A 115343-nucleotide genomic window follows, 5' to 3' on the forward strand; every position below is an offset into this window, starting at 1 on the left:
GAAGTACGGCCTGCCGCCGGCGCAGTACCCCGAGATCGCCGCCCTGGTCGGCGAGACCAGCGACAACCTGCCGGGTGTGCCCAAGGTCGGCGAGAAGACGGCCGTGAAGTGGCTGACCCAGTGGGGCTCGCTCGACGCCCTGCTCGACAACGCCGACAAGATCACCGGCGTCGTCGGCGGCAACCTGCGCGAGCACATCGACGGCGTGCGGCGCAACCGCACCCTCAACCGTCTGCTGCGCGACGTCGAGCTCGACAAGGCCCCCGGCGACCTCGCGATGCAGCCGCTCGACGCGCAGGCCGTGCGCGACATCTTCGCGCGTCTCGAATTCCGCACGCTTCTGCCGCGCGTGTTCGACGCCCTCGGCGGCGACCCGGGCGATGCCGTCGACGAGGCTCGGCCCACGGCGACCGCGCCGACTCCCGCCACCCTCGACGCCACGGCTCTCGTCGAGTGGGCGACGGGCGTCACGGGACCCGTGGGACTGTCCCTCACCCTCGAGGGCGGCCGACCGGCGCACCTCGGTCTGGCGACCGCCGACGCCGCGGTCGAGGCCGCGTGGACCCCCGCGGTCCGCGACTCCCTCGCCGAGTGGTTGGCCTCCGATGCGCCCAAGGTCCTGGCCGATGCCAAGCCCCAGATCAAGGCGCTCGCCCGCGAAGACGTGACCCTGCGCGGCATCGCCTCCGACGTCATCCTGGCCGGCTGGCTCGTGCGCCCCAGCTTCCCCGACAAGACGCTGGGCGACCTCGTCGAGCGCTTCCTCGACGAGAAGCTCCCCGAGGCCGACCCCACGCAGCTCGTCCCCGAGACCGAGGGCGCCACGCCCGGCCAGCTCGCGTGGTTCATCCGCCGCGTGGCCGAGGCGCAGCGCGCCGACATGCCCGCGCGCGTCGCCGAGGTGCTCGACGACATCGAGCTGCCCTCGCTCACCGCTCTGGCCGACATGGAGCTCGCCGGTGTCGCCGTCTCGCACGAGAAGCTGTCGAGCTTCTCGGCCGAGCTCGGCGCGCGAGCCGACGCGCTCGCCCGTGACGCCTACGCGGCGATCGGCCACGAGGTGAACCTCGGTTCCCCCAAGCAGCTGCAAGAGGTGCTGTTCGACGAGCTGCAGCTGCCGAAGACGCGCAAGACGAAGAGCGGCTACACGACCGACGCCGCCGCCCTCGCCGACCTGCAAGAGAGCGCGCCGCACCCGTTCCTCGACCTGCTGCTCAAGCACCGCGAGGCGACCAAGCTCAAGCAGATCATCGACGCACTCGACGCGGCCACCGGCGCCGACGGGCGCATCCACACGACCTACGTGCAGACCGGCAGCCAGACGGGGCGCCTGTCGAGCACCGACCCCAACCTGCAGAACATCCCGATCCGCACCGAAGAGAGTCGCCGCATCCGTGCGGCCTTCGAGGTCGGCGAGGGGTACGAGACCCTGCTCACCGCCGACTACTCGCAGATCGAGATGCGCATCATGGCGCACCTGTCGGGCGACCCCGGGCTGATCGAGGCGTTCAACTCGGGCGAAGACCTGCACCGCTTCGTCGGCGCGCGCGTCTTCGGCGTCGACCCCGCCGAGGTCACCCCGGCCATGCGCACCAAGGTCAAGGCCATGTCGTACGGCCTCGTGTACGGCCTGTCGGCGTTCGGGCTGTCGAAGCAGCTGCGCATCGAGCAGTCCGAGGCGAAGAAGCTCATGCTCGAGTACTTCGCCCGCTTCGGCGCCGTCCGCGACTACCTGCGGGGGTCGGTGGAGCAGGCCCGCCAAGACGGCTACACCGAGACGATCTTCGGCCGCCGCCGCCCGTTCCCCGACCTCACCAGCATGAACCGCGTGCTGCGCGAGAACGCCGAGCGTGCAGCCCTCAACGCCCCCATCCAGGGCAGCGCCGCCGACATCATGAAGGTTGCGCTGTTCCGCATCAGCGACGAGCTGGCATCCGCGGGTCTGCGCTCGCGTGTGCTGCTGCAGATCCACGACGAGCTCGTCGTCGAGGTGGCGACGGGGGAGTGGGATGCCGTGGAGCAGATCGTGCGTGCGCGCATGGCCGACGCCGCCCAGCTCACCGTGCCGCTCGACGTGCAGATCGGCCGCGGCGCGGACTGGGACGAAGCCGGGCACTGACGCGGGGGCAGGCGCTGCGCTTCCGCGCCGGGGCCGGGGGCGCACGGACTGCGCTGCCGCACCGGCGCCGCGGTCCGCTTGCTCCGGCGGATTGGCGCACCCGAGCGCCCTCGACCCCGCGTCATCTGCCGTATCGGCATCCGGCGCGATCCGGGGCCGAGGTGCATCTGCGCCCCGGCTTGCCTAGGCTCGAAAGATGACTGACGCACAACGCACCCCCACGCCGATCGACACGATCGCCGACGCGTGGGTCGACACCCTGGCCGAGCGCGTACCCACCCTGGCGACGTACATCGGACGCGACGAGCACAACGGCCGCTTCGGCGACTACAGCCCCGAGGGCACCGATGCCCTCGTGGCCGAGGCGCGTACGGCGAAGGCCGCCCTCGAGGCGGCCCAGCCCGTCGACGCGATCGACACCGTCACGCAGATGGACCTCGTGCGCGAACTCGATCTGATGATCGAGCAGCACGCGGCGCGCACGCACCTGCGCGACCTGAACGTCATCGCCTCGCCCGCGCAGGACATCCGAGCGACCTTCGACCTCATGCCCACCGCCACCACCGACGACTGGGCGACGATCTCGCAGCGCCTGCGCGCCCTGCCCGCCGCGATCGACGGCTACGTCGAGACCCTGCGTCGGGGCATCGCCGAGGGCGTCGTCCCCGCGCGCCGGCAGGTGACCGAGGTGGTGACGCAGATCGGCCGCTACACCGCCGACACGGGCTTCTTCGCCGAGTTCGTCGGCAACGCCGCTCCGGCCGAGGGACAGCTCCCCGCCTCGCTCGCCCGCGATCTCGACCAGAACGCGGGAGCCGCGCGCGTGGCGTACGACGCGTTGGCCTCATTCCTGTCGTCGGAGCTCGCCCCGGTCGCAGGGGACGTCGACGGTGTGGGCCGCGAGATGTACGCGCTGCACTCCCGACAGTTCCTCGGCGCCGAGATCGACCTCGACGAGACCTACGACTGGGGCGTCGAAGAGCTCGCCCGCATGGTCGCCGAGCAAGAGGCCATCGCGAACGAGATCCTCCCCGGTGCGAGCGTCGAAGAGGCCGTGGCCTTCCTCGAGAAGGACGAGTCGCGCAAGCTGCACGGCACGAAGGCCCTGCAGGAATGGATGCAGCGCACGAGCGACCACGCCGTCGCCGAGCTCGGTCGCACCCACTTCGACATCGCGGAGCCCATCCGCACGCTCGAATGCATGATCGCCCCCACCAACGAGGGCGGCATCTACTACACCGGTCCGACCGACGACTTCTCGCGCCCGGGGCGCATGTGGTGGTCGGTGCCCGAGGGCGTCGACACCTTCGACACCTGGCGCGAGCTGACCACGGTCTACCACGAGGGCATTCCGGGGCACCACCTGCAGATCGCGCAGGCCGTCTACAACCGCGCCGAGCTCAACTCGTGGCGGCGACTGCTGGCCGGCACGAGCGGTCACGCCGAGGGCTGGGCGCTGTACGCCGAGCGTCTGATGGAGCAGCTGGGCTACCTCGACGACCCGGCCGATCGCCTCGGCATGCTCGACGGTCAGCGCATGCGCGCGGCGCGCGTGGTGCTCGACATCGGCGTGCACCTCGGCAAGCCGCGCCTCGACGGGACCGGCACGTGGGACCACGACTACGCCCTGGCGTTCATGCTGAAGAACGTCAACATGAGCGAGGAGTTCGTGCGTTTCGAGGTCAACCGCTACCTCGGCTGGCCCGGGCAGGCGCCGGCCTACAAGGTCGGCCAGCGCATCTGGGAGCAGGTGCGCGACGAGGAGCAGGAGCGCCGCGGCGCCGACTTCTCGATGAAGCAGTTCCACACGCGTGCGCTCGACATCGGCGGCGTCGGTCTCGACACGCTGCGGGCGGCTCTGGCCTCCGGCTGAGCGAGGGGGGCGTCGCGATCGCGGCGCCCCTCCGCCGATGCGGGGAATGTTTCGTCCTCGCGTAAAGTTCATTCATCCGAATGCAAGGAGACCCCATGGACGCCACCCCCGTCGAGCTCGGCCTCGATACCTTCGGAGACATCTCGCGCGGCCCCGACGGGTCGCTCCAGTCCGACGCGCAGACCATCCGCAACGTCGTCGAGCAGGCCGTGCTCGCCGATCAGGTGGGCCTGTCGTTCTTCGGCGTGGGGGAGCACCACCGCAAGGACTTCGCGGTCACGAGCCCCGAGATCGTGCTCGCCGCCGCCGCCGCCCGCACCTCGAACATCCATCTCGGCACCGCGGTGACCGTGCTGTCGTCCGACGACCCGGTGCGCGTGTACGAGCGGTTCGCCACGCTCGACGCCGTCTCGAACGGTCGCGCCGAGGTCATCCTCGGGCGGGGGTCGTTCATCGAGTCGTTCCCGCTCTTCGGCTACGACCTCAGCGACTACGAACAGCTGTTCGAAGAGAAGCTCGAGCTGTTCTCGCTGCTGCTCGACGAGAAGCCCGTCACCTGGTCGGGACGCACGCGGGCCGGGCTCCAGGATGCCGACGTGTACCCCAAGACCGAGAACGGCCTGAAGGCGTGGGTCGGCGTCGGCGGTTCGCCGGAGTCGGTCGTGCGCGCCGCACGCTACGGCTACGGCCTCGTGCTCGCCATCATCGGCGGGTCGTCGGCCCGGTTCCGCCCCTTCGCCGATCTGTACCGCCGCTCGCTGCAGGAGCTCGGCAAGCCCGCCATGCCGATCTCGGTGCACTCGCCCGGCCACGTCGCCGAGACCGACCAGCAGGCGTGGGACGAAGCGTACGAGGGCGTCGCCGAGCTGAACACGACGATCGGTCGCGAACGCGGCTGGCCCGCTTACAACCGCCTGCGCTTCCAGCAGGACGTCGGCCCCGAGGGCTCGATGTACATCGGTTCGCCCGAGACCGTGGCCACCAAGATCGCCGCCACCGTGCGCGTGCTCGGCGCCTCGCGCTTCCAGATGAAGTTCGCCAGCGGTTCCATCTCGCACGACCGACTCATGTCGGGCATCGAGCTGTACGGCACCCGCGTGCTTCCGCTGGTGCGCGAGATGCTCGCCGACACCGATCTCTCCGTCGACGCCGACCTGCCCGGCATCCGGTGACCACGACGACCGACACCGTGCGGGTGTCCGAACGCCTCGACGCGCTGCCGTTCACCCGCCGTCACGGCAAGATCCTCACGGGGTCGGGTCTGGGCTGGGCTCTGGATGCCATGGACGTCGGGCTCATCTCGTTCGTCATCGCCGCACTAGCGGTGCAGTGGCAGCTCGCGCCCACGCAGGCGTCGTGGATCGCCTCGGCGGGCTTCGCCGGGATGGCGATCGGGGCGAGCCTCGGCGGGCTGCTGGCCGACCGTTTCGGTCGACGCCAGGTGTTCGCCCTGACGCTGCTGGTCTACGGCGTGGCAACCGGGGCGAGCGCCCTGGTCGGGGGCCTCGGCGCCCTGCTGGTGTTGCGCTTCGTGGTGGGGCTGGGCCTCGGTGCGGAGCTGCCCGTGGCCTCGACCTACGTGAGCGAGTTCGCGCCGGCGCGTATCCGCGGGCGCCTGATCGTGTTCCTCGAAGCGTTCTGGGCCGTCGGGTGGACCGCCGCCGCACTCATCGGGTACTTCGTCGTCCCCGCGTCGGCCGACGGGTGGCGGTGGGCGTTCGCGCTCGGCGCGATCCCCGCCGTGTACGCCTTGATCGTGCGGTGGGGGCTCCCCGAGTCGCCGCGCTGGTTGGCCTCACGCGGCCGCAACAGCGAGGCGGTCGCGATCGTGCGCGATCTCGAGGCCGCCGCCGGGCGCATCTCGCTCGAGCCCTCGTCCGAGGGAGTCGCGGCATCCGCTCCCGCCCCGCGCGCACGGGTGGGCGCCCTCTGGTCGCGGTCGCTCCGCGCGCGCACGGCGAGCCTGTGGGTGCTGTGGTTCTGCGTCAACTTCTCGTACTACGGCGCCTTCATCTGGATCCCGACGATCCTGGTCGCCCAGGGCTACGACCTCGTGCGCTCGTTCGGCTTCACGCTCATCATCACTCTCGCGCAGCTGCCCGGGTACGCGGTCGCCGCGTGGCTCATCGAGGCCTGGGGTCGGCGCGCGACGCTCGCCACCTTCCTCGCGGGTTCGGCCGTCGCTGCGGTGCTGTTCGGCACCGCGTCGGGCGAGGTGTCGCTGATCGCCACGGGCATGATGCTGTCGTTCTTCAACCTGGGCGCCTGGGGCGCCCTGTACGCCGCCACGCCCGAGACGTACCCGACGGCGCTGCGCGCAACGGGTGCCGGGTGGGCGGCCGGGGTCGGACGGATCGCCTCGATCCTCGCCCCGCTGGCGGTGCCGCCGCTGCTCGCCCTGGGCGGCGCCCCGGTGCTGTTCATCGTCTTCGCGGCGTTCTTCGCGGTCGCCGTGGTCGCCGCGCTGTTCTTGCGCGAGCAACGGGGTCGCGCGTTGGCGTGACCCGTCGCCGCGCTCGCCGCGCTGTTCTCGCGCGAGCAGCGGGATCGCGCGCTGGCGTGAACCGTCGCCACACACCGTCGAGTGTCCAGGACACGCCGTGCTCGCCCCGACGGACGCGGCGTGTCGTGGACACTCGAAGGGGTGGGCCCCGCGCGTAGGCTCGACCCATGGCATCCGTCCGCTACGTCGCGATCGGCGACTCGTTCACCGAAGGAGTCGGCGACGAACTGCCCGACGGAACCGTGCGGGGGTGGGCCGACCTCGCCGCTCAGGGATGGGCGGATGCCACCGGCGAACCGATCGAGTACACGAACCTCGCGATCCGCGGCAAGCTCATCGAGCCGATCGTCGAACAGCAGCTCGAACCGGCGCTTGCGCTGAAGCCGACGCACCTGTCGTTCAACGGCGGGGGCAACGACATGCTGCGTCCGCGCGCCGACCTCGAGCGCATCGTCGGCCTGTTCGAACATGTGCTGCGCCGGTGCGACGACGAGGGGGTGCAGCTGATCGTGCTCTCGGGGGCCAACCCCTCGGCGGGGCTTCCCCTCGGGCGCGTGCTGCAGGTGCGCGGCGACCGGCTGTCGAAAGCCGTCGAGGAACGCCTCGCGTCTCGCACCGACGTCATCACGGCGTACAACTGGTTCGACCGCGAGCTCGCCGGCGGGGAGTTCTGGTCGATCGACCGACTGCACATGAACACCCGTGGACATCACCGCGTCGCCGCGCGCGTGCTCGAGTCGGTCGGTCTGACGGCACCGGAGGAGTGGTGGCGCCTGCGCCAGATCCCCGAGATCGAGCGGCTGAGGGGCTCGGCCTACTACCGCGAGCACGTCGCGCCGTGGGTGCGCCGTCGACTGGCCGGCACCTCGTCGGGCGACGGCCGCGCGCCGAAGTTCGGCGGGCAGTGGGTGGAGTTGACGCCGCGCGGATGACGGGCCGGGGCTCGGCATCCGGAATCGTCCACACCCTGGCCCGGGCGGCCACGGGCGCCTAGGATCGCCGGATGTCCCCCTCGACCAGGACGTTCTGTTCCCTCGCGATCGTCGCCGTAGCGGCCATCGCACTCACCGGATGCACCGGAGACGACGACGCGGCACCCTCACCCGGCGCCGTCGCGAGCGAGACGACGCCGTCGCCCTCCGCGTCGCCGTCCGTGACCCCCGACCCGTGGGCGGGGTACTTCGACGATGAGGTGGCCACCGCCGCACCCGGCGACTTCCTCTGGCAGTCCTGGGGCACGTTCGGCGACCCGGGCGGCGTCGCTCCGTTCCGCAGCGACAACCAGACGATCGACCCCGGCGCCTACGCGGTCACGATCGATTGCGCCGGACCCCAGGCGGTGACCGGGCGCATCTCGACCTCGGCGGGGACGGCCATCGGCGAGCCGCTGGTGCTGCCGTGCCAGGCATCGACGCAGGTGCAGATCGATCTGCCCGAGCGTGGTCTGCTCGTCGAGCTCGACAGCGACCGCGAGCCGGGGGCGTTCCTCATCCGGGTGAGTGCCCGGGGGTAAGAGGCTGCGGGGGAGGGGATCGGCGGGTCAGGACGTGCGGCACTCCGCACCAAGAACGAAGTGCAGCATCCCGTCGATCGTCGAGCGATCGCGGGCCGACACACGCACGACGCCGTCATACCGGAGGTCCTCCTGCATCGCGCGGTCCGTCGCGAATCCGGCTGCGTCGAAGGCGGCCAGGATCGCCGAGTAGGAGCGAGCATTGTCGCCTGTGGAAAGGGCGAGATCGATGCCCGTCGCTCCATCGCAGGGCAGCTCGGCGGCCGAGGGGATCGCGACGGGTGCGCCCGCGGCATCCGTAACCGGACCTATCGCGGAGTTCACGACGAGGGCGGCCAGCCGCACGACCTCGACCCGAGGGTCACCCGCGGCGGTCGGTCGAGGGCCACCGTCAGGATCGGGGGCGACCGTCGGCGATGGGAGCGAAGTGACCGGCTCGGGCCCTCCCGCCAGGCCGCACCGCACGTCGCCCGGATCGACGATGCGGGGGAGCACGAACCGAGGCTCGCCGACAGCGCCCAGCGGCTCGGTCGCGCTGTCGAACGTGTGCCACACGCGCAGGAGATCACCGTCGACGACGACCATGTACGAGCCTTGCGAGAAGGGCGTGTGCCCATCGTCGGTCGACACGTGTGCGACGGAGGTGGCGAGAATTCCCTCGGGACGCAGGACCTCGATCCGCGCCGATCGGAGGAACGGACGCTCGCTCACGACGTAGCCGGTCTCGCAACCCTGGGCCACCAGAGGCACCACCGTGCCCCCGCCCGTCACCACGCCGATCAGCCCGAAGACGAGCATCGCCCCGAACGCCGCCAACCGCAGCGGGACGAAGAGCAGCAACCACCAGCGCGGTGCGGGGATGGCGCAGACGAGCAAGAAGAACAGAACCGCGGATGCCAGGGCACTCGCCGCGGCGAGGGATTCGGCATCCATCGACGCGATGAGCACCTGCGTGCGCCCGTCGTCGCGCGCACTCACGGCCATCACCGCGGCGAAGACCGCGACGGCAACGACGAAGAGCGACCCGCAGAGCACGCTCAGAGCTCGTCGTGGCAGGCGAACGGGTGCGGCCCAGATATCGCGCGACATCGCGTGAGCATCGCAGGCTTGACTGAGCGCTGACCGCACACCCGGTCCATGGATTCATGCGCGACGATGTCCTCATGACTCTCGCGATCGTCACCGGAACCACCAGCGGAATCGGCCTGCACACGGCCATCGGCCTCGCTCAGCGCGGCGCCCGGGTCGTCGCCACCGTGCGCGACACCGGGCGCGCCGACGCGCTGCGCGCCGCGGCATCCGACGCCGGTGTCGAGCTCGACATCCGCGCGCTGGATGTGACGGATGCCGCGGCCGCCCAGGCCCTCGTCGACGCGGTCGGCCCGGTGGACATCCTCGTCAACAACGCCGGGCGCGGCGCCGTCGGCACGCTCGAGCAGCTCACCGACGCGCAGCTGCAGGAGCAGCTCGAGACGAACTACCTCTCGGTCGCGCGACTGACGCGTCTCGTGCTCCCCGGTATGCGCGAACAGGGGAGCGGCCGCATCGTCACGGTGACGAGCGTCGGGGGAGTGGTGGGTCAGCCGTTCTCCGACGCGTACTGCGCGGCGAAGTTCGCCGTGGAGGGACTCATGCAGTCGCTCGCGCCGGTCGTCGCCCCGTTCGGCATCGACGTGTCGATCGTCGAGCCCGCGGCCGTCGCCTCGTCGTTCGTCGACTCGGTGCACCGCGCGGCGCCGGGCCCGTACGCCGCCCAGCAGCAGGCCTACCTCGACCGCGCAGCGACGTCGTTCGCGAACGCGCAGCCCGCCGACGAGGCCGCCGAGACCGTCATCGAGGCGGCGCTCACCGATGCCCCGCGCTTCCGTTGGCAGACGTCGGAGGCCGCCGTGCGCTTCGCCGGTCTATCGATCAGCGACCTGTCAGGAGCACGCGTGCTCGACGTGACGTCGAGCTGGGTGCGCTGAGGCCGTCCTCTCGCGGCGCCGATCAGGCTTCTGACCTCCTGCGGCGCCGTCGCGTAGCGTGGGCCTCGTGACGCGGGTGTGGCTGAGCGCGACAGAGTGGGCGTGCTGTGGGGACCCCTTCGTGGTGGGGGACACCGTCGAGTTCCTCATCGGATCGCGGAACGTGCCCCCGCTTCTTGCCCGGCAGCTCGGCTCCGAGTGCGCGGCGACCATCGACGCCCTTGAGGAACGGCATCCGCAGAGGCCGACCGATGACATCGTGCGCGGGCGGGTGCGTGAGGTCCACACAGTGTCACAGCAGCACGTGCTGCGTTTCACGCTACGTCGCCCCGGCCACGGCGCGCCCGCCGGCGCGCAGATGCCTGCCGAGGAGGAGCCTTGGCCTCTCGCCGGTCGCGACCTCGGGAACGGTCTGTTCGTCGGGTCACGTCCCACGAGGTGGATGGTGACGAGCGAGGCCCTGCCGGGTGCGGTGACCCTCACCCCGTGCGTCCGCGTACCCGAGGGCCGTGGTGACTCCGCCCCGGCCGTGGGGAGCGATGAGCTCGACGGATCGGAGCCTGCTGAGCGCACCGTCGTCGCGCAGATCGGATGGCTGGTCGACGTCGACGAGCAGACACCGCCGATAACGGCGCCCGTCAGTACAGCAGCGCCGCAGGCTCGAGATGGGCGGTCTGGTCTCCGACGAGCGTGAGCTCCCGCGGGTCGATCTTTCGCACCTCGGTGGTGTCGGCCAGATCGTCGAGGGTGACCCAGAAGATGTTGGGGCTCCGCGTCGAGCCGAAGTAGTAGACCCGGTTCGTGAGGTCGGCTCCGGCACGCCACCAGGTGGGGTACACGTCGCCCGTCGAGTACGGCGCGCCGTAGGGGACCGAGACGTTGGCGATGAGCTGGAACACTCCCGCCACGGCCTCCTCGGTGTTCTCGGGCTCGGGCAGGTAGTGCAGGAAGTACGCCGAGCGCACGAACCGGTCAGCCGACGTGATGTCACCGGGCGGGGGGAGCTCACCGCCGAAGGGCCGATACCGGGCGAGGTTCTCGAGCTGCTTGTCGAGCGTGGGGGAGTTGGCCATCACCGTGTACTCCGAGCCGTGGTGCACGACCAGCTCGCCCCCCAGAGGCTCGATGATCGCGGAGTCTCCGGAGGCGTCTTCGAGGGCGATGTGCACCCCGAGTTGGATGCCGCGGAACAGCGGCGAGGTGATGCGCACGCGGTCGATGTGGGCGACGGCATCGGCCACCGTGGCGAAGTTGTCGAGCAGGTACTGCACCCACAGCGCGTTGGCGACCGACGGCCGCCCGTCGGGCTCGGGGAACTCGACGTCGGTCGGGTCGAGGTACAGGGCGTGGGCGCCGAGCCCCTTCTCGTTGAGGCCATCGACGGTCCCCATGCCCCACATGCTGGTCACGACGCTCGCGTAGGCAGACGTCCAGGTCAGCGAATGGTCGTCGGCCCGGCCGTCGCGGGCCGTGCCGCGGGGGAGGAACCACAGCTCGGGTTCGTCGCTGACGGCCCAATCCATGCAGCGGCTGACGGTCTTGGCGACGTCGTTGGTGTTCCAGAAGATTCGCGTGCACACGAGGTGCAGCGTATCCCTTCGCGACGAGGACGCTAGGGTGCACACGTGCCTGTGGAAAGTGACACCCCGTCGACCGGCCCCTGGGGCTGGGTCGGAGTGTGGGTCCGCGAAGAGAAGTTCTGGCGCGATATCGGCGCACGAGTGCTGGCGGGTGTCGTCACGGCGGCGATCGTCTACGCGGGGGCGCTGCTGCTCGGCTACCTGCACACGCCCGAGATCGGCGCGGGCCTTCTTCTGGGTCTCGGTGTCTTCGCCTGCGGGAGCCTCGTCGCGGGCAGTGTCGCGCTTCTGAACGGCTCGCGATCGCGCCGGAGGGCGGGGCGGGGCATCGGGACGCGCATCGCGCTCGCGATTCTTCTGCTGCTCGCAGCGGGTGCCATCGCCGTGGGAGTCGTGTCGGACGTGTTCTTGGCCTGATCGAGTCGAGGGATCGGCGCCGGCCGTGTGGGCGTCGGGGAAGGGCCGCTCCTCTTTAAGCTGACATAATGTGCATTATCGGCGTACGCTCTAGTTTGGCTGCATCGAGCGAAAGAACCCCCGACGCGCTGCAGAGCACGCAGCAAATGCCGAGCACGTGCGCTCTGACGAGATCCGCATCCGCGCACAGCGTGCTGACCGCGCGAGCACCCACGGCCGGCGCCTCGCACGTCGACGGCCTCACCCGCGGCCAGGTGCCGTTGCCGGAAACGCGCTCGCGACGGAGAACGTCTTGATACACGTTGTGCTTAATTCACGATTTTCTGTATCCTGGCCGCATGTCGACGATCGCACCGAGCGCCACCGCGACCCACACCGCCGCACTGGCACGCCTGGGGCACGCTCTGTCCGACGGAACGCGCGCGGGGGTGCTCCTCGCTCTGCGGGAAGCTCCGGCGTATCCGTCCGACCTGGCGGACACGCTCGGGGTGTCGCGTCAGGTGATGTCGAATCAGCTGGCGTGTCTGCGCGGCTGCGGGCTCGTCGAGGCCGTGCCGGACGGGCGCCGCACCTGGTACCGGCTCGCCGACGCGCACCTCGCGCCGGCGCTGGATGAGCTGCTGCGCGTCGTCCTCCACGTCGAGCCCGACTGCTGCGCGGGTGAGACGTGCACGTGCGCATGAGCGATGCCGCGACCGATAGGCGGAGCGTCCTGCAGCGCCGCATCCGGTGGATCGTCGCCGCCACGATCGTCTACAACGTCGTCGAGGCCGTCATCGCCCTCACGGCGGGAACGATCGCCTCATCGTCAGCCCTCATCGGTTTCGGCCTTGACTCGACCATCGAGGTGCTTTCGGCGGCCGCCGTCGCGTGGCAGTTCACTCGACGCGAACCCGAGCGATGGGAGAAGGGCACTCTTCGCGTCATCGCGGTCGCGTTCTTCGCCCTCGCCGCCTACGTCACGGTCAGTTCCGGTCTCGCCCTCGTGGGCCGCGTCGAGGTCGAACACTCCCCCGTCGGCATCGCCCTCACGGCGCTCAGCGTCGTCATCATGCCCTTCCTCTCGCTGGCCGAGCGACGCGCGGGCCGCGAGCTCGGGTCGGCGACCGCCGTCGCCGACTCGAGGCAGACGCTGATCTGCACCTACTTGTCGGCTGCGGTGCTCGCCGGCCTCGTCCTGAACGGGGTGTTCGGCTGGTGGTGGGCCGACGCCGTCGCGGGCCTCGTCATCGCCGCTTTCGCCCTACGCGAGGGGCGGGAAGCCTGGCGCGGCGACGCCTGCGCCACCTCCGTCGGGATGATCCTCGAGGCCGACCATGACCGCGCCGACCACGACACCACCGCGCATGACCACGCGCACGAGAACCATCACTGAGCCATGAAATCCCTCTTCACGCCCTTCACCGTGACCGCCGCGGCGCTCGCGATCCTCATCGTCGCCGGGCTGGTCGCCTTCCTCGTCGACCGAGCCCAGTCCCCCGGCCCGTCAGCGAACCCCGCGATCATTCGAGACGACACCCACGTCTTGGACGACGGCGGCGAAGACGCGGTGACGGTCGTGGAGTTCCTGGATTTCGAATGCGAAGCGTGCGGCGCCACGTACCCCGTGGTCGAGGAGCTGCGTGAGAAGTACGCGGGGCGCATCACGTACGCCGTCCGCTACTTCCCCCTCCCGGGCCACGCGAACTCCACCACTGCTGCCGTCGCGGCCGAAGCCGCCGCCCAGCAGGGCCGGTTCGAGGACATGTACCACCGCCTCTTCCAGACGCAGAGCAGCTGGGGCGAGGCGCAAGAGTCTCAGGCCGACATGTTCCGCCGATACGCCGCCGAGATGGGACTCGACATGGTGGCGTACGACGCGGCGGTCGCAGACCCGGCGACCGCCGCCCGGGTGAAATCGGACTTCGACGATGCCCGCGCGCTCGGCGTGCGCAGCACTCCCACGTTCTTCGTCGAGGGCGCCCCGCTCGTCCTCCAGAGCGTGAACGACCTCGAGAACGCGGTGAAGGCGGCCATCGAGCGCTGATCCCCTCAGCCGTCGGCAATCGTCGAAGGTGAGGCCCTCCGAGGCGCCACCCCCTCAAGCCTCGTCTGCCTCCTCGCTGCGAGAGCCGACCGTGCATCGCGACCGTCTCCGCCCCCGTTACGCTCGAATCGATGCCTCCCACCCCCGCTCCTCTGCCCCGCCGGGTCCTCGCGTGACCGGCGTCCTCACCGGCTTCGCGGTCGTGGGCCTCGCCGTGGTGGTGGGCTACGTGATCGCCCGCATCGATCTGCTCGGGCCGCACGCGCGCCACGTTCTGAGTCGCCTGACGTTCTACGTGCTCTCACCCTTCCTTCTGTTCACGGTGCTCGCCCGCGCCGACGTGGCGACGCTGTTCTCGGCGCTTCTGCCGGTGTCGATGATCACCGCGGCCGTGATCATCGGCCTGTACACCCTCGTCTCGGCGCTGATCCTGCGTCGCCCGGTCGGCGAGACGGTCATCGGCGCGCTGTCGGCGGGCCAGGTCAACAGCAACAACATCGGCATCCCGATCTCGCTCTACATGCTCGGCAACGCGGCGTTCTCGGCTCCCGTCATCCTGTTCCAGCTGCTCGTGCTCATGCCGATCGCGCTGTCGATCCTGGATGCCGTCACCTCGGGCTCCCGCTCCGTCAAGCGGATCGTGACGCAGACGGCCAAGAACCCGATGCTCATCGGATCAGCGCTGGGTGTGCTCGTCGCGGTGCTCGGTATCGACCTGCCGCCGATCGTCTTCGACCCGCTGCACCTCATCGCGGGGGCGTGCGTGCCGGTTCTGCTGATGTCGTACGGCATGTCGCTGTACGGCCAGCGGGTGCTGACCGAACCCGGCCGTCGCGTCGACGTCGTCATCGCATCGGTCTTGAAGCTCGTGGCCATGCCCGCTCTGGCGTGGCTCGTCGCCCTGTGGTTCGGTCTGCCCGACGACCAGGTGTTCGTGGTCGTCGTTCTCGCCGCGCTCCCGACGGCGCAGAACGTGTTCAACTTCGCGCAGCGGTACGGCGTCGGCGAGATCCTGTCGCGCGATGTGGTGTTCCTCTCCACCGTCGGGTGCCTTCCCGTGCTGTTCGCGGTGGCCCTGCTGCTCGGGTGACCTCACCCTCACACGTCGACGGCATCACCCCCTCTTCACCCTGTGGAGAGTTCTGACGGCGGCCGGGCGCGGTGAGCCTACGATGCTCGCGTCCCCTTCGCCGACCCACCGCGGGAGCCCTCTTGACGTCGTTCTCCATCGACACCGAAGCGGTGCGCGAGATCGCCGCCCGTGTGCAGGGCATACGCGACGAAGCGCCTCTCGCCGTCCCACTCCCCCGCGTCGAGTTCGGTCACGGCGGACTGGCCGCGGCGACCGCATCCTTCTCGGCGCTTCTTCTGCGTGCGTGGCGCAGCCGACTCGTCGAGACGGAGCAGATCGCCGCGCGCCTGCGTGCTTCCGCGGATGCCTACGACGAGGCCGACGAGGCGGCGGCAACAGCTCATGGGTGATCTCGCCTCCGTCGCCGACCCCCTCGTCCTGATCCCCGGTCGCCCCCACCAGATCTTCTCCGCCGCCCGCGCCTGGACCCAGCTGTCCGACGCGGCGGTGGGGCTCTCCGACCGGCTGTTCGCCGTCTCCGCACACGACGCCTGGCAGGGTGAGGCCGCAGACGATTTCTCGCTCCGACGCACCTCCGCCGCCGACGACTGGTCGGTCGTCGCCCAGGTGCTGGTCGAGTGCGCGGCCAGCCTCCACCGGTACGCCGAGACCCTCGCCTGGGCGCAGGGCCGGGCCGTGGATGCCGTCGACCTGCATCGACGGGGTCTCACCGAAACGCTCGAGACGGCCGCTCAGAACCCTGCCCCGGGCTCCGCCCCGGGCGCCGCCGATACCGGAGCGGCCCTCCGCGTCCGCGCCGAGGAGCTCCTGTCCGAGGCCCGCGAGGTCGTGCGCACCCGCGGCGAGGAGTGCGCGGCGGCGATCGAGGCCGCCGCCCGTGGGATGGGCGAGAACGGGCGATGGAGCGCCGCTCTGTTCTTCGCCCCCGCACCGTCGATCGACGCGCTCGCCCCGCGGTCCGCGACCCGCCGCCTGGGGATCTCCATCCTGGAGCGCCTGTCTCGGGCCGACGCGGAGCAGCAGATCAGTGAGTTGCTCGCCCTCCACCCCGACTGGATGACGCTTCTCGAGCAGTTCCCACCCGACGACGACGAGGTCCGGGCGTGGTGGGACGGCATCGACGACCCGGCGGCCCGCTCCGCCCTGCTCGCCGCGATCCCGGCCGTCCTGGGCACCCTCGGTGGGCTGCCCCCGCTCGTTCGGGTGGCCGCCAACCGCGAGAACGCCGCGGAGCGCGTGGCAGCACTCGAACGTTCCCTCGACGACCCCCACCTCGCCCCCGAGGAGCGCGCGGCGATCACGGCAGAGAGGCAGTACCTGCAGCGCGCGGTCGACGGCGATGTCCAGCTCTACCTGTACGACGCCCCCGCGCATCGCATCGTCGAGATGATCGGGACTCCCTCGACGTCCACGACGACGACCATCACCTACGTGCCGGGCACCTTCACGAGCATGCAGAGCTTCTACGGAGGGGATCCGCAAGAGGTCGTGGAGTGGATGAACCAGCAGGATGCCGGTGTGCTCGGCTTCGTCTGGAAAGACGGGGTGTTCCCGGGCGATGAGGCCGGGGCCCCGCCTTCCGTCGCCCTCGCGGAGCTCCCGCTGGCGACGGGGCTGTCGCAGGCGAACGATCCGGATCTCGCGCGCGCCATGGGAGACCGTCTCGCCGGCTTCGCCGCCGAGATCCGCGGCGCGAGCGACGCCGTCGCCGACAGCGAGAGCGTGGCGATGGGGCACTCCTGGGGTCTCGCACCCATCACCGCCTCGGAGGTCGCCGGCGCTCAGTACGACCAGGTTCACTCGCTGGCCGGGGCCGGGATGCCGGAGGGGTGGGCACCCGATCCGCGAACGACGTACACCCACTGGGCGTACACCGACGTGCTCACCATGGCGCAGGAGACGGGAGTCGTCTGGGAAGGACGCGTCCCCGCTCACGAGCCGGCCTTCGAGAGCCACGTCTACGCGCGAGACGGAGACGTCGAGATCCCGCTCCCCGCTCCCCCGGCGATCGGCCTACCCGGGATCGAGCCGCAGCCCACGCCCAGCTTCCGGGTGTCGTTCCGCGCGCTCGAGAATCACCAACTCATCGCGAGCGACGAACTTGCCAACCTCAACGTGCTCGAAGACATCCGAAGAAGGGTCCGCGAATGAAGAGATCACTGCTGTGGGGAGCGATTCTTGTTGTCGTCGCCGGTTCGCTGACGGGTTGCTCCGCGCCCGGACACAGAATCACGGACGACAGTCTGGACGTCTACGGAGCGAAAGACATCGCACAACGCATGGAACGAGCACTGTCGGCGTTCGTGCCCAAGGAGGCAACGTCGTCTGTGGAACAGATCGATTCGGGCGTCCTGCTCTCCTGCGAAGGTGACCGCTCCTTCCGGTGGACTGGACACCTCTACATGGATCTCGTAACGGACATTGATACGGAGCCTCTCGTCGACGAGGTCGCCGCTCACTACTCCGAGGAGCCAGGTTTCTGGACCGAACGGGACACGACCCGCGACGGCGTGCCTCGAGTGCGGGTCCGAGGTCCACACGGATCGAGCTACTCCATGGCGCTCAGCGTCGACCGCACGCGCATCGAGATCCTCTCCTTCTCCCCTTGCTTCCGCCTGGCCGACGGCCTCCACCCGCGCGACACCTACTGACGGGACCGCACCGTGTACATCCGGTTCGACAGCGCGCGCCACGGCGAGCTCGTCGCGCACCTCGACCAGGCCCTCTCGGGCATCGCGATCGAGATCGACCTGCTCGACCGGGAGGCCACTCGCCTTCGCGGGGACTGGCACGGCTCGGCGCGCGACGCCTACGACCGGACCCACACCGCGGGGGCGGCGTTGCTCGATGAGCTGGAGCGCGGGCTGCGGGGTGCCCGCGACTTCGCCTCAGCGACGGCGGAACGATTCGTCGCGACCGAGCGCGCGGTCCGCGCCCTGTGGCGCCGGTGAGCGGCCGCGCCACATCGCGATCCTCCGCGCTGCCGCCCACCAACGCAGCGATCCCGGCACGACCGAGGCGGCGTCGCACACACGCGGGTCGGCCCGCGCGCGGCCCGCAGAGGGGTTCAGTGTCCGCGAAACGCCGCGCACGGCGGTGCGTGTGCGGCGTGTCCGGGACACTCAACAGCGCGCGCGACGCAGCGAGGACCGCAGAAGGGCTGAGTGTCCACGACACGCCGCACATGGCCGGGTCGGCGCGGCATGTCCTGGACACTCAACGATCGGCGCACACCCCTGTCCCGCACGACCGGCGCAACCCCCGATCCCCGCACGACCGGCAGTCCGGGCGCAGCCGGCGCCGCGATCAAACGACCTCTGTGACGCCGCTCGACGCAGCGTGGACGCCCGGGTCGCGCGGGTTTCGTCGTGCGGTCTAAGGTGAGCACTGTTCACAGCGTTCATCCAGAAAGGCACGCAATGTCGCCCTCGTCCACGACCAGCCCCGCTCTCAGCGCCGTCCGCACCGCGCTCGGCGTCAGCGGCGCGCTGTCGCTCGTCATCGGCCTGCTCATCCTGGTGTGGCCCGGCCGTACCGCCGAGATCGCCGTCGGCATCATCTCTGTCTACGTCATCATCGCCGGACTGGTGAACATCGGCATCGGCCTGTTCTGGCGCTCCGGCTGGGCTCGCATCGGCTACATCGTGCTCGGCGTGCTGTTCATCGTCGCGGGCATCTTCTCGTTCGCCAACCTCTCGGCCACGACCGCGTGGTTCGGCGTCTTCATCGGCACCCTCGTCGGCATCCTGTGGATCATCGAGGGCGTCGTCTCGCTCACCACCGTCGGCCACGGATCGAAGGCGCGGGCCTGGACGATCTTCTTCGCGATCGTCAGCATCCTCGCCGGCGTCGTGCTGCTGTTCTCGCCGCTCCTGGGCGCGGTGACGCTGTTCCTGCTCATCGGCATCTCGCTCGTCATCCTCGGCATCTTCCAGATCGTGCGAGCGATCCAGTTCGGCAAGGCCGCGTAACACGGGTACGCGAAAGGGCCCGGATGCCATGGCATCCGGGCCCTCTCCGATTCACGCGACCGGCAGGTACCGCGCCCACCATTCGAGCACCGCATCGAAGCGCTGCACCCGGTGCTGCGGCCGACCCGCGCGGGTGAGCTCGTGGTCTTCGCCGGGGAAGACGAGCATCTCGGCCTCGGTTCCCTGGCGCTTCAGCGCCGCGTAGTAACGCGTGGCCTGTTCGAGCGGGCAGCGGAAGTCCAGCTCGGAGTGGAGCACCAGCGTGGGGGTGCGCACCCGGTCGACGACGGCCATGGGGCTCTGCGCGGCCATCTGCTCGGGGTCGGTCCCGACGTACTCCTGACCGAAGAACGAGCCGATGTCGCTCGAGCCCGGGAACGCGGTCGGGTCGAGGAACCCGCGCTCCACGATCGCGCCGGCGAAGCGGTGGTCATGCGCGATGATCCATGCGGTCATGTATCCGCCGTAGGACCCGCCCATCACGCCGACGCGGTCGCCGTCGAGGCGAGGATCTGCCGCCACGACGCCGTCGAAGAAGTCGAGCACGTCGAAGAAGTCGAGGGTGCCCATCTTCTGTCGGATCGACCGGCCGTGGGCGCGACCGTATCCGGCGCTCCCGCGGGGGTTGCTGTAGACGACGGCGTACCCGGCGTCGACGAGCACCTGGGTCTCGTCGAAGACGTGCACCCCGTATGACGCGTACGGCCCGCCGTGGATCTGCAGGATGACCGGGAACGGCCCCTCGCCCTCGGGCGTGGCGACCCACCCGTGCACCGGGTAGCCGTCGCGGCCGGCGATCTCGTGCTCGACCGGCACGACGACACCCCGCTCGCGCACGGCGGCGCCGAAGTCGGTGACGGCGCGAACGCCCGCGACGGGGTCGACGAGCACCAGCTCACCGAACGATTCGGGCGCGGCGACGGATGCCACGACCCGGCCGTTCGCGACGGCGTGGCCGTTGACCTCGAGGTCCCCGCCGAGGACCTCGGACACGTCTGCTCCGCGCGTGACGCGCAGCAGGCGCAGGCGCCCGCGGGTGCGGTCCTGCACGAGCACGTCGCCGTCGTCGAACGACAGGTGACTGCCGACCTCGCCGAGATCGATCGTCTCGGCGTCGGTGAGCCGGCGCGGACCCTCGGCCTCCAGCAGGAACAGCGAGACGCCGGGGGCGACGAAGTCCACGCCCTCCGGCCCCACGTCGTTCGCAAGCGCGAAGATCGCCCCGTCGGGCGCCACGGCGACCTCGGCGACCGACAGGTCGGCTGAGGTCGAGAGCACCTCGCGCTCGGCCCCACCCTCGACCGCGACGGCCACGATGCGGTCGCGCAGGTCGCGGCGGTCGGTCTCGATCACGTCGGGAACGCTCAGCAGCTCGCTGCCGTCGTGCGTCCAGACGACGCCGCTCCAACTGGTGTCACCCTCGGTCAGCCGCGTGGGTTCGGCGGGTATCACGCGCTTCTCGGGCGCTTCCAGCGCCGGAGCGGGCGTGTAGAAGGGCTCCGCCTCGGTCGAGGGCGCGTCCACCACGAAGAGATGGCTCGGGCGGTCCAGGTAGCCGGCGCCGTTCGAGTGCCACCGGATGCCGGTGATCCGACGCGGCGGTTCGGCGGCGGCATCGCGCCCCTCGACGGTGCCGTACCGACCGGGCTCGGGCACGCGCGCCGAGAACGCCAGACGCGTGCCGTCGGGCGACCAGGCGACGTCGGTCACTCCCCCGGGCTGGTCGGTCACCTGGACCGGCTCACCACCGAGGACCGAGACGACGAACACCTGCGCGCGGCCGCGCTCATCGGCGCGGAGGAACGCGACGGTGGCGTCGTCGGGCGAGAGGCGCGGCGCCTTGTCGGCGACACCGCGCGTCAGGCGGCGCGGCGCGCCGTCGGGCAGGTCGACCCGCCAGAGCTGGCCCACTCCGCGGTCAGCGACGAGATCGGGGCGCGAGGTGGCGAAGACGGCGACGTCGCCGTCGGACGAGAGCGCGGGGCGCCCCACGGAGACGAGCGCCTCGATGTCGACGGAGCGCATGCTCACTCGCCTCCGAACGAACCCGTGTCGCCCACGAGACGGGTGTTGTCGGCGGGAACCGGGTCGAGGGCCGCACGGGCGACCTCGGCCGCGAACTCCGACACGTTGTACAGCTTGCCGGCGTCGTCGCGGCGGGCGGCGATCGCGCCGGGGTTGGCGCGCTCGAGCAGGGTGGCCGTGATGGTGCCTTCGATCATGTCGCCCGAGACGACGGTGAAGCCGATGCCGCGCTCCTCGAGAGCGGGGATCTTCTCACGCAGCGCGTCTTCGCCGGCCCGCTTCGACAGCGCGACCGGCTCGTACTCGGGCATGGTCGGGGTGGTGCGGATGAAGTGCGCCTGGTGACTGGTCACGAACACCACGCGCGCGTCGGCCTTGAGCAACGGCAGCGCGGTTTCGAGCACGGAGACCTGCGCGTCGCGGTTGAGCAGCAGCGCGTAGTCCTCGGCCATGCCGGACTCCATGCCGCCCGAGGCGTTGAGCACGAGCACGTCGAGGCCTCCGAACGTGCGCTCGACCTCGTCGAACATCGCCTTCACCGACGCGGGGTCGGTGAGGTCGGCGCCCACGACGAGCGCCTCGACGCCCAGCTCACGCAGCTGCGACGCCAGCTTCTCGGCGCGCGGCGCCTTGTTGCGAAAGTTGATGACGACGTTCGCGCCGGCCTCGGCGAAGTACTTCACGGTGTCGGCGCCGATGCCGCGCGACGAGCCGGTGACGAGCGCGGTCTTGCCGCTCAGGGAGCCGGACGGAAGGGTCTGAGACACGGATTCTCCTGACGATTCGAAAAAGGGGGACCGCGAGCGGGGGGACACTCGGAGCCCCTCCCAGCCTACCGATCCCCCGCCCACCGCCACCGGCGCCGGGCCGCAGCCGCGCCGCTCCTCACGACGGCCACGGACGCCTCCACGACGCCGCGAACAGCCCCTGTCCACGGGCACGGGCGTGTCGTACGCGCGTGCTACGTTCTGGCCCGGAGGCCCTGACATGACCGCATCGCCCGCCGCCCGGCATCCCTACCTCTCACCGGAGGGACCGCGTGTGCTGGCGCACCGGGGGCTCGTCACCCCGGATGCCGTCGCGAACGGGCTGGTCGACAACTCGTTCGCCGCGGTGGCCGCGGCGCACGCCGCCGGCGCCGTCTATGTCGAATCGGACTGCCACCTCACCGCCGACGGCACCGTCGTGCTGTTCCACGACGACGACCTGCGACGCGTCGCCGAAGACCCTCGGGCGATCGCCGATGTCCGCGTGCACGAGCTGGCGGAGCTCATGTCGGACCGCGGCGGCCTCATCACCCTCGCCCAGGCGCTCGACGCCTTCCCCGACGTGCGCTTCAACCTCGACGTCAAGGCCACCGCCGCGGCCGAACCGGTCGGGCGGCTCATCGCGCCGCACGCCGAGCGGGTGCTCGTCACGAGCTTCTCCGACGATCGCCGTCGCACCGCCCTCGAGGCGGCCCGCCGCGCGGGGGCGACCCGCCGCCCGGCCACCTCCCCCGGATCGGCGACCATCGCCCGCCTGCTGGCGGCGCGCGTGCTGGGCCAGCGCCGGCGTGTGCGGGAGCTGCTCGCCGACCTCGATGCGCTGCAGGTGCCCGAGCGGCACGGGGTGATCCCGGTCGTGACCCCGGGCTTCGTCCGCGACGCGCACGCCGGCGGCGTCGAGGTGCACGTGTGGACGGTCAACGAATCCGCCGACATGCACCGCCTGCTCGACCTGGGCGTCGACGGGCTGGTCACCGACCGCGCCGACCTGGCTCTGACCCTGGTGAACGAACGGTGAACTCCAGCTGACTGAGCATTCTCTGTGAAACCCGGCCGCGGGCCCGCCGTTCGAATAAAGCGCACAGGTGCGAGCGTTATACATGGGGACCGACGAGAGGACCACACAATGGCAGACCGCAGTCTCCGCGGCATCCGACTCGGCGCCCAAAGCCTCCAGAGCGAAGACGGCGTCGTGTTTCACGACCGTGCACAACACACGTACAACTGCAGCACCTGCGGACGCGACACCGTCCTGACGTTCGCTGCAGACGCCGAGGTTCCGGAGTCCTGGGAGTGCCGCACGTGCGGCGCCGAAGCGCTGCTGCGCATCGGTGACGGCATCGCGACCGTCGACCACAGCGGCGACAAGGCCGCCCGTACGCACTGGGACATGCTCCTGGAGCGTCGCACCCTCCCCGAGCTCGAAGAGCTGCTCGAAGAGCGTCTCGCCTTCGTCCGCGCCCGCCGTGGCGCCGGGAACGAGAAGCTCAGCGCCTGACGCTGAGAAACGGATTCAGACGCCGGCCCCTTCGGGGGTCGGCGTCTTCTTCGTGGCGCGGGACCGCACCGCGACGAGCACACCGGCCGCCAGCAGAGCGACGAGGCTCCCCCCGCCCACCACGATCTTGACCGCGGGTCCGATGACCGTCGCGGGGGTGAGACCGGTGCGCAGCGGCACGTCGGTGAGCATGTGCCCCGCGACGTCGACGGGCAGCTCGTCGAGGGTGGCCCCGTCGGGTGCGATGACCTGGCTCGTGCCCACGGTCGAGAGGTTCACCACCGAACGACCGGTCTCGATCGCCCGCATGCGCGCGAAGGCGAGCTGCTGCAGGTTCTCGTCGGTGCCGCGGAAGTCGGCGTTGTTGGTCTGGAACATGTAGATCTGCGCCCCCGCGGCCGCGCCGTCCCACACCACGTCGTCGTAGATCACGTCGAAGCAGATGGCAAGGCCCATGCCGACACCGTTCAGGTCGAAGAGCGGGCTCGCCGTTCCGGGGGTGTACTCGCGCCCGATCAGACCGATCAGGTCGGGAGCGAACGGCTCCCAGAACGCCCGGTCGGGCACGTACTCGCCGAACGGCACCGGATGCCGTTTGTCGTACGTGGCGATCGCCCCGCCGTCGGGGGTCCACAGCAGCGCGGAATTGAACAGGTCGGGCCCGCGCTCGGTCACCGCCGAGACGAGCAGCGGCGCGTCGACCCGGCGCGACAGCTCGTCGAGCACGGCGGCGGTCGGTCGCGAGGCGGTCGGGTCGGAGTCGACGCCACCCTCGGGCCAGAGCAGCACGTCCATGTCCTGCCCGAGAAGCGGAGCGGATGCCGCCAGCTGCGCGTTCAGCACGGCGTTGCGGGAGCGCTGGTCGAAGTAGCCGGCGGGACCGTTGCCCTGCGCCGCTCCCACGCGCAGCGAGCCCGCGTCGGTGGTCGGGAACTGCGGCAGCGCCACGAGCACGATCAGCACGAGCGCGGCCGGCACGGCACGCGCGAGACGGCGGAACCGCCCGGTGCGCACGAACTCGATCGCCATGGCGCACAGCAGCACGACGAGGAACGTCAGCCCCGACATGCCGACCCACGACGCCACCTCGGCGAAGGGCCCGTTCACCTGCGAGACGCCGATACGTCCCCAGGGGAAGCCGCCGTACGGCCACGAGCCGACGATCTGCTCGCGCAACGTCCACAGCCCCGCGACGAGGGCCGGCAGCAGCACGAGCCGTCCGAGCGTTCCCGGCGCCAGCCGCGGCATCCATCGATAGGCCAGCGCGATGGGGATGGCGAACACCGCGGTGAGCAGCGCTTCGAGCACAGACAGCGCGATCCACGGGATGGGTCCCAGGTAGCGCGCCGTGAAGAGCAGGTTGACCGAGAAGAAGGCCGCCCCGAACAGGAACCCCACGAGCAGCGACGACCAGATGCCCCGACCGGCGAGGACGACGAGCGCGAGCACCACGGCGGGCAGTGCCATCGGCCACCACGCCAACGCGGGGAACGCGGTGACCAGCAGCAGACCCGCCACGACCGAGAGCGGCGCCGCGAACGCCAGACGCAGCACCGGCGGGGCGGGCTCGGCGAGGCGCGCGCGCGGACGGCGCGTCGACACGGCGCTCACGCGGACGTGTACGCGACGATGCCGCGCCGCACGGAATCCAACGCCGTGCGCGCGGTCGACGCGAGCTTCGGTTCGGCGACGAGCGAGATCTGGTCGAGCAGGTCGATCGTCTGCTTGACCCAGCGGACGAAGTCGCCCGCGGCCATGTCGGCGAGGGTGAGCACGCTGTCGAGCGGCAGACCCTTCGCCCAGGCGTGCATGGCGGGGGCCAGGCCGGAGGCGGGTTCCGCCGAGCCCGGCAGGCGGTGGTCGCGCTCGAGGTCGTCGAGCTCCTGCCAGAGGGTCTGCGTGGCATCGAGCGCCCCGCGGAACGCGCCGCGCGGCAGACCCCGCTCGCCCGGCCCGGCCTCGTCGCGGCGCGGTTCGTACACGAGGCAGCAGGCGAGGGCGGCGAGGGACGGAGCATCGAGTCCGTCCCACAGGCGCTGGCGCAGCGACTCGGCCACGAGCAGGTCGCGCTCACCGTAGATGCGGCGCATCGTGCGACCCGCGGGGGTCAGCACCGTGGCACCGTCGTCTTCGATCGCGACGTACTCCAGGGCGGCGAGCACCTCGACGACCCGGTCGAAGACGCGCGCGACGTTGCCGGTGCGCTGATCGATCTGCTGCCGGGTCTTGTCGGTGGTGCGCTTGAGCTTCCAATACCGCTCCGCCCACCGGGCGTGGGCCTCGCGATCGGGGCACGACTGGCAGGGGTGCCGCTGCATGCGCCGGCGCAGCGACTGGATCTGCTCCTGCCGCTCGTCGCGCAGGCGACGGGGCGCCGTGGCGTCGCGCCGGTTGATCTTCTCGAGATCGCTGAGTTCGCGGCGAATCGTGGAGTACTCGCGGAAGTCCCCGCGGTCGCACGTCATCGCCTGCTCGTAGCCCGAGAGCGACTCCTCGGCATCCTTCACCTGACGCGCGAGACCGACGACCGAGCGGTCGGCCTGGAACTGCGCGAACGACGACTCGAGCACCTCGCGGGCCCGGGCCCGACCGAACTGGTCGATGAGGTTGACGGCCATGTTGTACGTGGGCCGGAAGCTCGAGTTCAGCGGATAGGTGCGGCGCGAGGCCAGCGCCGCGACCGACTGCGGGTCGAGGCCCTCGGTGAACTGCACCACCGCGTGGCCCTCGACGTCGATGCCGCGGCGGCCGGCGCGACCGGTCAGCTGCGTGTACTCCCCCGACGTGATGGCCACACGAGCTTCGCCGTTGAACTTCTCGAGCTTCTCGAGCACGACCGTGCGCGCCGGCATGTTGATGCCGAGCGCCAGCGTCTCGGTCGCGAAGACGACCTTGACGAGCTTGCGACGGAACAGCTCCTCGACGACCTCTTTGAACGCCGGCAGCAGGCCCGCGTGGTGCGAGGCCATGCCGCGCTCGAGGTTGTCGCGCCACTCCCAGAAGTGCAGGACGGCGAGGTCCTCGTCCTTCAGTGTGAAAGTCAGCTCGTCGACGATCTGGCGGATCTCGACGCGCTCCTCGGCCGAGGTCAGCCGCACGTTCGCTCGCCGCAGCTGCTGCACGGCGGCGTCGCAGCCGGCGCGGCTGAAGATGAAGAAGATCGCCGGCAGCAGGTGGTTGCGCTGCAGCAGCTCCACGACCTCGGGACGGTCGATGCGCTCGATGCGCGGCCCCTGCGCCGCACGGGTCGGCTTGTGCCCGGCGCGGCGCTGGCCCGCGTGGCGCGGACCTCCGGCGTGGCGGGCCGAGCGGTACTCCTGCGCGCGCCGGTTGTTCTCGTATCCCCCGGAGTTGCCCCCGCGAATGCGCAGCAGCTCCTGGTTCACCTGGGCGGTGGCGACTCCCGCCCGGTCGTCGAACAGCGGCAGCAGATCGCCGCGCACGAGCACGTGCTGCTCGAGGGGCACGGGCCGGGTCTCCGACACGATCACCTCGGTGTCGCCGCGCACGGTGTCGAGCCAGTCGCCGAACTCCTCGGCATTCGACACGGTCGCCGACAGCGACACGAGTTTGACCGACGACGGCAGGTGGATGATGACTTCTTCCCACACCGCGCCGCGGAAGCGGTCGGCGAGGTAGTGCACCTCGTCCATGACGACGAAGCGCAGGCCACGCAGGGCCGGCGAATCGGCGTACAGCATGTTGCGCAGCACCTCGGTCGTCATGACGACGATGCGCGCCGAGGAATTGATGTTCGTGTCGCCGGTGAGCAGGCCCACCTCGTCGTCGCCGTAGATCTCTTGCAGCTCGTGGAACTTCTGGTTCGACAACGCCTTGATCGGCGTGGTGTAGAACGCCTTGTCCCCGGGCTCCGACGTCGCGAGGTGGATGGCGAACTCGCCGACGATGGTCTTTCCGGCGCCGGTGGGGGCCGCCACCAGCACGCTCCGCCCGTCTTCGAGGGCGTGGCATCCGGCGATCTGGAAGTCGTCGAGCTCGAACCGCTGCATCTCGGCGAAGTCGGCCGTGTGCGGGTGCGTCGAACGGGCGCTGGCGCGCGCGAAACGCTCGGCCGGACTCGGAGCGCTCACGCGATGGGCCCCGACGGCGTTGCGGCCGCGGCCGCGCGACGCGCCTTGCGGCGATCGAACAGCATCGACACCCCGGCGGCGGCGAAGAACAGCACGGTGAGGATGGCGGCCAGCATGAGCATGCTGATGATGTCGGCCGCGGGGGTGGCGAGGGCAGAGAACAGGGTGGCGATGAGGATCGCGACCCGCCAGCCCTTCAGGATCGCCTTGCCGCTCATGATGCCGGCGACGTTCAGCGCGACCAGGAACACCGGCAGCACGAACGCCACGCCCACCACGATCATGAGCTTGAAGACGAAGTCGTAGTAATCGGTGGCGTTGTAGAAGTTGACGCCGCCTTCGGGAGTGAAGCCCCACATGAGCTCGATCACGTGCGGCACGATCAGGAGCCCCACCCAGCAGCCCACGAAGAACAGCGGGACGGCGGATGCCACGAACCCGACCGTGTAGCGCACCTCTTTGCGCGTGAGTCCGGGCATGATGAACGCCCAGATCTGCCACAGCCACACCGGCGCCGACAGGAAGATGCCGATCGAGAACGCGATGCGCATGCGCAGGTCGAACGCCGAGGTCACCGAGGTGAAGTTGAGCGCCGAGAAGTCGTCGCCGCGGCGCTCCGCGATCGCACGGATCGGCTCGGTGATGAGGTGGATGATCGGGTCGGTGATGATGAAGGCCACCACCATGCCCACCACGAGGGCGGCAGCCGCGATCATCAGACGCTTGCGCAGCTCGACGAGATGCGCGCCGATGGACATGCGCTTATCGCGCCGCGGCCCCTCGGGGAGGTCGATGCGCGGCGGGCCTGCCGTCACCACGACTTAGATCGTGGGGTCGTTCGACCTGCGCGGCTCGGGGGCGGCGGTCGAAGCGGTGCCGGTCTCGGTGGCGCGCGGCGTCTCGGGAGTGGGAGCCGCGACCTCGTCGTCGCGCTTCATCTCTTTCATCTCGCTCTTGAACACGCGAGCCGACTGGCCGACGCTCTTCGCGAGGGCGGGGAGCTTGGCGGCGCCGAACAGCAGAAGGATGACGGCCAAGACGATCAGCAGGTGCCATCCGGTCAATCCCTGAAACATGAGGACTCCTCGTCTTGTTCGGGCGTGGACATCAGTCTAACCCGCGGTTTCCGCCGCGGACCGGACAGGCCCACGGGCGCGACGACTCGGTGCGGACGCTCAGGCGCGGTGATCGGGCCGGCCAGCGGCTCCTCGTCATCGCGGAGGGCCGTGCGGGCAGGCGCTCAGGGCTCCGCGCGATACTGCGCCAACCCCGCCGCCGCCCACGCCGCCGCCGCGTGGCGGGCGCCGGCCGGTTCGAGCAGCTCGACCTCGCCGCCGCGCCGGGCTGCGAGGCGCTTCAGGCTCTGCTCGTCGGCGAGATGGAGCGAGGCCACCGAGGTGACCCCGTCGGAGTCGTCGATGTCGGCGCGCTCGAGGTAGTCGGCCAGCAACGGCGCCACCGCGCGGGGAAAGCGGAACCGGGCCACCACCTCGTCGTCGGCCGGGGCGAACAGGTCGGGAACCGGATCGCCGCCGTGCACGGCCGGGATGTCGGTGAGGGTGGGGTCGCTCACGCGGTCGAGGTGGAACGTGCGCACGGCTTGGCGCAGGTGGCACCAGCCCTGCAGGTACCACTGGTCGTTGGCGATGTGCACCTTGATGGGGTCGACGGTGCGCGTGGTGGGACCGGCGCCGGGCGCGCGGTACGTGAACGTGACCGCCACGCGGGCGCGGAGCGCCTCGTCGACGACGTCGCGCACCCCGTCGACGGGCCCGGGCGCGACGATGACGGCGGGCGGCGCCGCGGCGGCACCGCGAGCGAGCTTGGAGAGCAGCCCCGAGACGAGGTCGTTGTCGCCGACGCCCGGCAGACTCCGAGCGAGTTGCAGACCCGCCAGCAGAGCCGCGGCCTCGCGCGCGGTCAGCCTAGGCGAGCGTTCAAGTCCCACGGTGTTGGTGATCGCGATCACGTCTTCGCGGTCGAGCAGGTCCCAGTCGATGTCGAAGAGGTCGTGCGGCAACTGCCAGTACCCCTGCTCGCCGGGAAGGCCGATGACGGTGAGGCGCTCCACCATCGCGCGCATCTGCCCGGGGGCGACGTCGAAGTCGGCTGCGGCCTCGGCCACCGAGACCTCGCCCTTGCCGAGCAGGTAGGGCACCAGCTGCAGCAGCAGAGCCGCGCGGTCGAGGGCGGCGATGGGCCGATCGGTGCTCACGCGGCACCTCCGTGCAGGGCCAGCGTCGCCTCGAGGCGACGGATGACCTCGACGCGCAGGTCGTCGGGGGCGACGACGCGCACCTCGGGACCGTACGAGGCGAGCTCGTCGGCGAACACGTGCAGGTCGACGTACGGCACGAGGATGCCCTGCGGCGCCGCGTCGGCGCGGCGCGCCAGCCGCAGGGCGGCTTCGGTTCCGGGGTGCACCTCGAGCAGGGCCCGCTGACGCGCGGCGACAGCCCGCAGGCCCGCCAGCGCACGCTCTCCGGCGCCGTCTCGCAGGTCGGCCGGGAACTTCTCGCGCGCGACGGTGACGTCGCCGACGATGCGGGCCAAGAGGAACGTGCGGTCGGCCTGCACGTTCTGGTCGAACCCGTAGACGTGCCACCGCGCCTCGTACTCGACGAGGGCGAACGGACGGATGCGCCGCTCGCGCGGACGCGCCTCGCCCGGACGCAGGTAGGTGAACGTCACGACCCGCGACTGCTCGATCGCCCGCTGCAGGGTCGCGAACGAGGCGTCGCGCACCCGGATGCGGGGCGCGTACCCGATGATCGGCTCGTCGACGGCGATGCCGAGCGCGCGGATCTTGCGCAGACCACTGCGGGCGTCGACCGAGAGCGACTCACTCCCCCACACGCCTCCGGCGATGTTCAGCAGCGCCACCTCGGCCGGGCTGAACGAGATGTCGTCGGGCAGCTCGTACTCGGCGGTCGGCACGCGATAGCGCGCCTCGCGCAGATCGTCGGGGTCGGAGCGGTTGCCGATCGTCTCGATCGGCACACCGAGCCCGCGCAGGTTCTCTTTGTCGCGCTCGAACATCTTCTCGAGCGCATCCTTCGACGCGCCCGCCTCGAGCTGCTCGCGGTAGCCCGCGACCGAGGAGAGGATGGTGTCTTTGGTCAGCCCCTGCTCGGTCGCCATGAGGGCGACGACGAGGTTCACCAGGCGCTCCTCGGGAGCACTTCTGGACGGGGTGGCGGGCACCCGCCCATCCTAGGCGTCGGGGCGGGTCAGCCGACGGTGCCGAGGATGTCCACGACGTACACCAGGGCGGTGTCGGCCGGAGCCTGGAGGATCTGCTGGTCCTGCTCGGTCTGGTCGGCGGGGACGACGACGAGAACCTGCGAACCGACGGTCTGCCCCTCGAGGGCCGAGGCGAGAGCCGGCGGCAGAGCAGACACCTTGGCCTGGCCGGGCGCGCCGTTCTTCCAGGTGGAGGCGAACGTCGTCTTGGCGCCCCACGCCACGCCCTGCACGTGGATGACCACCGAGGAGTCGGCGGTCAGCGCGTCGCCGTCGCCCTTCATGATGGTCTGCGAACGCACCTCGGTGGGGGCGTCGCCCGCGGGGGTCACGATGCCGGGCTGTCCGTCGGGCGCGCGCACGACCGAGGGCATGCCGGACTCGGCGTTGTACTGGTCGGCGCCGTCTGCGGCGGGCAGGAACACCTTGCGCACGTCGAACACGAAGATCGCGCCGTCGCCCTCGCCCAGACCGAAGCCCTGGGCGCCCTGCGCACCGACCTGGTCGCCCGGGAGGGCGACCGCGACGCGCGAGCCCTCGGTCACGCACTTCAGCAGCGGGGCGACGGCGGGCACCGCCTGCGTGAGGCGCGTGATCGGGGTGGCGGTGGTGAGGTCGGAGCTGTACTTCGTCGCCCCCACCTGCTCGCCGGTGGCGGCGTCGAGCACGGTGACGTCGATCAGCGAGAGCTGATCGTCGGTCGTGATGCGCGTGCCGTTCCCCTCGATGAGCGTCTGCGTGCCCGCCTGCGACGGGATGAACGGCGATCGCACGGTCACCGTGGGCGTCGTACCGAAGTCACCGGTCGCCTCGACCACCGAGGCGATCGAGCTGTCGGTGGGGGTCGGGCAGGAGGACGCGGCGGTCGCCGAGCATCCGACGAGGCCGAATCCGGCCAGAGCGGTCACGGCCACGAGAGCGGGAAGTCTGCGCACCGGATCAGTTTAGGCGCTCGGGCCCGACTCCTCCGCCGCGCCCGCGACGGACTGCCGCACACCTTCGGCGGACTTCTGCGCTTCGCGCACGCGCTTGCGCAGATTCTTGTCGGTGATCTCGCGGTCGCCGACGGCTCCCGGGGTCCACAGCTCCACGTCTTCATCGCCGTAGCTCGACTTCGACGCGCGGCGCTTGACCTCGGGCGGGACGGCGCCCGGCGCGAGACGGCGGGCCGTGATGAGGAACCCCGTGTGCGCGATCATGCGGTGGTCGGGGCGCACGGCGAGGCCCTCGACGTGCCACCCGCGCACCATCGTCTCGCTGGCATCCGGTTCGGTGAACAGACCCGTGGCACGGATGTACTCGGCAACACGGCTCAGCTGCGTCGCGGTGGCGATGTAGCACAGCACCACACCGCCGGGGGTGAGGGCGTCGGCGGCGGCGTCGATGCACTCCCAGGGCGCGAGCATATCGAGCACGATGCGGTCGACGGATGCCGGGGCCATGGCATCCGGAAGGCTCTCGACGAGGTCCCCGACGATGACGTCCCACGTCGGGGGGAGCTCGCCGTGGAAGGTCGCGACGTTCGCGCGGGCGACCTCGGCGAACTCCTCACGACGCTCGAACGAGAGCAGCCGACCCGCGGGCCCGATCGCGCGTAGCAGCCACAGCGACAGGGCGCCGGAGCCGACGCCGGCCTCGACGACGGTGGCGCCGGGGAAGATGTCGGCCTGCGCGAGGATCTGCGCCGCGTCCTTCGGGTAGACGATCGCCGCGCCACGCGGCATCGACATCACGAAATCGCGCAGCAGCGGGCGCACGGCCAGGTAGTCATGGTCGGAGCTGTTCGTGACCACGCTGCCGTCGGGCTGGCCGACGAGCAGCTCGTGCTTGAGCACGCCGTTGTGGGTGTGCAGCTCGCCCGCCTCGCGCAGCGTGATCGTGTGCATGCGGCCCTTGGGGCCGGTCAACTGCACACGATCGCCGATGCGGAACGGACCGCTCAGGTGGGGGGTCTCGCTCATCGGTTCTCCTGGCGGGTCGGGACGTGCGCGGCGTGGAGCGCGCGCAGGTGGGCGGTGGTGCGGCCCTCGAGGCTCGGCCAGAGCGCGTGCGCTCCGACGCCCTCGAGCGGCACCATGAGAGGGACGCCGAGCGACACGGCGCCGCTGGCGATGGCCGAGCGCAGGCCGTTCGGGGAGTCTTCGATGGCGACGGTGTCGACGATGGCGACGCCGAGCGCGGCGGCGGCCTGCAGGTACGGGTCGGGGTGGGGCTTGGGGCGCTCGACGTCGTCGCCGGCGACGACGATGTCGAAGGCGGGGAAGTCGATCAGATCGACGACCGAGAGCGCCATGCGCCGCATCGACATCGTCACGAGCGCCGTCTGGACGCCCTCGGCGCGAAGATCGGCGAGCAGCTCGCGCGCGCCCGGGCGGAACGGCACCCCCGTGACGGCGAGCTGCCGCAGCACCTCGTCGGTGAGGTACGAGATGATCTCGTCGACGCCCCACGGCACGCCGGCGTTCTGCAGCAGGCGGGCGGAGTCCTCGAGCGCGAGGCCGACCATGCCCAGCGCCTGCTCGTGCGACCACGTGCCGCCGAAGCGCTCCACGAGCGGGGTCTCGGCGGCCATCCAGTACGGCTCGGTGTCGACGAGGGTGCCGTCCATGTCCCAGAGGACCGCGGACGGCGCGGGACGCGCGGGGGAAGTCATCGTTCCATCGTATCCAGCGCCCCGCGCGGCCCCGCGCCGCACGTCCGGCCGTCGTCGCGCGCGTGCGCCTATCCTGGAACCCAGCCCCGACGGGGCAGAGGAGGTTGTGTGGACGCACTGGGTCGCCGGATCATCGTCGCCGCATTCGACGGCTGGAACGACGCCGGAGAAGCCGCGTCGGCGGCGGCCGCCATGCTGCGCGCCGACGTCGAGTACGAGGTCGTGCACACGGTCGACCCGGAGCTGTACTTCGACTACCAGTACACGCGACCGCAGATCGGATTGGATGCCGAGGGGCGGCGCACGCTCACCTGGCCCGAGGCGACGCTGCTGCGGCCCGTCGAGCGCTCCGACGAGGCCGAGATCTGGCTGCTCGTCGGCGTCGAGCCCGCCCGCGCGTGGCAGGCCTTCGCGGCCGAGTTCATCGACGTCGCCCTGCGCGAGGACGTCACCGGCTTCGTGGCCCTCGGCTCGATGATGTCGGACGTGCCCCACACGCGGCCCATCTCGGTGTTCGCCGGCAGCGACAACGACAACGTCCGCCAGTCGCTCGGCCTCGAGAAGAGCCTGTACGAGGGTCCGGTCGGCATCCTGAGCGCGATCGGCCACGCCGCCGAGGCGGTCGGCATCCCCACCGCGAGCCTCTGGGCGAGCGTCCCCCACTACGTCGCCGGGCACACCCCCTCGCCCAAGGCCACGCTGGCGCTGCTCGAACGCCTCGAGACCATCAGCGGCATCGCGGTGCCCCGCGGCGACCTCGAGACCGAGGCGCGCGCCTGGGTCGCCTCGATCGACGCGGCCGCCGCCGACGACGACGAGATGAGCGACTACATCCGCCAGCTCGAGCAGACCCGCGACACGTGGGACTCCCCCGAGGCGTCGGGCGACGCGATCGCGCAGGAGTTCGAGCGCTACCTCCGCCATGGCGGCGACGGTCCCACGAAGCCCGGTCGAGACGACCCGCCGCGTCGCTGAACACAGAACGAAGGCGCCGCCCCCCGAGGGGACGGCGCCTTCCGTTGTTCCGGCCCGTCGGGGCGCGGCCCGTCAGCCGGTGATCGCCGAGTACGCCGGCAGCACGCCGAGCGCCAGCAGCACCATGACCAGGATGCCGAGGGCCACCCGGTAGATCACGAACGGCAGGAAGCTGCCGCGCTGCAGGTAGCGCATGAGGAACGCGATCACGACGTAGCCGACGACGAACGCGATGACCGTGGCCAGGGCCGTCTCACCGAGGCTGTAGGGACCGGTGCCCTCGTCGAAGCTCTTGTACAGCTCGTAGAAGCCACTGGCGAAGACGGCGGGCACGGCGAGCAGGAACGAGTACTCGGCCACGGCGGTGCGCTTGTAGCCGAGGGCGCGACCGAGCGTCGTGGTCGCGCCCGAGCGCGAGACGCCGGGGACGAGCGCGAGCGCCTGTGCGAAGCCGTACGCGATGCCATGCGGATAGGTCAGGTCGTCGAGCTCGCGGCGGCGCTTGCCGTAGTGGTCGGCGAGACCGAGCAGGACTCCGAACACGATCAGCACGATCGCGGTGATCCACAGGCTCCGGAAGTTGTCGCGGATGAGGCTCTGCAGCAGGAAGCCCGCTGCCGCGATCGGGATGGTGCCGATGATCACGAGCCAGCCCATGCGGGCGTCGGGGTCGCTGCGCGGAACCCGGCCGGTCAGCGAGCCGAACCAGCGCGAGAGGACCCGACCGATCTTCTTGCGGAAGTAGATCAGGACGGCGAGCTCGGTGCCGATCTGCGTGATCGCGGTGAAGGTCGCGCCCGGGTCGACGCGCGACGGCAGGAACTCGCCCACGATGCGCAGGTGCGCGCTGGAGGAGATGGGGAGGAACTCGGTCAGGCCCTGAACGAGCCCGAGGATGATGACCTCGAGAATATGCATGCGGTCCTTCAGTACGTCCGGAGGAGGTCGGCGAGAACTCGTCGACCGAACTCGAGCGCGTCGACGGGGACGCGCTCGTCGACACCGTGGAACATCCCGGTGAAGTCGAGATCGGCGGGGAGTCGCAGCGGTGCGAATCCGTAGCCGGCGATGCCGAGGGTCGACAGCGCCTTGTTGTCGGTGCCTCCGCCCATCAGGTAGGGAACGACCGGCACGCCCGGGTCGTGACGACCGAGCTGTTCGATCATGGCGTCGACGAGGTCGCCCGAGAACGGCACCTCGAGGCCGATGTCCTGGTGCACGATCTCGATGTCGACGTGCGGGCCGACGATGCGGCGGATGTCGACGAGGGCGGCCTCTTCGGTGCCCGGCAGCACGCGGACGTCGATCAGGGCCTCGGCGCGGTCGGGGATCACGTTGTGCTTGTACCCGGCGGTGAGACCCGTGGGGTTCGTGGTGGTGCGAAGCGTGGAGCGGATGAAGCTGGATGCGGCGCCGGTGCGCAGAGCGAGAGCATCCGGATCGCCCGCGTCGTCACCCGTGATCTCGGCGAGTCCCGCCAGCAGCTGCGTGGTGGTGTCGGTGAGCCGGATGGGCCATTGCGTGCGCCCGAGGGCCGCCACGGCCTCGGCGAGGGCCGTCACGGCGTTGTCGGAATGCAGACCGCTGCCGTGGCCGGCGCGGCCGCGGGCGACGAGCTTGATCCAGATGAGGCCCTTCTCGCCCACCTGCAACAGGTACGCCCGGCGGTCGCCGACGGCGATCGAGTAGCCGCCGACCTCGCTGATGGCCTCGGTCGCGCCGGCGAACCACTCGGGGCGGTCCTTCACCACGCGCGCCGAGCCCTCGACGCCCCCGTTCTCCTCGTCGGCGAAGAAGGTCACGATGATGTCGCGCTCGGGCTGGTCCCCCGCGCGCAGCACGTCGGCGACGGCGGTGAGGATCATGGCATCCATGTCCTTCATGTCGACGGCGCCGCGGCCCCAGAGCACCCCGTCGCGGATCTCGCCCGCGAACGGGTCGACGCTCCAGTCGGCGGCGACGGCCGGCACGACGTCGAGGTGGCCGTGCAGGATCAGGGCGGGCTTGTCGCGGTTGCGGCCCGGGATGCGCGCGCAGACGTTGGTGCGGCGCTCGACCGGCTCGTAGTACTCGACGTCGAGGCCCAGCGCTTCGAGGTAGGCGCCGACGTACTCGGCGGCCTCGCGCTCCCCCTCGGCACGACCCCCGCCGTAGTTCGAGGTGTCGAACCGGATCAGGTCGGACGCGATGCGGGCGACCTCGGGCACGTCGGTTTCGAGCTCGGACATGCGCTCTACGGTACCCGGGGAGCGCGACCCCTCCCGTCGCGTGTCATCGTGAGACGCGCCCGGGGCGTCGCCCCGGTTCGAGGCGGGGTCGGGAGCATGGTAATGTCGTTCCTCGTTGCGAAAGCGACGAAACACCCAATGCGCGGGTGGCGGAATAGGTAGACGCGCTAGCTTGAGGTGCTAGTGCCCTTTAACGGGCGTGGGGGTTCAAGTCCCCCCTCGCGCACAGAACGACGAAGGCCCCGGGTTCATCCCCGGGGCCTTTTCTGTTCCCCTCGCGGCCCGGCGTCGGTGTCCTCGGAACCCTCCCCCGCCGCGCCTGTTCCGCGCGAACGTGACGCCCCAGAAACACCGGCGTGACACGGCCCGCTTAGCGTCGAGGCATGCCTCCGTTCCGCGTGCCGACGATCGACATCTCCGCCTGGGTGGGCCGCGGCTCGCCCGATGCCCGGGCGGCGGTGGTCGCCGCCGTGGATCACGCGTGCCGCACCGTCGGGTTCATGCAGATCGTGGGGCACGGCATCCCGGATGCCGCGGTCGCAGACCTCGCCGAAGGACTCGACGAATTCTTCGCCCTGCCTCTCGAGACGAAGAAGACGTACGTGCGACCGGCGAGCGAGAACCGGGGGTACAGCCCGCCGAAGAGCGAGTCGCTGAGCTACAGCCTCGGCGTCGACCCGGTCACGCGCATGAACGACTTCTTCGAGGCGTTCAACGTGGGAACGTCGGCCGCCGAGTATCCGGGGTCGACGGCGACCCCCGAGGACTACGCCGCGAACACCTGGCCCACCGACACGACCGTCTTCGAGCCCGCGGTCCGCACCTATTACGACGAGGCACGCCGGGTCGCCCACACGCTCACGCGCGTCTTCGCCGCGGCACTGCGGGTGCCGGAGGACTTCTTCGACGACCTCACCGGCCACTCGATCGACGTGCTGCGCATGAACAACTACGCCCTGCCGCCCGGCACGATCGAACTCGACGGCGAGCTCACGGGCATGGGCGAGCACACCGACTTCGGGCTCGTGACCGTGCTCTGGGCCGATCAGGTGAAGGGGTTGCAGGTGCTGGGGTCGGACGGGTCGTGGAACGACGTCTCGCCCGCCGACGGCGCGCTGCTGGTCAACCTGGGCGACGTGGCGGCACGGCTCACCAACGACCGGTGGATGTCGACGCTGCACCGGGTGAAACCGCCCGTCATCGACGGGACGATCGAACGCCGACGATCGGCGGCGTTCTTCCACGACGGCAACGCCGACGCGGTGATCGCTCCCCTGCCGCACTTCGTCTCGCCCGACGCGCCGGCGCTCTACGACCCCGTGACCGTGCGCGAGCACATCGCCGCCAAGCTCGCCGGCTCGCGGGCGGGCCGGCGCAACGTGACGGCGGTCCGCGAGGCCGCGCGCGTGGCGGCGAGCCGCGGCTGACGCGGCGTCGCCCCGGCATGCGGCGCCGCCCCCAGCCGCCCGGGCATCGCGGCCGAGAAACGCTCGCTCTCGCGAGACACGCGGTGTCGCGTCGTGTCTCGCGCGAATCGGTGTGTCTCGCGCGGCGTCTCCAGAGGCCTCGGCGTCACGCCGCGGAGACGCCGAACACCAGACCCAGCACGTAGGTCACGGCGGCGGCGCCGAAGCCGATCGCCAGCTGGCGCAGGCCCCGCTTCAGCGGCGACGCCCCCGACAGAAGCCCCACCATCGCCCCGGTCGCCATGAGCGCGATGCCCACGAGGGCGAGGGCGAGGATGACGGCACCGAGACCCGTCATGCCGAGAATCCACGGCAGCACCGGGATGATCGCGCCCGAGGCGAAGAACAGGAAGCTCGAGATCGAGGCACCCCAGGCGCTGCCGACGACGTCGTGCGCGGACTCCCCCGGAGCCGCGGCGGCGGGCGCCGTTCCCGCTCGCGCGGCGGTCACGGCCTCGCGGGCCTTGTCGAGGGCGGCGTCGGGGTCCATGCCGCGCGTGCGGTACACGAGGGCGAGCTCGTTGGCATCCAGGTCGAGGTGGGGAAGCGCGGAGTCGGCGAAGTCGCTCTCTTCGGTGGCTTCCAGCAGCTCGCGCTGCGAACGCACCGAGACGAACTCCCCCGCGCCCATCGACAGCGCTCCGGCGAGCAGACCCGCGACGCCGCTGAACAGCACGAAGCTCGGGGCGACGCCGGTGGCCCCCACGCCCATCACGAGGGCCAGGTTCGAGACGAGGCCGTCGTTGGCCCCGAACACGGCAGCGCGGAAGGTTCCCGACAGGCGACGGCGGCCGCGGGCGGCGAGACCGCGCACGACCTCGTGGTGCACGCGCTCGTCGGCGGCCATCGCGGGGGTCGCGTACGGCTCGTCGGAGTACGGCGAACGGGCCTCGGCGTTCTGGGCGAGGGCGAGCACGAAGATCGAGCCGAAGCGGCGGGCCATCCACGAGAGGGACCGCGTACCGATCCCGGGCCGCGGCAGGCGCGGCGGAGTCTCACCCAGCAGGTCGAGCCAGTGCTGCTCGTGGCGCCCCTCGGCCTCGGCGAGGGCGAGCAGGATGTCGCGTTCCTCGCCGGTGCGCCGCGAGGCGAGCTCGCGGTAGACGCGCGCCTCGGCGCGTTCGTCGACGAGATAGCGCGCCCAGCGGCGGCGATCACGGGCGGTCGGGGTGGAGAGGGTCGTCACTCGGGCTCCTTCGGGTCGCCCACCACCGTAATGAGCGCCCATCGCTCCCCCGGGCGCGTCGGCTGACACTGACAGCATTTCGGGCCTCCGAAGCCCGGGAACACGCGGACGCCACGGCGACGGTGCCAGCATTTCGGGGTCGCGAAACGCGAGGTGACGGCACATCTGCATGACCGACCGCGCGGTGAGAGGCCGAGGTGGCGCCGACCATGAACTCCTGACCCACCTGTCATGCAGATGGACCACGTCCGCGGGGGCGAGGTCACCCAGCGCGGTTCAGGAATGCACGCGCCTGCGCAGCACGTCGATGCGCGCCTGCAGCTGCGCGACGGTCGCGTGCGAGACGGCGGGACCGCCGCAGATGCGCCGGAGCTCGGCGTGCACGAGACCGTGGGCCTCGCCGCTCTGGCGGGCGTACAGACCCACCATGGTGTTCAGCAGCTGGCGCTGCTCTTTCAGCGTGCGGTGCAGCGGGGCGGGCAGGCCGCCCTCGTCGACCGACGGCGGCTCGACGCCGTTCTCTTTCTCGCTCGCCTCGCGAGTGGAGCGGTGGCGCGACTGCCGGGTCGCGCGCGACATCAGCACCTCGTGCACCTGCTCGGGCTCCAACAGACCCGGGATGCCGAGGAACTCCTCTTCTTCGACGGTCCCGGGAACCGCGAGCTGACCGAACTCCTGCCCGTCGAACAGCACCCGGTCGAAGTGGGCGAGGGAGCCCAGTGCCTGGTACTCGAACTCCTGCTCGAGCGCGTCGGACGCTTTGTCCTCGCGCTCGGCGGCGTCCATCATGTCTTCTTCGGCGTTCCACTGGTCTTCCGCGTCGCTGTCGCGGTCGAGGGCGTGGTCGCGCTGCGCCTCCATCTCACCGGCGAGGGCGAGCAGCTGCGGCACGTTCGGCAGGAAGACGCTCGCGGTCTCGCCCCGCCGGCGGGCGCGCACGAAACGGCCGATGGCCTGGGCGAAGAACAGCGGGGTCGAGGCGCTCGTGGCGTACACGCCGACCGCGAGACGCGGCACGTCGACGCCCTCCGACACCATGCGCACGGCGACCATCCATCGGCTCGTGCCCTTCGAGAACGTCTCGATGCGGCCCGAGGCCTCGGCCTCGTCGGACAGCACGACGGTGACCTTCTCGCCGCTGATGTCCTCGAGGATGGCGGCGTAGGCGCGCGCCGCGGTCTGATCGGTCGCGATGACCAGGCCTCCGGCATCCGGGACCGTCTCGCGCACCTCGGTGAGGCGGCGGTCGGCGGAGCGGAGGACCGCGGGGATCCAGTCGCCGTTCGGATCGAGAGCGGTGCGCCAGGCCTGCGAGGTGATGTCTTTGGTGTTGTCCTGCCCGAGCTGGGCTTCCATCTCTTCGCCGGCCTTGGTGCGCCAGCGCATCTGACCGGCGTACACGAGGAAGAAGACGGGGCGGACGACCCCGTCGTCGAGCGCACGTCGGTACCCGTAGGCGTAGTCGGTGCGCGAGAGGCGGATGCCCTTGGCGTTCGGGTGGTACTCCACGAACGGGATGGGCGCGGTGTCGCTGCGGAACGGCGTACCCGACAGCAGCAGACGACGGGTGGCGCGGCTGTAGGCCTCGCGCAGCGCGTCGCCCCAGCTGAGGGCGTCGCCACCGTGGTGCACCTCGTCGAGCACGACGAGGGTGCGGGCGTCCATCGTCAGGCGGTGATGCACCTCCGCCTTGACCGCGACCTGCGCGTAGGTCACGGCGACGCCGTGGTATTGCCGCGAGGGCGTGGCGTGGCGGTTCGAGAAGAACGGATCGAGACGGATGCCGACCCGCGCGGCCGCCTCGGCCCACTGGGTCTTGAGGTGCTCGGTGGGGGCCACCACGACGATGCGGTCGATGACGCGGCGACGCATGAGCTCACTGGCCAGGCGCAGGGCGAACGTGGTCTTTCCGGCGCCGGGGGTGGCGGCGGCGAGGAAGTCGCGGGGCCCCTTGCCCTCGCCGTCGGGTCCGTCGAGGCCGAAGTAGAGGTCGAGCGCCTCGGCCTGCCACGCGCGGAGGCGCTGGGCGGTTCCCCACGGCGCGCGCTGCGGGAACGCCGGCGAGAGGTGCTCGGCCGCGAAGGAGCCGAAGTGCGGCTCGGTGCCGTCGGGGGCCTCGTCGACGGAGAGGGGGGCGTCGCCGGGCACGGGGTGGTCGACGACGGGAGCGGTGGCGTGGGCCGGGTCGACGGGGGTGGGGGCGTGGGCGGGGCCGGCGGGGGCGGGGGCGGAGGCCGGGTGGGGCTCGGTGGTGCGCGGGGCGTCGGCGGGAGCGAGCGGCGTCGCCGCCGCCGCCTCGCGAGGCGGCGCGGGGGGATCGTCGAGCGGGGAGCGTCCGGGACTGGCGATCGGGCCCGGGCTGGCGATGCGCGCCGTGCTCGCGACAGGGCCGGGGCTGGCGATGCGGATCGCGCCGATGCCCGTCGGGGAGGGGTCTGCGTGAGGGGGGTGCGGGGGGCGGGCTTCTTCTTCCAGCATCGAACCTCCATCCCTCGCGAGCGCGAACATCAACGATAGGTCACCTCCGCGCGGTGTCGCACCGGACTGTGGACAGATCCCGCCTTCGCCGGCTCTCACCGCGGGCCGGAGCGGGTCGTGCGACCGCGTGCGTCCATACGGCCGGCTGCGGCGCGGGGCGTCGCGGCGCGGCGGGCGGCGCGAAGGGCGCGGCGCGGCGGGGCGGGCGGCGCGGAGGGCGCGGAGGGCGGTGCAGCGGGCGTCGCGGCGGGCGAGGGCCGACCCGCCGCCGGGTGCGCCGCCCCGGCCGTCCGGCACCTCCCGCCGTGTCGGGGGTCGGGGTTAGCCTGGACCGAGGAGGTACCGATGACGACAGATCCGCACTCGCCCCGCATCCCGTCCGCATCCGACAACCCCGGCCCCCACCCGTGGCGCCGCTACGTCGCCCTGGGCGACTCGTTCACCGAGGGGATCGGCGACCCGCTCCCCGACGGCGATCACCGCGGCTGGGCCGACCGCGTCGCGGCCGTGCTGGCCTCGCAGGTCGACGACTTCGCCTACGCCAACCTCGCCGTGCGCGGAAAGCTCATCGCGCAGATCGTCGCCGACCAGATCGAGCCGGCCCTCGCCCTCAAGCCCGATCTCATCACCTTCTCGGCCGGCGGCAACGACGTCATCCGCCCCGGAACCGATCCCGACGCCGTCTCGCGCCAGTTCGAAGACGCCGTCAGGCGCCTGCGCCGCGACGGCGCCACCGTCGTGGTGTTCACGGCGATCGACACCGAGTTCACGCCCGTGTTCCGCGGCATCCGGGGCAAGGTCGCGATCTACAACGAGAACATCCGCGCGATCGCCGACGCCCACGACTGCGTCGTCGCCGACCAGTGGGGGCTCAAGGGGGTGCAGGACATGCGCTTCTTCGACGACGACCGCCTGCACTACAACGCGCTCGGCCATCACGAGGTGGCGCGCATGGTGCTGCGGGCGCTCAACGTTCCCAACGATCTGCAGCCGATGCAGCCCGAGACGCTTCCGGTGCGCACGTGGCGCGCCGCGCGCGAGCGCGACCTGGTCTGGGCGCGGTCGTACCTCATGCCGTGGGTCCTGCGGCGTCTGCGGCACCAGTCGTCGGGCGACGACGTGCACGCCAAGCGTCCGGAGCCGCTGCCCGTCGTGACCCTGGCGCCGGGTCCGGATGCCGCGGGCCCACGCGGGACGCAGGTGTGAGCGGCGTGGACCACGACGACCTGCCCGACGCCGTCACCGCGCTGCTGGACGCCGCCGATGCCGACGTGCTGCTGCGCGATGCCGAGTCGCTGGCCGCGGGACTCGTCGAGGCCGGCTGGACACCCGAGGTCGAGAGCGGGCGCTTCGGCGCCGACGGCTGGGACGCGCTGTCTTCGGCCCGGGCGCCCCATGTGTCGGTGTTCCTCGACGGCGAGGTGAGCCGGGTGAGGGGCGCTGCCCTCGCGGTCGCGTCGACGATGAAGGCCGTGCCGCACCGCTGGGTGTTCGACTCCGAGGGGCCGGACTGGTCGACGTGGTCGGTCGACGACGAGCGATGGGACGCCGAGTCCGTCGACGCGCTGGAGTGGACGGGAGCCGACGTCGTCGTCACCCTCTTCACCGCGGGCGAGACGCCGGCGGGTCGGGGCACGCTCCCCGCCCACCTGCACCTCGCGATCGAACGCGCCGACACTCCGTCGGACGGCCTGCCGCGCGATGACGACCGCGCGCGGCGCGTGCTGCGCGAGGGCTCCGTCATCGATCGCTGGTACCTCACGGGCGAGGATGACCTCCCCGACGACGTGGTATCGGCTCTCGAAGCCGACCCCGACCCGCGCGTGCGCGCCGCGGCCGAGTCGGAGCGGTGGATCCGCGAGCGCTCGCTCGGCGAGCAGCCGCCGGGGCTCTGACCCTTCTGCGCGCCCCGGCGCCGCGGCGGCTCCCGGCGATGTCCGAGCCCCTCGCTAGCCTTCAGGCATGACCTTCGTGAACGCCGGCACGCTCGGCACCGAACCCGGCCGGCGCGATGAGCTCGTCGGCATCCTGACTCGTCGCAACGACGCGCTGCGCGAGCTGGGCTGCGAGCTGTACGAGGTGGGCACGACCGACGACGAGCCCGACACCGTGTTCATCGTCGAAATGTGGCGCGACCCCGAGGCGCATAAGGCCTCGCTGCGGCATCCCGACGTCGTCGCCGCAATCGCCGAGGCCCGGCCCCTGTTGAACGGGGAGTTCGGCGGCTTCCGGTTCGAGGTCTCGGGGTCGCCTCTGCGCGACTAGCGCCGCCCGCGCCCCAGTTCCCACAGCGCGACGGCGCTCGCCGCGGCGACGTTGAGGGAGTCCACTCCCCCGGCCATCGGGATCGTCACGACAGTGTCGGCCGCGGCGAGAGCGGTACGACTCAGACCGTCGCCCTCGGCGCCGAGCAGCAGCGCGACGCGTTCGTGTCCCGCGGCCGAGAAGGCGTCGAGGCTGACGGCGTCGTCCGAGAGCGCGAGGGCGGCGAGGTGGAGCCCCGCGTCGTGCAGCAGCGGGGTCGCTTCCGACCACTCGGGCAGGCGGGTCCACGGCACCTGGAACACCGTGCCCATGCTCACGCGCACGCTGCGTCGGTACAGCGGATCGGCGCACCGCGGCGTCACCAGCACGGCATCCGCGCCCAGGGCCGCCGCCGAGCGGAACGCGGCACCGATGTTGGTGTGGTCGACGATGTCCTCGAGCACGACGACGAGCCGCGCATCCCGGACGACGTCAGCGACGGATGCCGGCATCGGGCGGTGCATGGATGCCAGCAACCCCCGGTGCACGGCGTACCCCGTGATCTGCTCGGCGGTCTCGGACGTGACGACGTACACCTCGGCATCCTCACCGACGAGGGCGAGGGCGTCGGCGAGGAACTTCTGCTGTACCAGGACCGAGCGGGGGCGGTGCCCGGCGCGGAGGGCCCGGTCGAGCACCTTCGACGACTCGGCGATGTAGAGCCCTCCCGCGGGCTCCGACACCCGGCGCAGCGACACGTCGGTGAGATCGCGGTAGTCGGCGAGTCGGGGGTCGTCGGCGGAGTCGAGCGGGATGACGGGCATCGTCCCATCGTGCCAGCCGCGTGCCGCGCGCTGCGCCCACGCCCACGCCCGGTCCCACGTCCACGCCCAGTCCGCCCACGTCCAGGCCGCATCCGCCCCCCACGTCTACGCCCAGGCCCACGCCGCGCCCACGCCCACGCTTGCGCCCAAGCCCACGCTCCGCACCCACGCTTACGCCCAGACCGCGCCCCGTGCGCCCCGGGAGCACGTCGAGTGTCCGGAACACGCCGCATCCGGGCCCGCTGGCACGGCGCGTCTTGGACACTCATCAGCTTCGGCGCCGCGCGTCACTCCCGCAGTCCGCACCGGCGTTCGCGCCCGGGGCCACGCCCGCGCCCACGCCCACGCCCACGCGTAGGCCCGGGCCCGGGGCTAGGCCGCGCCCACGCCCGGGCTCGCGCCTCGCCGGCGCCCCGTGAGGGCCGGAGCACGTCGAGTGTCCAACACACGCCGCGTCCCTGCCCGCTGGCACGGCGCGTCTTGGACACTCAACGGCTTCAGAGTGAGCGTGAGGGCCGGGACCGAGCCGGTCGCGAGTCGGAGCCGGGCCGGGCCGGGCGCGAGCCGGCGCGAGGCGCGAGCCGGCGCGAGGCGCGAGGCGCGAGCCGGCACGAGGCGCGAGCCGGGGCCGGGCGCCGGGCGGCGCAAGCCGGGACCGCGCTCCAGGCGCCGCGCGCCTCACGCCACGTGCAGCACCCGACCGCCGCCGACGACCAGCATCCGCTCGGGCAGGCGCACCAGCGCGTCGAGGGGGTTCTCGGCGTCGAACAGCACGATGTCGGCGCGGGAACCCTCGATGAGGTCATGGGTCTCCCGGCCGACCGACCAGGCCGCGTCGGTCGTGGCGAGCTGCACGACGCGCAGCAGATCGTCGTCGCGCACGAGGCCCGCCGCGCGGGCGTACTGCCAGGCGATCCCGAGGGTGTCGCCGGTGCCGTAGGGGCTCCACAGATCCCGGATGCCGTCGGTGCCGAACGCGAAGCGCACCCCGGCCTCGTCGAGCTCGGCGAGCGGCAGCTGCGGCAGGCGGAGCGGGGCGACCGTGGTCATGGTGACACCGACCTCGGCCATCGCGGCGAGCAGGTCGCGGCGGCGCGCGGGCTCGATCTGCGTGACGGCGAACCCGTGGGCGATGTTCACCCGCCCCTGCAGCCCGAGCCGGGCGGCACGGTCGACGAGCAGTTCGATCTGGAAGGCGCCGAGGTCGGCGGGGTCGTGCAGGTGGATGTCGATGCCGACGCCGGTGTCGGCGGCGAGCGCGGTGATCGCGTCGATCTGCCCGACGGGGTCGCGGTCGATGGTCGCCGGGTCGAGTCCGCCGACCCCCTCCACGCGGGGTCGGGCGGCGGCCGCGCGCAGCAGGTCGAGGACTCCGGGGCGGCGCAGGACCCCGTCTTGAGGGAAAGCGACGATCCGCACGTCGAGCGCGCCTTCGTATGCCGCGGCCGCTTCTTCCACGGCCTCGATTCCGCGCAGGCCGACTCCGCCGTCGACGTCGACGTGGGTGCGGATCGCGGTGGTGCCGTGGCGGACGAATTCGCGCAGCACGTGGGCGGAGCGCTCGAGCGACGGGATGCCGAGGCGGTCGCGCTCGGAGCGTTCGTGGCGGATGCGCCCCTCGGTGGACGCCTCGCCGCCGTAGGACTGCCAGGGAAGCCCCCACCACGACTTGTCGACGTGCGCGTGCGCGTTCACGATGCCGGGGAGGGCGAGGAGACCGCGTCCGTCGAACTCCCGCACGCCGATGGGGGCCGTGCCCGCCGGGGTGATGCCGGTGATCTTCCCGTCGGCCATCGCGATGTCGACGAGGTCACCGCCCCAGGGCCGGACGCGCCGGAGCGAGGTGATGTCGAGCATGGCCGGAGGGGGAAGGGGGGTCATGGTCCCAGTATCCCCAGCGCCTCGGCCCCGTCGGCGGCGCCGCGCGCGGCGACCGCCCGCGCGCCCCGTTGGCCGGGGCTGTGCGACGATCACCGTATGGATCTGCAGAGCTTTCTCGCCGACGTGTGGTCGTACGGTGTCCTCGGCCTCATCGGCCTGATCGTTCTCGCCGTCGTGCTCGCCGTCATCTTCGGGCCGGCCCTGCTGCAGGCGCGGATCGCGCGCACGGAGCCGAAGAAGCCCTACCCCTGGCAGCGGCGCAAGTAGGGGCCTCCCGCGCCGGCCGCCTGCGCCGCCGCCCGCGCGCGTCCGGTGTCGGTGCCCGTCCTAGACTCGGTACGACGGAGGTGCGCATGACCGACACGACGGAGGATGCCGAGTTCCTGGCATCCATCGATCGAGCCGTCGAGGTGCTCGCGGGCCGCCGCATCGCGGTGTTGACCGGTGCCGGCGTGTCGACCGATTCGGGGATTCCCGACTACCGCGGCAAGGGGGCTCCGACGCGGACGCCCATGACGGCGCAACAGTTCCTCTCGAACGCCGAGGCGCGACGCCGGTACTGGGTGGGCAGTCACTTGGGCTGGAAGGTCTTCGCCGCCGCCGAACCCAACGACGGGCACCGTGCGCTCGCCGACCTCGAACGCGCGGGAGTGGCGAACGGCGTCGTGACGCAGAACGTCGACGGGCTGCACGTGCGCGCGGGCAGTGGACGCGTCGTCGAACTGCACGGCACGATGCGCCGGGTCGGCTGCCTGCACTGCGGTCAGGTGTTCGACCGTCGCGACCTCGCCGAGCGCGTCGAAGCCGACAACCCGTGGATCAGCCTGCCCGAGAACGTCGAGCTCGGCCCCGACGGCGACGTCACCCCCGCTTCGGCCGACGGGTTCGTGGTGCCGGTGTGCTCGGTGTGCGGTGGCACACTCAAACCCGACGTGGTGTTCTTCGGCGAGTACATCCCGGTCGAGAGGTTCCGTGAGGCGGAGCAGCTCGTGCACACCAGCGGGGCCCTGGTGATCGCCGGCTCGTCGCTGGTGGTCAACTCCGGCATCCGTCTGGTCGAGCGGGCGCGACGCAAGCGCCTGCCGGTCGTGATCGTCAACCGCGGCGAGACCCGCGCCGACCAGCGCGCCGCGGTGAAGATCGACGGGAGCACGACCCACGTGCTGCGCGCACTCGCCGAGCGGCTGCCCGCGCTGCTCTGACACCTGTCAGCGGAACCGACGTTCGCGGGTCGAGATCACCTGCGGCGGGCGCTGCGGGCCGCGATGCCCGGTCCGTCGCGCGGTGGAGCGTGACGGGCGGAGGATCTGGGACGAGCGGAGGACCGCAATCCGCCCCGGCATCCTCCCCTCCCCCCACGTCCTCCGCTCCGCACCACCCCGCGCGACCCACCCGCGCGACCCACCCGCACCACCCGCACCACCCGCGCGAGCCGCGCGAGCTGCGCGAGCCGCGCGAGCCGCGCAACCTGCCGCCCGGAGGGCCGGACCGGCGGATGCCGCGCTCGGTTAGGCTCGAACGGTGACGATCCTGACCCTCGTGCGACACGGTGAGACCGACTGGAATTCCGGGGGCCGCATCCAGGGCTCGACCGACATCGCCCTGAACGACACCGGTCGCGCCCAGGCGCGCGAGCTCGCCGAGCGTCTCGCCGCCGAGTACGCCGGGCGCGACGCGGTGGTGGTCTCGAGCGACCTGTCCCGCGCGGCCGAGACCGCCGACGTCATAGCCGCAGCACTCGGCACCACCGTGGCGCTGCGACTCCCCGGCCTGCAGGAGCGGTCGTACGGAGAGGCCGAGGGGATGGACGCCCCGTCGTTCGCCCAGGCCTATGGCGCGTGGCACGCGGCCGACGTCCCCGGCGCCGAGACCTGGCCGGTGGTGCGCGAGCGCGCGCTCGCCGCGCTCGCCGAGGCCCTGGCCGCCGCTCCCGAGGGTGCCGACGTGATCGCGGTCGCGCACGGCGCGCTCATCCGCGAGGTCATCCTCTACGCCACCGACGGCGCGTTCCCCCGCGAGGGCGAGCGACTGCCGAACTGTTCGGCGACGACATTCCGACTCGACGGCGACTCGTGGGAGATGCTGGCGTACGCCGGCGTCGCGAGCTGAGACGTCCGGGCCGGGGTCGCTGAGACCGGGCTCCCCGCCTCAGCGCCTCGCGCGCTGCACGAGCGATCGTGCGTGCCGCAGGATCGGCTCGTCGATCATGCGCCCCTCGAACCGGAACACCCCGCGCTCGCCCTCGGCGGCCGCGAGCACGGCGTGCGCCCACTCCACCTGCTCCGGGCGGGGGGCGTAGGCCTCGCGGATCGCCGCGACCTGCCCCGGATGGATGCACGCGGTGGCCGCGAACCCGGATGCCGCGGCATCCCGCGCCTCGACCGAGAGACCCTCGAGGTCGGCGATGTCGACGTGCACGGCGTCGATCGCCCGCTTGCCGAACGCGCCCGCGGCGAGAAGCACCCGGGCGCGCGCGAGACGGGCGACGTCGCGATACCCGCCGTCGCCCCCGCGGCTGGAGGTGCCGCCGAGGCTCGCGACGAGGTCTTCCGCGCCCCACATCAACGCCACCACCTGCGCGCATGCGGCGAGCTGTTCGGCCGCGACGACGCCGCGCGCCGTCTCGCAGAGGGCGATGACCTGGTACGACGCCAGCGGATCGAGGGATGCCGGCTCCTCGGCCTTGGCGACCATCACCGTGCGCACGCGGGTCTGCGCCAGCGCGGCGAGGTCGAGCGCGAAGTCGGCGGTCGCGGGAGCGTTCACCCGCACCACGACCCGGTCAGGATCGGGATCGGCGGCGATCAGCGCCTCACGGGCGGCGGCCTTGGCATCGGGGGCCACGGCGTCTTCGAGGTCGAGGATCGCGGCATCCGCCCGCTCGAGGGCTTTGGCGAGCCGCTCGGGCCGGTCTCCGGGAACGAAGAGCAGCGCCGGGCCGAGCTCGAACGACCCGCTCACGCAACAGCCCCCGGACGTGAGACACAGCGCAGCGCGGACCCGCTCACGCCCGCCCCTCCTGCGCCCACACCAGCACGGTCCGCGTCGCCGTGACGACCACCTCGTCGTTCTGCGATCGACCGGTGTGCGCCATCACCACGATCCCCTGACCGGGGCGTGAGCTCGAGGCGCGCACCGACACGACCTCGGTTTCGGCCGTGAGGGTGTCGCCGACGAACAGCGGGGCGGGAAAGCTGACGTCGGTCAGCCCCAGCTGGGCGACGAGAGTGCCCTGCGTCAGCTGCGCGACCGACAGTCCCACGAGTGTCGACAGCGTCCACATCGAGTTCACGAGCGGCCGGCCGAAGGGCTGGGTCGCCGCGTAGGCGGCATCCAGATGCAGGGCCTGCGTGTTCATCGTGAGGGTGGTGAACAGCACGTTGTCGGCGTCGGTGACGGTGCGACCGGGGCGGTGCGCGTACCTCTCGCCGACGACGAACTCGTCCAGATACAGGCCGCGCTGCTCGATCATGCCGCCACGGTACCGGTGAGTCCCAGCGCGCGCGAGATCACCATGAGCTGCACCTCGGTCGTGCCCTCGCCGATCTCGAGGATCTTCGAGTCGCGGTAGTGCCGGGCGACGGCGTACTCGTTGATGAACCCGTTGCCGCCGAACACCTGCGTCGCATCGCGCGCGTTCGCCATCGCCGCATCGCTCGCGGTCATCTTGGCGACCGCGGCGTCGACCGAGAACGGCTTTCCGGCGTCGCACAGCCGCGCCGCGTGCACCCAGGCCAGCCGGGCGGTGTGCACGCGGGCGTGCATGCGCGCGAGCAGGAACTGCATGCTCTGACGCGTCGACAGCGTCTCACCGAACACGGTGCGGGTGCGGGCGTAGTCGACCGCCGCTTCGAGGCAGCCCTCGGCGGCTCCGGTGGCGAGGGCGGCGATCGCCACGCGACCCTCGTCGAGCGTGCGGAGGAAGTTCTTGAACCCCTGTCCGCGCTCGCCCAGCAGGTGGGCCGCGGGCACGCGCACGCCGTCGAAGTGCAGCGGGTGGGTGTCGGAGGCGTTCCAGCCGACCTTGTCGTAGGCCGGGCCCACGGTGAAGCCGGGGGTGCCGTTCGGCACGATGATCGTCGAGATCTCGGGGCGATCGCCCGTGCGACCGGTCACCGCGGTGACGGTCACGAACCGGGTGATGTCGGTGCCCGAGTTGGTGATGAACTGCTTCGACCCGTCGATCACCCACTCGTCGCCCTCGAGTCGGGCGGTGGTGCGGGTGGCGCCGGCGTCGCTTCCCGCTTCGGCTTCGGTCAACCCGAAGCCGGCGAGCGCGCGACCGGCGACGAGGTCGGGGAGGTACTCGGCCTTCTGCGCCTCGGTGCCGTAGCGGTAGATGGGCATCGCGCCGAGCCCCACTCCCGCTTCGAGGGTGATCGCCATCGACTGGTCGACGCGCGCGATCGCCTCGATCGCGACGCACAGGCTCGCGTAGTCGCCGCCCTGCCCGCCGACCTCCTCGGGGAACGGCAGTCCGAACAGGCCGAGCTCGCCCATTTGCGCGACCAGGTCGAGGGGCAGTTCGTGCGCACGGTCGGCCTCGTACGAGCGGGGCGCGATCACCTCGTCGGCGAACTCGCGCACCATGGCGCTGAGGTCGCGCTCGTCGTCGGTGAAGGCCTGTTGGCTGTCGATGCTCACGGGAGGGTCTCCTTGTGGGAAGCGGGGATGGGGGAAGCGGGGAGAGAGGATGCCAGGGTGGTGGCGGAATCGCGGGGTTTCGCGGGTGCGGCGTCTGCGTCTGCGCCGGCGTGCGCATCCTCCGCAATTCGCGCATCCTCCGCCGCACTCGCCGCATCGGCGACGGAGGTTGTGCGCATCGCCGAGGTTGTGCGCGAGGATTCGCGCCCGGCGGGGGCGTCGATGGGCTCAGCGACCTGATCAGCTCCGGTCGGTGAGCCGGTCGACGCCTCTCCCGCGGGGGCAGCCGGCGTCACGGTCGCGACCACCGCATCGCGGGCGACCTGCGCGCCCGCGGACGTGCGCAGCCGCACGGTGCCGGCGTGGGGAGCGGTCACTGTGTGCTCCATCTTCATCGCCTCGATGGTGACGAGCCGGTCCCCCGCCGCGACCGCGTCGCCGTCGGCGGTGTGCACGGCGACGACAGTGCCCGGAAGCGGGGCGACGAGGTCGGGGTCGATCGTTCCCGGCGCCCGGCCCGCGGCCGTCCGGCGCCGTTCGGCGGCCGCCCGCCGCGAGACGACGCGCAGCCGGTGCGCCCCGCCGTCGGCGTGCACCCAGTACTCGGTGGGCCCACCGGTCACGACGGCGGCCTGAACCGGGCCGGGAGCCAGATCGTGCGCGCGCTCCAGGTCGTCGCCGAGGTGGATGACCCCGGGCGCGACGTCGTGCACGCGACCGGCGTCGTCCTCGAGGTGGATGATCCGCGGGGCGGCCGCTCCCCCGGCACGCCACGGTCCGACGCGGCGCCAGACGGAGTCGAGGGCCGGGGTGCCGGCATCCTGGGTCTGTCCACCCGCGACGTGCTCGGCGACCGCGGCGAGCGCGGCGGTCGAGGGGTGGGGAGCCTCGGGCGTTCCGCGCCGATCCAGCAGCCCGGTGTCGAGCTCACCGGCCCGCACCGCGGGATCGGCCAGCAGCGCTCTCAGGTCGGCGATGTTCGTGTCGACGCCGAGCACGACGGTGTCGGCGAGGGCGGCGTCGAGGCGGGCGAGCGCGGTGGCGCGGTCGGGTCCGTGCGCGATGACCTTCGCGATCATGGGGTCGTAGAGCGCGCTGATGACCGATCCCGTCTCGACGGCACTGTCGACGCGCGCGTCTCCGGCGTGCCAGTGGACCACGGTGCCGGTGGCGGGAAGGTATCCGCGAGAAGGTGTCTCGGCATAGACCCGGGCTTCGATCGCGTGCCCGTCGAGACGCACCTCGGGCAGATCGAGCGCGAACCCCGCCGCGACCCGCAGCTGCTGCTCGACGAGGTCGATGCCGGTGACGAGCTCGGTGACGGGGTGCTCGACCTGCAGGCGCGTGTTCATCTCGATGAAGAACGGCTCGTCGAGCCGGTCACCCGAGACCAGGAACTCCACGGTGCCCGCGCCGAGGTACCCGACGCTGCGGGCAGCGGCCACGGCTGCCTCGCCCAGACGTCGGCGGGTCTCGGCGTCGACGACCGGCGACGGCGCCTCCTCGATGACCTTCTGGTGCCGGCGCTGCAGGGTGCACTCGCGCTCGCCGAGCGACAGCGTCGTGCCGTGCCGGTCGGCGAGCACCTGCACTTCGATGTGCCGGGGGCGCTCGAGGAGGCGTTCGAGGAGCAGGGTGTCGTCGCCGAAGGCCGATGCCGCCACCCGGCGGGCCGTGGCGAGGGCGTCGACGAGGTCGTCGGGGCGGGTGGCCACCGTCATCCCCTTGCCTCCCCCGCCGGCGGAGGGCTTCACCAGCAGGGGGTACCCGGCATGATCGGCTTCGACGGCGATCTCGGCGTCGGTGAGCCCGGTCGCCGAGAACCCCGGCACGGTCGGCACTCCGTGGGCGGCGACGTGCTCCTTCGCGCGGATCTTGTCGCCCATGACCTCGAGCGCCTCGACGCCCGGGCCGACGAAGACGACCCCGGCCGCGGCGCACGCACGAGCGAAACCGGCGTTCTCGCTGAGGAAGCCGTAGCCCGGGTGCACGGCCTCCGCACCGTCGGCGACGGCGGCGGCGACCACCGCGTCGACGTCGAGATACGCGGGCACGCGCACGGCGTGGTCCGCCTCGCGGACGTGGGGGGCGTCGGCATCCGCGTCGGTGTACACGGCGACGGAGCGGATGCCGAGACGCCGGAGCGTGCGGAACACCCGGCGTGCGATCTCTCCCCGGTTGGCGACGAGCACGGAGGAGAACGGGCGCGGGTCGGAGTCGGGGATCGTGGGCACGGGGATCACATCCGGAAGAGGCCGAAGCCCCGGTCGGCCAGCGGCACCCGGCTGACGACGTCGAGCGCGAGCCCGAGCATCGTGCGGGTGTCGGCGGGGTCGATCACGCCGTCGTCCCAGAGGCGGGCGGTGGCGTAATACGGGCTGCCCTGTTCGTCGTAGCGCTCGCGGATCGGCTTCTGGAACGCCTGGTCGTCGGCATCCGTCCACTCCTCGCCGCGGGCGGTGCGCTGATCGCGCGTGACGGTCGAGAGCACGGATGCCGCTTGCGCGCCGCCCATGACCGAGATGCGGCTCGCGGGCCAGGTCCACAGGAACCGCGGATCGTACGCGCGCCCGCACATCGCGTAGTTGCCCGCGCCGTACGAGCCACCCACGAGCACGGTGAGCTTGGGCACCCGCGTGGTGGCGACGGCGGTGACCATCTTGGCGCCGTCTTTGGCGATGCCGCCGGCCTCGGCATCGCGGCCCACCATGAACCCGGTGATGTTCTGCAGGAACAGCAGGGGGATGCCGCGCTGGTCGGCGAGCTCGATGAAGTGCGCCGCCTTGAGCGCGGATTCGCTGAACAGCACCCCGTCGTTCGCGATGATGCCGACCGGGTGGCCGTGCAGGCGCGCGAAGGCGGTGATGACGGTCTCGCCGTAGAGCGCCTTGAACTCGTGCAGGGAGCCCGCGTCGACGAGGGTGTCGATGATCGCGCGCATGTCGACGGGGTGCGACACGTCGACGGGGACGAGGTCGTACAGATCTTCCGCCGGGCGTCGGGGGGCGACCGCGGGCAACACCTCCCACACCGGCGCGGGAGTCGGCGGCAGGGTGGCGATGATGTCGCGCACGATCTCGAGCGCGTGCGCGTCGTCGTCGGCGAGGTGGTCGACCACTCCGGAGCGGCGCGCGTGCAGGTCTCCCCCGCCGAGCTGCTCGGCGGTGACGTCTTCGCCGATGGCGGCCTTCACCAGGGGCGGTCCGCCGAGGAACACCGTGCCCTGGTTGCGCACGATCACGCTCTCGTCGCTCATTGCGGGCACGTACGCGCCTCCCGCGGTGCACGAGCCCAGCACGGCGGCGATCTGCGGGATGCCGAGGGCCGAGAGCTGCGCCTGATTGCGGAAGATGCGACCGAAGTGCTCGCGATCGGGGAAGACCTCGTCCTGCATCGGCAGGAACGCGCCGCCGGAGTCCACGAGGGCGATGCAGGGCAGACGATTGTCGCGCGCGATCTCCTGGGCGCGCAGGTGTTTCTTGACCGTGAGGGGGAAGTAGGCGCCGCCCTTCACGGTGGCGTCGTTGGCCAGCACCATCACGTGGCGCCCGTGCACGAGACCGATCCCCGCCACCATGCCCGCCCCGGGGGCGCCGCCGTCGTAGAGCCCGTGGGCGGCCAGAGGCGCGACCTCGAGGAAGGGGCTGCCCTCGTCGAGCAGGCGGTCGATGCGGTCCCGGGCGAGGAGCTTGCCCCGCGCGGTGTGGCGTTCGCGGGCGGCATCCGATCCCCCGCGCGCGGCCCGGGCGAGGGTGTCGCGGAGCTCGGCCGCCAGGGAGCGCTGCGTGGGCGCGGCGTCGCTCGTCGCCTCGGGCGAGGGTGAATCGATAACCGGTGCTGTGCTCATGGCGGCTCCGTCTCGATGCCGCATCGTCGACGGCATCGTCGTTCCCGGCGGGGGGTCGTTCCCCGGGGAAGGGTTTCAGTTAATGTTGGCTAACTGAGATTTCAGGCTAGCCCGACGGGATGCCGATGACAAGAGCGAACGGTAAGCCGTCGGCCGACGCCGGTGAAGCGCGCGACGAGCGCTCGGCCGACGCCGGCGAAGCGCGACCGGGCACCGCGCGCGACCGCGCCAAGGCCGATCGCCGAGCGGCGCTGCTCGCGGCCGCCGCCCGTCTCTTCGCCGAGCGCGGCTTCGACGGCGTGACCCTCGAAGACATCGGCGCCGCCGTCGGGGTCAGCGGCCCCGCGGTGTACCGCCACGTCTGCGGCAAGCAGGCGCTGCTCGGCGCGATCCTCGTCGACGTCAGCGAGCGGCTCCTCCACGGCGGGCGTGCCGTCACCGCGGCGGCGTCGGACCCCACGACCCCGAGCACAACGGCGGAGGCCCGTCACGACACACCGGGCGACGGCTCCCTCGACCGGCGTGTCGCCGAGGATCCCCGCAGCCGTGCACGCTCGGCATCCGGGAACTCCCCGTCCGAGCGGAATCCGGGCGCACCGCTGCTGCGCGCCCTCGTCGACTTCCACGTCGCGTTCGCGCTCGCCGAGGCCGACGTGATCCGCGTGCAGGACCGCGACCTCGACCGCCTCTCGCCCGCCGACCGCCGTACGGTCCGCGACCTGCAGAACGCGTACGTCTCGGTATGGACGGCAGCTCTCGCCGCCGCCGACCCGGATGCCGAGACCCCCGCCGAACGCCGCGTGCGCGCCCTGGCCTGCTTCGGCCTGATCAACTCGACCCCGCACAGCGTGCGCGGGGTGGCGGCCGCTCGCGTGCGCCCCACGCTGACGCGCATGGCCCTCGCGGCGTTGACGGCCTGACGCGCTCTCGCGGCGTTGGCGATCTGGCGCGCCCTCGCGCGGTGCCGCGCGTCGCCCCGCGCCTCGTCACCCGCCCGCCGCCTCCACCCTGTTGAGTGTCCAAGACACGCCGCACGCCGGAGCCCTCACGCGGCATGTCCTGGACACTCAACGTGTGTCGCGACGCCGTTCGGCGTCGAACCCTGCGCCGCCTGCCCGGGTCACTCGACCCGCCTCACGACGCCGCCCGGCGTCGAATCCGCCTCATTCGCCCCGCCCCCTGTCGAGTGTCCAAGACACGCCGCACGCCGGAGCCCACTCGCGGCATGTCCTGGACACTCAACCTGTGTCACGACGCCACTCGGCGTCGAACCCTGCGCCGCCGGCCCGCGTCACTCGACCCGCCTCACGACGCCGCACGGCCGCGAACCCGAACCCACACGCACACGCACACGCACACGCACACGCACACGCACACGCACACGCACACGCACACGCACACGCACACGCACACGCACACGAGTGTCCAAGACACGCCGCACGCCGAAGCCCCTCCCCGGCGTGTCCTGGACACTCGACGCACTCGCCACCCCAGCGCTCAGCCCGAGCTCACCGCAGCAGCATCGCCCTCCCGGGTTCGCGCAGCACCCCGGCGACGTCGGTGAGGAACCGGGCCGCCTCGGCGCCGTCGACGAGACGGTGGTCGAACGACAGGCTGAGCGTCAGCACGTCGCGCAGCGCGATCTCGCCGTGGTGCTCCCACGGCGTGCGGCGAACGGCCCCGACGGCGAGGATCCCGGCCTCGCCCGGGTTGAGGATCGGGGTGCCGGCATCCACGCCGAACACGCCCACGTTGGTGATCGAGAACGTGCCTCCCGTCATCGCCGCCGGCGAGGTGCGCCCGGCCCGCGCGGTGGCGGCGAGTTCCGCGATCGCGTCGGCGAGGTCGACGAGGTCGAGGCCGTCGGCATCCGGGATCACCGGCACCACCAGCCCGCGGTCGGTCGCCGCGGCGATGCCGAGGCCGACGTAGTGGTGCTCGACGATCTCACCCGCCGCCTCGTCCCATCGCGCGTTCAGCGCCGGCGTACGCCCGAGGGCGAGGCACACGGCCTTCGCGACGATCGCGAGCACTCCGATGCGGTGACCGTCGAGAGCGCGATCGTGCTTCAGGGATGCCAGCAACTCGGTCGTCGCGGTGACGTCGACCGTGAGGAAGGTCGTCGCGTGCGGAGCGGTGAAGGCGCTGCGCACCATCGCCGCGGCGGTGTGCTTGCGCACTCCGCGGATCGGCGTGCGGGTCTCGCGCGCGCCGGGAGACGAGGCCGGGGGGACCGTCGACGTGGGGGTGGAGGCGAGGCGGGGGTCCGCTCGCGCGGCGTACTCCTCGACGTGCGTGCGCGTGACCGCTTCACCGGGGTGAGCGGCGGCGACGAGCACGAGATCGACGCCCAGGTCTTTCGCGAGCTTGCGCACCGGCGGCGTCGAGCGCGGGCGCTCCATCGGCAGATCGATGGGGCCGGTGCGCAGCACGTCGTGCGGGGCGGCTTCGCGCACGGCGGTGTCGACGGCGGCGTCGGCGTCGAGGGTCGCGGTGACGCCGCGCGCTCGCCGCCGGGGGCGACCGCCCGACGACGGAGCCGCGCCGTAGCCCACCAGGTTCGGGGTCGCGCGGGCGGCGATGTCGTCGGCGGGAGCCGCGACGGGCGCCTCGACGACGGTCTCGACGGCCCGGCCCTCGGCGGCGGCGGGGGCGTCGGGCTCATCGTCGGCCCCCGCCACGGCGAAGGACACCAGCGGTGCCCCCACGGCCACGACGTCGCCGGCGGCGGCGTGCAGTCCCTGCACGGTGCCCGCGTACGGCGAGGGGATCTCGACGATGGCCTTGGCCGTCTCGACCTCGGCGATGGTCTGGTTGAGGGTGACGTCGTCGCCCTCGGCCACGTGCCACTGCACGATCTCGGCCTCGGGCAGTCCCTCACCGAGGTCGGGCAGCAGGAACTCGGCGATCATCGGACACCCCCGTCGACGCGGACTCCGGCGGGGGTCGCGGCAGCTGTGACCGCACCCGTCCCGCGATCGAGCACCCGGTCCACCGCGTGCAGGATGCGGTCGAGGTCGGGCACGTGGTGCTTCTCGAGCTTCGACGGCGGGTAGGGGATGTCGTGGCCCGTGACCCGCATCGGCGGCGCCTCGAGGTACTCGAAGCACTGCTCGGTGATGCTCGCCACCAGCTCCGCGCCGAGACCTGCCTCGCGGGCGGCTTCGTGGGTGACGACGACCCGGCCGGTCTTGCGCACCGACGCGGCGATCGTGTTCAGATCGAGGGGCGACAGGGAACGCAGGTCGACGACCTCGAGCGAGATCCCCTCGTCTTCCGCGGCGAGCGCGGCATCGAGTGCCGTCCGCACCTGCGCGCCGTAGGTGACGATCGTCGCGTCGGTGCCCTCGCGGGCGATGCGGGCGAGGTGCATGGGCGGGGCGTCCGAGAGGTCGGCGTCCAGGTCGACCTCGCCCTTGGAGTGGTAGAGGCGCTTGGGCTCGAAGAAGATGACCGGATCATCGGATGCCACGGCCTGCTGCAGCATCACGTAGGCGTCCTGCGGGTTGCTGGCGGCCACGACGCGGAGCCCCGCGGTGTGCACGAAGTACGCCTCGGGGGACTCGGAGTGGTGCTCGGCGGCGCCCACGCCCCCGGCCCACGGGATGCGGATGACCAGTGGCATCCGGATCCGCCCGTTGCTGCGGTAGTGCAGCTTGGCGACCTGGCAGACGATCTGGTCGAACGCGGGGTAGACGAAACCGTCGAACTGGATCTCGACGACGGGCCGGTAACCGCGCAGGGCGAGTCCGACGGCGGTACCGACGATGCCCGCCTCGGCCAGCGGGGTGTCGACGACGCGCTGCGCTCCGAAACGCTTCTGCAGGCCGTCGGTCACGCGGAAGACCCCGCCGAGCTTGCCGATGTCCTCGCCCATGAGCAGCACCTTGTCATCGCTCTCGAGAGCTTCGGACAGGCCGGCGTTGATGGCGGCACCGAGGGTGAGGGCGGTCATCGCGACACCTCGAATCCGGCGAGGTACTGCGCGTACTCCGCCTTCTGTTGCGCGAGCCCCGCGTGCGGCTCGGCGTAGACGTGGTCGAAGATCGTCTCGGGTGCCCGGGTGGTGGCTCCGATGCACGCGGCGCGCACCTCGGCGGCGAGGGCGTCGGCGGCCCGGGCGACCTCGGCGAGGCCGCCGTCGTCGAGCATCCCTTCGGCGCGCAGGTACGCCTCGAGCCGGGCGATGGGGTCGCGCTCCGCCCAGGCCTCCACCTCGCCCGGCTCGCGGTACCGGGTGGGGTCGTCGCTGGTGGTGTGCGGACCCATGCGGTAGGTCACGGCCTCGAGGAACGAGGGCCCCTCCCCGCGGCGCGCGCGGTCGAGCGCCCACCGCATCGCCGCGACGCAGGCGAGCGCGTCGTTGCCGTCGATCCGCAGGCTCGGGATGCCGAACCCCGGCGCCCGTCCCGCGAGGGGGAACTCGGACTGCACGGTGACGGGTTCGGAGATCGCCCACTGGTTGTTCGAGCAGACGAACACCACGGGGGCGCGGAACGACGAGGCGAACACCATGGCCTCGTTCACGTCGCCCTGGCTGGTGGCCCCGTCGCCGTAATACGCGACGGCGACGTCGGTGGAGCCGTCGCGCTGCGCACCCATCGCCCACCCGGTCGCGTGCAGCGACTGGGCTCCGATGATGATCTGGGGCGGGGCGGCGTTGATGGTCGTGTGGTCGTAGGCCGAGTGCTCCTCGCCGCGCCAGGCGAGCACGTAGTCGGCGGGCTGGGCGCCGCGGCCGAGGAGCACGCCGTGCTCGCGGTAGCTCGGGAAGACGAAGTCGCCCGGGGCGAGGGCGTGCGCCGTTCCGACCTGCGTGGCCTCCTGTCCGCGACACGGGGCCCAGAGCGCCAGCTGCCCCTGGCGTTGCAGGGCGACGCCCTCGGCATCGAGGCGGCGGGTGAGGACCATGTCGCGGTGGAGGGCGCGCAGCTCGTGCGGAGACAGGTCGCTCACCCAGGGATCGAGCGTCGGCTCGGCGACGCGGGTCCCGTCCGATTCCAGGAGCCGCAGGGCGTCCTCATCGTCGTGGTGGCGCGCTCTTCCGATCCAAGAATCCTGCGTCTGGGTGTACGTCATCGTCATCCCTCCAGGTGCGGCCGGGGCCCCTCGTGGGAGCGTCGGCGGTCCGGGTGCCGGCAGCGTCGCCGACGAGGCCGACCGTACGCGCGGAATGCACCCCGCTCAAGACCTCGCCGTCATATTGAGCACACTGCCCATTGCGAACGGTCGCGCCGCTGCTAATGTTTCGCAGCATGAGCAAGCTCGACGCGGTCGACCTCGACCTCCTCCGCGCCCTCGCCGCCGATCCGCGGGCCACCGTCGTGGCACTCGCCGAGAAGCTCGGCCTCTCGCGCAACACCGTGCAGGCGCGCATGAGCCGCCTCGAACGCGGCGGGGTGTTCCTGTCGTACGAGCGCACGCTGTCGGCCGAGGCCCTGGGCTTCCCGATCGAGGCGTTCCTGCAGGTGACCGTGCGCCAGGCCGAGTTGCCGGCGATCCGCGCGGAGCTCGCGAAGGTACCCGAGGTGCTGCAGGCCCACGGCCTCAGCGGCCAGGTCGACCTTCTCGTGCGCGTCGCCTGCCGCGACACGCAGCACCTCTTCGACACCGACGCGCGCATCCTCGCGATCGAGGGCGTCGAGCGCACCGAGACCTCGCTCGTGATGGGCGAGGTCATCGGCTACCGCGTGGGTCCGCTCATGCAGCTGGCGCGCGAGGACATCTAGGTCAGGGGCGGGCGGGTCAGTCTGCGCTCACGCACCGACGGCCCCACGGCCGCACACGACGCCCCGGGCCACTCCCCACACCGCCGCACCGCCCTACGGCGACGGCACCACCGGGATACTCGCCGTCTCGGCGCTCCGCTCGGCCGGACTCGCGGCATCCAGTCGTACGAGTACGACCCCGACGAGGATCAACGCTCCGCCGACGAACTGGATCGGCGCGGGCGTCTCACCGAGCAGCAGCCACGCGAAGCCCAGGGCGAAGAGCACTTCGCTGAGCCCAACGAACGACGCCAGCCGCGACCCGATGAGCGGCACCGCGATCACCCCGAGCGCGTACCCCACGGTGGTGGCGACCGCGCCGACCCACAGCAGGGGCAGGATGCCGGGGAGCTCCAGCCCCGCCAGCGTCACCGTGATCGACGGCGCGGCGAACGGCAGCACCCCGGTGCCGACGAGCACGCCCATGAGCAGCGTGCCGGTGAGCAGGCCGCCCGCGGCGAGGGCGAGCGGGGGGAGGTCGTCGCCCGCTCGTCCGGCGATGACGAAGTACGCCGCCGCGCAGACGGCCGCGCACAGCGCGAAGATCGTGCCGAGCAGGTCGAACCGGGCTCCGCTGATGTCGACCACCAGCACCAGACCGGCCATCGCGACGACCGAGCCGATCAGCACCGCTCTCGACGGCGCACGGCGCGTGCGCACCCAGACGGCGATGACGATCAGCACCGGCGCGATGTACTGGATGAGCAGCGCCACGGCGACGGGCATGCGCTGCATGGCGGCGAAGTAGAACAGCTGGCACCCGGCGACGGCGGTGAGACCGAACGAGACGATCAGAAAACCGTGACGGCGCAGGAACCCGCGTTGCCGCCGGATCGCGAGCACGAGCGCCGGCGAGAGCAGCAGGGCGGCGACGCCCATGCGCACGAGCAGCACCGCGCCGAGCGACCACCCGCCGTCGAGCAGCGGTTTGACGAACGGGCCGCTGGAGGAGAAGGCGAGGGCCGAGGCGACCGCGATCGCGAGGCCGGTGACGGCGCTGGATCCGCGATGCGTGGGGCGAGGGAGGGTGACGGACGACGTGGTCATGCGATGCCTGCTGTCAGGAGTGAAGAACGTTTACACTCGTGACAGTACGACCTCGACATGTCAGGAGTCAACGTGATCTTCATTCGTGACACGGAGCTCGTGCTGCGCGCCGCCGTGGAACTCGTCAACACCCTGCCGCAGACCGACACCAGCGGTGCCGACACGCTCACCGACGTGTCCGACCTCGAGGCCTTCATCGAGCGGCACGGGTACACCGGATCCCGCACCCGCGACGCGGGCGAGCTCGCCGCCGTCCGCGGCATCCGGGGACGTCTGCTGCCCCTCTGGAGCGTCGACCGCGACGGAGCGGTGCCCCTCGTGAACGCGATGCTCGCCGACGGCCGTGCCCTTCCTCAGCTCGTTCGGCACGACGGGCTCGACTGGCACATCCACGCGAGCGACCCGGCGGATCCGCTGGCCACGCGCATCCTCGTCGAGACGGCGCTCGCGTTCGTCGACGTGATCCGCGCGGATGAGTACGGGCGCGTGCGGGTGTGCGACGCCGACGACTGCAACGGCGTGTACGTCGATTTCTCGAAGAACGGCTCGAAACGCTACTGCGACGCGGGCAACTGCGGCAACCGCATGAACGTCAACGCGTACCGTAAGCGCAAGGCCGACGCGCCGGTCTGACACCGCGCGGCCCCGTCGACGAGGTGCCCACCGACGCGCAGGGCCGACCCGCCGGCCTGACACCCCGCGCGGCCCCGTCGACGAAGCGCCCGCAGAACCCCAGCATCCCTGCGCCTAGGCGAGGAACTCCCGAATCGCGGATGCCGCCGCCCGGGGCGTCTCGTAGTGGATGAGGTGCCCGACCTCGGGGATCTCGACCAGCTCGGCGTTCGGGAAGAGCGTCGCGAGGTGCCGCTCGGCCTCGATCGGCGTGATGTCGTCTTTCTCGGCGGCGATGAGCAGAGTCGGCTGGGCGATGCGCGGCGCGAAGGCGCGCACGTCGTGCGACACGCTCGTCACGAACGCCTCGTGCAGCACGTCGCGGTCGGCGAACCGCGAGAAGTACTCGTCGTGCTGCTCGTGCACGAAGCGACGCAGCGCGGGGTCGCGCGTCTTCGCCATGGCGTTGCTCATGACGCGCACGATGATCCCGTTGCGCAGCAGCCCCTCGCCTACCGGGCGCGGCAGCTTCGCCCCGGCGAGGTAGTAGAAGACGGCGAGACGCGTGAGGACCCCCCGCGGCCCCTCGAGCGCGGGCGCGCCGATCGGGTTCACCAGGATCAGTTTCGGGGTGGAGAGCCCACCGGCGACCGCGGCCGACGCGACGATGGATCCGAACGAGTGGCCGAGCACGACGGCATCCGGAGCGACGGATTCGACGAACTGCCGCAGCCACTCGGCGTACGTGTCGAGGTCGTGCGCATGCCCGACGAGAGGGGCGGTCTCACCGAAGCCGGGGAGATCGGGCGAGATGACCCGGATGCCGGGAAGATGCGCCACGACCGGATCGAGCCCGTGATGCTCGCCGCGGAACCCGTGCACCGCCACGATCGTCGTCGTCGCGGTGTCGTCGCCGTAGACCCAGTACGCCGTGGTTCCACCGAGCAGGGCGACCTCGCGCCGCACGACGGGAATCTCGGCGAGCTGCGCGGCATAGGGGTTCGGCATCCGTGAAGTCTACGAGCAGGGTCCGACATCGCCGTGCCGGGCGGAGCGGGCGCGGGCGCCGGACCCCGTGACTACGGCCTCTTCGCTTTCGGGCCTGCGCGCCTCGGCGGCCATGTCGGAGCCCCGCTCTACCGTGGGCGCATGACCCTGTGGCAGGCCGAGCCGCTCCCGCTCTTCCAGACTCCCGAGTGGACGCGTGTCGTCGGCGTCTTCGACCTCGAGACCACCGGTGTCGACGTCGTGAACGACCGCATCGTCACCGCGCACGTCGGTGTGCTCGACGCCGACGGGCAGGTGGTCGACGCCCGCGATTGGCTGGCCGATCCCGGCATCGAGATCCCCGCGGGTGCGTCCGCGATCCACGGCGTCACCACCGCGCACGCGCGCGCCGAGGGAGACCCCGCCCCGCGCGTGGTCGCCGAGGTCGTCGAGGCGCTCGGCGCGCTGTTCGCCGCCGGCATCCCCGTCGTCGCCTACAACGCCCCGTTCGATTTCTCGATGCTCAAGTACGAGGCCCTGCGCCACGGTGTCGAGCCCATCCACTCCCCCGCGCCCGTGATCGACCCGCTCGTCGTCGACAAGACGTACGACCGGTACCGGCGCGGCAAGCGCACGCTGTCGGTCGTCGCCGAGCACTACGCCGTTCCGCTCGAATCCGCCCACGAGGCCTGCGCCGACGCGGTCGCCGCGGGCCGTCTCGCCCTGGCCCTCGCCGAGAAGTTCGGCCCCTGGATGCCACCCACCCTCGACGAACTGCACACCCGCCAGATCGCCTGGGCCCGCGCGCAAGCGGCGAGCCTCAGCGAGTACTTCGTGAAGATCGGTCGGCTGGATGCCACGGCTGCGCCGCTCGATGGGGCGTGGCCGATCCGCTGATCTGCGCCTGCCCCGCTCGGTGGGGCCGGGCCGGTCCGCGGGGGTATGGCTTTCTTCACGACGCGGCACAGCCGATCCGCTGACGCCAAGTCTGACTGATCCGGGGGCTTCCGGCATCCATCCCGCTCGCCGCTCCGCCTGAGCCGACTTCTGCCCGCTCCCCGGCATCGCCCGGGTGGCCGCCGGACCGGGCGAGCGGTGCTCCCGCATCCATCCCCCTCCCCGGCGCCCGTCCCCGGGCCAATGTCGGAGGTCCCCGATACCGTTCTCCCATGACCCGAACCGCACGTCCCGCTCACCGGCCGACGCCGGTGTTCCGGGCGTGCGACGGGGTGCCGTGGCCGACCGACGACGACCTCGACCTGGATGCCGAGTGGGCAGCGCTGCGCGAGTGCGGCGACGTCGAGTGGTGGACGGATGCCGCGCCCGAACCCACCGACGATGACGCGCCCCTCGAGATCCAGAGCCCGCACGATCGGGGTCACGGCGCAGCCGACGCGGCCTCCGACCTCGACGCGCGGCTGGGGCATCTCGAGACCGTTGTGAGCGAGCGCCAGCGGGCGACCGCCGAGGAGTACCGGCTGATTCTCACGGTCCTCGACGACGCGGCGTTCGACCCGGCGCCCTGGGTCGGGCCCGACCCCACGCTCGACCGCGCCTGGATCGACGCCCGGGGGCGGACGCCCCGAGCCGTGCGGCGCGACCGCGTCGACCTCGCGGAACGCGCCGCCGTCGCCGAGATCGCGGTGCGGCTGCACCTCTCGGAGCAGACCGTGCGAACGCGCGCCGCCCACGCACGCACGCTGGTCGGCGGTTGTCCGCAGCTCTGGGCGGCGTTCGGCGACGGTCGCATATCCGAGAAGCACGCCGTCGACGCGGCTCGTTTGGCGTCGACCCTCCCCGCGGGCGATACGGCAGCCTTCCATCGCTTCGACGATGAGGTGTGCGCCCGGGCGCTCGTCCTCCCACCCGCGAAGTTCTTCGTCGCGGCGAGGGCGGTGCGCGAGCGCGTCCACGCCGAGTCCCTCGAAACCCGGCACCGTCGCGCCGCAGACGACCGTGCCGTATGGATGACGCCCGAGCTCGACGGCATGGCCACGCTGCACGCGCTCCTGCCCGCCGATCGGGCGAGAGCCGTGATGTCCACGCTCGATCAGGCGGCCCGTCACCTCCGCTCGCGCGACGACGAAGACCGCACGCTGGCGCAGTTGCGAGCGGACGCGTTCGCCGACCTCGTCACGATGACGAGCGAAGATGTGCCCGTTCCCGCTGAGGGTGCGACGACGGCCACCGAGGCGCGCCCGGCCGGCGCGCCGACATCAGGGACAGCACCGCGCACCTTCCGCGCGGCTCCCCCGGCGACCGTCGTCGTCACCATTCCCGCTCTCACCCTTCTCGGCGCCGACACCGAGCCCGCGACGCTGGAGGGCTACGGCCCCATCGACCTCGACACGGCCCGGCGGCTCGCCGGCACCGCCACGTCGTGGATCCGTCTCCTCACCCACCCCGTCACCGGGGCGCCGCTGGTTCTCGACCGCAAGACCTATCGCGTTCCCGCCGCGCTGCGGCGGTGGCTCGGCGTCACCTCACCCACCTGCGTCTTCCCCGGCTGCGGCCGAGCGGCCCGAGACTGCGACATCGACCATCTCACCGCCTGGGCCGACGGCGGAACCACCGACGACAACAACCTCGACCCGAAGTGCCGACATCACCATCGCCTACGCCACGAGTCGCGATGGGACATCGCGCACACGACCGGCGGGCCCACGGCCTGGACGTCGCCCCTCGGCGGCACGTACGGCACCGATCCCCCACCGTTCTAGGAAAGGCGCCTATCGCGCATCACCCCCGACCCCGCCGACCCCGCCCCCGAGGCTGCGAGTCGCGCACCACCCCCACCCTCCCGCCAAGCCGTGAGTCACGCGCATCACCCCCGCCCCGCCCGCGAGGCCGCCGGTCGCACACCTCACCCCGTCCCACCCGAGTAGCCGCGAGTCGCGCAGATCACCCCCGCCCGCCCGCACGGCCGCCAGTCGCACACACCACCCCCGCGTCGCCCGCGAGGCCGCGAGTCCCCCGCACCTCCCTGCCAGACTGTCCCCGTGACCTGCCGCATCGCCACCGTCCAGGCTGAGGCCGTTCCCGGCGAGCTCGAACCCAACGTCGCTCAAACCGCCCGCTTCGTCGCCGAGGGCTCCGCCCGGGGAGCGGATGTCGTCGTCTTCCCCGAGGCGTTCCTCACCGGCTACGACGAGACCGTCTTCGCGGGCGTCCTGCCGCACCTCGACGATGTCGCCTGGTTGCACCCGCTGCAGAGCGTCGTCGATGAGACCGGCGTCGTCGCCGTCGTGAACACCGCTCTTCAGCTCGGCGAGCACCGCACTCTCACCGACCTGCTGATCGCCCCCGGTCGATCCCCTCACCCCGCCTACGCCAAGCAGCACCTCCACGCACCCGAGAGGGCGATCTTCACCCCGGGAACACGCGGATACTCCTTCGAGGTCGGCGGCGTCGAGCTCGCCCTGTCGGTCTGCTACGACGCGAACTTCCCCGAGCACGCCGCCGCCGCGGCCTCCGCGGGAGCCACCGTCTATCTCAACAGCGGAGCGTACTTCCCCGGTGGGCAACGCCGTCGCGACCTGCACCTGGCCGCACGCGCGCTCGACAACGGCATCTATGTCGTCTACAGCGGTCTCGTCGGCGCCCCGAGCGACTTCATCGGCGGCTCGGCGATCTTCGACCCCCTCGGCCGCCGCATCGCCGACGTCACCGAACGCGAGGGACTGGCCATCGCCGACATCGATCCCGCCCTCGTGGATGCAGTCCGCGGCGACCAGCGGATGTGGACCGACCGGCGCGCCGACCTGGGTGCGTACGAACGGTCAGGCTCGCTCGCGCTGCACGGCTAGCTCGCACCCACGGCTAGCTCGCCCCACACAACTAGCTCGCACCGCACCACTCCTCGCTCGCGCCCAACGACTCCGCGCTCCCACCGCACACCTCCCCCGCCGCACCGCGCTGACAAGAACGAAAAAGCCCCCCGTCCCGAAGGACGAGGGGCTTTCGCGACGGATCCGTGGGGATCAACGACCGCCGAAGTTCTTGAAGCGCTGGTTGAACTTCTCGACGCGACCGGCCGAGTCCATGATGCGCTGCTTACCCGTGTAGAAGGGGTGCGAGGCCGACGAGATTTCCACGTCGATGACGGGGTACTCCACGCCGTCGAGCTCGATCGTCTTGTCGCTCGAGACCGTCGAACGGGTCAGGAAGGTGTCGCCCGAACCGAGGTCGCGGAAGACGACGGCCTTGTACGTGGGGTGGATGTCAGTCTGCATGGGAGGTCCTTTGAGAAGTGGTGCCCTGGATTCTGCCAGGACGTCAAAGTCGGCGGCGCCGTAGGCACCAACGGAAGAGTCTACCAGGCCCGCGCGCGAACGCCGGTCGCGCTCAGACCGCGCGCGCCGCGTAGCGGCCGGCTTCGTGCGTCAGCGTGATGTTCAGCCCGAACGTCGACGAGAGGTTCTCGGCGGTGAGGGCCTCATCGAGGGGTCCGGATGCCACGACCTCGCCGTCGCGCAACAGCAGCACGTGCGAGAATCCGACGGGGATCTCCTCGACGTGGTGCGTCACCATCACCATCGCGGGCGTCGTGGGGGCCTGCGCGTATCCCGACAGCAGCGCGAGCAGTTCCTCGCGCGCGCCGAGGTCGAGGCTGGCCGTGGGCTCGTCGAGCAGCAGCAGTTCGGGGTCGGTCATGACGGCGCGGGCGATCTGCACGCGCTTCTGCTCGCCGTCGCTGAGCGTGCCGAACGTGCGGTCGGCGAGGTGGTCGAGCTTCCACTCGGCGAGCACCCGCAGTGCGCGACGCTCGTCGATGTCGTCATAGTCCTCGCGCCAGCGCCCCACGACCGAGAACGCGGCGGTGAGCACCACGTCGAGCACGCTCTCCTCGGGCGGCACGCGGCGGGCCATGGCCGACGAGGCGAAGCCGATGCGCGGGCGCAGCTCGAACACGTCGGTGCGCCCGAGCTGCTCGCCGAGGATCGTGACGGAGCCCGAGGTGGGATGCAGAAGCGTGTCGGCGAGCTGCAGCACCGTGGTCTTGCCGGCGCCGTTCGGCCCGAGCACGACCCAGCGCTCGTCATCCGAGACCGTCCAGTCGAGGTGGGACACGATGTCCCGACCGTTGCGGCGGACGACGACATCGGAGAATTCGAGCACCTGCGGCATGGGGTTAGCCTACTGGCCCCGACCCGCCGGGCCGGGTGCGACGCGGCCCGCGCGGCGAGGGGCCGCGGCCCCGCCACCTCGGCGTACCGCGCGCACCCGCCGGCGCCGATCCGCTACTTCCCCGCCACCTCCGCGTACAGCGCCGCCGTGGTCTCGGCGATCGCCGCCCAGCTGAAGTCGTCGATGGCGCGCTGGCGACCGGCCTGTCCGTAGGCGCGGGCGGTCTCGGCATCCGTCACCACCTCGGTGAGCACGCGGGCCAGGTCGTCGACGAAGCGCTCGGGGTCGACGGGAGTGCCCGTGCCGTCCTGCACCTGCTCGATCGGCACGAGACGGCCGGTGACGCCGTCGACGACGACCTCGGGGATCCCCCCGGTGGCCGTGCCGACGACCGCGGCACCGCACGCCATGGCCTCGAGGTTGACGATGCCCAGCGGCTCGTAGACCGAGGGGCACACGAACGTCGTCGCCGAGGTGAGGATCGCGCACAGCTCGCCCCGGGGCAGCAGTCGGTCGATCCAGACGACGCCGTCGCGCGTGGCCTGCAGTCCACGCACGAGCTCCTGCACCTCGGCCATGATCTGCGGGGTGTCGGGCGCACCCGCGCACAGCACCAGCTGCACCTCGGGGGGCAGCTGCTCCGCCGCGCGCAAAAGGTAGGGCAGCCCCTTCTGACGGGTGATGCGCCCGACGAACACGACCGAGGGCCGCGCGGGGTCGATACCGACCGACGACAGGAACGCGTCGTCCGACACCGGATGCCACGACTCGGTGTCGATGCCGTTGTAGATCACGCGCACCTTGGCGGGGTCGAGAGCGGGGTAGCTGCGCAGGATGTCGTCGCGCATACCCGAACTCACCGCGACGACCGCGGCGGCTCCCTCGTAGGCGGTCTTCTCGATGTAGCTCGACACGGCGTAGCCGCCGCCGAGCTGCTCGGCCTTCCACGGGCGCAGCGGCTCGAGGCTGTGCGCGGTGACGATGTGCGGGATGCCGTGCAGCAGCGACGCGAGGTGTCCGGCGAAGTTCGCGTACCAGGTGTGGGAGTGCACGACGTCGGCGCCGGCGATGTCGGAGACGATCTCGAGGTCGGTGCCGAGCGTCTGGATCGCGCCGTTCGCGGAGGAGAGCTCCGCCGGGACGCCGTACGACGTCGTGTCGTCCTCGTCGCGCGCCGCACCGAAGGCGCGGACCTGCACCTCGGTGCCCTCGGCACGCAGCGCGCGGACCAGTTCGGTGGCGTGGACACCCGCACCGCCGTAGATCTCCGGCGGGTATTCCTTGGTCACGATGTCGACGCGCATGACACGAACGGTAGTACACCCGTCAAGCGACGCGCCGCGTGTAGTCGCGGGAGTTTTCGACCCCTAGTGTGGTGCCATGCCTGCAGCGCCGAAGGTCTTCGGAATCATCCTCGCCGGCGGCGAGGGAAAGCGTCTCATGCCCCTTACGGCCGACCGCGCGAAACCCGCCGTGCCGTTCGGAGGCCAGTACCGCCTGATCGACTTCGCCATCTCCAACCTCATCAACTCGGGGTTGCGTCAGTTGGTCGTGCTCACGCAGTACAAGTCGCACAGCCTCGACCGCCACATCTCGCAGACCTGGCGCATGTCGCCGATGCTGAACGCCTACGTGGCGTCGGTGCCGGCGCAGCAGCGTCTCGGCAAGCGATGGTTCTCGGGTTCGGCTGACGCGATCCTGCAGTCGATGAACCTCATCCGCGACGAGAAGCCCGACATCGTGGCCGTCATCGGTGCCGACCACGTGTACCGCATGGACTTCAAGCAGATGCTCGACGCGCACATCGCTTCCGACGCCCGCGCCACGGTGGCCGGCATCCGTCAGCCCATCGGGCTCGCGAATCAGTTCGGCGTCATCGACACCGACCCGACCGACCCCACGAAGATCCGCGCGTTCCTCGAGAAGCCGCAGAACCCCACCGGACTCGCCGACGCCCCGCACGAGGTGCTCGCGTCGATGGGCAACTACATCTTCGACGCCGATGCGCTGGTCGAAGCCGTCACGCACGACGGTGAGCTGCCGACCTCGGCGCACGACATGGGCGGCGACATCGTGCCCTGGTTCGTCGACCGCGGCGAAGCGGCCGTCTACGACTTCCAGCGCAACGACGTTCCGGGCTCCACGCCGCGCGACCGCTCGTACTGGCGCGACGTGGGCACGATCGAGTCGTTCTACGACGCCCACATGGACCTGATCTCGACCCTGCCGATCTTCAACCTGTACAACACCGACTGGCCGATCTACTCGCAGACGTTCAACGCCCCGCCGGCGAAGTTCGTGCGCGACTCGGTCGGACGCATCGGCAACGCGATCGACTCGATCGTCTCGCTCGGTTCGGTGCTCTCGGGCACCCACCTCGAGCGCAGCGTCGTCGGCCCCTGGGCCCTCGCGGGTGGCGGCTCGACCATCACCGACTCGGTGCTCTTCGACAGCGTGCAGGTCGGCGCGGGAGCCCGCATCCACCGCGCGATCCTCGACAAGAACGTCGTGCTCGAACCGGGCGCCACCATCGGCGTCGACCGCGAACGCGACCTGGCCCGCGGTTTCACCGTCACCGAGACGGGCATCACCGTCGTCGGTAAGGACGTGCACGTCCACGCGTGAGCGTGATCCAGACCCGGGATGCGGGGATCCTGGATGCCAGAAGGGGCGGTGACCATCACGGTCGCCGCCCCTTCTGGCATCCGGTCTCGTTCAGGCGCCCACGCGCGCGAACGCGTCTCGGCTGATCACCGCCTCCGCACCGACGTCAGATCAGACGCCCACGCGCGTGAACGCGTCCCGGCTGATCACCGCCTCCGCACCGACGTCGGATCAGACGCCCACGCGCGCGAACGCGTCGCTGCTGATGCCCTTGTCGAGCACGACCTTCGACCACTCGCGGGCGCTGTGCAGACTGTGGTCGCGGTAGTTGCCACAGCTGAACGCGTCGGTGCCGGGCACGTCATCCCACTGCACGTCTTCGGCGATCGCGCGCAGCGAGCCCGTGATGGCCTCGACGAGGTCGGCGACCGCGGGCTCGCCCCACATGATGACGTGGAAGCCGGTGCGGCATCCGAACGGCGAGATGTCGATGAGACCCTCGATGCGGTCGCGCACGAGGCTCGCGAGCAGGTGCTCGATCGTGTGGAGCCCCGCCGTGGGGATCTCCTGCTCGTTCGGCTGCACGAGGCGCAGATCGAAGTTGGAGATGACGTCGCCGCGCGGGCCCGACTCCGTGCCGATCAGGCGCACGTAGGGCGCCAGCACGGCGGTGTGATCCAGGGTGAAGCTCTCGACATCGGCCATGGAGGGTCCCTTCTGAGGGGTTCGGGGTACCGCGAAAGCCTACGCGGCGATGCCGGTGACGGCGCCGCGCGTGACGCCGCGCGACGCGGGACCCGCGGCCCGACCCGCTAGGGTCGAGCGCGTGCCTGCGCCCGCCCGATTCCTCGTCGTGCTCGATGCCGACTCCACCCTGATCCGCAATGAGGTCATCGAACTCCTCGCCGACGAAGCCGGCCGAGGCGCCGAGGTGGCCGCGGCGACCGAGGCCGCGATGCGCGGCGAGGTCGACTTCGCCACGAGCCTGCGCTCGCGGGTCACCGCCCTCACGGGCGTGCCGACCGAGGCCTTCGCCCGGGCGATCGCCCGCATCGAACCCACGCCCGGCGTGCGCGAACTCATCGCCGCTGTGCACGAGCGCGGTGGGGTCGTCGGCGTCGTGTCGGGCGGGTTCCACGAGGTGCTCGACACCGTCGCCCCCGACCTGGGAGTCGACGTCTGGCGCGCCAACCGGCTCGTCGCCGTCGACGGCGCGCTCACCGGCGAGGTCGACGGCGCGATCGTGGATGCCACGGCGAAGGCCGAGACGCTGCGCGCCTGGGCGGCGGAACACGGCGTGCCCCTCTCGCTCACCTTCGCGATCGGCGACGGCGCGAACGACCTCGAGATGATGGCGACGGCCGGCCTGGGGCTGGCGTTCAACGCCAAGCCCGCCGTGCGCGAGCGCGCCGACCTCGTGATCGGCGACGTCGACCTGGCCCAGGTCATCGCGCTGCTGCCGCGCTGACGCGGCGGGCGTGGACGGCGCCGCGCCCTGCATGGCCGGGTGTGGTTCGTCGTGCGCCGGCGAACCGACGGCGCGGTGCTGACGGTCTCGGCACGCATCCCCACCGACCCGAGCCCGCTCCACGACGACCGCCGGCACGGCATCCCGTTCACCGTCGTGACGTGCACCCTGTCGGCCGACGACCCGCGCCCCAGGAGGGTCCTGCCTCGTCAGTGCCCCATGCCGAGGCCGCCGTCGACCGGGATCACGGCGCCCGAGATGTAGGCGGCGTCATCGCCGGCGAGCCAGGTGACGACACCGGCGACCTCGTCGGGAGAGGCGAAGCGCCCCGCGGGGATGCTCTTCTTGTAGTCGGCCTGCGTGTCGGCCGGAAGCTCGGCCGTCATGTCTGTCTCGATGAAGCCCGGAGCGACGACGTTCGCGGTGATCCCGCGCCCCCCGAGCTCGCGCGTGAGTGAGCGGGCGAAACCGACGAGGGCGCTCTTCGACGCCGCGTAGTTGATCTGACCGGCCGAACCGTACAGTCCGACGACGCTGGAGATGAGGATGACGCGGCCCCACCGTGCCTTCAGCATGCCCTTCGAGGCACGCTTGACCACGCGGAACGCTCCCCCGAGGTTCGTGTTCACGACGCTGTCGAAATCATCCTCGGTCATGCGCAGCAGCAGAGTGTCCTTCGTGACGCCGGCATTGGCCACGACCACGGCGATCGGTCCGAGCTCGGCCTCCACCCGCGAGAAGGCGGCGTCCACGGCGGCGGCGTCGGTGACGTCGGCGCGCACCGTGAGAGTGCCCTCGGGGCCCTCGCCCGAGCGGGCGGTGACGGCGACGCGCCACCCCTCCGCGACGAACCGCTCGGCGATGGCACGACCGATGCCCCGGTTTCCACCGGTGACGACGACGACGCGGTCCTGAGACATGGGTGAGACTCCTGCGCTTGCGAGGGACGGAACCGACTCAGCCTACCGAGGCTGACGTCCGAGCCGTGGAGCGCGGGCTCGGGGCTCGGGCTCGAAGCGCGGCCGCGGAGCACGGGCACCGGCACGGAGCACGGCACCCACGACGACGGGCGCGGGGGAACCCGATGCCACCCGTCCGCGCGCCCCCACCGCACCGCCGCCCGCCTCCCGCGAGCCCCGGAGGTTTGACACGGCCCGAGCGGCGCTGGAACTCTGGAGCGACGCACGATGAAAGGGACCCCGTGAGCGACGACCGCACGACCGACCCGAACCAGCCCGCCGGTTCGTCCGACGCCAGCGCCGACGCCTCCGGCGTGCCGGTGTCGCCGTACGCTCCCCCGACGGGCGACCCCTCGCCCGGCGCGAGCCCGTTCGACGGCGGCGACGCCGTCTCGAGCGACGGTGCCCCGTCGGCATCCGGTACGGCTCCCGAGGCCCCGGCAGCCTCGGCTCCGGCCCCCGGTGCCGCTCCCGACGCGCCGTACGGCTCCGCCCCGACCGCCCCGACGTACGGTGCTCCCGCCACCCCGCCCTACGACGTGGCGGGCGACGCGGCATCCACCTCCGGCGCACCGGCCTACGGCGCCCCCGCGTACGGAGCCCCGGCGTACGACTCCCCCTCCGGTGCACCCGCGTACGACCAGGCGACCGCGGCCTACGGTGCGCCCGCCTACGGCTACGGCTACGCCGCAGCGCGCACCAACACCCTCGCGATCGTCTCGTTCATCGCGTCGTTGGCCGGGGTGTTCGTGCTGCCGGTCATCGGCCAGATCGCCGGGGTGGTGATGGGGCACATCTCGCTCTCTCAGATCAAGTCCCGGGGGGAGAAGGGCCGCGGCCTCGCCCTGGCCGGCGTGATCATCGGTTACGCCACGCTCGCCCTCGGCGTGCTGGCCATCATCGCGTTCGCGATCTTCATCGGAGCGCTCGCGAGCGCACCCGGGTCGCGATACTCCTGAGGCCGCGGCACCTCCCGCGTGGACCGCACGGGGAGGGGGCGACGCGCTTGTCACGACGTCGAACAGACGTGGCGTCCACCCACCCCGTGCGTTCGTGACGGGCGTACTGTGGTCTCACTGTGAAGACACCGTCCCGTGCCCAATCCGCGACGTCGCTCCCGAAGGCACCCCGGGACGACGCCGACTCCCGTTTCACCAAGTACATGGTGATGATGGGGATCCGTATCGCCTGCTTCATCGCGATGGCGGTCATCACTCCCTACGGCTGGTACACCTTCGTGTTCGCCGCGGGGGCGATCTTCCTGCCCTACCTCGCCGTGATCGTGGCGAACGTCGGCCAGGACGCCGCACCGAGCACGGCGATCAACCCCGAACGCGCCATCGACGCACCGCGGCCGGCCGCGCCGACGCCGGCTCCCGCCGCCGACGAGCCGCTCGTCATCCGCATCGCCGAGAGCCCGCGCCTCGCCCCGCCGCGCGACGACCGGTCGTGACCGAGGCCGCCGCCGAGTGCTCGCGCGCCGGATGCCGTGACGCCGCCGTCTGGGTCATCGGCTGGCGCAATCCCCGCATCCACGCCGCCGACCGCAGGAAGACCTGGGTCGCCTGCGACGCCCACGTGGCCTACCTCCGCGAGTTCCTCCACGCCCGGGACTTTCCCGTCGACGTCGCCGCCCTCGCTCAAGACGCGCGATGAACTCGCGCACGCCGCCGATCGACGTACGCTGGAAGGCGTGGCCGAAAGCTTGCAGGTGAGCGCGCGCGAGACGCGGCAGAGGGACGGTGCGGCGTGAGCGCCCGCGAGACCCCCGCCGCCGCGCGCTGGGCCATGTACGTGGGCGTGGCGATCCTGTTCGCGATCGCGTGCGCCTTCCTGTCGAACTGGCAGTTCTCGCGCAACGCCGAGCGCAGCGAACAGCTCGAGCTCGTGGCGAACAACTACGACGCCGCCCCGGTCGCCCTGGGCGATCTGCTCGCGGCCGGCGCGGAGCTCACCCCCTCCGACGAGTGGCGGCCCGTGCGCCTCGAGGGCCGGTACCTCGCCGACGAGCAGCTCCTCGTGCGCAACCGCGCCCACGGCGGCTCCGCCGCCTACGAGCAGCTCGTGCCCTTCCGCCTCGACGACGGACGCACGCTGCTCGTCGACCGCGGATGGCTCCCGCCCGGCAACAGCCAGTCGCTCCCCGACGACATCCCCGACCCGCCGTCCGGCGAGGTGACCGTCGAGGTCCGCCTCCGTCCGGGCGAGGCCGCCCCCACGTCGGGCCGCACCGCGGAAGCCGGCCAGGTTCCCACCATCAACCTCGGTCTCGTGGCCGAGCAGACGGGTCCCCTCGAGCCCGGCGCGTACGGACTGCTGATGTCCGAGACCCCCGCCCCGGCGACCGCGCCGCTGACGGTCGACCCCCCGAGCAACGATCCCGGCCCCTACCTGTCGTACGCGATCCAGTGGATCCTCTTCGCCCTCATGGGCTTCGGCTTCATCACCTACGTGATCGTGAGCGAACGGCGCCTGCGCCGGGAGGACGCCGAAGACGACGACGACGGCGTCGTTCCCGCCGCCGCGCCCGTGCGCGCCGACGAGGGCCGCCGCCGCGTCGACCCGGTCGCCCTGCACCGCTCGCGCAAGCTCCCCCGCGACCGCGATGCCGACGACGAGGACGCCCTGCTCGACGCGCGGTGAGGCAGCGACCTCGATCGTGCCGCGCGCCGGCACGTGCGGTGCAGAGGCGCGGTCTACTTCTGCAGCTCGAACGTCCGAAGCTGTAGCCAGAGGGCCAGCCGCGAGGCCGGATCCTCGAGGGGGAGGGCGAACTGCTCCGCGGCGCGGCGCACGCGGTACCGGAGCGTGTTGGGATGCACCCCCAGTCGCGCGGCCGCGGCGCGCACGTCACCGTGCTCCTCGAACCACACCAGCAGCGTGCGCCGGTAGTCGGTGCCCTGCTGTTCGTCGTTGTCGAGCAGAGCGAGGATGCCGGGAGACAGCAGCCGCGCATCCGCGGCGAGTTCGTCGCGCACGCGCTGCAGGAGCACCCGCTCCCGGACGTCGTCGAGGCGCCCCACGCGCGGGAGCTCCGGGTCGGACGACAGTTCTCTCAGGATCTCGTCGATCTCACGGCGAGCGGCGACCAGGTCGGCGACACCGTCGATCGCCCCGGCGACCCCCGCGCGCACCTGATCGCGGAAGCTGCGGGCCAAGGCCGCGACGCCCTGCTGAGCGAGCCGCAGGGCGGCCTTCTCCCCGCCGTCGGGCACGAGCACGTACACCGCCGACGGAGTGTCCACGAGGCCTGCGTCGGGGCGGAACGTGGCCACGAAGCGTGAGAGTGCGTGCGAGAGATACGGCAGGATCGTCAGCCACTCGGCGCCGACGCGCGAGGCGGCGAAGCCCACCAACCCCGGGCGAGCCCCGGGCGAGAGTGCCAGGCGGCGCTGCGTCTCGCGATCGCTCCACCGGCCCTCCAGAGCGCCGCCCACGACATCGGCACGCAGATGGAGCCTCACCTCGTCGTTGGTGCGACGCCGCAGCATGTGCAGCGCCGCCAGGCTCGCCGCCTCGCGGAGGGTGCGCTCACCCGCCTCGCTCACCCCACCGGGGGGATCGATCACCCAGATCGACCCGAGCGCGCGCGTCCCTGCCGTGACGGCCAGGGCTGTGCGAGCCAACGCGTCGTCGACCTCGGGGAAGTGCACCACGCCCGCAGCGGCGAACAGGGCGCGGTACCGCTCGATGTTGTGGGCGACATCCGGCACCCGGCGACCCAGGATGCCCTCCTCGCGGAGCCGGTCGAGGAGGTGCCCCTCGATCACGGAGTAGGCCACCACGCTGCGATCGAGATCCTCGATCGCGACGGCACCGCCGATGCCGGCGGCCGCCGCGTTGGCGAGCGCGAACAAGGTGTCCGGCGCCGACCGCGCGCCGTCGACGGCGCTGGATCCCAACGCGGATTCGAGCACCGACACCACATGCTGCCAGGCGGCGGCGTCATCGACGGCGAGAAGGACCACCCCGTGGCGAGCGGCCCTCTCGACGGCGGCCTCCACGTCGAGCCCCCGCACCTTGACCGCCACGCCCGGGCAGCCCCGCTCCGCGGCGTGGGCGAGCAACGCCTCGAGATCGTCGTCCACCCGCGCGGCGGGCACCAGGAGCAGCGCTTGGGCGACGTCGGGAAGCGGGTCGCTCGGATCGTGCAGCACGATTCGCGCGACGACCGCCGCACCGCCCGCCCCGCTGCCGTGCCCCTCGCCGAGGGGGTGCAGCATCGCTGGTCCCACGCGAGCGAGAAGGGTGTCGAGGGTCGATGACTCCTCGCCGTCGGGAATGAGTCGATCGGCTAACGGCATGCCGTGATCTTAGGCCGATCCGACACACCGCCCCGCACGCCCGCTCTTTAGCGTGAGAGGTGTCCTGCCCCACCCGAAGAACGAGAGCGAGAACCCCCGTGGCTTCCTTCCGCACCGCCTCCCCGATCGCCGGCTCCGTGGCCGTCGGCGCCGTACTCCTGCTGACCCTGGCAGGGTGCGCCGCCCCGAATACGGCCGCCCCCACGCCCAGCATGAGCGCCGCGCCGCTGGCATCCCTGGTCCCCGCCGAATTCAGCGACGGCATCAATGTCGCGAGCGGCATCTACGCCCCCATGGTGACGCGCTCGGACACCGGCGAGTGGGGAGGCTTCGACTACGACCTCGGGCAGGCGATGTCCGCCCAGCTCGGCGTGCCCTTCACCTTCGAGGTTCAGGACTTCACCAGCATCATTCCGTCACTGCAGTCCCAGAAGCACGACATCATCATGTTCGGCATGAACGACACCGCCAAGCGCCGGGAGGTGCTCGACTTCGTCGACTACTTCGAAGCGGGCCTCGCGATCATGGTCGAGAAGGGCAACCCCGCCGGGATCACCTCGATGAGCGACCTCTGCGGAAAGAGCGTCGCCGTGGCCAAGGGCACCACCCAGGCCGATTTCGTCGCCGCCGAATCGGCGAAATGCGCCAGCGGCGCCATCACCTCGATCGAGCTGCCGACCGAGAACGACGCCATCCTCGCCGTGAAGTCCGGCCAGGCCGTCGCCGACGTCTTCGATGCCGCTCCTGCCGCGTACGCCGCGCAGACCAGCGGCGACGGCGACGACTTCGAGGTCGTCCACGACCCGGCGAACCCCGCCGGCTACGGTGTCGTGTTCACCGGCATCGGGGTCCTGAAGGAGAACTCCGCGCTCACCTCCGCCCTCGAGGCCGCTCTGCAGGCGGTCATCGACGACGGGACGTACACGACGCTGCTGCAGAAGTACGACCTCGGCGACTACGCCGTCCCCGCCGCCACCGTCAACGGCACCCTGCAGTGACGACCACCCTTTCGACGAACGACGACGTCGTCGCGACCCCCGTGCGGCATCCGCTGCGCTGGGTCGCGGCGACGGCCGTCGCCCTGCTGTTCGTCGCCTTCGCCGTCTCGGTCTGGGGCAACGACAACATCGAGCACGACGTCATCGAGAAGTACCTCTTCGCGACGCCGATCCTCGAGGGCGTCGTCACCACCATCGTCCTCACCGCCTGCTCGATGCTGCTGGCCGTGTCGTTGGCGGTCGTGCTCGCGGTGATGCGCCAGTCGGCCAACCCCGTGCTGCGTACGTTCTCCTGGCTGTACACCTGGTTCTTCCGCGGCACGCCGCTGCTGGTGCAGATCGTGTTCTGGGGCTACCTCGGACTCCTCTTCCAGGACATCACCCTCGGCATCCCGTTCACAGACGTGGTGATCTTCACCGCGCCCACGAGCACGGTCATCACCCCCTTCATCGCCGGCGTGCTCGCCCTGGGACTCAACGAGGCCGCCTACGCCTCGGAGATCGTCCGCGCCGGCCTGCTGTCGGTCGATCGCGGCAACCGCGAGGCGGCGCTGTCGCTCGGAATGAGCGAGGCGGCCACCATGCGGCGGATCGTGCTCCCGCAGGCGATGCGCGTCATCATCCCGCCGATGGGCAACGAGACCATCTCGATGCTCAAGAACAGCGCCCTGCTCGAGCTCATCGCCGTGCAGGAGCTGTACACCCGCGCGACCGACATCTCGGCCCAGAACCTCCGGCAGGTGGAACTGCTCGTGGTCGTGGCGGTGTGGTACCTCATCCTGACCTCGATCCTGTCCATCCCCCAGTACTACCTGGAGCGCCGTTACGGCCGAGGGATCGGCAGGATCCTGCCGCCCACCCCGCGCCAGCGGGCCTTCGACCTCGCCGACCGGGTGATCGCGCGCCTGCGCCGACGAAAGGAGACGACCCCGTGACCACCACTCCCTCCCCCACCCGGACCCTCGTCGACGCACGACAGGTGCGCAAGAGCTTCGGCACGCACCGCGTGCTCGACGGCATCGACCTGCGCGTCGACCAGGGAAGCGTCGCGTGCCTGCTCGGTCCGTCCGGCTCGGGCAAATCCACGTTCCTCCGCTGCATCAACCACCTCGAATCCATCGACGGCGGGCGCATCCTCGTCGACGGCGAACTGATCGGCTACCGCGAGCACCGCGGCGGACTGCGCGAGATGCGTCCGCGCGAAGTGGCGGTGCAACGCCGGAGCATCGGAATGGTGTTCCAGCGCTTCCACCTGTTCCCCCACCTGACGGCGCGGGAGAACATCATCGAGGCACCGATGCGGGTGGCCGGCCGACGCCGTGCCGACGCCCTGGTCGACGCGCGCGAACTCCTCGACCGCGTGGGTTTGGCCGATCACGCCGACCACTACCCGGCGCAGCTCTCGGGCGGTCAGCAGCAGCGCGTGGCGATCGCGCGGGCCCTCGCCATGCGCCCGCAGCTCATGCTGTTCGACGAGCCGACCTCGGCGCTCGATCCCGAGCTGGTCGGCGACGTCCTCGGCGTGATGCGCGACCTCGCACGCGACGGGATGACGATGATCGTGGTGACCCACGAGATCGGATTCGCCCGCGAGGTCGCCGACACGGTGGTGTTCATGGATGCGGGGGTCGTGGTCGAAGCCGGCACCCCCGACGAGGTGATCGGCGCGCCGCGTCACGAACGCACCCGCGCGTTCATCGAGAGCGTCCTGTGAGTGCCCCCTCGATGCTCCCCGGCCTCGCCGCTGCCGATCGGGCCTGGGGCGAGGCGTCCACTCGCTCCGGCGTTCGCGTGCGAGCGGTGACGGATGCCGAGGGGGCCCGCGCCGCGATGCAGCTCATCGGCGACGTCTGGGGACCCGACAACCGCATCGCCAGCACCGGACTCCTCGTCGCCCTCGCCCAGACCGGCAACCACGTCGCGCTCGCCGAGGACGACGAGGGCGTCGCGGGCGTCTGCGCGGGGTTCGTGCACGCCGACGATCCGACCGCGCTGCACTCGCACGTCGCGGCGACGCGGCCGGGTACCTCGGGACGCGGGATCGGCCTCACGCTCAAGCTCCAGCAGCGCGCCTGGGCTCTGCACCGGGGCATCCGGACGATCACGTGGACCTTCGATCCCCTGGTGCGCCGCAACGCCCACTTCAACCTGACCCGTCTGGGTGCGCGCGGCGTGGCGTACCTGCCCGATCTCTACGGGCCCATGCAGGACACCCTCAACCGCGGCGAGCCCAGCGATCGCCTGCACGTGACGTGGGAGCTCTCCCACCCCGCAGCGGTGTCCTCGCCTCCGGGACCGGTGCCGGACGTGCTGTCGGAACGCGACGGCTCTCCCGTCGTCGTCCCCCTGCCCGCCCGGGGATACGGAGTGGTCGTGATCCCCGCCGACATCGAACGTCTGCGCTCCCTCGACCCGCGACGCGCCCACCGGTGGCGGCTCGCCGTGCGCACCGTTCTCACCACGGCGCTCGCCGAGGGCTGGCACATCGACGGCTTCCTCCGCGACCGCGGCTATCTCCTCCGAAAGGCATGACCGTGCACCTGTTGTCGCTCGACCTCCTGACCCTCCGTCTCCCCCTGGTGAGTCCCTTCCGCACCTCGTTCGGCGTGCAGACCGATCGCACGCCGATGCTCGTCCGCGTCGAAGCGGCGGTCGGCGCGCGCACCGTGATCGGGTGGGGCGAGTGCGTGGCTCTCCCCCGTCCCGTCTACTCGTCCGAGTTCCTCGACGGGGCGCGCCAGATCATCGCGAGCGAGATCGCGCCGGCCCTGCGGTCAGCGCAGACGAGCGGCATCGAGGTCACCGCCGAGAACGTCGGCGACCTCCTCGCGCCCATCCGGGGCCACCGCATGGCCAAGGCCGCGGTCGAGATGGCGGTGCTCGACGCACAGCTGCGCGCGAGCGACCGCTCGTTCGCGTCGTGGCTCGGCGTGACCGCGACCCGGGTGGCATCCGGGGTGTCGGTCGGCATCCAGGATTCCGTGCCGATGCTGCTCGACGTGGTCGGCGGGTATCTCGCCGAGGGGTACCGACGCGTCAAGCTGAAGATCGAGCCCGGGTGGGACGTCGAGCCCGTCCGGGCCGTCCGCGAACGCTTCGGCGACATCCCCCTGCAGGTCGACGCGAACACCGCGTACCGGCTGGGCGACGCGGCGCACCTGCGGCGGCTCGACGCCTTCGACCTCCTGCTCATCGAGCAGCCCCTGGCCGACGAGGATCTGCGCCAGCACTCCCTCCTGGCCCGACAGCTCCAGACCCCCGTCTGCCTCGACGAGTCGATCGTCTCGGCGGAGACGGCCGCGGATGCCATCGCGCTCGGCGCCTCGGCGATCATCAACGTCAAGCCGGGACGCGTCGGCGGCTACGTCGAAGCACGGCGGGTGCACGACGTCGCCCGGGCCCACGGGGTGCCGGTGTGGTGCGGCGGCATGCTCGAAACGGGCATCGGACGGGCGGCGAACGCCGCGTTGGGGGGTCTTCCCGGCTTCACTCTGCCCGGCGACATCTCGGCATCCGACCGCTTCTACCGCGAGGACATCACCGCGCCCTTCGTCCTCGACGACGAGGGGTTCATCGCCATTCCCCGCGGGCCCGGGTTCGGCGTGGAGCCCGACGAGGATCGCGTCGCAGCGGCGCAGATCCACGCCCAGCGGGTCGATCTCTCGCACGGATGAACAGCGCGGATGAGCCGCGCCGCGCGCGCAGCGCCGGCCGTCAGGCCAGCGCCGCGCGCGCAGCGCCGGCCGTCAGGCCAGCGTGATCAGGTCCGCGTAGTCGCGACCCCAGATGTCCTCGACGCCGTCGGGCAGGATCAGCACGCGCTCGGGGTTCAGCGCCTCGACGGCCCCCTCGTCGTGCGAGACGAGCACGACGGCACCCTCATAGTGCGAGAGCGCCCCGAGAATTTCTTCGCGCGAGGCCGGGTCGAGGTTGTTCGTGGGCTCGTCGAGCAGCAGCATGTTCGCCGACGACACCACGAGGGTCGCGAGAGACAGACGGGTCTTCTCGCCGCCCGAGAGCACCCCGGCGGGCTTCAGCACGTCGTCGCCGACGAACAGGAACGAACCCAGCACCTTGCGGGCCTCGGTGGCGGTGATGTGCGGCGCCGACGACATCATGTTCTCGAGCACCGAACGATTCACGTCGAGGTTCTCGTGCTCCTGGGCGTAGTAGCCGACCTTCAGGCCGTGCCCGGGCTCGAGCTGACCGGTGTCGGGCTGGTCGACGCCGGCGAGGATACGCAGCAGCGTCGTCTTCCCCGCACCGTTCAAGCCCAGGATCACCACGCGGGAGCCGCGGTCGATCGCGAGGTCGACGTCGGTGAAGATTTCGAGCGAGCCATACGACTTCGACAGTCCGGATGCCATGAGCGGGGTCTTCCCGCAGGGCGCGGGCTTGGGGAAGCGGAGCTTCGCCACGCGCTCTTCGGCGCGCACCTCGTCGAGTCCCGACAGCATCTTCTCGGCGCGGGCGACCATCTGGTGCGCGGCCGCGGCCTTCGAGGCCTTCGCGCCGAAGCGCGCCGCCTGCAGCTGCAGAGCAGTGGCCTTCTTCTCGACGTTGACGCGCTCTTTCTTGCGGCGCTCCTCGTCGGCCACCCGCTGGCGCAGGTAGTTCTTCCAGTTCATGTTGTAGACGTCGATGACCTGACGGTTCGCGTCGAGGTAGAACACGCGGTTCACCGTCTCGCCGACGAGTTCCACGTCGTGCGAGATCACGATGAGCCCGCCCTTGTACCCCTTGAGGAACTCGCGCAGCCACACGACGCTGTCGGCGTCGAGGTGGTTGGTGGGCTCGTCGAGGATCATCGTCTGGGCGTCCGAGAACAGGATGCGCGCGAGTTCGATGCGGCGACGCTGTCCTCCCGAGAGGGTCTTCAGCGGCTGCTCGAGGATGCGGTCGGGAAGAGAGAGGTTGTGGGCGATGGATGCCGCCTCGGCTTCGGCCGCGTACCCGCCCTGCGCCTCGAACTGCTCGGTGAGGGTGCCGTACTTCTTCATGGCCTTCGCGGCCACGGCGGGGTCGTCGTCGCCCATCGCCATCGAGGCCTCGTGCATGCCGAGCGCCAGTGAGCCGAGGCCGCGGGCGTCGAGGATGCGCGTGCGGGCCAGCATCTCGGGGTCGCCCGAGCGGGGGTCCTGCGGCAGGTAGCCCAGTTCGCCCACGCGGTCGACGCCGCCGTTCGCGGGGAGCAGGTCGCCCGCGAGCACCTTGGTCAGGGTCGTCTTCCCCGCGCCGTTGCGCCCGACGAGGCCGATCTTGTCGCCGTCGGAGACGCGGAACGCCACGTCGGACATGAGCACGCGGGCACCCACGCGGATCTCGAGGTCGTGCACGGCGAGCACAGCGAACGTCCGTTCTTCGGGGTTGGGGGTGGGTGGCCCAGAAGGCCAGCCACCCAGTATACGGCGGCTTCCTGCACGCATTCCGACAGCGTCCCGACAGCCCCGTCCCGGCGGCCGTGGACGCGCACCCGATCCGCGCGCGGGGTGGTCGCCGTCGATACCTCGGTGTCGAGACGATCGGCGCGGGAGCGGGCCCGCGGGTTTGCGTTCTCACCCGATCGAGGACATAAGCTAAGCCTGTCCTTACTTAGATCACAGGAGGCTCTCTGTGTCCCGATTCCGCGCCCTGGCTGCTCTCGCCGCCGGTTCCGCCCTCGTTCTCGCCGGCTGCGCCGGCTCGCCCGCAACGTCGGAAGGCGGGGCGGCGCAGGAGTCCGACAGCGTGTTCCCCGTCACGGTCGACAGCGCCCTCGGCCAGGCCGTGATCGAGAAGAAGCCCGAGCGCGTGGCCACCGTCGCGTGGTCCAACCAGGAGGTCCCCCTCGCCCTCGGCATCGTGCCCGTGGGCATGGCCAAGGCCACCTGGGGCGACGACGACGGCGACGGCATCCTCCCCTGGGTCGAAGACAAGCTGACCGAGCTGGGAGGTGAGACCCCCGTGCTCTTCGACGAGACCGACGGCATCGACTTCGAGGCCGTGGCCGACACGCAGCCCGACGTGATCCTCGCCGCGTACTCCGGCCTGACGCAGGAGGACTACGACACCCTGTCGAAGATCGCCCCCGTCGTCGCCTACCCCGACGCCGCCTGGGGAACCACGCTCGACCAGATGATCCAGCTCAACTCGAAGGCCCTCGGGCTCGAGAGCGAGGGCGACGCCCTCATCGACCAGATCAAGACCGAGTCGCAGGAGGCGTTCGACGCCCATCCCGCCCTCGCCGACGTCGCGCCGTTGTTCGCGTTCACCGACCCGACCAACATGAGCAAGATCACCTACTACACCTCGCACGACCCGCGCGCGGGCTACCTGCACCAGCTCGGCATGCCCGTGCCCGCACAGGTGAGCAAGACCTCGGCTGAAATCGACGCGTTCTACAGCGAGATCAGCGCCGAAGAGGCCGATACGTTCAGCGACGTGGGCCTGTGGATCACCTACGGCAACACCGACGGCTCGACCGTCGCGCAGCTGCAGGCCGACCCGCTGCTGTCGAAGATCCCCGCCATCGCCGCCGGCCACATCGCGGTCCTCGAAGACGGCACGCCCCTCGCGGCCTCGGCGAACCCCTCGCCGCTGTCGATCAGCTGGGGCTTCAGCCGGTACCTCGACCTGCTCACCGCCGCCGTCGGCTGATCCCCACCCCGCACAACGGACCACGCCCATCGTGACCTCCCGCTCCACCGTCGTCGACGTGCTCCCGGATGCCGCTTCCCTGCGGCGCCCGGCGAGCCGACGGCTCCTCTGGCTGCTGGTGCTCACGGTGGGCGTGGTCGTGGTGTCGGTGGCATCCGTCGCCTTCGGCACGCGCGACGTGTCGATCACCGAGATCGTCTCGGCCTTCACCGGCGGCACCGGGGTCGGCGAAGCCGCGGTGACGACGCGCATCCCGCGCACCGTCCTGGGCCTGCTCGTCGGCGCGGCCCTGGCCATGGCCGGTCTCACGATGCAGGCCGTGACCCGCAACCCGCTCGCCGACCCCGGCATCCTCGGGGTGTCCGCCGGAGCATCGCTCGCGGTCGTCACCGGCATCGCCTTCTTCGGCCTGTCGAGCTCGTTCGGCTACCTGGGCTTCGCGATCGTGGGCTCGGCGGTCGCCGCGGTGTTCGTCTACACCGTGGGCTCGCTCGGACGCGGAGGCGCGACCCCGCTCAAGCTCGCCCTCGCGGGAGCGGCGACCACGGCCGCCTTCGGATCGCTCTCGAGCGCGATCCTGCTCCCCCGCGTCGATCTGCTCGAGACGTTCCGGTTCTGGCAGATCGGCGGCATCGGCGGCGCCACGTGGGACCGCGTGCAGGTCGTGCTCCCCGTGCTCGCAGCGGGCGCACTCGTCTGCGTGCTCTGCTCGCGCGGCATGAACTCCCTCGCGCTCGGCGACGACGTCGCGACGGGCCTCGGCGAGCACGTCGGGCGCACCCGTCTGGTCGCCTCGGCCGGCGCCGTCGTGCTCGTGGGGGCGGCGACCGCCGTCGCCGGCCCGATCGCCTTCGTGGGCCTGGTCGTGCCGCACGTCTGCCGACTGCTGATCGGCACCGACCATCGCTGGCTCGTCCCCTTCTCGGCCCTGGGCGGGGCGGTGCTGCTCGTCGGCGCCGACGTCATCGGGCGCCTCGTCGCTCGTCCGACCGAGATCGAGGTCGGCATCCTCACCGCCCTCATCGGAGCGCCGTTCTTCATCTGGATCGTGCGTCGGCAGAAAGTACGCGAGCTGTGAGCGCCCCCGACACCCGCGACCGCCGGACCACCGCGCGTACCCCCCTCACGCCCCGGATCGCCACGCCCGCCGCCGCCACGTCCGGAGCCGCCGCCCCCGACGTCGCCGCCCTCGTGCGCGGCCGGCGCAGCCGCGCCCGTCGACGCACCACGGTCACCGGCATCCTGGTCGCCGCCGTGGTCGCCACCTTCGTCATCACCCTGATGGTGGGCAACACCTTCTACACGCCCGACCAGGTCGTGCGGGTGCTCCTCGGGCAGACCGTGCCCGGCGCCTCCTTCACCATCGGCGAGCTGCGCCTCCCCCGCGCGAGCCTCGGTCTTCTCGCGGGCCTCGCCTTCGGCATGGCGGGCGTGACGTTCCAGACCATGCTGCGAAACCCCCTGGCCTCCCCCGACATCATCGGCATCTCGTCGGGCGCGAGCGCCTTCGCCGTCGTCGCCATCGTCGGCTTCTCGTTGTCGGATGCCGCGGTCTCGGCCTTCGCGCTCGTCGGCGCCCTGGGCACCGCGGGAGCGATCTACCTGCTCTCGCGCCGCGGAGCCTTCACGGGCACCCGGCTCGTGCTCATCGGGATCGGCGTCGCCGCGATGCTCGACAGCGTCACGACCTGGATGCTCACCCGCGCGGCCAACTGGGACCTGCAGACCGCGATGCAGTGGCTGACCGGCAGCCTGAACAACGCCTCGTGGGGGCGCCTGCTCCCCCTGGCTATCGCCGTCGTCGTCATCGTGCCGCTCATGGCCGCGAACACCCGCGGTCTGGCCGTGCTGCGCCTCGGCGACGACTCCGCGGCGGGGCTGGGCGTACGCGTCGAACGCACGCGTCTGCTGCTGATCGTGGGCGCCGTCGTGCTGCTGGCCGTCGCCACCGCCGCGAGCGGTCCCATCGCCTTCGTTGCCTTCATGGCCGGCCCCATCGCCGCGCGACTCATCGGCCCGGGCGGTTCGCTGCTGCTGCCCGCGGGACTCGTCGGGGCCCTGCTCGTGATGGTCTCCGACCTGGTCGGCCAGTTCGCCTTCGACAACCGCTACCCCGTCGGCGTCATCACCGGCGTGCTCGGTGCCCCCTACCTCATCTACCTGCTCATCAGAACGAACCGTTCCGGAGGCTCGCTGTGATCGCGACCCGAAGCACCATCCCGCCGATCCCCGTCGACCGGGGAGGCCTCTCGTGACTGCTAACCGCACGCTCTCGGCCGAGAAGCTCACCCTCTCGTACGGCGACCGCACGATCATCGACGAGCTCGACCTCGAACTCCCCGCCGGGCGGATCACCGCCATCGTCGGTGCGAACGGGTGCGGCAAGTCCACGCTGCTGCGCGCCCTCGCGCGCCTGCTGCCCCCCAAGACGGGGCGCGTCGTCCTCGATGGGAAGGCGCTGCACGAGCGCCCCTCCAAAGAGATCGCCCGCATCCTGGGCCTGCTTCCCCAGAGCCCGATCGCCCCCGAGGGCATCGCCGTCGCCGACCTCGTCGGCCGGGGGCGCCACCCCCACCAGCGCGCTCTGGCGCGGTGGAGCGCGCGCGACTACGAGGTCGTCGCCGAGGCTCTCGCGGCCACCGGCATCAGCGACCTGGCCGACCGCTCCATCGACGAGTTGTCGGGCGGCCAGCGCCAGCGGGTGTGGATCGCCATGGCTCTCGCGCAGGAGACCGACATCCTGCTCCTCGACGAGCCGACGACCTTCCTCGACGTGGCCCACCAGGTCGAGGTGCTCGACCTGCTGACCGACCTGAACCGCGACCGCGGCACCACCACCGTGATGGTGCTGCACGACATGAACATGGCCGCGCGCTACGCCGACCACCTGGTGGCCCTGCGCGACGGCCGCATCGTCGCCGCCGGAGACCCGAGCGCGGTCATGACCTCCGAGCTCATCGCCGACGTCTTCGGCCTCGATGCCCTCGTCGTCCCCGACCCCGTCTCGGGCACGCCCCTCGTCCTCCCCCGCGGTCGCCACCACGTGAGCGCCCGCGTTCCCGCCCCCGACGCCTCGCCGGAGACCCTCGATGCCCTCCACTCCTGACACCGCGCGGTTCTTCCGCGTCCGCGTCGCCCGCATCACCGACCTCACCCCCAGCTTCCGCCGGTTCACCTTCACCGGCGACGACCTGCACGAGTACGGCGACCCCGGCTTCGACCAGCGCATCAAGGTGGTCTTCCCCACCGACGACCTGGGATTGGATGCCATGCCCACGGGCGCGGACTGGTGGACCGACTGGCGCGCCCTGCCCGACGAGCGCCGCCTGCCCTTCCGCACCTACACGACGCGGGCGGTGCGACGCGGCGACCGTGAGGTCGACATCGACATGGTCGCGCACGAGGTGCTCGGACCGGCGTCGGCGTGGATCGAGAACGCGCGCCCCGGCGACGAGGTGCTCATCTTCGCCCCCACCATCGCCCTCACCGACGTGAGCTTCGGCGTCGACTTCGTTCCGCCCGCGCAGACCGGGGAGTACCTGCTCGCCGGCGACGAGACGGCAGCTCCCGCCATCGCCGTCATCCTCGAGCAGCTGCCCCCGGATGCCACCGGCACGGTCGTGCTCGAAGTGCCCACGCCCGAGGACTGCGCGTATCTCCCGCGGCATCCGGGCTTCTCGTTCCGGATCGCTGCCCGCGCGGGCGGCGACCGCCACGCGCACCTGGTCACGGCGACGCGCGACGCGGCCTTCGCCCTCACCCCCGAGGGCCACGGCGACGAGGTCGAGGAGATCGACATCGACGAGGGCATGCTCTGGGAGGTTCCCCGCACGGCCAAGGGCGGGGCGGCGCTGAAGAAGGCCCCGCTGTACGCCTGGCTCGCGGGTGAGGCATCGGCGATCAAGGCGTTGCGCCGCCACCTCGTCACCGAGCGCGGCGTCGACCGCCGCGCCGTGGCGTTCATGGGCTACTGGCGCACGGGTCGCGCCGAGTACTGACGCGACGACCCGCCCCCGTCGGGCGCGGAGTACCGATGCACCCGCGTCAGGCGCGACGCCCCACCCGCGTCAGGCGCGGCGGGCCAGCGCGCCGATGCGTTCGATCGCCTCACGCAAGACCTCGGGCGCACACCCGACGTTGATGCGCACGTGCCCCACGCCCTGCTCGCCGAAGAGCGGGCCGTGGTGCAGGGCCACCCCCGCTTCGCGGCGGAGGTACGGTGCCGGGTTGTCGCCCCAGCCGTAGGCCGAGACGTCGACCCACGCCAGAAAGCCGGCCTCGGGCGGCCGGTACCGCGCGAGCGGCAGGTGCTCGGCCAACAGGTCGGCGAGCAGGTGGCGGTTCTCGTCGAGGGCGGCCAGCAACCCCTCGAGCCACTCGTCGCTCTCGGCCGAGAACGCCGCCCGGTTGGCGATGACCCCGAACAATCCGGCGCGCCACTCGACCTCCCAGGGCAGCCCGCGCACCACCTCGGCGGTCGACTCGTCGCCGGTCACGATGACCGCGCACTTCAGACCCGCGAGGTTGTAGGTCTTGCTCGCGCTCGTGACGGTGTAGCCGACGAGGGCGGCCTCGGGGCCGGCATCCAAGAAGGGGGTGAAGGTCGTCGGAGCGTGCGTCAACGGGGCGTGGATCTCATCGCTCACCACGGTGGCGCCGTACCGGTGCACGAGGCGCGCAAGCGCCGCGAGCGACGCACGGGTGTGCACGGTGCCGGTGGGATTGTGCGGGTTGCACAGCAGCACCGAGCGGGCGCCGGCGGCGAGGGCGCGCTCGATGCCGTCGAGATCGAGCGACCACCGCTCGCCGTCGTCGACGAGGGGCACGCGCTCGACGACCGCACCGGCCTCTTCGACGGTGTCGTAGAAGGGCGGGTACACCGGCGGCGTGACGATCACACGGTCGCCCGGCCGGGTGACCGCGCGCAGCACCTCGACCACGCCCATCATCACGTCACCCGTCCACCGGATGCGCGCCGGATCGGGTCGCCACGCCCACTGCCGCTCGGCGTACGCGGCGAAGTCGACGTCGATGCCCGGACGCGGCGGGGTGTAGCCGGTGTCGCCGATCTCGACCGCGCGGGTGAGCGCCGCGGTGATCGCGGGGGCGAGGGCGAAGTCGGTCTCGGCGACGAACATGGGGATGACGTCGTCGCCGTACGAGCGCCACTTGGTACTGCTGCGCTGACGGAGGAGCTCGAGCGGCAGGGCCTTCAAGGGGGGAACGCTCATCCCGAAAGCCTAACGAGCACGCTCGCGCCACGCGGGGGTCGGCGTCAGACGGCGACACACGAAACGCCCACCCCGCCGGAGCGGAGCGGGCGTTTCGTCGAGCATTCTCAGATCGCGAAGCCGAGGGCGCGCATCATGTCGCGGCCGTCGTCGGTGATCCGCTCGGGACCCCACGGCGGCATCCACACCCAGTTGATGCGGAAACGGTCCACGACGTTGTCGAGCGACTGCGCCGTCTGTTCTTCGAGCACATCGGTCAGCGGGCAGCCGGCCGACGTCAGGGTCATGTGGATGACGAGCGCGTCGTTCTCGTCGTCCCACGCGAGGTCGTAGATGAGTCCCAGGTCGACGACGTTGATCCCCAGTTCGGGGTCCATGACGTCTTTCAAGGCCTCGGTGACCTCGTCGTACTTCTCGGGAGCGAGCGTTGCGGTCATGTAACGATCCTACGCGTCGATCGGCGTACCGGCCTCGAGGAAACGGTCGTAACCCTCTTCCTCGAGTCGGTCGGCGAGTTCGGATCCACCCTCTTCGACGATGCGGCCCTGAACGACCACGTGCACGAAATCGGGACGGATGTAGCGCAGGATGCGCGTGTAGTGCGTGATGAGCAGCACGCCGAGACCGGTCTGCTCCTTGGCGCGGTTCACGCCCTCGGAGACGATCTTGAGCGCGTCGACGTCGAGGCCGGAGTCGGTCTCGTCGAGCACGGCGATCTTCGGCTTGAGGAGCTCGAGCTGCAGGATCTCGTGGCGCTTCTTCTCGCCGCCCGAGAATCCCTCGTTGACGTTGCGCGAGGCGAACTTGGGGTCCATGCGCAGGTTGCCCATGGCCTGCTTGACGTCCTTGGTCCACGTGCGGATCGCCGGCGCCTCGCCGTCGATGGCCGTTTTGGCCGTGCGCAGGAAGTTGGTGACCGTGACGCCCGGGATCTCGACCGGGTACTGCATGGCGAGGAAGAGGCCGGCGCGCGCGCGCTCGTCGACGGTCATCGCGAGCACGTCTTCGCCGTCGAGCGTGATGGAACCGCTCGTCACCGTGTACTTGGGGTGACCGGCGATGGTGTAGGCCAGGGTCGACTTGCCGGAGCCGTTGGGGCCCATGATGGCGTGGGTCTCACCGGTGCGCATGGTCAGCGTCACGCCGTTGAGGATGGGGGTCGTACCGTTCTCCGTCTCGACCGTCACGTGGAGGTCGCGGATCTCGAGGACAGACATGGGGTTCCTTACGTAAATCTGGGTTCGTGGGCGCGGCTCAGGCCGTCGCCTTGGTGACGGAGGTGTCGATGAGCACGTCGTCTCCGTCGATCACGACCTCGTACACGGGGACCGGCTCGAAGGCCGGCAGGTTGAGGGGGCGGCCGGTGCGCAGCGAGAACGCCGAGCCGTGGGCCCAGCATTCGAGGGTCTCGCCCTCGACGAAGCCGTCCGACAGCGAGATGTCGCCGTGCGTGCAGACGTCGCCGATCGCGTGCACTTCTCCGTTGCCGTCGAGCACGACGGCGATCGCGACGCCGTCGAGCTCGACGCGGTGCGCCTCGTCTTGCGTCAGGTCGCTGAGGGCGCAGGCGCGCGCGGCGCTCACGCCGCGGCTCCGTCGGCCAATTCGCGCTCGATGGCCGCGGTGAGCTCGGTCTCGAGCTCCGGGATGCCGATGCGCTGCACGATCTCGCTCAGGAACCCGAGCACCACCAGACGGCGGGCCTCGTACTCGTCGATGCCGCGCGCCTGCAGGTAGAACAGCTGCTCGTCGTCGAAACGACCGGTCGCGCTCGCGTGGCCGGCGCCCTGGATGTCACCGGTCTCGATCTCGAGGTTCGGGATCGAGTCGGCGCGCGCGCCGTCGGTGAGCACGAGGTTGCGGTTGGCCTCGTACGAGTCGGTGCCCGTGGCATCCGGTCCGATGAGCACGTCGCCGATCCAGACGCTCCGAGCGCCCTGGCCCTGGAGGGCTCCCTTGTAGAGCACGTCGCCGACGGTGTGCGGGCCCTTGTGGTGCAGGTACACCTGCGACTCGAGGTGCTGGCCGGCGTCCGAGAAGGACAGGCCGTACATGCGCCCCTCGGCGCCGGCGCCCGAGAGCTCCAGCGACGGGTTCACGCGCACGACGCCGCCGCCGAAGCTGACGACGATGTGCGTGAACTTCGCGTCGCGGTCGACGCGCGCCTGGTGCGCCGAGGCGTGGATCGCGTCGTCGTCCCAGTTCTGCACCGACACGACCGTGAGGTCGGCGCCGTCGCGCACGATGATCTCGACGTTCTGCGCGTGCTGGGCCGTGCCCTCGTGGCGCAGCACGACGGTGCCGCGCGAGTGCGGCTGCGCCTCGATGACCACGTGGGCGTGCGCGAGGCCGCCCGTGCCGGTCAGGCGGACGACGACCGGCTCGGTCAGCTCGACATCGGCGGGGATGCGCAGCAGCGGTGCCTCGGCCTCCTGCGACCAGGCGATGGCGCTGGGCAGGTCTTCGGGGCGGAAGTGCTCGCCGCGGGGCGCGTCACCGTGACCGAGACGCAGCTGCTCGAGCTCGGCCGGGGCGTGCACCTCGACCTGCATGACGCCCGTGGGACCGGCCTGGTCGACGAACAGCGGCGCGAGCCGGTCGATCGGGCTGAGCTTCCAGTTCACCTCGCGGCCTGTCGGCGTGCCGAAGTCGGCCGGATCGAACGAGGTCGCCCGCTCCGAGCGCGTCTGCACCGGAACGATGGATGCCACGAGGGCGGCCGGGTCGATGTGACCCGCCGCGGAATCCGCGGGGGTCGTGGTCGCTGTGGTCACTGAGCTGATACTCCGTTCGGCGCGAGAGGGGAGAACACGGGAGGCGCGGATGTCGCCGAAGAGATCATCCGACGCTGCCCTCCATGCCCATCTCGATGAGCTTGTTGAGTTCGAGGGCGTACTCCATGGGGAGTTCGCGCGCGATGGGCTCGATGAACCCGCGCACGATCATGGCCATGGCCTCGTCTTCGGGCATGCCGCGCGACTGCAGGTAGAAGAGCTGCTCTTCGCTGACCTTCGAGACGGTCGCCTCGTGTCCGAGCTGCACGTCGTCGACGCGGATATCGATCGCGGGGTACGTGTCGCTGCGCGAGATGGTGTCCACCAGCAGCGCGTCGCAGCGCACGGTGTTCGCGGAGTGGTGCGCGTTGGCATCCACTCGCACTTCGCCGCGGTAGCCCGCGCGACCGCCGCCGCGCGCGATGGACTTCGACACGATCGACGACTGCGTGTAGGGCGCCATGTGCACCATCTTGGCGCCGGCGTCCTGGTGCTGTCCGGGACCGGCGAAGGCGACCGACAGGGTCTCGCCCTTGGCGTGCTCGCCCATGAGGTAGATGGAGGGGTACTTCATCGTCACCTTGGAGCCGATGTTCCCGTCGACCCATTCCATGGTCGCGCCCTCGTGGGCCACGGCCCGCTTGGTGACCAGGTTGTACACGTTGTTCGACCAGTTCTGGATCGTCGTGTAGCGAACGCGGGCGTTCTTCTTCACGATGATCTCGACGACGGCCGAGTGCAGCGAGTCGCTCTTGTAGATCGGCGCCGTGCAGCCTTCGATGTAGTGCACGTAGCTGTCTTCGTCGGCGATGATCAGGGTCCGCTCGAACTGGCCCATGTTCTCGGTGTTGATGCGGAAGTACGCCTGCAGCGGGATCTCCACGTGCACGCCCTTCGGCACGTACACGAACGATCCGCCCGACCACACGGCGGTGTTGAGCGCGGCGAACTTGTTGTCACCGGCGGGGATGACGGTGCCGAAGTACTCCTCGAAGAACTCGGGGTGCTCGCGCAGCGCCGTGTCGGTGTCCATGAAGATGACGCCCTGCTGCTCCAGGTCCTCGCGGATCTGGTGGTAGACGACCTCGGACTCGTACTGCGCGGCGACGCCGGCGACCAGGCGCTGACGCTCGGCCTCGGGGATGCCGAGCTTCTCGTACGTGTTGCGGATCTCTTCCGGAAGGTCTTCCCAGGTCTGCGCCTGCTTCTCGGTGGAGCGCACGAAGTACTTGATGTTGTCGAAGTCGATGTCCGACAGGTCGGCACCCCACGTGGGCATGGGCTTGCGACCGAAGAGCTGGTAGCCCTTGAGGCGCGTCTTCAGCATCCACTCGGGCTCGGACTTCAGAGCGGAGATCCCGCGCACGACGTCCTCGTTGATGCCGCGCTGCGCGAGCGCACCGGCGGCGTCGGTGTCGTGCCAGCCGAACTCGTATTGCCCCAGGCTTTCGAGCTCGGGTCGGTCGATGAGTACATCGGACATGGTGATCACTCTCCTTCTCGGGCCTCAACGGTGTCATCCGCCCCGGCATTCCGGACTCCGGTCGAAGTCCCAGGAATGTCGCTGGTGGGCCCGTTCGAAGGCGCTGGCTGCGCGCCTAGACTGTCTCCGGTGCGGATCGCGTGAGCGCTGCACCCGGACCCTTTGATTCTACAGGCAACACCCGCTCCCGGCACGGCAGGTCCGCTGTTCCCGCAGCCCGAGCGGACCGATGCCAGGAAGCCAGCGCATGTCCCCCGCCTCGACCACGCCCCCCTCGTCCCGCGCCGCCACGATCCCCGGTCGCTTCCTCGCGTGGCTTCCCACCGACGTCGATCGGCGCGTGCGCGTCTTCGCCTGGCTGTCGTTCCTCGCCGAGGTGCTCATCATCGGCACGGGCGGTGCCGTGCGCCTGACAGGCTCGGGCCTCGGATGCCCCACCTGGCCGCGCTGCACCGCCGACTCGATCGTGAACACGCCCGAGATGGGCATCCACGGCATCATCGAGTTCGGCAACCGCACGCTGACGGGGCTCGTCGGCATCCTGGCGATCGTGGTCGTCGTGCTGGTCTGGCGCCTGCGTCGCGAGCGTCGCGCCCTCTTCGTCCTGTCGCTCATCGTGCTCGGCGGCGTCGTCGCTCAGGCGCTCGTCGGCGGCGTAACCGTGCTGACCGGCTTGAACCCCTTCATCGTCGGATTCCACTACGTCGCCTCGGTGTCGTTGGTGGCGGTGTGCGCCGCCTTCCTGGTGCTGATGAACGCACCCGCCGGCCCGCGTACGCTCGCGGTGCCCCACTGGTTCGCCGGTCTCGTGCACACGACGACCGCCATCCTCGCCCTCACGATCGTGTTCGGCGTGCTCACCACCGGAGCGGGGCCGCACTCGGGCGATGCGGCCTCGGTGCGCAACGGCTTCGACGCCCAGGTGCTCGAACACGTGCACGCCTGGCCGGGCTACGCGCTGTTCTTCCTCACGCTCATCGTCGTGGTGCTCGCGTGGCGCCTGCGCCTGGGCGTTCGACGCTGGGCGACGGCGCTGCTCGCGGTCGAGCTCGTGCAGATCGCGGTGGGCCTCTACCAGGCCCGCAACGGCCTGCCCGAGATCGCGGTCGGCACGCACATGGTGCTCGCCGCCCTCGCCGCGGCCACCATGACGGTGGTCGTCCTGCGCCTCAAGGAGCCCGCGGTCACCGAACGCCCCGCGCCCCCGCGCCAGACGGCGGCCGCACGCCGCTGAGGCCGGAAGAATCGCGTCGGCACGACACTTTTCGCGCGTTTCCGCGGGGAGGCGACCCTCGTCCGCGCGGTCGCCCCGGCAGCCCGCGGCCCTTATACCCTCATAGGCGATTCATCGGCGTCCCCTAGCCGACACCCCGACCCGTGCGACACTGTGGGACTTCCGGTGCCCTGAGAGGCCCGGATCCCCTCCCGGTGCCCCGGTACCGGAAACAGCCGTCGTGCATCCCCGGAGCACGGTACGACAAGGAGTTCATCTCATGCAGACCCGTCCCCGCCTGGTGACCAGCATCCCGTTCTGGGTGCTCGTGGTCGCGTCGCTCGCCGCAGTGATCGGCGGACTCGTCCTCGTCTTCCGTCAGGTCGACGAGATCCAAGCCCTCGTCAACGACCCCAACGCCACGGTCGTGACCGTCTACGTCGCACAGGCGTGGGTGTCGGTGGGCGCCGCCGTCCTCGCCGCCGGTGCCATCGGCATCGCTTCCGCCCTGGCCGTGGCCGCCGTGGTGACCACGCGTGCCCGCGCCGACGTCGCGATCGAGACCATCGACTGGACGAGCGACGACGAGACCTCGGCCGAGCCGCACGTGTCGTCGACCCCGTCGTACACCGCCCCCGCCGCGACCGCGGCGCCCCTGGCGGTCGAAGACGCCGACGTCGAGACGTCGTCGAACACCCCCGCTCCGCCGGCCGCCGCCGCCGCCGCGCAGCAGGACGCGAACGACGATCCCAGCCGTCGCTGACACCGCGATACGAAGCGCCCGCCCCGATCCCCGGGGCGGGCGCTTTTTCGTGTGTGCCCCTCGTCGCCCGGACCGGATGCCGTGACGACGAGCGTCTCGTTCGCCGATGCGCTCGCGCGCACCCCCGCCGCCCGACCGCGGTCTCCACGGAGGTGGCAGCCCGTCCGCGGCGCCCGGCTCGCCGGCATCCGCACCCCGCCCAGGCCCGCTGCGCGCTCTCGACGTTGCGGAGTCCGCGCCCGACGCCGGACGCGGTCGGCCGACGATCCCGACCCGCTCCCCCACGAAAAGGCGCCCACCCCCTCACGTCGGGGCGGGCGCTTTCGCGGCGTGCGGAGCCGCCGTCAGAACGGCAGCAGCGGGTCGACGGCGATCGCGACGAAGAGCAGCGTCAAGTACGTGATCGACGCGTGGAACACGCGCATCGGCCGCGGCTCACCACCGCGCACGGCACGCGCGTAGAGACGGTGCGACTCGTAGATGAACCACCCGCCGAACACCAGCGCCGACACGGAGTACACCAGGCCCATGGATGCCACGGGGATGAGCAGCAGCGAGCAGGCCACCGTGGCCCACGCGTACAGGATGACCTGCAGGCCGACCTGCGATCCACTGCGGGTCGCGCCGAGCATGGGCACGTCGACCTCGTCGTACTGGTCCGCGTACTTCATCGACAGCGGCCAGTAGTGCGGCGGCGTCCACAGGAAGACGAGCACGAACAGGATGACCGGCGCCCACGACAGCGATCCGGTGACCGCCGACCAGCCGATGAGCACGGGGAAGCAGCCGGCGATGCCGCCCCACACGATGTTCTGCTCGGTGCGGCGCTTGAGGATCATCGTGTAGATCACGACGTAGAAGAAGATGGCCGCGGCCGACAGTCCCGCCGCGAGCGGGTTCGTGAAGACCCACAGCCACACGGTCGAGACCACCGCGAGCGACCAGGCGAACACCAGGGCACCGCGCGGAGAGACCTCGCCGGTGACGAGGGGGCGCTTCTCGGTGCGCTGCATGTGCGCGTCGATGTCGCGGTCGAGGTACATGTTGAACGCCGCCGCCGACCCCGCGCTCAGCGAGCCGCCGATGACGGTCGCGAACACCAGCCCCAGGTGGGGCAGACCGTTCTGCGCCAGGATCATGACCGGCACGGTCGTCACCAGCAGCAGCTCGAGGACGCGCGGCTTCGTGAGGGCGATGTACGCCCGAAGGGTGCGTCCGACGGAGCGGCGATCGGTCGTCGCAGTGACGTGCGACGTCGTCGAGATGTCCATCGTCCCCCGGGGTAGCGCGTATAGAACCTCCACGATTCTATGCCATGTCCACCACACGACCGGCCGCCTGTCGACCCCCGTCACGAGAGGCAACGGTGCCGGTCGTTCTCGCTATGCTGGCGAAGAACGCGCGCCCCGCGCCGACACCCCACCCCACTCCCACTCCTACGGTGGTGAGTGCGGCGTCGGAAGTGAAACCGGGCGCTCAGTATCGAGAAAGGCGACCCTGTTGTCGGACTTCGAATGGGATGACATCGATCGGCGCGCGGTGGACACCGCCCGCATCCTCGCGGCGGATGCCGTCGAGAAGGTGGGCAACGGCCACCCCGGAACCGCGATGTCGCTCGCACCCGCCGCGTACCTGCTCTACCAGCGCGTCATGCGCCACGACCCCGCCGACACCCATTGGCCGGGCCGCGACCGCTTCATCCTGTCGGTCGGTCACTCCTCGCTCACGCAGTACGTGCAGCTCTACCTCGGTGGCTTCGGTCTCGAGAAGAAGGACCTCGAGGCGCTGCGCACCTGGGGTTCGCTGACCCCCGGTCACCCCGAGTACGGCCACACCGACGGCGTCGAGATCACGACCGGCCCCCTCGGCCAGGGCCTGGCCTCCTCCGTCGGCTTCGCCTACGCCGCCCGCTACGAGCGCGGCCTGTTCGACCCCGAGTCGCCCGCCGGCGAGAGCCCGTTCGACCACTTCGTGTACGTGATCGCCGGTGACGGCGACCTGCAAGAGGGAGTGACCAGCGAGGCGTCGTCGCTCGCCGGCCACCAGGAGCTCGGCAACCTCATCGCGATCTACGACTCCAACCAGATCTCGATCGAAGACGACACCAACGTCGCCTTCACCGAAGACGTCCAGAAGCGCTACGAGTCGTACGGCTGGCACGTCCAGACGGTCGACTGGAAGAAGACCGGTCAGTACGTCGAAGACGTCGCCGAGCTGCACGCCGCGATCGAGGCCGCCCAGGGCGAGACGAGCAAGCCTTCGCTCATCGTGCTCAAGACGATCATCGGCTGGCCCTCGCCCGGCAAGCAGAACTCCGGCAAGATCCACGGTTCGGCCCTCGGCGCCGACGAACTGAAGGCCACGAAAGAGGTCCTCGGCTTCGACCCCGAGCAGCACTTCGCCGTCGCCGACGACGTGCTCGAGCACACCCGCGCGCTCGTCGAGCGCGGCGAGGCCGAGAAGGCCGCCTGGCAGCAGAAGTTCGACGAGTGGGCCGCGGCTCACCCCGAGCGCAAGCAGCTCTGGGACCGTCTGCAGGCGCGCGAGCTCCCCGCCGACATCGCCGACGCGCTCCCGGCCTTCGAAGCCGGCAAGGACGTGTCGACCCGCGCCGCCTCCGGCACGGTCATCAACGCCCTCGCCGCCGAGCTCCCCGAGCTCTGGGGCGGTTCGGCCGACCTCGCCGAGTCGAACCTCACCACGATCAAGAACGCCAAGTCGTTCATCCCGTCGGAGTGGTCGACCCACGAGTGGTCGGGCGACCCCTACGGCCGCGTGCTGCACTTCGGCATCCGCGAGCACGCCATGGGCGCGATCCTCAACGGCATCGTGCTGCACGGGCCCACGCGCCCCTTCGGCGGCACGTTCCTGATCTTCAGCGACTACATGCGCCCCCCGGTGCGCCTGGCCGCGCTGATGAACATCCCGACCATCTTCGTCTGGACGCACGACTCCGTCGCGCTCGGCGAGGACGGACCGACCCACCAGCCGATCGAGCAGATCGCGACCCTCCGCGCCATCCCGAACTTCGCCCTCGTGCGTCCCGCGGATGCCAATGAGACCAGCGTCGTGTGGCTCGAGATGCTGCGCCGCACGGCCGGACCCGCCGGTATCGCCCTGACCCGCCAGAACATCCCCGTCTTCGCCCGCGGCGAGGGTGCGGCATCCGGTGACGAGTTCGCCTCGGCCGCCGGCGCCGTCAAGGGCGCGTACGTGCTGGCCGAGGCCGCGAACGGCGAGCCCGACGTCATCCTCATCGCGACGGGCTCCGAGGTGCAGCTCGCCGTCGAGGCGCGCGAGACCCTGGCCGCCGAGGGCGTCCACGCCCGCGTCGTGTCGGCTCCCTCGCTGGAGTGGTTCGCCGAGCAGGACGAGGCGTACCGCGAGTCGGTGCTGCCCGCATCGGTGAAGGCCCGCGTCTCGGTCGAGGCCGGATCCGCCCTCAGCTGGCAGGGCATCGTCGGCGACGCCGGCCGCTCGGTCGCGATCGACCACTTCGGTGCGTCGGCCGACTACAAGACCCTGTTCCAGAAGTTCGGCATCACGGCTGAGGCCGTCGTCGAGGCCGCACGCGAGTCGCTCGCTGCGGCGAAGAAGTAATCGAGGAGATAACGACCATGAGCACTCCCACTGAGAACCTCTCGGCCGCCGGCGTCAGCATCTGGCTCGACGACCTCTCGCGCCAGCGCATCCAGTCCGGCAACCTCGCCGAGCTCATCGAGCAGCGCAACGTCGTCGGCGTCACCACCAACCCGACGATCTTCGCCGGCGCCCTGTCCAAGGGCGAGGCCTACGAGGGTCAGGTGAAGGAGCTCGCCGCGGCCGACGCCAGCGTCGACGAGGCGATCTTCTCGATCACCACCGACGACGTGCGCGACGCGTGCGACATCTTCCTCCCCGTCTTCGACGCCACGAACGGCGTCGACGGCCGCGTCTCGATCGAGGTCTCGCCCGATCTGGCGCACGACACCGAGGGCACCATCGCCCAGGCGAAGGACCTCTCGGCCCGCGTCGACCGCAAGAACGTCCTCATCAAGATCCCCGCGACCAAGGCCGGCCTCCCGGCCATCACCGAGGTCATCGGCGCGGGCATCTCGGTCAACGTCACGCTGATCTTCAGCCTCGAGCGTTACGCCGAGGTCATCGACGCGTACCTCGCGGGTGTCGAGAAGGCCCAGGCCGCCGGTCACGACATCGCGAACCTGCAGTCCGTGGCCTCGTTCTTCGTGTCGCGCGTCGACACCGAGATCGACAAGCGTCTGGCCGCGATCGGCACCGACGAGGCCGCAGCCCTCAAGGGCAAGGCCGGCATCGCCAACGCTCGCCTGGCCTACGAGCTCTTCGAGCAGAAGTTCGGCGAGGACCGCGCGAAGAAGCTGCTCGAGGCCGGCGCCACGGTGCAGCGTCCGCTGTGGGCGTCGACCGGCGTCAAGGACCCCGCCCTGCCCGACACGCTCTACGTCACCGAGCTCGTCGCCCCCGGCACCGTCAACACGATGCCCGAGAAGACGCTCGAGGCGACCTTCGACCACGGCGTCATCACCGGCGACACCGTGACCGGCGGCTACGCCGAGGCGCACGACGTCTTCGACCGCCTCGCCGCGGCCGGCGTCGACGTCACCGACGCGACGCAGACGCTCGAGGACGAGGGTGTCGAGAAGTTCATCGCCTCGTGGCACGAGCTGCAGGACACGGTCAAGACCGCTCTCGACGCCGGAAGCGCCCAGGCAGCCCAGTGAGCTTCGCGGTCAAGGTCACGGGCCACGTCAAGTCGGTCGTCGACGCGGAGCTGCCGGGCCTGACCGGTTCACTCATCGCGTCGGGGATCACCGCGGGCGACGCCAGCCTCTGGGGCGCCGCCGCGGAAGACGAGGCGTCACGTCGCCTCGGGTGGGTGCGAGCGGTCTCCGTCTCGCGCCCGCTCGTGGCCGAGGTCACCGCCCTGCGCGACGAACTCGTCGCGCAGGGCGTGACCCGCGTCGTGCTCGCGGGCATGGGCGGATCCTCGCTCGCCCCCGAGGTCATCGCGCAGTCGGCCGGCGTTCCGCTGGTCATCCTCGATTCGACCTCGCCCGGACAGGTGCTCGCCGCCATCGACGGCGATGCCGAGTCCGGCGGGCTCGCCCAGACGGTGCTCGTCGTCTCGAGCAAGTCCGGCTCCACCATCGAGACCGACTCGGCCAAGCGCGCGTTCGAGGCCGCTTTCCGCGATCTGGGCATCGACCCCGCCGGACGCATCGTCGTCGTCACCGACCCGGGCTCCCCGCTCGAGGAATCGGCCCGCGCCGACGGCCACCGCGTCTTCACGGCCGACCCCACCGTCGGCGGCCGGTACTCCGCCCTCACCGCCTTCGGCCTCGTGCCCGCGGGACTGGCCGGCGTCGACATCGGCGACCTCCTCGACGAGGCGGATGCCACCCTGCTCGAGGTCGCGATCGACTCGCCCGACAACCCCGCCCTCGTGCTCGCCGCGGCGATCGCCGGAGGCGGCGTCGCGCGGCGCGACAAGCTCGGGCTCGTCACCGACGGCAGCCACCTCATCGGCCTGCCCGACTGGATCGAGCAGCTCGTCGCCGAGTCGACCGGCAAGCAGGGAACCGGCATCCTTCCCGTCGTGCTGCTGCCCGTCTCGCCCGAGCTCGAGGCGAAGACTGCCGACCTCCAGGTCGTGCGCTTCGTCGACGACGCCCACGCCTTCCACCTCTTCGAGCGGCACACCGGCGAGGTGCTCGTCAGCGGCTCGCTCGGGGCGCAGTTCGTCGTGTGGGAGTACGCCACCGCGATCGCCGGACGCATGATCGGCATCGACCCCTTCGACCAGCCCGACGTCGAGTCGGCGAAGGTCGCCACCCGTGGCCTGCTCGACGCCCGCCCCGAACCGACCGCGCCGGCCTTCGTCGTCGACGGCGTCGAGGTGCGCGTCTCCGACCCCGCCCTGGCCTCCAGCGGCACGGTCGCCGGCGTGCTGGCGGCGCTGTGGCAGACGGTTCCCGCCGACGGCTACGTCAGCATCCAGGCGTACGTGAACCGTCTCGACCTGTCGCAGCTGGCCGGGCTCCGCGAGCTCGTCGCGGCCGACTCCGGTCGCCCCACGACGTTCGGCTGGGGTCCGCGTTTCCTGCACTCGACCGGTCAGTACCACAAGGGCGGACCCGCCAACGGCGTCTTCCTGCAGATCCTCGAACGCACCGACCTCGATCTCGAGATCCCCGGTCGGCCGTTCACCTTCGGACAACTCATCCAGGCACAGGCCGCGGGAGACGCGAGCGTGTTGGCGGAGGGCCACGGCCGTCCCGTCGTCACGCTGACGCTGACCGACCCGCAGGTCGAGGTGCTCTCACTCTTCGAGGCGGCACAATAAGCATGGTCGTAGAGATCACACCGGGTCACAACCCCCTCCGGGACCCCGAGGACCGCCGACTGAGCCGGATCGCGGGGCCCAGCGCCCTCGTCATCTTCGGCGTCACCGGCGACCTCTCGCGCAAGAAGCTCATGCCCGCGGTCTACGACCTGGCGAACCGGGGGCTGCTGCCCCCCGGCTTCGCGCTGGTCGGCTTCGCGCGACGCGACTGGGAAGACCAGGACTTCGCCGAGGTCGTCTACGAGTCCGTCAAGAAGTACGCGCGCACCGAGTTCCGCGAAGAGACGTGGAAGGAACTGCTCGAGGGCATCCGTTTCGTCCAGGGCGAGTTCGACGACCCCGAGGCGTTCCAGCGGCTGAAGAGCACGGTCGACAAGCTCGACACCGAGCGCGGCACCATGGGCAACCACGCGTATTACCTGTCGATCCCCCCCAAGGCGTTCCCCCTGGTGACGACGCAGCTCAAGGCGTCGGGGCTGGTCGGAGAATCCGCCGACGACACCACCGGGTGGCGCCGCGTCGTCATCGAGAAGCCCTTCGGCCACGACCTCGCCTCGGCGCGAGAGTTGAACGAGGTCGTCGAGAGCGCCTTCCCCGCCGACTCGATCTTCCGCATCGACCACTACCTCGGCAAAGAGACGGTGCAGAACATCCTGGCGCTGCGCTTCGCCAACGAGCTGTACGAGCCCCTCTGGAACCGCAACTACGTCGACCACGTGCAGATCACGATGGCCGAGGACATCGGAGTGGGCGGCCGTGCCGGCTACTACGACGGGATCGGCGCCGCGCGCGACGTCATCCAGAACCATCTGTTGCAGCTGCTCGCGCTCACCGCGATGGAAGAACCCATCAGCTTCAACGCCTCCGATCTGCGCGCCGAGAAAGAGAAGGTCCTCGCGGCGGTGCACCTGCCCGAGAACCTCGCCGAGGCGACGGCCCGCGGCCAGTACGCCGGCGGATGGCAGGGCGGCGAGGAGGTCCTCGGCTTCCTCGAAGAAGACGGCATGGCCCCCGAGTCCGTCACCGAGACCTACGCGGCCATCAAGCTCGAGATCAACACCCGCCGCTGGTCGGGCGTGCCGTTCTACGTGCGCAGCGGAAAGCGGCTGGGCCGTCGCGTCACCGAGGTGGCCGTCGTGTTCAAGCGCGCCCCGCAGCAGCTCTTCTCGCGCAGCCAGACGCAGGAGCTCGGTCAGAACGCGCTGGTCATCCGCGTGCAGCCCGACGAGGGCGTCACGATCCGCTTCGGCTCCAAGGTCCCCGGCGACGGCACGCAGGTGCGTGACGTCACCATGGACTTCGGCTACGGCCACGCGTTCACCGAAGCCAGCCCCGAGGCGTACGAACGCCTCATCCTCGACGTGCTGCTCGGCGACCCGCCGCTGTTCCCGCGTCACGAAGAGGTGGAGCTCAGCTGGAAGATCCTCGACCCGATCGAGGAGTTCTGGGCCGCCCAGAGCGGTCCGCTCGAACAGTATTCGCCCGGGTCGTGGGGACCGGCATCCGCCGACGAACTCCTCGCCCGTGACGGCCGCACCTGGAGACGCCCGTGATCATCGATCTGCCCGACACCACCGTCAGCGCGATCTCGAAGAAGCTCGTCAGCGTGCGCGAAGAGGGCGGCGCCGTCGCCCTCGGCCGCGTGCTCACGCTCATCATCGTGACCCACCACGGGGCCGAAGAGAAGGTCATCGAGGCCGCCAACGACGCCTCCCGAGAGCACCCCATGCGGGTCATCGCCGTGCTGTTCGGCGATGAGGACGAAGAGCCGCGACTCGACGCCCAGATCCGCGTGGGCGGCGACGCCGGCGCGAGCGAGGTCGTCGTGCTGCGCGCGCACGGCGCCGCCGGCTCCAACGCCGAGAGCCTGGTCACGGGCCTGCTGCTGCCTGACGCCCCCGTCGTGGCCTGGTGGCCGGCCGAGGCGCCCGCCGACCCCGCGCACTCCCCCATCGGGCGCATCGCGCAGCGCCGCATCACCGACGCCTCGTCGCAGTCCGACCCCGCCGCGTGGGTGGCCCACCTCGGTGAGCACTACTCCCCCGGCGACACCGACTTCGCGTGGACGCGCGTCACCCGCTGGCGCGAGCAGCTCGCGGCCGTGCTCGACCAGCCGCCGTACGAGCCCGTCACCGCGATCGAGGTGCGCGGCGCCGCCGACTCCCCCTCCACGGCGCTGCTGGCAGCGTGGTTGGGCATGAAGCTCGACGCCCCCGTCGACTACGCGTACCTGCCCGCCGACGAATGGTCCAGCGGCATCAAATCGGTGCGGCTCACCCGCGCGAGCGGCGACACGCTGCTCGAGCGCCCCGAGGCGAGCGTCGCGGTGCTCACGCAGCCGGGTCAGCCGACCCACGACCTGGCATTCCCCCGGCGCACGCTCCGCGAGTGCCTGGCCGAAGAGCTGCGCCGCCTCGACCCCGATGTGCTCTACGGCCGCGTCATCACCGAGGGCCAGGAGATGCTGCTGGCCGCGAGCGAACGGAACGCCTCATGACCGACACCGGAGCGACCAAGAACGTCATCATCAAGCACGACACCGACACGCTCGCCGAGTACGTCGCGACGCGCTTCATGAACCGCATCGTGAAGCGCGTGGCCGAAGGCAAGCGCATGCACATCTGCCTCACCGGCGGCACGATGGGCGGAGCGGTCCTGCGGACCGCGGCGCGCGACGAGCGTGCGGCGCGGGTCGACTGGTCGCTCGTGCACTTCTGGTTCGGCGACGAGCGGTTCGTCCCCCGTGATTCCGACGACCGCAACGAGAAGCAGGCTCGCGAGGCCTTCCTCGACCATCTCGACATCCCGACCGAGAACATCCACACCGTCGCCTCGAGCGACGAGGGGCTCGATCTGGATGCCGCGGCGATCGCCTACGCCGACGAGCTCGCGCAGTTCGCGCCGTCGGACCGCAGCGAGACCGGGCCGTGGCCGTCGTTCGACATCTGCTTCCTGGGTGTCGGTCCCGATGCGCACATCGCCTCGCTCTTCCCTGATCGTCCCGAGATCTCGGTGACCGACCGCGCCACGGTTCCCGTGCGCGAATCACCGAAGCCGCCGAGTGATCGCGTCTCGCTGACGCGCCCGGTGATCAACTCGTCGAAGCGCGTCTGGATGGTGATCGCCGGCGCCGACAAGGCAGCCGCCCTCGGACTCGCCCTCGCGGGAGCCAGTTACCAGAGCGTGCCCGCCGCCGGGGCGAAGGGTCGTCGCCGCACCGCGTTCTTCGTCGACGAGGCGGCCGCAGATCAGGTGCCGCCGCAGCTCATCGAACGCGAGTACTGAGACACGCGGGAGACAGCGAAGAGGGTCGGATGCCAGGCATCCGGCCCTCTTCGCTGTCGCGCTCCGTGCGGCTCCATGCGGCCGCCCCCGGCGTTCGAGGCCGCGAGACACACGTGGCGCCGCCGGACGACGCACAGAGCCGGAGAGCGGGCCTCGCGCTGCACGGCTGCTCGGCCGTCGGACGATGCCGATGCCCGGCGGCTTCCTCGTCGCTGCGCGTCGACGCCCGGAGGAACGCGAAAGGGCCGGATGCCTCGGCATCCGACCCTTCCCCTCGAGATTACTGGCCGCGGCGATCGCGCAGCTGCTGCAGCGCGTCGTCGAGAAGCGACGCCGCTTCTTCTTCGGTGCGACGCTCTTTCACGTACGCGAGGTGCGTCTTGTAGGGCTCGGCCTTCGCGAGGGCCGGCGGGTTGCTCTTGTCGCGACCGGCGGGGAGGCCGGAGTGCGGGGAGTCGATGGTCTCGGGGATCTCGGCATCGGCGATGCCCGCCGCGAAGTACCGCACGGTCTCGTTGCCGAGGGCATCCCAGTACGACACGGCCACGCGGTCGGCGTGGAAGCCGTGGTCCTGCTCGCCCATCGGGCCCGCGCCTACGCGCGAACCCCGGATCGCGTTTCCGCCTGTCGCCATGTCAGATCTCCGCGAACTTGGTCAGCAGACCGAGGCCGACGATGGTGACGAACCACACCAGCGCGAGCACGATCGTGAATCGGTTGAGGTTGCGTTCCGCCAGGCCCGACGAGCCGAGCGCGGAGCTCATGCCGCCGCCGAACATGTCGGACAGACCGCCACCACGCCCCTTGTGGAGCAGGATGAGCAGGGTCAGCAGGAGGCTGGTGACTCCCAGGAGCACCTGCAGGACGAACTCGAGAATCTGCACTGTCGAAAGCCTTTCGCGAGCGGCCCAGTCGACCGCACAAGCGTCAAGTATACGGGGAGGCGTGCCGGGCGCACGGATGCCCGCGGCGAAGCGCCGCGGGCATCGGTGCGGGGGTCAGACCCCGACGTGCTTCTGGAAGCGGATGATCGCGGCGAACTCGTCGACGACGAGGCTCGCGCCACCCACCAGGGCGCCGTCCACATCGGGCTCGCGCATGAAGCCGGCGATGTTGCCCGACTTCACCGATCCGCCGTACAGCACACGGGTGCGTGCGGCGGCGTCGGCGCCGAGCTTGTCGGCGACGACGGCGCGGAGCTTCGCGCAGACCTCCTGCGCCTGGTCGGGCGTCGCCGCCTGGCCGGAGCCGATGGCCCAGACCGGCTCGTACGCCACGACGATGTCGGCATCGGATGCCACGCCCTCGAGCGCGACCTCGAGCTGACCCACGGGCACGGCGCTGGCGCCGAACTTCTCGAGGTCCTCCGAGGTCTCACCGACGCAGATAACCGGCACGACGCCGTGGCGCAGAGCCGCCTGCGTCTTGGCCGCGACGACCTCGTCGGTCTCGGCGTGGAACTGACGACGCTCGGAGTGACCGATGATGACGTACCGCGCGTTGAGCTTGGCCAGGAACTGGCCCGAGATCTCACCCGTGTACGCACCGGAGTCGTGTGCCGACAGATCCTGGCCGCCGAGGGCGAACGGGATCTTGTCGGCGTCGAGCAGCGTCTGAACGGTACGCAGGTCGGTGAACGGCGGGAAGACCGCCACCTCGACGCTGCTGTCGTCGTGCTGGGCGTCCTTCAACGTCCAGTGCAGCTTCTGGACGAACGCGACCGCCTGCAGGTGGTCGAGGTTCATCTTCCAGTTGCCTGCGATGAGGGGGGTTCGCCTGTTCTGCGCAGCAGACGATTCCGTGTCGATTACGACCATCCGAGGACCTCCAGTCCGGGGAGCTTCTTGCCTTCGAGGAACTCCAGGCTCGCGCCACCACCCGTGGAGATGTGGCCGAACTCGTCATCCGAGAATCCGAGTTGACGCACGGCCGCGGCCGAGTCGCCGCCACCGACCACGCTGAGGCCGTCGACCTCGGTGAGGGCGGCAGCGACCGTCTTGGTGCCGGCTTCGAACGCCGCCATCTCGAACACGCCCATGGGGCCGTTCCAGAAGACGGTGCGCGAGGCGCGGATCGCGTCGGCGAAGATCTCCGCCGTGCGCGGGCCGATGTCGAGACCGAGACCCGAGGCGCCGAAGTCGGTGTCCTCGAGCGCGTCCGCGTCGGCGATCACGTGCTCGGCGTCCGCCGAGAACGAGGCCGCGACGACCGCGTCGACGGGGAGGACGATCTCGACGCCGCGCTCCTTCGCCGTGGCGAGGTAGCCCTTCACGGTGTCGATCTGGTCCTTCTCGAGCAGGCTCGAGCCGACCTTGTGCCCTTCGGCGACGAGGAAGGTGAACATCATGCCGCCACCGACGAGGAGCTTGTCGACGCGGGGCAGCAGGTGCTCGATGACGCCGAGCTTGTCGCTGACCTTCGATCCGCCGAGCACGACCGTGTACGGACGCTCCGGGTTCTCGGTCAGGCGGTCGAGGACCTCGAGCTCCTTCTGGATGAGCAGACCCGCGGCCGAGGGCACCAGCTGGGCGAGGTCGTAGACGCTCGCCTGCTTGCGGTGCACGACGCCGAAGCCGTCCGACACGAGCGCGTCGCCGAGTCCGGCGAGCTCCCGTGCGAAGGCCTGACGCTCGGCTTCGTCCTTCGAGGTCTCGCCCGCGTTGAAGCGGAGGTTCTCGATGACGGCGACCTCGCCGTTCTCGAGCGAGGCCACGGCATCCTGAGCCGACTCGCCGACCGTGTCGCGCGCGAACGCGACCGGCTGGCCGAGCAGCTCGGACAGCCGCTGCGCGACCGGCTCGAGCGAGTACTTCGGATCGGGCGCGCCGTCGGGGCGGCCCAGGTGGGAGCACACGACCACACGCGCGCCGGCGTTGATCAGTGCGTTGAGAGTCGGAAGCGACGCCCGCACGCGGCCATCGTCCGTGATGATCCCGTCCTTGAGAGGAACGTTGAGATCACAACGGACGATGACGCGCGTGCCGGCGAGCGACCCCAGCGAATCGAGGGTGCGCAGAGCCATGAAGGTTTACAGGCGCTCGGCGACGTACTCGGTGAGGTCGACGAGACGGTTCGAGTAGCCCCACTCGTTGTCGTACCACGACGAGACCTTGACGAGGTTGCCGCTGACGTTGGTCAGCTCGGCGTCGAAGATCGACGAGTGCGGGTTGCCCTGGATGTCGCTCGAGACGATCGGGTCTTCGGTGTACTGCAGGATGCCGTTGAGGCGACCCTCGGCAGCGGCCTTCTTGTAGACCTCGTTGACCTGGTCGACGGTCAGACCCTCGGTGGGCGTGACGATCGTGAGGTCGACGATCGAGCCGGTGGGAACCGGAACGCGGTACGACGAGCCGCTGAGCTTGCCGTTGAGCTCGGGCAGCACCAGGCCGATGGCCTTGGCGGCACCGGTCGAGGCGGGAACGATGTTGATCGCTGCACCGCGGGCACGACGCAGGTCGCTGTGCGGGCCGTCCTGCAGGTTCTGGTCGGCCGTGTAGGCGTGAGCCGTCATCATGAAGCCGCGCTCGATGCCGAAGGCCTCGTTGAAGACCTGGGCGAGAGGAGCGAGGCAGTTCGTGGTGCACGACGCGTTCGAGATGATGACGTCGGTCTCGGGGTTGTACGTCTCTTCGTTGACGCCCATCACGATGGTCGCGTCGTCACCCGTGGCGGGAGCCGAGATGAGGACCTTCTTGGCACCGCCGGTGATGTGCTTCTTGGCGTCTTCGGCCTTGGTGAAGCGGCCGGTCGACTCGATGACGATGTCGACGCCGAGCTCGCCCCAGGGGAGGTTCGCCGGGTCGCGCTCTTCGAAGACCTTGATGGTCTTGTCGCCGACGGTGATGGAGTCTGCGGTGTACGAGACGTCCTCGGCGAGAACGCCGCCGACGGAGTCGTACTTGAGGAGGTGCGCCAGCGACTTGTTGTCGGTGAGGTCGTTCACCGCCACGATTTCGAGGTCGGCACCCTGCGCGAGAGCCGCGCGGAGGTAGTTGCGTCCGATACGGCCGAAGCCGTTGATTCCGATCTTGACGGTCACGGAATATCTCCTGAATCAGTTGTGCGCGAGAAGCGCGTGATTGCGGTGTTCGCTGGCGGACAACGGCGTCCCGGTGAGGTGTCCCACCGGGACGCCGCACCGTTTACGACAGTACCAGCAGACCCGTGGTCTTCTCTCGGGCCGCGGCGAAGCGGTCCTGGGCGTCGGCCCAGTTCGCGATGTTCCAGAACGCCTTCACGTAGTCGGCGCGGACGTTCTTGTAGTCGAGGTAGTAGGCGTGCTCCCACACGTCGAGCAGCAGCAGCGGAACGGTGCCGGCGACGATCTGGCCCTGCTGGTCGAAGAACTGCTGGATCAGCAGGTTCTGACCGATCGAGTCCCAGAACAGACCCGCCCAGCCCGAGCCCTGCACGCCGAGAGCGGCGGCGGTGAACTGCGCGCGGAACGCGTCGAACGAACCGAACTGGTCGTCGATGGCCGACTCGAGATCACCGGTGGGCTTGTCTCCGCCGTGGGGCGAGAGGTTCGTCCAGAAGATCGAGTGGTTGGTGTGACCGCCGAGGTTGAACGCGAGGTCCTTCTGCAGGCGGTTGATGTTGGCGAAATCGCCCTTCTCGCGCGCGTCGGCGAGGAGTTCGAGGGTGGTGTTCGCGCCGTTGACATAGGTCTGGTGGTGCTTGCTGTGGTGCAGCTCCATGATGGTCGCACTGATGTGCGGCTCCAGCGCCGAGTAGTCGTAGGGCAGTTCGGGCAGCGTGTAGGTCGCCATGTTCTCTACTTCCGATCGGTCGCTGCCGAGGCCTCTTCACCGGGAAGGCGTGCCGAGGAACCGAGCAGCGAGGGTGACGTTTTCATCCTAGTGACGGGTAACGCACGAGCCACGGGGTTGCTTCCCCGCATGACGGAGGATAGATCGCCCGGGCGCGTCGCTCAGCATGACGAGAAGGCCCCGGATGCCGGACCCGCACGGCGTGAACGGGGCGGCGCACACGCGGGGTCTGTGCGCGTCGACGCGATCCGCATCGGAGGAGCACGAACGCTCCGCGGGCCCCACCACTCCGCCGGCGCGTCGACCGCGCGGCATCCGGAGTCGGGGAATCAGTCCTCGGCGCCGACCGGAACCGCGGCCTCGGTGCCGGGGATGCCCTCGACCTCGGCCTTCTTGTCGGCCATCGCCAGCAGACGGCGGATGCGACCGGCCACGGCGTCTTTGGTCAGGGGCGGGTCGGCGTGGTGACCCAGCTCGTCGAGGCTCGCGTCACGGTGGGCCAGGCGCAGAGCGCCGGCCTGCTGCAGGTGGTCGGGAACCTCGTCGCCGAGGATCTCGAGCGCGCGCTCGACGCGCGCGCACGCGGCGACGGCCGCCTGGGCGGAGCGACGCAGGTTGGCGTCGTCGAAGTTGACGAGACGGTTCACGCCCGCGCGCACCTCGCGGCGCTGACGCATCTGGTCCCACTCCCCCGCGGTGCGGCGCGCGCCCATCTCGTACAGGGCACCCCGAATGGCTTCTCCGTCGCGCACCACGACGCGCGGCACACCGCGCACCTCTCGCGCCTTGGCGGGGATGCCGATGCGGTGCCCCGCGCCGACGAGGGCCATCGCGGCCTCCGACGACGGGCACGAGATCTCGAGCGCCGCCGAGCGGCCGGGGTCGCTCAGGGTGCCGCTCGCCAGGAACGCACCGCGCCAGATGGCGCTGAGGTCGGGACGCGATCCCGTCGTGAGCTTGTTGGGGAGGCCCCGCACGGGGCGACGGCGCTGGTCGAGCAGGCCGGTCTGACGAGCGAGTGTCTCGCCCGCCTCGATGACGCGCACCGCGTAGTGGCCGCCGGTGCGTCCGCCCGACCCCTGCACGTGGTGCAGCTCGGGACGCACGCCGTACAGCTCCATGAGGTCGCGGGCCACCCGGCGGGCCAGGATGTCGGAGTCGAGTTCGGCCTCGACGGCGACGCGGTTGGCGATGGAGTGCAGACCACCGGAGAAGCGCAGGAGGGCGGTGAGCTCGGCGATCCGCGCGGTCGGGCGCGGGTCGCGGACGGTGATGAGCTCGGCCTTCACGTCGGCGGTCAGGGGCACGGTTCTCCTCGGGTGGGGGCAGCGGGGACGACGGTACAGCCTACTCGCGACCGAGGTCGCGGTGAGCCACACGCACGGCCACCCCGGGCACATCGGACAGACGTGCAGCGAGTTCACGGGCCATGACGACCGACCGGTGCTTGCCGCCCGTGCAGCCGATCGCCACCACCGAGTGCCGCTTGTTCTCGCGCTGGTAGCCCTCGAGCACGGGGTGCAACGCCGCGGCGTACGCGCCGAGGAACTCCGCCGCCCCCTCTTGCCCGAGCACGTACTCCCTTACGCGCGGGTCTTCGCCCGTGAGAGCGCGCAGGTCTTCGTTCCAGAACGGGTTCGGCAGGAAGCGCATGTCGGCGACGAGGTCGACGTCGGGGGGCAGCCCGTACTTGAACCCGAAGCTCATGAGCGTGACCGTGTGGCGTGCAGCGCCCTCGTCGCCGAAGAGGGCGACCGTGCGCAACGACAGCTGGTGCACGTTCAGCGACGAGGTGTCGATCACGACGTCGGCGGCCTCCCGCACGGGTGCGAGACGTTCGCGCTCCCGGCGTATGCCGTCGAGGATGGTGCCCTCGCCCTGCAGCGGGTGGGGACGCCGCACGGCTTCGAACCGCCGAACCAGCACCGCGTCGCTGGCGTTGAGGAACACCACGCGCACCTGGCGGCCCGCCTGCAGACTGCGCATGGCCTCGGGCAGATCGCTGAACAGGCTGCGACCGCGGACGTCGACGACCACCGCGACGCGCGGGACCGCCCCACCGGCGAGCTCGGTGAGCTCGAGCAGTGGACGCAGCATCTGCGGCGGGAGGTTGTCGACGACGTACCAGTCGAGGTCTTCGAGGGCATTGGCCACGGTCGACCGCCCCGCGCCGGACATTCCCGTGACGATCAGCACCTCGCCTGGCTCGTCGCGTGCCGGTTCCATGGGCGATCGCCTCCCGTTGTCGTGTCCAGCCTACCGAGACAGGTGCGTGTGGATGGCCTCGGCCAGTGTCGGCCCGATACCCGGCAGCTCCGTGATCTCGTCGGGGGTGGCGTTCTTCAACGCCGAGACCGACCCGAAGTGGCGCAGCAGCGCTTTGATGCGGGTGTCGCCGAGTCCCGGCACCTCGGTGAGCACGCTCGTGATGTCGCGCTTGCGGCGCTTGCGTTGATGCACGATCGCGAACCGGTGGGCCTCGTCGCGCAGGCGCTGGAGCAGGTACAGGGCCTCGGAGGTGCGCGGCAGGATCACCGGGTACTCCTCCCCCGGCAGCCACACCTCCTCGAGACGTTTGGCGATCCCGCAGAGCGCGATCTCCTCGTGCCCCGCGTCGGCCAGCGCGCGTGCCGCGGCCGCGACCTGGGGCTGGCCGCCGTCGACGACGAGGAGCTGCGGGCGATACGCGAAGCGGGGGCGCTTCCGCGCCGTCACGACATCGCCGTCGGCCGTGGCCTCTTCGGAGTCGGGCGACGTCACGATCGCGCCGTCGATCGTCTCGGGCTCGATCTCGTCGGGTCGGTCCAGGTACGCCACGCGTCGCGTGAGCACCTGGTACATCGAGTCGGTGTCGTCGGTCGTCTCGGCGACCCCGAACGAGCGGTACTGGTCTTTGCGGGGAAGCCCGTCTTCGAAGACCACCATCGAGGCCACGACGTTGGTCCCCGACAGGTGCGAGATGTCGAAGCACTCGATGCGCAACGGCGCCTCGGTCATGCCGAGCGCCTCCTGCAGGTCGGTGAGAGCCTGCGACCGGGCGACGTAGTCACTCGTGCGCCGCGTCTTGTGCAGCATCAGCGCCTGCTGCGCGTTGAGGGTGGCGGTCTTGAGCAGGTCGGCCTTGCGCCCGCGCTGGGCGACCTGCAGCGTCACCGGGCGGCCGCGTCGCTCGCGCAGCCAGTCCTCGAGCTGCGGGGCGTCGTCGGGCAGCTCGGGAACCATCACCTGGCGCGGGATGTCGGCGGCATCCGCATCGCCGTAGGTGCGCTGCAGCACCTGGTCGACGAGGTCGGCGCCCGAGATGTCGATCTCTTTCTCGATCGTCGTGGCGCGCACACCGCGCACGCGCCCGCCCCGCACGACGAAGTGCTGCACGGTGGCGGCGAGTTCGTCTTCGGCGATGCCGAAGAGATCGGCATCGGTGTCGGGCGCCAGCACCAGGGCGCTCTTGCCCAGCACGGCGTCGATGGCCTGCAGGCGGTCCCGGTAGAGGGCGGCGGCCTCGTAGTCCATCGCCGCCGACGCCTCTTTCATGCGGGCGGTGAGCTCGCGCGCGAAACGCTGGTCGCCGCCCGACATGAAGGCGACGAAATCGTCGACCATCGCGCGGTGCTCGGCGATGGTGACCTTCATCGAGCAGGGTCCGCCGCAGCGGCCGATCTGCCCGGGGAAGCACGGCCGCCCCGAGGCCATGGCCTTCTTGTACGACGAATCGCTGCAGGTGCGGATCGGGAAGACCTTGATCATCAGGTCGATCGTGTCGTGCACCGCCCACACCTTGGGGTACGGCCCGAAGTACTTCGCCCCGCGGATCTTTGGGTTGCGGGTCACGATCACGCGCG

Annotated in this window: 110 protein-coding genes and 1 tRNA gene (2 of these 111 only partly in view); 59 read left to right on the forward strand and 52 right to left on the reverse strand. The window is 71.1% G+C overall.

Annotated elements, in window-relative coordinates:
• The 6 genes from polA to ASG45_RS11660 form a co-directional block, all read left to right on the forward strand.
• Positions 1-2119, forward strand: the 3' portion of a protein-coding gene (polA, locus tag ASG45_RS11635; protein WP_055837466.1) for a DNA polymerase I. Its footprint begins 521 nt before the window's first position; only the last 2119 of its 2640 coding nucleotides appear in the window; its start codon lies beyond the left edge, outside the window; it ends in the stop codon at positions 2117-2119.
• 196 nt (positions 2120-2315) lie between these two features.
• Positions 2316-3992, forward strand: coding sequence for a DUF885 domain-containing protein (locus ASG45_RS11640; protein ID WP_055837471.1), 1677 nt, complete (start codon positions 2316-2318; stop codon positions 3990-3992).
• A 95-nt stretch (positions 3993-4087) separates the two neighbouring features.
• Positions 4088-5164 (forward strand): LLM class flavin-dependent oxidoreductase, encoded by a 1077-nt coding sequence (locus ASG45_RS11645; protein ID WP_055837474.1) that lies wholly within the window; start codon positions 4088-4090, stop codon positions 5162-5164.
• Entirely contained in the window at positions 5161-6495 is a 1335-nt protein-coding gene (locus tag ASG45_RS11650; protein WP_055837478.1) for an MFS transporter, read from the forward strand. Before ASG45_RS11645 ends, ASG45_RS11650 begins: the two co-directional genes overlap by 4 nt.
• Before the next feature lie 167 nt (positions 6496-6662).
• Positions 6663-7427, forward strand: coding sequence for an SGNH/GDSL hydrolase family protein (locus ASG45_RS11655; protein WP_055837481.1), 765 nt, complete (start codon positions 6663-6665; stop codon positions 7425-7427).
• 71 nt (positions 7428-7498) lie between these two features.
• The gene (locus ASG45_RS11660) at positions 7499-8008 is read left to right on the forward strand and encodes a hypothetical protein (protein WP_055837484.1); all 510 of its coding nucleotides are present in this window, start codon (positions 7499-7501) and stop codon (positions 8006-8008) included.
• Between the two features lie 27 nt (positions 8009-8035).
• On the opposite strand, the gene ASG45_RS11665 is transcribed toward ASG45_RS11660, so the two are convergent.
• Positions 8036-9097, reverse strand: a complete 1062-nt coding sequence (locus ASG45_RS11665) for a hypothetical protein (protein WP_156459431.1) — start codon at positions 9095-9097, stop codon at positions 8036-8038.
• Between the two features lie 74 nt (positions 9098-9171).
• Between ASG45_RS11665 and ASG45_RS11670 the strand changes: the two genes are divergently transcribed.
• Together ASG45_RS11670 and ASG45_RS16770 are read left to right on the forward strand one after the other, a co-directional pair.
• Complete coding sequence (locus tag ASG45_RS11670; RefSeq protein ID WP_082516591.1) at positions 9172-9975, forward strand: SDR family NAD(P)-dependent oxidoreductase; 804 nt, start codon at positions 9172-9174, stop codon at positions 9973-9975.
• A gap of 76 nt (positions 9976-10051) precedes the next feature.
• Positions 10052-10669 (forward strand): DUF6578 domain-containing protein, encoded by a 618-nt coding sequence (locus tag ASG45_RS16770; protein ID WP_442922820.1) that lies wholly within the window; start codon positions 10052-10054, stop codon positions 10667-10669.
• Here the strand turns inward: ASG45_RS16770 and ASG45_RS11675 are convergent.
• Positions 10614-11555: a linear amide C-N hydrolase gene (locus ASG45_RS11675; RefSeq protein ID WP_055837492.1), complete on the reverse strand. Its 942-nt coding sequence runs from the start codon at positions 11553-11555 to the stop codon at positions 10614-10616. The genes ASG45_RS16770 and ASG45_RS11675 overlap by 56 nt on opposite strands.
• 45 nt (positions 11556-11600) lie before the next feature.
• Between ASG45_RS11675 and ASG45_RS16395 the strand changes: the two genes are divergently transcribed.
• The 10 genes from ASG45_RS16395 to ASG45_RS11725 all read left to right on the forward strand — a co-directional run bounded on the left by ASG45_RS16395 (position 11601) and on the right by ASG45_RS11725 (position 19062).
• Positions 11601-11972: a hypothetical protein gene (locus tag ASG45_RS16395; protein WP_162242844.1), complete on the forward strand. Its 372-nt coding sequence runs from the start codon at positions 11601-11603 to the stop codon at positions 11970-11972.
• Positions 11973-12310: 338 nt separating this feature from the next.
• Positions 12311-12655, forward strand: a complete 345-nt coding sequence (locus ASG45_RS11685) for an ArsR/SmtB family transcription factor (protein ID WP_055837498.1) — start codon at positions 12311-12313, stop codon at positions 12653-12655.
• On the forward strand, positions 12652-13347 hold the full coding sequence (locus ASG45_RS11690) for a cation diffusion facilitator family transporter (protein WP_055837947.1): 696 nt from the start codon (positions 12652-12654) through the stop codon (positions 13345-13347). Before ASG45_RS11685 ends, ASG45_RS11690 begins: the two co-directional genes overlap by 4 nt.
• A 3-nt stretch (positions 13348-13350) precedes the next feature.
• Positions 13351-13998 carry a DsbA family protein gene (locus tag ASG45_RS11695; RefSeq protein ID WP_055837502.1) on the forward strand — a complete coding sequence of 216 codons (648 nt, stop codon included), beginning with the start codon at positions 13351-13353 and terminating at the stop codon, positions 13996-13998.
• Positions 13999-14170: 172 nt separating this feature from the next.
• The gene (locus ASG45_RS11700) at positions 14171-15088 is read left to right on the forward strand and encodes an AEC family transporter (RefSeq protein WP_055837505.1); all 918 of its coding nucleotides are present in this window, start codon (positions 14171-14173) and stop codon (positions 15086-15088) included.
• 122 nt (positions 15089-15210) lie between these two features.
• Positions 15211-15480, forward strand: a complete 270-nt coding sequence (locus ASG45_RS11705; RefSeq protein ID WP_055837508.1) for a hypothetical protein — start codon at positions 15211-15213, stop codon at positions 15478-15480.
• A complete protein-coding gene (locus ASG45_RS11710; protein ID WP_055837511.1) occupies positions 15473-17242 on the forward strand; it encodes a putative T7SS-secreted protein in 1770 nt (589 codons plus the stop codon). The genes ASG45_RS11705 and ASG45_RS11710 overlap by 8 nt, the downstream gene beginning before the upstream one ends.
• Entirely contained in the window at positions 17239-17742 is a 504-nt protein-coding gene (locus tag ASG45_RS16225) for a hypothetical protein (protein WP_156459432.1), read from the forward strand. Before ASG45_RS11710 ends, ASG45_RS16225 begins: the two co-directional genes overlap by 4 nt.
• A gap of 12 nt (positions 17743-17754) precedes the next feature.
• On the forward strand, positions 17755-18042 hold the full coding sequence (locus ASG45_RS11720) for a WXG100 family type VII secretion target (RefSeq protein WP_055837517.1): 288 nt from the start codon (positions 17755-17757) through the stop codon (positions 18040-18042).
• A gap of 468 nt (positions 18043-18510) precedes the next feature.
• Positions 18511-19062 (forward strand): HdeD family acid-resistance protein, encoded by a 552-nt coding sequence (locus tag ASG45_RS11725; RefSeq protein WP_055837520.1) that lies wholly within the window; start codon positions 18511-18513, stop codon positions 19060-19062.
• A 51-nt stretch (positions 19063-19113) separates the two neighbouring features.
• On the opposite strand, the gene ASG45_RS11730 is transcribed toward ASG45_RS11725, so the two are convergent.
• Together ASG45_RS11730 and ASG45_RS11735 are read right to left on the reverse strand one after the other, a co-directional pair.
• Entirely contained in the window at positions 19114-21087 is a 1974-nt protein-coding gene (locus tag ASG45_RS11730) for a S9 family peptidase (protein WP_055837523.1), read from the reverse strand.
• Positions 21088-21089: 2 nt separating this feature from the next.
• On the reverse strand, positions 21090-21854 hold the full coding sequence (locus tag ASG45_RS11735) for an SDR family oxidoreductase (RefSeq protein WP_055837526.1): 765 nt from the start codon (positions 21852-21854) through the stop codon (positions 21090-21092).
• 220 nt (positions 21855-22074) lie between these two features.
• Here ASG45_RS11735 and ASG45_RS11740 point away from each other — a divergent pair, with 220 nt between their 5' ends.
• Positions 22075-22872, forward strand: coding sequence for a glycerophosphodiester phosphodiesterase family protein (locus ASG45_RS11740; protein WP_055837529.1), 798 nt, complete (start codon positions 22075-22077; stop codon positions 22870-22872).
• Between the two features lie 108 nt (positions 22873-22980).
• Positions 22981-23352 carry an RNA polymerase-binding protein RbpA gene (locus tag ASG45_RS11745; RefSeq protein ID WP_055837532.1) on the forward strand — a complete coding sequence of 124 codons (372 nt, stop codon included), beginning with the start codon at positions 22981-22983 and terminating at the stop codon, positions 23350-23352.
• Positions 23353-23367: 15 nt separating this feature from the next.
• Here ASG45_RS11745 and lnt read toward each other — a convergent pair whose 3' ends face one another.
• The 9 genes from lnt to ASG45_RS11790 form a co-directional block, all read right to left on the reverse strand.
• A complete protein-coding gene (gene lnt / locus ASG45_RS11750; protein ID WP_235561604.1) occupies positions 23368-24963 on the reverse strand; it encodes an apolipoprotein N-acyltransferase in 1596 nt (531 codons plus the stop codon).
• A complete protein-coding gene (locus ASG45_RS11755) occupies positions 24960-27443 on the reverse strand; it encodes a DEAD/DEAH box helicase (RefSeq protein WP_055837535.1) in 2484 nt (827 codons plus the stop codon). Before ASG45_RS11755 ends, lnt begins: the two co-directional genes overlap by 4 nt.
• Positions 27440-28201 (reverse strand): twin-arginine translocase subunit TatC, encoded by a 762-nt coding sequence (gene tatC, locus ASG45_RS11760; protein ID WP_055837953.1) that lies wholly within the window; start codon positions 28199-28201, stop codon positions 27440-27442. Before tatC ends, ASG45_RS11755 begins: the two co-directional genes overlap by 4 nt.
• Positions 28202-28264: 63 nt before the next feature.
• A complete protein-coding gene (tatA, locus tag ASG45_RS11765; RefSeq protein ID WP_055837538.1) occupies positions 28265-28519 on the reverse strand; it encodes a Sec-independent protein translocase subunit TatA in 255 nt (84 codons plus the stop codon).
• A 164-nt stretch (positions 28520-28683) separates the two neighbouring features.
• On the reverse strand, positions 28684-29658 hold the full coding sequence (locus ASG45_RS11770; protein ID WP_055837542.1) for a helix-turn-helix transcriptional regulator: 975 nt from the start codon (positions 29656-29658) through the stop codon (positions 28684-28686).
• Positions 29655-30647: a helix-turn-helix transcriptional regulator gene (locus ASG45_RS11775; RefSeq protein WP_055837545.1), complete on the reverse strand. Its 993-nt coding sequence runs from the start codon at positions 30645-30647 to the stop codon at positions 29655-29657. The genes ASG45_RS11770 and ASG45_RS11775 overlap by 4 nt, the downstream gene beginning before the upstream one ends.
• A gap of 26 nt (positions 30648-30673) precedes the next feature.
• Positions 30674-31621 (reverse strand): FKBP-type peptidyl-prolyl cis-trans isomerase, encoded by a 948-nt coding sequence (locus tag ASG45_RS11780; protein WP_055837548.1) that lies wholly within the window; start codon positions 31619-31621, stop codon positions 30674-30676.
• A gap of 9 nt (positions 31622-31630) precedes the next feature.
• A complete protein-coding gene (locus tag ASG45_RS11785) occupies positions 31631-32647 on the reverse strand; it encodes a tRNA (adenine-N1)-methyltransferase (RefSeq protein WP_055837551.1) in 1017 nt (338 codons plus the stop codon).
• Complete coding sequence (locus tag ASG45_RS11790; RefSeq protein ID WP_055837554.1) at positions 32644-33339, reverse strand: HAD family hydrolase; 696 nt, start codon at positions 33337-33339, stop codon at positions 32644-32646. Before ASG45_RS11790 ends, ASG45_RS11785 begins: the two co-directional genes overlap by 4 nt.
• A gap of 108 nt (positions 33340-33447) precedes the next feature.
• Here ASG45_RS11790 and ASG45_RS11795 point away from each other — a divergent pair, with 108 nt between their 5' ends.
• Positions 33448-34314, forward strand: coding sequence for a PAC2 family protein (locus ASG45_RS11795; RefSeq protein WP_055837557.1), 867 nt, complete (start codon positions 33448-33450; stop codon positions 34312-34314).
• 72 nt (positions 34315-34386) lie between these two features.
• Here ASG45_RS11795 and ASG45_RS11800 read toward each other — a convergent pair whose 3' ends face one another.
• The gene (locus ASG45_RS11800) at positions 34387-35232 is read right to left on the reverse strand and encodes an undecaprenyl-diphosphate phosphatase (RefSeq protein WP_055837560.1); all 846 of its coding nucleotides are present in this window, start codon (positions 35230-35232) and stop codon (positions 34387-34389) included.
• Between the two features lie 8 nt (positions 35233-35240).
• Positions 35241-36542: a M20/M25/M40 family metallo-hydrolase gene (locus ASG45_RS11805; protein ID WP_055837562.1), complete on the reverse strand. Its 1302-nt coding sequence runs from the start codon at positions 36540-36542 to the stop codon at positions 35241-35243.
• A gap of 140 nt (positions 36543-36682) precedes the next feature.
• On the opposite strand from ASG45_RS11805, the gene ASG45_RS11810 reads away from it, so the two are divergent.
• Both ASG45_RS11810 and ASG45_RS11815 read left to right on the forward strand, forming a co-directional pair.
• Positions 36683-36768: transfer RNA gene (locus ASG45_RS11810), tRNA-Leu, on the forward strand.
• Between the two features lie 157 nt (positions 36769-36925).
• Positions 36926-37969, forward strand: a complete 1044-nt coding sequence (locus ASG45_RS11815; RefSeq protein WP_055837565.1) for an isopenicillin N synthase family dioxygenase — start codon at positions 36926-36928, stop codon at positions 37967-37969.
• 145 nt (positions 37970-38114) lie between these two features.
• Here the strand turns inward: ASG45_RS11815 and ASG45_RS11820 are convergent, their stop codons facing one another.
• Positions 38115-39236 carry a VIT1/CCC1 transporter family protein gene (locus ASG45_RS11820; protein ID WP_442922821.1) on the reverse strand — a complete coding sequence of 374 codons (1122 nt, stop codon included), beginning with the start codon at positions 39234-39236 and terminating at the stop codon, positions 38115-38117.
• A gap of 234 nt (positions 39237-39470) precedes the next feature.
• Positions 39471-41672: a DEAD/DEAH box helicase gene (locus ASG45_RS11825; protein ID WP_235561605.1), complete on the reverse strand. Its 2202-nt coding sequence runs from the start codon at positions 41670-41672 to the stop codon at positions 39471-39473.
• Positions 41673-42017: 345 nt separating this feature from the next.
• Here ASG45_RS11825 and ASG45_RS11830 point away from each other — a divergent pair, with 345 nt between their 5' ends.
• The 3 genes from ASG45_RS11830 to ASG45_RS11840 all read left to right on the forward strand — a co-directional run bounded on the left by ASG45_RS11830 (position 42018) and on the right by ASG45_RS11840 (position 43937).
• A complete protein-coding gene (locus ASG45_RS11830) occupies positions 42018-42878 on the forward strand; it encodes an SGNH/GDSL hydrolase family protein (protein ID WP_055837571.1) in 861 nt (286 codons plus the stop codon).
• Positions 42879-42883: 5 nt separating this feature from the next.
• Positions 42884-43567, forward strand: a complete 684-nt coding sequence (locus ASG45_RS11835; RefSeq protein WP_156459433.1) for a hypothetical protein — start codon at positions 42884-42886, stop codon at positions 43565-43567.
• 67 nt (positions 43568-43634) lie between these two features.
• Entirely contained in the window at positions 43635-43937 is a 303-nt protein-coding gene (locus ASG45_RS11840) for a putative quinol monooxygenase (protein ID WP_055837577.1), read from the forward strand.
• Here ASG45_RS11840 and ASG45_RS11845 read toward each other — a convergent pair.
• Together ASG45_RS11845 and ASG45_RS11850 are read right to left on the reverse strand one after the other, a co-directional pair.
• Entirely contained in the window at positions 43934-44740 is an 807-nt protein-coding gene (locus ASG45_RS11845; RefSeq protein ID WP_055837580.1) for a TrmH family RNA methyltransferase, read from the reverse strand. The genes ASG45_RS11840 and ASG45_RS11845 overlap by 4 nt on opposite strands.
• 678 nt (positions 44741-45418) lie before the next feature.
• Positions 45419-46621 carry an amidohydrolase family protein gene (locus ASG45_RS11850; protein ID WP_055837582.1) on the reverse strand — a complete coding sequence of 401 codons (1203 nt, stop codon included), beginning with the start codon at positions 46619-46621 and terminating at the stop codon, positions 45419-45421.
• A 96-nt stretch (positions 46622-46717) separates the two neighbouring features.
• Here ASG45_RS11850 and ASG45_RS16230 point away from each other — a divergent pair, with 96 nt between their 5' ends.
• From ASG45_RS16230 to ASG45_RS11860, 3 genes are all read left to right on the forward strand, one after another.
• On the forward strand, positions 46718-46888 hold the full coding sequence (locus ASG45_RS16230) for a hypothetical protein (RefSeq protein ID WP_156458872.1): 171 nt from the start codon (positions 46718-46720) through the stop codon (positions 46886-46888).
• An 86-nt stretch (positions 46889-46974) separates the two neighbouring features.
• Entirely contained in the window at positions 46975-47823 is an 849-nt protein-coding gene (locus ASG45_RS11855) for a Sir2 family NAD-dependent protein deacetylase (protein ID WP_055837586.1), read from the forward strand.
• Between the two features lie 319 nt (positions 47824-48142).
• Positions 48143-48730, forward strand: coding sequence for a histidine phosphatase family protein (locus ASG45_RS11860; protein ID WP_055837589.1), 588 nt, complete (start codon positions 48143-48145; stop codon positions 48728-48730).
• 39 nt (positions 48731-48769) lie between these two features.
• On the opposite strand, the gene ASG45_RS11865 is transcribed toward ASG45_RS11860, so the two are convergent.
• Genes ASG45_RS11865 through ASG45_RS11885 form a run of 5 tightly spaced genes read right to left on the reverse strand, consistent with a single transcriptional unit; the run spans position 48770 to position 55112 of the window.
• Complete coding sequence (locus ASG45_RS11865; RefSeq protein WP_055837592.1) at positions 48770-49582, reverse strand: HpcH/HpaI aldolase/citrate lyase family protein; 813 nt, start codon at positions 49580-49582, stop codon at positions 48770-48772.
• A 43-nt stretch (positions 49583-49625) separates the two neighbouring features.
• Positions 49626-50093 (reverse strand): MaoC family dehydratase, encoded by a 468-nt coding sequence (locus ASG45_RS11870; protein ID WP_055837595.1) that lies wholly within the window; start codon positions 50091-50093, stop codon positions 49626-49628.
• Complete coding sequence (locus tag ASG45_RS11875; RefSeq protein ID WP_082509705.1) at positions 50090-51265, reverse strand: acyl-CoA dehydrogenase family protein; 1176 nt, start codon at positions 51263-51265, stop codon at positions 50090-50092. The genes ASG45_RS11870 and ASG45_RS11875 overlap by 4 nt, the downstream gene beginning before the upstream one ends.
• Positions 51262-53499 carry an acetyl/propionyl/methylcrotonyl-CoA carboxylase subunit alpha gene (locus ASG45_RS11880; protein WP_235561606.1) on the reverse strand — a complete coding sequence of 746 codons (2238 nt, stop codon included), beginning with the start codon at positions 53497-53499 and terminating at the stop codon, positions 51262-51264. The genes ASG45_RS11875 and ASG45_RS11880 overlap by 4 nt, the downstream gene beginning before the upstream one ends.
• Before the next feature lie 5 nt (positions 53500-53504).
• On the reverse strand, positions 53505-55112 hold the full coding sequence (locus ASG45_RS11885) for a carboxyl transferase domain-containing protein (RefSeq protein WP_082516576.1): 1608 nt from the start codon (positions 55110-55112) through the stop codon (positions 53505-53507).
• Positions 55113-55237: 125 nt separating this feature from the next.
• Here ASG45_RS11885 and ASG45_RS16400 point away from each other — a divergent pair, with 125 nt between their 5' ends.
• Positions 55238-56032: a TetR/AcrR family transcriptional regulator gene (locus ASG45_RS16400; RefSeq protein WP_235561607.1), complete on the forward strand. Its 795-nt coding sequence runs from the start codon at positions 55238-55240 to the stop codon at positions 56030-56032.
• 588 nt (positions 56033-56620) lie between these two features.
• On the opposite strand, the gene ASG45_RS11895 is transcribed toward ASG45_RS16400, so the two are convergent.
• The 3 genes from ASG45_RS11895 to pdhA are packed head-to-tail and all read right to left on the reverse strand — an operon-like array spanning position 56621 to position 60191.
• Positions 56621-58024 carry a dihydrolipoamide acetyltransferase family protein gene (locus tag ASG45_RS11895; RefSeq protein ID WP_055837597.1) on the reverse strand — a complete coding sequence of 468 codons (1404 nt, stop codon included), beginning with the start codon at positions 58022-58024 and terminating at the stop codon, positions 56621-56623.
• A complete protein-coding gene (locus ASG45_RS11900; protein WP_055837600.1) occupies positions 58021-59067 on the reverse strand; it encodes an alpha-ketoacid dehydrogenase subunit beta in 1047 nt (348 codons plus the stop codon). Before ASG45_RS11900 ends, ASG45_RS11895 begins: the two co-directional genes overlap by 4 nt.
• Positions 59064-60191, reverse strand: a complete 1128-nt coding sequence (gene pdhA, locus ASG45_RS11905; protein WP_055837970.1) for a pyruvate dehydrogenase (acetyl-transferring) E1 component subunit alpha — start codon at positions 60189-60191, stop codon at positions 59064-59066. The genes ASG45_RS11900 and pdhA overlap by 4 nt, the downstream gene beginning before the upstream one ends.
• A 176-nt stretch (positions 60192-60367) precedes the next feature.
• On the opposite strand from pdhA, the gene ASG45_RS11910 reads away from it, so the two are divergent.
• Entirely contained in the window at positions 60368-60841 is a 474-nt protein-coding gene (locus tag ASG45_RS11910) for an Lrp/AsnC family transcriptional regulator (protein ID WP_055837611.1), read from the forward strand.
• Between the two features lie 93 nt (positions 60842-60934).
• Here ASG45_RS11910 and ASG45_RS11915 read toward each other — a convergent pair whose 3' ends face one another.
• Positions 60935-61927, reverse strand: coding sequence for an EamA family transporter (locus tag ASG45_RS11915; protein WP_055837614.1), 993 nt, complete (start codon positions 61925-61927; stop codon positions 60935-60937).
• Positions 61928-61999: 72 nt separating this feature from the next.
• Here ASG45_RS11915 and ASG45_RS11920 point away from each other — a divergent pair, with 72 nt between their 5' ends.
• A complete protein-coding gene (locus ASG45_RS11920) occupies positions 62000-62560 on the forward strand; it encodes a CGNR zinc finger domain-containing protein (RefSeq protein WP_070408052.1) in 561 nt (186 codons plus the stop codon).
• Positions 62561-62674: 114 nt separating this feature from the next.
• Here ASG45_RS11920 and ASG45_RS11925 read toward each other — a convergent pair whose 3' ends face one another.
• Positions 62675-63547, reverse strand: coding sequence for an alpha/beta fold hydrolase (locus ASG45_RS11925; RefSeq protein ID WP_055837617.1), 873 nt, complete (start codon positions 63545-63547; stop codon positions 62675-62677).
• A gap of 141 nt (positions 63548-63688) precedes the next feature.
• On the opposite strand from ASG45_RS11925, the gene ASG45_RS11930 reads away from it, so the two are divergent.
• From ASG45_RS11930 to ASG45_RS11940, 3 genes are all read left to right on the forward strand, one after another.
• Positions 63689-64423, forward strand: coding sequence for an exonuclease domain-containing protein (locus tag ASG45_RS11930; protein ID WP_055837619.1), 735 nt, complete (start codon positions 63689-63691; stop codon positions 64421-64423).
• Between the two features lie 272 nt (positions 64424-64695).
• Complete coding sequence (locus ASG45_RS11935) at positions 64696-66246, forward strand: HNH endonuclease signature motif containing protein (RefSeq protein ID WP_082516578.1); 1551 nt, start codon at positions 64696-64698, stop codon at positions 66244-66246.
• A 279-nt stretch (positions 66247-66525) separates the two neighbouring features.
• Positions 66526-67332, forward strand: a complete 807-nt coding sequence (locus ASG45_RS11940; RefSeq protein WP_055837625.1) for a carbon-nitrogen hydrolase family protein — start codon at positions 66526-66528, stop codon at positions 67330-67332.
• Between the two features lie 174 nt (positions 67333-67506).
• On the opposite strand, the gene ASG45_RS11945 is transcribed toward ASG45_RS11940, so the two are convergent.
• The 3 genes from ASG45_RS11945 to glgA form a co-directional block, all read right to left on the reverse strand.
• The gene (locus ASG45_RS11945; RefSeq protein WP_055837630.1) at positions 67507-67758 is read right to left on the reverse strand and encodes a type B 50S ribosomal protein L31; all 252 of its coding nucleotides are present in this window, start codon (positions 67756-67758) and stop codon (positions 67507-67509) included.
• A 112-nt stretch (positions 67759-67870) separates the two neighbouring features.
• Positions 67871-68653, reverse strand: a complete 783-nt coding sequence (locus tag ASG45_RS11950; protein ID WP_055837633.1) for an ABC transporter ATP-binding protein — start codon at positions 68651-68653, stop codon at positions 67871-67873.
• Positions 68654-68766: 113 nt separating this feature from the next.
• Positions 68767-69957 carry a glycogen synthase gene (gene glgA / locus ASG45_RS11955; RefSeq protein WP_055837635.1) on the reverse strand — a complete coding sequence of 397 codons (1191 nt, stop codon included), beginning with the start codon at positions 69955-69957 and terminating at the stop codon, positions 68767-68769.
• A 76-nt stretch (positions 69958-70033) separates the two neighbouring features.
• Between glgA and glgC the strand changes: the two genes are divergently transcribed.
• Positions 70034-71278: a glucose-1-phosphate adenylyltransferase gene (glgC, locus tag ASG45_RS11960; protein WP_055837638.1), complete on the forward strand. Its 1245-nt coding sequence runs from the start codon at positions 70034-70036 to the stop codon at positions 71276-71278.
• A 210-nt stretch (positions 71279-71488) separates the two neighbouring features.
• Here the strand turns inward: glgC and ASG45_RS11965 are convergent, their stop codons facing one another.
• Positions 71489-71962 (reverse strand): S-ribosylhomocysteine lyase, encoded by a 474-nt coding sequence (locus ASG45_RS11965; RefSeq protein WP_055837641.1) that lies wholly within the window; start codon positions 71960-71962, stop codon positions 71489-71491.
• 121 nt (positions 71963-72083) lie between these two features.
• On the opposite strand from ASG45_RS11965, the gene serB reads away from it, so the two are divergent.
• Positions 72084-72725, forward strand: a complete 642-nt coding sequence (serB, locus tag ASG45_RS11970) for a phosphoserine phosphatase SerB (RefSeq protein WP_055837644.1) — start codon at positions 72084-72086, stop codon at positions 72723-72725.
• Positions 72726-72934: 209 nt separating this feature from the next.
• On the opposite strand, the gene fabG is transcribed toward serB, so the two are convergent.
• Positions 72935-73645 carry a 3-oxoacyl-ACP reductase FabG gene (gene fabG / locus ASG45_RS11980; RefSeq protein WP_055837650.1) on the reverse strand — a complete coding sequence of 237 codons (711 nt, stop codon included), beginning with the start codon at positions 73643-73645 and terminating at the stop codon, positions 72935-72937.
• A 281-nt stretch (positions 73646-73926) separates the two neighbouring features.
• On the opposite strand from fabG, the gene ASG45_RS11985 reads away from it, so the two are divergent.
• From ASG45_RS11985 to ASG45_RS12000, 4 genes are all read left to right on the forward strand, one after another.
• Entirely contained in the window at positions 73927-74643 is a 717-nt protein-coding gene (locus ASG45_RS11985) for a DUF4190 domain-containing protein (RefSeq protein WP_055837652.1), read from the forward strand.
• A 119-nt stretch (positions 74644-74762) separates the two neighbouring features.
• Positions 74763-75137: a DUF3099 domain-containing protein gene (locus tag ASG45_RS11990; RefSeq protein WP_082516580.1), complete on the forward strand. Its 375-nt coding sequence runs from the start codon at positions 74763-74765 to the stop codon at positions 75135-75137.
• A complete protein-coding gene (locus ASG45_RS11995; protein WP_055837655.1) occupies positions 75134-75340 on the forward strand; it encodes a hypothetical protein in 207 nt (68 codons plus the stop codon). Before ASG45_RS11990 ends, ASG45_RS11995 begins: the two co-directional genes overlap by 4 nt.
• Before the next feature lie 132 nt (positions 75341-75472).
• Positions 75473-76327 (forward strand): SURF1 family cytochrome oxidase biogenesis protein, encoded by an 855-nt coding sequence (locus ASG45_RS12000; protein ID WP_055837979.1) that lies wholly within the window; start codon positions 75473-75475, stop codon positions 76325-76327.
• Positions 76328-76380: 53 nt separating this feature from the next.
• On the opposite strand, the gene ASG45_RS12005 is transcribed toward ASG45_RS12000, so the two are convergent.
• Positions 76381-77988: a PucR family transcriptional regulator gene (locus ASG45_RS12005; protein WP_082516581.1), complete on the reverse strand. Its 1608-nt coding sequence runs from the start codon at positions 77986-77988 to the stop codon at positions 76381-76383.
• A 98-nt stretch (positions 77989-78086) separates the two neighbouring features.
• On the opposite strand from ASG45_RS12005, the gene ASG45_RS12010 reads away from it, so the two are divergent.
• The 5 genes from ASG45_RS12010 to menC are packed head-to-tail and all read left to right on the forward strand — an operon-like array spanning position 78087 to position 82660.
• Complete coding sequence (locus tag ASG45_RS12010) at positions 78087-78986, forward strand: transporter substrate-binding domain-containing protein (RefSeq protein WP_055837661.1); 900 nt, start codon at positions 78087-78089, stop codon at positions 78984-78986.
• Positions 78983-79921, forward strand: coding sequence for an amino acid ABC transporter permease (locus ASG45_RS12015; RefSeq protein WP_055837664.1), 939 nt, complete (start codon positions 78983-78985; stop codon positions 79919-79921). Before ASG45_RS12010 ends, ASG45_RS12015 begins: the two co-directional genes overlap by 4 nt.
• On the forward strand, positions 79918-80700 hold the full coding sequence (locus ASG45_RS12020; RefSeq protein ID WP_055837667.1) for an amino acid ABC transporter ATP-binding protein: 783 nt from the start codon (positions 79918-79920) through the stop codon (positions 80698-80700). The genes ASG45_RS12015 and ASG45_RS12020 overlap by 4 nt, the downstream gene beginning before the upstream one ends.
• Positions 80697-81518 (forward strand): hypothetical protein, encoded by an 822-nt coding sequence (locus ASG45_RS12025; protein WP_055837669.1) that lies wholly within the window; start codon positions 80697-80699, stop codon positions 81516-81518. The genes ASG45_RS12020 and ASG45_RS12025 overlap by 4 nt, the downstream gene beginning before the upstream one ends.
• Positions 81515-82660, forward strand: coding sequence for an o-succinylbenzoate synthase (gene menC, locus ASG45_RS12030; protein WP_235561608.1), 1146 nt, complete (start codon positions 81515-81517; stop codon positions 82658-82660). Before ASG45_RS12025 ends, menC begins: the two co-directional genes overlap by 4 nt.
• A 72-nt stretch (positions 82661-82732) precedes the next feature.
• Here the strand turns inward: menC and ASG45_RS12035 are convergent, their stop codons facing one another.
• Positions 82733-84331, reverse strand: a complete 1599-nt coding sequence (locus tag ASG45_RS12035; RefSeq protein WP_055837672.1) for an ABC-F family ATP-binding cassette domain-containing protein — start codon at positions 84329-84331, stop codon at positions 82733-82735.
• Between the two features lie 268 nt (positions 84332-84599).
• On the opposite strand from ASG45_RS12035, the gene ASG45_RS12040 reads away from it, so the two are divergent.
• Genes ASG45_RS12040 through ASG45_RS12060 form a run of 5 tightly spaced genes read left to right on the forward strand, consistent with a single transcriptional unit; the run spans position 84600 to position 89620 of the window.
• Positions 84600-85622, forward strand: coding sequence for an iron-siderophore ABC transporter substrate-binding protein (locus ASG45_RS12040; protein WP_055837675.1), 1023 nt, complete (start codon positions 84600-84602; stop codon positions 85620-85622).
• 31 nt (positions 85623-85653) lie between these two features.
• Positions 85654-86700: a FecCD family ABC transporter permease gene (locus ASG45_RS12045; protein ID WP_235561609.1), complete on the forward strand. Its 1047-nt coding sequence runs from the start codon at positions 85654-85656 to the stop codon at positions 86698-86700.
• Between the two features lie 56 nt (positions 86701-86756).
• Positions 86757-87821: a FecCD family ABC transporter permease gene (locus tag ASG45_RS12050; protein WP_055837987.1), complete on the forward strand. Its 1065-nt coding sequence runs from the start codon at positions 86757-86759 to the stop codon at positions 87819-87821.
• A 52-nt stretch (positions 87822-87873) separates the two neighbouring features.
• The gene (locus ASG45_RS12055; RefSeq protein WP_055837679.1) at positions 87874-88728 is read left to right on the forward strand and encodes an ABC transporter ATP-binding protein; all 855 of its coding nucleotides are present in this window, start codon (positions 87874-87876) and stop codon (positions 88726-88728) included.
• On the forward strand, positions 88712-89620 hold the full coding sequence (locus ASG45_RS12060; RefSeq protein WP_055837682.1) for a siderophore-interacting protein: 909 nt from the start codon (positions 88712-88714) through the stop codon (positions 89618-89620). Before ASG45_RS12055 ends, ASG45_RS12060 begins: the two co-directional genes overlap by 17 nt.
• Before the next feature lie 69 nt (positions 89621-89689).
• Here ASG45_RS12060 and ASG45_RS12065 read toward each other — a convergent pair whose 3' ends face one another.
• From ASG45_RS12065 to sufB, 6 genes are all read right to left on the reverse strand, one after another.
• Complete coding sequence (locus ASG45_RS12065; RefSeq protein WP_055837685.1) at positions 89690-90853, reverse strand: MalY/PatB family protein; 1164 nt, start codon at positions 90851-90853, stop codon at positions 89690-89692.
• A gap of 107 nt (positions 90854-90960) precedes the next feature.
• The gene (locus tag ASG45_RS12070; RefSeq protein ID WP_055837689.1) at positions 90961-91290 is read right to left on the reverse strand and encodes a metal-sulfur cluster assembly factor; all 330 of its coding nucleotides are present in this window, start codon (positions 91288-91290) and stop codon (positions 90961-90963) included.
• A 9-nt stretch (positions 91291-91299) separates the two neighbouring features.
• A complete protein-coding gene (gene sufC, locus ASG45_RS12075) occupies positions 91300-92070 on the reverse strand; it encodes a Fe-S cluster assembly ATPase SufC (RefSeq protein ID WP_055837692.1) in 771 nt (256 codons plus the stop codon).
• Between the two features lie 37 nt (positions 92071-92107).
• Positions 92108-92437: a non-heme iron oxygenase ferredoxin subunit gene (locus ASG45_RS12080; protein WP_055837695.1), complete on the reverse strand. Its 330-nt coding sequence runs from the start codon at positions 92435-92437 to the stop codon at positions 92108-92110.
• Entirely contained in the window at positions 92434-93627 is a 1194-nt protein-coding gene (gene sufD / locus ASG45_RS12085; RefSeq protein ID WP_055837697.1) for a Fe-S cluster assembly protein SufD, read from the reverse strand. The genes ASG45_RS12080 and sufD overlap by 4 nt, the downstream gene beginning before the upstream one ends.
• Before the next feature lie 64 nt (positions 93628-93691).
• Positions 93692-95110, reverse strand: a complete 1419-nt coding sequence (sufB, locus tag ASG45_RS12090; RefSeq protein ID WP_055837990.1) for a Fe-S cluster assembly protein SufB — start codon at positions 95108-95110, stop codon at positions 93692-93694.
• A 247-nt stretch (positions 95111-95357) separates the two neighbouring features.
• Here sufB and ASG45_RS12095 point away from each other — a divergent pair, with 247 nt between their 5' ends.
• Together ASG45_RS12095 and ASG45_RS12100 are read left to right on the forward strand one after the other, a co-directional pair.
• Positions 95358-96344 carry a COX15/CtaA family protein gene (locus ASG45_RS12095; RefSeq protein WP_055837700.1) on the forward strand — a complete coding sequence of 329 codons (987 nt, stop codon included), beginning with the start codon at positions 95358-95360 and terminating at the stop codon, positions 96342-96344.
• Positions 96345-96603: 259 nt separating this feature from the next.
• Entirely contained in the window at positions 96604-97086 is a 483-nt protein-coding gene (locus tag ASG45_RS12100) for a hypothetical protein (protein ID WP_055837703.1), read from the forward strand.
• A 344-nt stretch (positions 97087-97430) separates the two neighbouring features.
• On the opposite strand, the gene ASG45_RS12105 is transcribed toward ASG45_RS12100, so the two are convergent.
• Positions 97431-98357 (reverse strand): heme o synthase, encoded by a 927-nt coding sequence (locus ASG45_RS12105; RefSeq protein WP_055837705.1) that lies wholly within the window; start codon positions 98355-98357, stop codon positions 97431-97433.
• 229 nt (positions 98358-98586) lie between these two features.
• On the opposite strand from ASG45_RS12105, the gene tkt reads away from it, so the two are divergent.
• The 6 genes from tkt to pgl are packed head-to-tail and all read left to right on the forward strand — an operon-like array spanning position 98587 to position 106732.
• Positions 98587-100686 (forward strand): transketolase, encoded by a 2100-nt coding sequence (gene tkt, locus ASG45_RS12110; protein ID WP_055837709.1) that lies wholly within the window; start codon positions 98587-98589, stop codon positions 100684-100686.
• Positions 100687-100703: 17 nt separating this feature from the next.
• The gene (tal, locus tag ASG45_RS12115; RefSeq protein ID WP_055837714.1) at positions 100704-101825 is read left to right on the forward strand and encodes a transaldolase; all 1122 of its coding nucleotides are present in this window, start codon (positions 100704-100706) and stop codon (positions 101823-101825) included.
• Positions 101822-103447 carry a glucose-6-phosphate isomerase gene (locus tag ASG45_RS12120; protein ID WP_055837717.1) on the forward strand — a complete coding sequence of 542 codons (1626 nt, stop codon included), beginning with the start codon at positions 101822-101824 and terminating at the stop codon, positions 103445-103447. The genes tal and ASG45_RS12120 overlap by 4 nt, the downstream gene beginning before the upstream one ends.
• A gap of 2 nt (positions 103448-103449) precedes the next feature.
• Positions 103450-105000, forward strand: a complete 1551-nt coding sequence (gene zwf / locus ASG45_RS12125; RefSeq protein WP_055837719.1) for a glucose-6-phosphate dehydrogenase — start codon at positions 103450-103452, stop codon at positions 104998-105000.
• Positions 104997-105944, forward strand: coding sequence for a glucose-6-phosphate dehydrogenase assembly protein OpcA (locus ASG45_RS12130; protein WP_055837723.1), 948 nt, complete (start codon positions 104997-104999; stop codon positions 105942-105944). The genes zwf and ASG45_RS12130 overlap by 4 nt, the downstream gene beginning before the upstream one ends.
• A complete protein-coding gene (gene pgl, locus ASG45_RS12135; RefSeq protein WP_055837726.1) occupies positions 105941-106732 on the forward strand; it encodes a 6-phosphogluconolactonase in 792 nt (263 codons plus the stop codon). The genes ASG45_RS12130 and pgl overlap by 4 nt, the downstream gene beginning before the upstream one ends.
• Before the next feature lie 280 nt (positions 106733-107012).
• Here the strand turns inward: pgl and ASG45_RS12140 are convergent, their stop codons facing one another.
• From ASG45_RS12140 to uvrC, 9 genes are all read right to left on the reverse strand, one after another.
• Positions 107013-107366: an RNA polymerase-binding protein RbpA gene (locus tag ASG45_RS12140; protein WP_055837729.1), complete on the reverse strand. Its 354-nt coding sequence runs from the start codon at positions 107364-107366 to the stop codon at positions 107013-107015.
• Position 107367: 1 nt separating this feature from the next.
• The gene (gene secG, locus ASG45_RS12145) at positions 107368-107616 is read right to left on the reverse strand and encodes a preprotein translocase subunit SecG (RefSeq protein WP_013586744.1); all 249 of its coding nucleotides are present in this window, start codon (positions 107614-107616) and stop codon (positions 107368-107370) included.
• Positions 107617-107730: 114 nt separating this feature from the next.
• Positions 107731-108549 carry a triose-phosphate isomerase gene (tpiA, locus tag ASG45_RS12150; RefSeq protein ID WP_055837733.1) on the reverse strand — a complete coding sequence of 273 codons (819 nt, stop codon included), beginning with the start codon at positions 108547-108549 and terminating at the stop codon, positions 107731-107733.
• Positions 108540-109754 (reverse strand): phosphoglycerate kinase, encoded by a 1215-nt coding sequence (locus ASG45_RS12155; RefSeq protein ID WP_055837734.1) that lies wholly within the window; start codon positions 109752-109754, stop codon positions 108540-108542. The genes tpiA and ASG45_RS12155 overlap by 10 nt, the downstream gene beginning before the upstream one ends.
• A 6-nt stretch (positions 109755-109760) precedes the next feature.
• A complete protein-coding gene (gene gap, locus ASG45_RS12160; RefSeq protein WP_055837737.1) occupies positions 109761-110771 on the reverse strand; it encodes a type I glyceraldehyde-3-phosphate dehydrogenase in 1011 nt (336 codons plus the stop codon).
• 103 nt (positions 110772-110874) lie between these two features.
• Entirely contained in the window at positions 110875-111501 is a 627-nt protein-coding gene (locus ASG45_RS12165) for a superoxide dismutase (protein ID WP_055837740.1), read from the reverse strand.
• A 329-nt stretch (positions 111502-111830) separates the two neighbouring features.
• Entirely contained in the window at positions 111831-112808 is a 978-nt protein-coding gene (gene whiA / locus ASG45_RS12170; RefSeq protein ID WP_055837743.1) for a DNA-binding protein WhiA, read from the reverse strand.
• Positions 112809-112848: 40 nt separating this feature from the next.
• Positions 112849-113727: an RNase adapter RapZ gene (gene rapZ / locus ASG45_RS12175; RefSeq protein WP_055837748.1), complete on the reverse strand. Its 879-nt coding sequence runs from the start codon at positions 113725-113727 to the stop codon at positions 112849-112851.
• Positions 113728-113757: 30 nt separating this feature from the next.
• A protein-coding gene (gene uvrC / locus ASG45_RS12180; RefSeq protein WP_055837751.1) for an excinuclease ABC subunit UvrC crosses the window boundary here: on the reverse strand, positions 113758-115343 show its 3' portion. Its footprint extends 340 nt past the window's final position; 1586 of the gene's 1926 nt are visible here — the last part of the coding sequence; the start codon falls outside the window, past its right edge — the gene reads right to left on this strand; it ends in the stop codon at positions 113758-113760.

The organism is Microbacterium sp. Leaf436 (genome assembly GCF_001424715.1).
Classification (GTDB): domain Bacteria; phylum Actinomycetota; class Actinomycetes; order Actinomycetales; family Microbacteriaceae; genus Microbacterium.

Bases quoted from the DNA above. Each gene is read 5' to 3' on its own strand.
- ASG45_RS11640 (WP_055837471.1), top strand. From the start codon at position 2,316: ATGACTGACGCACAACGCACCCCCACGCCGATCGACACGATCGCCGAC.
- ASG45_RS11645 (WP_055837474.1), top strand. From the start codon at position 4,088: ATGGACGCCACCCCCGTCGAGCTCGGCCTCGATACCTTCGGAGACATC.
- ASG45_RS11655 (WP_055837481.1), top strand. From the start codon at position 6,663: ATGGCATCCGTCCGCTACGTCGCGATCGGCGACTCGTTCACCGAAGGA.
- ASG45_RS11660 (WP_055837484.1), top strand. From the start codon at position 7,499: ATGTCCCCCTCGACCAGGACGTTCTGTTCCCTCGCGATCGTCGCCGTA.
- ASG45_RS11665 (WP_156459431.1), bottom strand. From the start codon at position 9,097: ATGTCGCGCGATATCTGGGCCGCACCCGTTCGCCTGCCACGACGAGCT.
- ASG45_RS11670 (WP_082516591.1), top strand. From the start codon at position 9,172: ATGACTCTCGCGATCGTCACCGGAACCACCAGCGGAATCGGCCTGCAC.
- ASG45_RS11685 (WP_055837498.1), top strand. From the start codon at position 12,311: ATGTCGACGATCGCACCGAGCGCCACCGCGACCCACACCGCCGCACTG.
- ASG45_RS11690 (WP_055837947.1), top strand. From the start codon at position 12,652: ATGAGCGATGCCGCGACCGATAGGCGGAGCGTCCTGCAGCGCCGCATC.
- ASG45_RS11695 (WP_055837502.1), top strand. From the start codon at position 13,351: ATGAAATCCCTCTTCACGCCCTTCACCGTGACCGCCGCGGCGCTCGCG.
- ASG45_RS11710 (WP_055837511.1), top strand. From the start codon at position 15,473: ATGGGTGATCTCGCCTCCGTCGCCGACCCCCTCGTCCTGATCCCCGGT.
- ASG45_RS16225 (WP_156459432.1), top strand. From the start codon at position 17,239: ATGAAGAGATCACTGCTGTGGGGAGCGATTCTTGTTGTCGTCGCCGGT.
- ASG45_RS11725 (WP_055837520.1), top strand. From the start codon at position 18,511: ATGTCGCCCTCGTCCACGACCAGCCCCGCTCTCAGCGCCGTCCGCACC.
- ASG45_RS11730 (WP_055837523.1), bottom strand. From the start codon at position 21,087: ATGCGCTCCGTCGACATCGAGGCGCTCGTCTCCGTGGGGCGCCCCGCG.
- ASG45_RS11740 (WP_055837529.1), top strand. From the start codon at position 22,075: ATGACCGCATCGCCCGCCGCCCGGCATCCCTACCTCTCACCGGAGGGA.
- ASG45_RS11745 (WP_055837532.1), top strand. From the start codon at position 22,981: ATGGCAGACCGCAGTCTCCGCGGCATCCGACTCGGCGCCCAAAGCCTC.
- tatC (WP_055837953.1), bottom strand. From the start codon at position 28,201: ATGTCCATCGGCGCGCATCTCGTCGAGCTGCGCAAGCGTCTGATGATC.
- tatA (WP_055837538.1), bottom strand. From the start codon at position 28,519: ATGTTTCAGGGATTGACCGGATGGCACCTGCTGATCGTCTTGGCCGTC.
- ASG45_RS11785 (WP_055837551.1), bottom strand. From the start codon at position 32,647: ATGAGCGAGACCCCCCACCTGAGCGGTCCGTTCCGCATCGGCGATCGT.
- ASG45_RS11790 (WP_055837554.1), bottom strand. From the start codon at position 33,339: ATGACTTCCCCCGCGCGTCCCGCGCCGTCCGCGGTCCTCTGGGACATG.
- ASG45_RS11800 (WP_055837560.1), bottom strand. From the start codon at position 35,232: ATGCATATTCTCGAGGTCATCATCCTCGGGCTCGTTCAGGGCCTGACC.
- ASG45_RS11805 (WP_055837562.1), bottom strand. From the start codon at position 36,542: ATGTCCGAGCTCGAAACCGACGTGCCCGAGGTCGCCCGCATCGCGTCC.
- ASG45_RS11815 (WP_055837565.1), top strand. From the start codon at position 36,926: ATGCCTCCGTTCCGCGTGCCGACGATCGACATCTCCGCCTGGGTGGGC.
- ASG45_RS11820 (WP_442922821.1), bottom strand. From the start codon at position 39,236: ATGGGCGCTCATTACGGTGGTGGGCGACCCGAAGGAGCCCGAGTGACG.
- ASG45_RS11825 (WP_235561605.1), bottom strand. From the start codon at position 41,672: ATGCTGGAAGAAGAAGCCCGCCCCCCGCACCCCCCTCACGCAGACCCC.
- ASG45_RS11830 (WP_055837571.1), top strand. From the start codon at position 42,018: ATGACGACAGATCCGCACTCGCCCCGCATCCCGTCCGCATCCGACAAC.
- ASG45_RS11840 (WP_055837577.1), top strand. From the start codon at position 43,635: ATGACCTTCGTGAACGCCGGCACGCTCGGCACCGAACCCGGCCGGCGC.
- ASG45_RS11845 (WP_055837580.1), bottom strand. From the start codon at position 44,740: ATGCCCGTCATCCCGCTCGACTCCGCCGACGACCCCCGACTCGCCGAC.
- ASG45_RS11850 (WP_055837582.1), bottom strand. From the start codon at position 46,621: ATGACCCCCCTTCCCCCTCCGGCCATGCTCGACATCACCTCGCTCCGG.
- ASG45_RS16230 (WP_156458872.1), top strand. From the start codon at position 46,718: ATGGATCTGCAGAGCTTTCTCGCCGACGTGTGGTCGTACGGTGTCCTC.
- ASG45_RS11855 (WP_055837586.1), top strand. From the start codon at position 46,975: ATGACCGACACGACGGAGGATGCCGAGTTCCTGGCATCCATCGATCGA.
- ASG45_RS11870 (WP_055837595.1), bottom strand. From the start codon at position 50,093: ATGATCGAGCAGCGCGGCCTGTATCTGGACGAGTTCGTCGTCGGCGAG.
- ASG45_RS11885 (WP_082516576.1), bottom strand. From the start codon at position 55,112: ATGAGCACAGCACCGGTTATCGATTCACCCTCGCCCGAGGCGACGAGC.
- ASG45_RS16400 (WP_235561607.1), top strand. From the start codon at position 55,238: ATGACAAGAGCGAACGGTAAGCCGTCGGCCGACGCCGGTGAAGCGCGC.
- ASG45_RS11895 (WP_055837597.1), bottom strand. From the start codon at position 58,024: ATGATCGCCGAGTTCCTGCTGCCCGACCTCGGTGAGGGACTGCCCGAG.
- ASG45_RS11900 (WP_055837600.1), bottom strand. From the start codon at position 59,067: ATGACCGCCCTCACCCTCGGTGCCGCCATCAACGCCGGCCTGTCCGAA.
- pdhA (WP_055837970.1), bottom strand. From the start codon at position 60,191: ATGACGTACACCCAGACGCAGGATTCTTGGATCGGAAGAGCGCGCCAC.
- ASG45_RS11910 (WP_055837611.1), top strand. From the start codon at position 60,368: ATGAGCAAGCTCGACGCGGTCGACCTCGACCTCCTCCGCGCCCTCGCC.
- ASG45_RS11915 (WP_055837614.1), bottom strand. From the start codon at position 61,927: ATGACCACGTCGTCCGTCACCCTCCCTCGCCCCACGCATCGCGGATCC.
- ASG45_RS11925 (WP_055837617.1), bottom strand. From the start codon at position 63,547: ATGCCGAACCCCTATGCCGCGCAGCTCGCCGAGATTCCCGTCGTGCGG.
- ASG45_RS11930 (WP_055837619.1), top strand. From the start codon at position 63,689: ATGACCCTGTGGCAGGCCGAGCCGCTCCCGCTCTTCCAGACTCCCGAG.
- ASG45_RS11935 (WP_082516578.1), top strand. From the start codon at position 64,696: ATGACCCGAACCGCACGTCCCGCTCACCGGCCGACGCCGGTGTTCCGG.
- ASG45_RS11945 (WP_055837630.1), bottom strand. From the start codon at position 67,758: ATGCAGACTGACATCCACCCCACGTACAAGGCCGTCGTCTTCCGCGAC.
- ASG45_RS11950 (WP_055837633.1), bottom strand. From the start codon at position 68,653: ATGCCGCAGGTGCTCGAATTCTCCGATGTCGTCGTCCGCCGCAACGGT.
- glgA (WP_055837635.1), bottom strand. From the start codon at position 69,957: ATGCGCGTCGACATCGTGACCAAGGAATACCCGCCGGAGATCTACGGC.
- glgC (WP_055837638.1), top strand. From the start codon at position 70,034: ATGCCTGCAGCGCCGAAGGTCTTCGGAATCATCCTCGCCGGCGGCGAG.
- ASG45_RS11965 (WP_055837641.1), bottom strand. From the start codon at position 71,962: ATGGCCGATGTCGAGAGCTTCACCCTGGATCACACCGCCGTGCTGGCG.
- fabG (WP_055837650.1), bottom strand. From the start codon at position 73,645: ATGTCTCAGGACCGCGTCGTCGTCGTCACCGGTGGAAACCGGGGCATC.
- ASG45_RS12000 (WP_055837979.1), top strand. From the start codon at position 75,473: ATGTACGTGGGCGTGGCGATCCTGTTCGCGATCGCGTGCGCCTTCCTG.
- ASG45_RS12005 (WP_082516581.1), bottom strand. From the start codon at position 77,988: ATGCCGTTAGCCGATCGACTCATTCCCGACGGCGAGGAGTCATCGACC.
- menC (WP_235561608.1), top strand. From the start codon at position 81,515: ATGACCGTGCACCTGTTGTCGCTCGACCTCCTGACCCTCCGTCTCCCC.
- ASG45_RS12060 (WP_055837682.1), top strand. From the start codon at position 88,712: ATGCCCTCCACTCCTGACACCGCGCGGTTCTTCCGCGTCCGCGTCGCC.
- ASG45_RS12065 (WP_055837685.1), bottom strand. From the start codon at position 90,853: ATGAGCGTTCCCCCCTTGAAGGCCCTGCCGCTCGAGCTCCTCCGTCAG.
- ASG45_RS12070 (WP_055837689.1), bottom strand. From the start codon at position 91,290: ATGACCGCAACGCTCGCTCCCGAGAAGTACGACGAGGTCACCGAGGCC.
- sufC (WP_055837692.1), bottom strand. From the start codon at position 92,070: ATGTCTGTCCTCGAGATCCGCGACCTCCACGTGACGGTCGAGACGGAG.
- sufB (WP_055837990.1), bottom strand. From the start codon at position 95,110: ATGTCCGATGTACTCATCGACCGACCCGAGCTCGAAAGCCTGGGGCAA.
- ASG45_RS12095 (WP_055837700.1), top strand. From the start codon at position 95,358: ATGTCCCCCGCCTCGACCACGCCCCCCTCGTCCCGCGCCGCCACGATC.
- ASG45_RS12100 (WP_055837703.1), top strand. From the start codon at position 96,604: ATGCAGACCCGTCCCCGCCTGGTGACCAGCATCCCGTTCTGGGTGCTC.
- ASG45_RS12105 (WP_055837705.1), bottom strand. From the start codon at position 98,357: ATGGACATCTCGACGACGTCGCACGTCACTGCGACGACCGATCGCCGC.
- tal (WP_055837714.1), top strand. From the start codon at position 100,704: ATGAGCACTCCCACTGAGAACCTCTCGGCCGCCGGCGTCAGCATCTGG.
- zwf (WP_055837719.1), top strand. From the start codon at position 103,450: ATGGTCGTAGAGATCACACCGGGTCACAACCCCCTCCGGGACCCCGAG.
- pgl (WP_055837726.1), top strand. From the start codon at position 105,941: ATGACCGACACCGGAGCGACCAAGAACGTCATCATCAAGCACGACACC.
- ASG45_RS12140 (WP_055837729.1), bottom strand. From the start codon at position 107,366: ATGGCGACAGGCGGAAACGCGATCCGGGGTTCGCGCGTAGGCGCGGGC.
- tpiA (WP_055837733.1), bottom strand. From the start codon at position 108,549: ATGGTCGTAATCGACACGGAATCGTCTGCTGCGCAGAACAGGCGAACC.
- ASG45_RS12155 (WP_055837734.1), bottom strand. From the start codon at position 109,754: ATGGCTCTGCGCACCCTCGATTCGCTGGGGTCGCTCGCCGGCACGCGC.
- ASG45_RS12165 (WP_055837740.1), bottom strand. From the start codon at position 111,501: ATGGCGACCTACACGCTGCCCGAACTGCCCTACGACTACTCGGCGCTG.
- rapZ (WP_055837748.1), bottom strand. From the start codon at position 113,727: ATGGAACCGGCACGCGACGAGCCAGGCGAGGTGCTGATCGTCACGGGA.